Origin of the sequence: uncultured Maribacter sp. (assembly GCF_963977385.1) — a bacterium.
In the GTDB taxonomy this organism is placed as follows: domain Bacteria; phylum Bacteroidota; class Bacteroidia; order Flavobacteriales; family Flavobacteriaceae; genus Maribacter.
Genome location: NZ_CAXBOU010000001.1, coordinates 519,044 through 634,386 on the forward strand (window position 1 = coordinate 519,044; position 115,343 = coordinate 634,386).

The 115,343-nt window shown below is 34.6% G+C and carries 110 protein-coding genes (2 of these 110 running past the window's edge); 65 read left to right on the top strand and 45 right to left on the bottom strand.

The window, feature by feature from the left end; translation table 11 throughout:
* Together AAC084_RS02215 and AAC084_RS02220 are read right to left on the bottom strand one after the other, a co-directional pair.
* Positions 1–36, bottom strand: the 5' portion of a protein-coding gene (locus tag AAC084_RS02215; protein ID WP_339836305.1) for an Ig-like domain-containing protein. 1,581 nt of this gene lie to the left of the window's left edge; only the first 36 of its 1,617 coding nucleotides appear in the window; the start codon lies at positions 34–36; the stop codon falls past the left edge of the window.
* 45 nt (positions 37–81) lie between these two features.
* A complete protein-coding gene (locus AAC084_RS02220; RefSeq protein ID WP_339836308.1) occupies positions 82–789 on the bottom strand; it encodes a phosphoribosyltransferase family protein in 708 nt (235 codons plus the stop codon).
* Positions 790–830: 41 nt separating this feature from the next.
* On the opposite strand from AAC084_RS02220, the gene AAC084_RS02225 reads away from it, so the two are divergent.
* Positions 831–1,730, top strand: coding sequence for a hypothetical protein (locus AAC084_RS02225; protein WP_339836311.1), 900 nt, complete (start codon positions 831–833; stop codon positions 1,728–1,730).
* 37 nt (positions 1,731–1,767) lie between these two features.
* Positions 1,768–3,309, top strand: a complete 1,542-nt coding sequence (locus AAC084_RS02230) for a glycine--tRNA ligase (RefSeq protein ID WP_339836314.1) — start codon at positions 1,768–1,770, stop codon at positions 3,307–3,309.
* A 4-nt stretch (positions 3,310–3,313) separates the two neighbouring features.
* Here the strand turns inward: AAC084_RS02230 and AAC084_RS02235 are convergent, their stop codons facing one another.
* Both AAC084_RS02235 and AAC084_RS02240 read right to left on the bottom strand, forming a co-directional pair.
* Positions 3,314–5,401, bottom strand: a complete 2,088-nt coding sequence (locus AAC084_RS02235; RefSeq protein ID WP_339836317.1) for a TonB-dependent receptor — start codon at positions 5,399–5,401, stop codon at positions 3,314–3,316.
* Positions 5,402–5,427: 26 nt separating this feature from the next.
* Complete coding sequence (locus tag AAC084_RS02240) at positions 5,428–5,949, bottom strand: hypothetical protein (RefSeq protein WP_339836319.1); 522 nt, start codon at positions 5,947–5,949, stop codon at positions 5,428–5,430.
* A 132-nt stretch (positions 5,950–6,081) separates the two neighbouring features.
* Here AAC084_RS02240 and AAC084_RS02245 point away from each other — a divergent pair, with 132 nt between their 5' ends.
* Both AAC084_RS02245 and AAC084_RS02250 read left to right on the top strand, forming a co-directional pair.
* A complete protein-coding gene (locus AAC084_RS02245) occupies positions 6,082–6,846 on the top strand; it encodes an exodeoxyribonuclease III (protein ID WP_339836322.1) in 765 nt (254 codons plus the stop codon).
* A gap of 71 nt (positions 6,847–6,917) precedes the next feature.
* The gene (locus AAC084_RS02250) at positions 6,918–7,958 is read left to right on the top strand and encodes an aldo/keto reductase (RefSeq protein WP_339836325.1); all 1,041 of its coding nucleotides are present in this window, start codon (positions 6,918–6,920) and stop codon (positions 7,956–7,958) included.
* Positions 7,959–8,063: 105 nt separating this feature from the next.
* Here AAC084_RS02250 and radA read toward each other — a convergent pair whose 3' ends face one another.
* The 6 genes from radA to panC all read right to left on the bottom strand — a co-directional run bounded on the left by radA (position 8,064) and on the right by panC (position 13,061).
* Entirely contained in the window at positions 8,064–9,425 is a 1,362-nt protein-coding gene (gene radA, locus AAC084_RS02255) for a DNA repair protein RadA (RefSeq protein ID WP_339836328.1), read from the bottom strand.
* Between the two features lie 73 nt (positions 9,426–9,498).
* Positions 9,499–9,669, bottom strand: coding sequence for a hypothetical protein (locus tag AAC084_RS02260; protein WP_159447518.1), 171 nt, complete (start codon positions 9,667–9,669; stop codon positions 9,499–9,501).
* A gap of 44 nt (positions 9,670–9,713) precedes the next feature.
* On the bottom strand, positions 9,714–10,856 hold the full coding sequence (locus AAC084_RS02265; RefSeq protein ID WP_339836331.1) for an alpha/beta hydrolase-fold protein: 1,143 nt from the start codon (positions 10,854–10,856) through the stop codon (positions 9,714–9,716).
* Positions 10,857–10,883: 27 nt separating this feature from the next.
* Entirely contained in the window at positions 10,884–11,849 is a 966-nt protein-coding gene (locus tag AAC084_RS02270) for a lysylphosphatidylglycerol synthase transmembrane domain-containing protein (RefSeq protein WP_339836334.1), read from the bottom strand.
* Between the two features lie 2 nt (positions 11,850–11,851).
* The gene (panD, locus tag AAC084_RS02275) at positions 11,852–12,202 is read right to left on the bottom strand and encodes an aspartate 1-decarboxylase (RefSeq protein ID WP_339836336.1); all 351 of its coding nucleotides are present in this window, start codon (positions 12,200–12,202) and stop codon (positions 11,852–11,854) included.
* Positions 12,203–12,215: 13 nt separating this feature from the next.
* Positions 12,216–13,061, bottom strand: coding sequence for a pantoate--beta-alanine ligase (gene panC / locus AAC084_RS02280; RefSeq protein ID WP_339836338.1), 846 nt, complete (start codon positions 13,059–13,061; stop codon positions 12,216–12,218).
* Between the two features lie 102 nt (positions 13,062–13,163).
* Between panC and AAC084_RS02285 the strand changes: the two genes are divergently transcribed.
* The 7 genes from AAC084_RS02285 (at position 13,164) to AAC084_RS02315 (ending at position 24,543) form a co-directional block, all read left to right on the top strand.
* Positions 13,164–13,973 (top strand): glycogen/starch synthase, encoded by an 810-nt coding sequence (locus tag AAC084_RS02285; RefSeq protein WP_339836340.1) that lies wholly within the window; start codon positions 13,164–13,166, stop codon positions 13,971–13,973.
* A gap of 5 nt (positions 13,974–13,978) precedes the next feature.
* A complete protein-coding gene (locus AAC084_RS02290) occupies positions 13,979–15,892 on the top strand; it encodes a DUF4270 family protein (protein ID WP_339836343.1) in 1,914 nt (637 codons plus the stop codon).
* A gap of 152 nt (positions 15,893–16,044) precedes the next feature.
* Positions 16,045–17,889, top strand: a complete 1,845-nt coding sequence (glmS, locus tag AAC084_RS02295) for a glutamine--fructose-6-phosphate transaminase (isomerizing) (RefSeq protein ID WP_339836345.1) — start codon at positions 16,045–16,047, stop codon at positions 17,887–17,889.
* A gap of 189 nt (positions 17,890–18,078) precedes the next feature.
* Positions 18,079–20,862: a TonB-dependent receptor gene (locus tag AAC084_RS02300; protein WP_339836348.1), complete on the top strand. Its 2,784-nt coding sequence runs from the start codon at positions 18,079–18,081 to the stop codon at positions 20,860–20,862.
* A gap of 19 nt (positions 20,863–20,881) precedes the next feature.
* The gene (locus tag AAC084_RS02305) at positions 20,882–22,516 is read left to right on the top strand and encodes a G-D-S-L family lipolytic protein (RefSeq protein ID WP_339836351.1); all 1,635 of its coding nucleotides are present in this window, start codon (positions 20,882–20,884) and stop codon (positions 22,514–22,516) included.
* Positions 22,517–22,683: 167 nt separating this feature from the next.
* A complete protein-coding gene (atpD, locus tag AAC084_RS02310) occupies positions 22,684–24,192 on the top strand; it encodes a F0F1 ATP synthase subunit beta (RefSeq protein ID WP_339836354.1) in 1,509 nt (502 codons plus the stop codon).
* Positions 24,193–24,264: 72 nt separating this feature from the next.
* Positions 24,265–24,543, top strand: coding sequence for a F0F1 ATP synthase subunit epsilon (locus AAC084_RS02315; RefSeq protein WP_339836357.1), 279 nt, complete (start codon positions 24,265–24,267; stop codon positions 24,541–24,543).
* 54 nt (positions 24,544–24,597) lie between these two features.
* Here AAC084_RS02315 and AAC084_RS02320 read toward each other — a convergent pair whose 3' ends face one another.
* The 6 genes from AAC084_RS02320 to AAC084_RS02345 form a co-directional block, all read right to left on the bottom strand.
* A complete protein-coding gene (locus tag AAC084_RS02320; protein WP_339836360.1) occupies positions 24,598–24,804 on the bottom strand; it encodes a helix-turn-helix transcriptional regulator in 207 nt (68 codons plus the stop codon).
* A gap of 2 nt (positions 24,805–24,806) precedes the next feature.
* On the bottom strand, positions 24,807–25,331 hold the full coding sequence (locus tag AAC084_RS02325) for a DUF2975 domain-containing protein (protein ID WP_339836362.1): 525 nt from the start codon (positions 25,329–25,331) through the stop codon (positions 24,807–24,809).
* Between the two features lie 77 nt (positions 25,332–25,408).
* Complete coding sequence (locus tag AAC084_RS02330; protein ID WP_339836365.1) at positions 25,409–25,942, bottom strand: GNAT family N-acetyltransferase; 534 nt, start codon at positions 25,940–25,942, stop codon at positions 25,409–25,411.
* Positions 25,943–27,739, bottom strand: a complete 1,797-nt coding sequence (locus AAC084_RS02335; RefSeq protein ID WP_339836367.1) for a PDZ domain-containing protein — start codon at positions 27,737–27,739, stop codon at positions 25,943–25,945. It lies immediately after the preceding gene.
* Between the two features lie 104 nt (positions 27,740–27,843).
* On the bottom strand, positions 27,844–28,242 hold the full coding sequence (locus AAC084_RS02340) for a response regulator (protein WP_339836369.1): 399 nt from the start codon (positions 28,240–28,242) through the stop codon (positions 27,844–27,846).
* Complete coding sequence (locus AAC084_RS02345) at positions 28,239–30,893, bottom strand: PAS domain S-box protein (RefSeq protein ID WP_339836371.1); 2,655 nt, start codon at positions 30,891–30,893, stop codon at positions 28,239–28,241. The genes AAC084_RS02340 and AAC084_RS02345 overlap by 4 nt, the downstream gene beginning before the upstream one ends.
* A gap of 324 nt (positions 30,894–31,217) precedes the next feature.
* On the opposite strand from AAC084_RS02345, the gene AAC084_RS02350 reads away from it, so the two are divergent.
* From AAC084_RS02350 to bioD, 3 genes are read left to right on the top strand one after another with little or no spacing between them, the layout of a single operon-like run.
* Entirely contained in the window at positions 31,218–32,354 is a 1,137-nt protein-coding gene (locus AAC084_RS02350) for a pyridoxal phosphate-dependent aminotransferase family protein (protein ID WP_339836373.1), read from the top strand.
* Between the two features lie 6 nt (positions 32,355–32,360).
* The gene (locus tag AAC084_RS02355) at positions 32,361–32,744 is read left to right on the top strand and encodes a DUF2007 domain-containing protein (protein ID WP_339836375.1); all 384 of its coding nucleotides are present in this window, start codon (positions 32,361–32,363) and stop codon (positions 32,742–32,744) included.
* Positions 32,745–32,751: 7 nt separating this feature from the next.
* The gene (gene bioD, locus AAC084_RS02360; protein WP_339836378.1) at positions 32,752–33,369 is read left to right on the top strand and encodes a dethiobiotin synthase; all 618 of its coding nucleotides are present in this window, start codon (positions 32,752–32,754) and stop codon (positions 33,367–33,369) included.
* Here bioD and AAC084_RS02365 read toward each other — a convergent pair.
* On the bottom strand, positions 33,361–34,629 hold the full coding sequence (locus AAC084_RS02365) for a glycosyltransferase (RefSeq protein ID WP_339836381.1): 1,269 nt from the start codon (positions 34,627–34,629) through the stop codon (positions 33,361–33,363). The genes bioD and AAC084_RS02365 overlap by 9 nt on opposite strands.
* Before the next feature lie 279 nt (positions 34,630–34,908).
* On the opposite strand from AAC084_RS02365, the gene bioA reads away from it, so the two are divergent.
* The 6 genes from bioA to AAC084_RS02395 all read left to right on the top strand — a co-directional run bounded on the left by bioA (position 34,909) and on the right by AAC084_RS02395 (position 41,643).
* Complete coding sequence (gene bioA / locus AAC084_RS02370) at positions 34,909–36,183, top strand: adenosylmethionine--8-amino-7-oxononanoate transaminase (RefSeq protein ID WP_339836384.1); 1,275 nt, start codon at positions 34,909–34,911, stop codon at positions 36,181–36,183.
* Between the two features lie 8 nt (positions 36,184–36,191).
* Positions 36,192–37,400, top strand: a complete 1,209-nt coding sequence (locus tag AAC084_RS02375) for a beta-ketoacyl synthase N-terminal-like domain-containing protein (protein WP_339836387.1) — start codon at positions 36,192–36,194, stop codon at positions 37,398–37,400.
* A gap of 94 nt (positions 37,401–37,494) precedes the next feature.
* Entirely contained in the window at positions 37,495–38,073 is a 579-nt protein-coding gene (locus AAC084_RS02380; protein WP_339836390.1) for a hypothetical protein, read from the top strand.
* A gap of 4 nt (positions 38,074–38,077) precedes the next feature.
* Positions 38,078–39,511 (top strand): SPFH domain-containing protein, encoded by a 1,434-nt coding sequence (locus tag AAC084_RS02385; RefSeq protein ID WP_339836392.1) that lies wholly within the window; start codon positions 38,078–38,080, stop codon positions 39,509–39,511.
* An 88-nt stretch (positions 39,512–39,599) separates the two neighbouring features.
* Positions 39,600–40,694, top strand: a complete 1,095-nt coding sequence (gene bioB, locus AAC084_RS02390; protein ID WP_339836395.1) for a biotin synthase BioB — start codon at positions 39,600–39,602, stop codon at positions 40,692–40,694.
* Between the two features lie 76 nt (positions 40,695–40,770).
* Positions 40,771–41,643: a cupin-like domain-containing protein gene (locus AAC084_RS02395; protein ID WP_339836398.1), complete on the top strand. Its 873-nt coding sequence runs from the start codon at positions 40,771–40,773 to the stop codon at positions 41,641–41,643.
* A 7-nt stretch (positions 41,644–41,650) separates the two neighbouring features.
* Here AAC084_RS02395 and AAC084_RS02400 read toward each other — a convergent pair whose 3' ends face one another.
* From AAC084_RS02400 to AAC084_RS02415, 4 genes are all read right to left on the bottom strand, one after another.
* Positions 41,651–42,127 (bottom strand): regulatory protein RecX, encoded by a 477-nt coding sequence (locus tag AAC084_RS02400; RefSeq protein WP_339836400.1) that lies wholly within the window; start codon positions 42,125–42,127, stop codon positions 41,651–41,653.
* A 39-nt stretch (positions 42,128–42,166) separates the two neighbouring features.
* Positions 42,167–43,354: a tRNA modification GTPase gene (locus AAC084_RS02405; protein WP_339836402.1), complete on the bottom strand. Its 1,188-nt coding sequence runs from the start codon at positions 43,352–43,354 to the stop codon at positions 42,167–42,169.
* 88 nt (positions 43,355–43,442) lie between these two features.
* A complete protein-coding gene (locus tag AAC084_RS02410) occupies positions 43,443–44,990 on the bottom strand; it encodes an Rne/Rng family ribonuclease (RefSeq protein WP_339836405.1) in 1,548 nt (515 codons plus the stop codon).
* Positions 44,991–45,246: 256 nt separating this feature from the next.
* The gene (locus tag AAC084_RS02415) at positions 45,247–45,537 is read right to left on the bottom strand and encodes an HU family DNA-binding protein (protein WP_027065813.1); all 291 of its coding nucleotides are present in this window, start codon (positions 45,535–45,537) and stop codon (positions 45,247–45,249) included.
* Between the two features lie 127 nt (positions 45,538–45,664).
* Here AAC084_RS02415 and mutY point away from each other — a divergent pair, with 127 nt between their 5' ends.
* From mutY to AAC084_RS02440, 5 genes are read left to right on the top strand one after another with little or no spacing between them, the layout of a single operon-like run.
* Positions 45,665–46,714 (top strand): A/G-specific adenine glycosylase, encoded by a 1,050-nt coding sequence (mutY, locus tag AAC084_RS02420; RefSeq protein ID WP_339836408.1) that lies wholly within the window; start codon positions 45,665–45,667, stop codon positions 46,712–46,714.
* A 27-nt stretch (positions 46,715–46,741) separates the two neighbouring features.
* The gene (ssb, locus tag AAC084_RS02425; protein WP_339836411.1) at positions 46,742–47,203 is read left to right on the top strand and encodes a single-stranded DNA-binding protein; all 462 of its coding nucleotides are present in this window, start codon (positions 46,742–46,744) and stop codon (positions 47,201–47,203) included.
* An 18-nt stretch (positions 47,204–47,221) separates the two neighbouring features.
* The gene (locus AAC084_RS02430) at positions 47,222–48,550 is read left to right on the top strand and encodes a gliding motility-associated protein GldE (RefSeq protein ID WP_339836414.1); all 1,329 of its coding nucleotides are present in this window, start codon (positions 47,222–47,224) and stop codon (positions 48,548–48,550) included.
* Positions 48,540–49,097 (top strand): gliding motility lipoprotein GldD, encoded by a 558-nt coding sequence (gldD, locus tag AAC084_RS02435; protein WP_339836417.1) that lies wholly within the window; start codon positions 48,540–48,542, stop codon positions 49,095–49,097. The genes AAC084_RS02430 and gldD overlap by 11 nt, the downstream gene beginning before the upstream one ends.
* A gap of 12 nt (positions 49,098–49,109) precedes the next feature.
* Complete coding sequence (locus AAC084_RS02440; protein WP_339836854.1) at positions 49,110–50,057, top strand: pyridoxal-phosphate dependent enzyme; 948 nt, start codon at positions 49,110–49,112, stop codon at positions 50,055–50,057.
* 24 nt (positions 50,058–50,081) lie between these two features.
* On the opposite strand, the gene AAC084_RS02445 is transcribed toward AAC084_RS02440, so the two are convergent.
* Together AAC084_RS02445 and AAC084_RS02450 are read right to left on the bottom strand one after the other, a co-directional pair.
* Positions 50,082–50,504: a hypothetical protein gene (locus AAC084_RS02445; protein ID WP_339836419.1), complete on the bottom strand. Its 423-nt coding sequence runs from the start codon at positions 50,502–50,504 to the stop codon at positions 50,082–50,084.
* Between the two features lies 1 nt (position 50,505).
* Positions 50,506–50,862 (bottom strand): heavy metal-associated domain-containing protein, encoded by a 357-nt coding sequence (locus AAC084_RS02450; protein ID WP_339836421.1) that lies wholly within the window; start codon positions 50,860–50,862, stop codon positions 50,506–50,508.
* Between the two features lie 159 nt (positions 50,863–51,021).
* On the opposite strand from AAC084_RS02450, the gene AAC084_RS02455 reads away from it, so the two are divergent.
* Positions 51,022–51,897: an EamA family transporter gene (locus tag AAC084_RS02455; protein WP_339836423.1), complete on the top strand. Its 876-nt coding sequence runs from the start codon at positions 51,022–51,024 to the stop codon at positions 51,895–51,897.
* Between the two features lie 88 nt (positions 51,898–51,985).
* Positions 51,986–52,732: a head GIN domain-containing protein gene (locus AAC084_RS02460; RefSeq protein ID WP_339836425.1), complete on the top strand. Its 747-nt coding sequence runs from the start codon at positions 51,986–51,988 to the stop codon at positions 52,730–52,732.
* Positions 52,733–52,797: 65 nt separating this feature from the next.
* Here the strand turns inward: AAC084_RS02460 and AAC084_RS02465 are convergent, their stop codons facing one another.
* Both AAC084_RS02465 and AAC084_RS02470 read right to left on the bottom strand, forming a co-directional pair.
* Positions 52,798–54,870 (bottom strand): pitrilysin family protein, encoded by a 2,073-nt coding sequence (locus AAC084_RS02465; protein WP_339836427.1) that lies wholly within the window; start codon positions 54,868–54,870, stop codon positions 52,798–52,800.
* An 8-nt stretch (positions 54,871–54,878) separates the two neighbouring features.
* Positions 54,879–56,201 (bottom strand): pitrilysin family protein, encoded by a 1,323-nt coding sequence (locus AAC084_RS02470; RefSeq protein ID WP_339836429.1) that lies wholly within the window; start codon positions 56,199–56,201, stop codon positions 54,879–54,881.
* A gap of 190 nt (positions 56,202–56,391) precedes the next feature.
* Between AAC084_RS02470 and AAC084_RS02475 the strand changes: the two genes are divergently transcribed.
* From AAC084_RS02475 to AAC084_RS02495, 5 genes are all read left to right on the top strand, one after another.
* On the top strand, positions 56,392–56,847 hold the full coding sequence (locus tag AAC084_RS02475) for a DUF4199 domain-containing protein (RefSeq protein WP_339836431.1): 456 nt from the start codon (positions 56,392–56,394) through the stop codon (positions 56,845–56,847).
* A 95-nt stretch (positions 56,848–56,942) separates the two neighbouring features.
* The gene (rplU, locus tag AAC084_RS02480) at positions 56,943–57,620 is read left to right on the top strand and encodes a 50S ribosomal protein L21 (RefSeq protein ID WP_339836433.1); all 678 of its coding nucleotides are present in this window, start codon (positions 56,943–56,945) and stop codon (positions 57,618–57,620) included.
* A gap of 37 nt (positions 57,621–57,657) precedes the next feature.
* Positions 57,658–57,918, top strand: a complete 261-nt coding sequence (gene rpmA / locus AAC084_RS02485) for a 50S ribosomal protein L27 (RefSeq protein WP_339836436.1) — start codon at positions 57,658–57,660, stop codon at positions 57,916–57,918.
* 182 nt (positions 57,919–58,100) lie between these two features.
* Positions 58,101–60,983: a TonB-dependent receptor gene (locus AAC084_RS02490; protein ID WP_339836437.1), complete on the top strand. Its 2,883-nt coding sequence runs from the start codon at positions 58,101–58,103 to the stop codon at positions 60,981–60,983.
* A gap of 25 nt (positions 60,984–61,008) precedes the next feature.
* Positions 61,009–62,022, top strand: a complete 1,014-nt coding sequence (locus AAC084_RS02495) for a phytase (RefSeq protein WP_339836439.1) — start codon at positions 61,009–61,011, stop codon at positions 62,020–62,022.
* Here the strand turns inward: AAC084_RS02495 and AAC084_RS02500 are convergent.
* Complete coding sequence (locus tag AAC084_RS02500) at positions 62,014–62,535, bottom strand: 5'(3')-deoxyribonucleotidase (RefSeq protein WP_339836441.1); 522 nt, start codon at positions 62,533–62,535, stop codon at positions 62,014–62,016. The genes AAC084_RS02495 and AAC084_RS02500 overlap by 9 nt on opposite strands.
* Positions 62,536–62,954: 419 nt before the next feature.
* Between AAC084_RS02500 and AAC084_RS02505 the strand changes: the two genes are divergently transcribed.
* On the top strand, positions 62,955–63,539 hold the full coding sequence (locus tag AAC084_RS02505) for a DUF3332 domain-containing protein (RefSeq protein ID WP_339836445.1): 585 nt from the start codon (positions 62,955–62,957) through the stop codon (positions 63,537–63,539).
* Between the two features lie 70 nt (positions 63,540–63,609).
* Here AAC084_RS02505 and ahcY read toward each other — a convergent pair whose 3' ends face one another.
* The gene (gene ahcY / locus AAC084_RS02510; protein ID WP_339836448.1) at positions 63,610–64,926 is read right to left on the bottom strand and encodes an adenosylhomocysteinase; all 1,317 of its coding nucleotides are present in this window, start codon (positions 64,924–64,926) and stop codon (positions 63,610–63,612) included.
* 82 nt (positions 64,927–65,008) lie between these two features.
* Between ahcY and AAC084_RS02515 the strand changes: the two genes are divergently transcribed.
* From AAC084_RS02515 to AAC084_RS02555, 9 genes are all read left to right on the top strand, one after another.
* Entirely contained in the window at positions 65,009–65,644 is a 636-nt protein-coding gene (locus AAC084_RS02515) for a 4'-phosphopantetheinyl transferase superfamily protein (RefSeq protein ID WP_339836451.1), read from the top strand.
* A 30-nt stretch (positions 65,645–65,674) separates the two neighbouring features.
* A complete protein-coding gene (locus AAC084_RS02520; protein ID WP_339836454.1) occupies positions 65,675–65,935 on the top strand; it encodes a hypothetical protein in 261 nt (86 codons plus the stop codon).
* The gene (pnuC, locus tag AAC084_RS02525) at positions 65,919–66,551 is read left to right on the top strand and encodes a nicotinamide riboside transporter PnuC (RefSeq protein WP_339836457.1); all 633 of its coding nucleotides are present in this window, start codon (positions 65,919–65,921) and stop codon (positions 66,549–66,551) included. Before AAC084_RS02520 ends, pnuC begins: the two co-directional genes overlap by 17 nt.
* Positions 66,512–67,075: an ATP-binding protein gene (locus AAC084_RS02530; protein WP_339836461.1), complete on the top strand. Its 564-nt coding sequence runs from the start codon at positions 66,512–66,514 to the stop codon at positions 67,073–67,075. Before pnuC ends, AAC084_RS02530 begins: the two co-directional genes overlap by 40 nt.
* Positions 67,072–68,610: a DUF4301 family protein gene (locus tag AAC084_RS02535; RefSeq protein WP_339836464.1), complete on the top strand. Its 1,539-nt coding sequence runs from the start codon at positions 67,072–67,074 to the stop codon at positions 68,608–68,610. The genes AAC084_RS02530 and AAC084_RS02535 overlap by 4 nt, the downstream gene beginning before the upstream one ends.
* A 203-nt stretch (positions 68,611–68,813) precedes the next feature.
* Positions 68,814–69,116 carry a hypothetical protein gene (locus AAC084_RS02540; RefSeq protein ID WP_339836467.1) on the top strand — a complete coding sequence of 101 codons (303 nt, stop codon included), beginning with the start codon at positions 68,814–68,816 and terminating at the stop codon, positions 69,114–69,116.
* A gap of 151 nt (positions 69,117–69,267) precedes the next feature.
* Positions 69,268–69,573 carry a hypothetical protein gene (locus tag AAC084_RS02545; RefSeq protein ID WP_339836470.1) on the top strand — a complete coding sequence of 102 codons (306 nt, stop codon included), beginning with the start codon at positions 69,268–69,270 and terminating at the stop codon, positions 69,571–69,573.
* A gap of 595 nt (positions 69,574–70,168) precedes the next feature.
* Complete coding sequence (locus tag AAC084_RS02550; RefSeq protein ID WP_339836473.1) at positions 70,169–70,486, top strand: hypothetical protein; 318 nt, start codon at positions 70,169–70,171, stop codon at positions 70,484–70,486.
* 167 nt (positions 70,487–70,653) lie between these two features.
* A complete protein-coding gene (locus AAC084_RS02555) occupies positions 70,654–72,009 on the top strand; it encodes a sigma-54 dependent transcriptional regulator (RefSeq protein WP_339836476.1) in 1,356 nt (451 codons plus the stop codon).
* Here AAC084_RS02555 and AAC084_RS02560 read toward each other — a convergent pair.
* Positions 71,984–74,431 (bottom strand): ATP-binding protein, encoded by a 2,448-nt coding sequence (locus AAC084_RS02560; RefSeq protein WP_339836479.1) that lies wholly within the window; start codon positions 74,429–74,431, stop codon positions 71,984–71,986. The genes AAC084_RS02555 and AAC084_RS02560 overlap by 26 nt on opposite strands.
* A 370-nt stretch (positions 74,432–74,801) precedes the next feature.
* On the opposite strand from AAC084_RS02560, the gene AAC084_RS02565 reads away from it, so the two are divergent.
* Positions 74,802–76,964 (top strand): TonB-dependent receptor, encoded by a 2,163-nt coding sequence (locus tag AAC084_RS02565; protein WP_339836482.1) that lies wholly within the window; start codon positions 74,802–74,804, stop codon positions 76,962–76,964.
* Positions 76,965–77,072: 108 nt separating this feature from the next.
* A complete protein-coding gene (locus AAC084_RS02570; protein WP_339836484.1) occupies positions 77,073–77,738 on the top strand; it encodes a hydrolase in 666 nt (221 codons plus the stop codon).
* Between the two features lie 3 nt (positions 77,739–77,741).
* On the opposite strand, the gene AAC084_RS02575 is transcribed toward AAC084_RS02570, so the two are convergent.
* Complete coding sequence (locus AAC084_RS02575; protein ID WP_339836486.1) at positions 77,742–78,179, bottom strand: hypothetical protein; 438 nt, start codon at positions 78,177–78,179, stop codon at positions 77,742–77,744.
* A gap of 132 nt (positions 78,180–78,311) precedes the next feature.
* Here AAC084_RS02575 and greA point away from each other — a divergent pair, with 132 nt between their 5' ends.
* Together greA and AAC084_RS02585 are read left to right on the top strand one after the other, a co-directional pair.
* On the top strand, positions 78,312–78,788 hold the full coding sequence (gene greA, locus AAC084_RS02580; protein WP_339836489.1) for a transcription elongation factor GreA: 477 nt from the start codon (positions 78,312–78,314) through the stop codon (positions 78,786–78,788).
* Positions 78,789–78,864: 76 nt separating this feature from the next.
* Positions 78,865–79,257, top strand: coding sequence for an HIT domain-containing protein (locus AAC084_RS02585; RefSeq protein ID WP_339836493.1), 393 nt, complete (start codon positions 78,865–78,867; stop codon positions 79,255–79,257).
* Here the strand turns inward: AAC084_RS02585 and AAC084_RS02590 are convergent.
* Complete coding sequence (locus AAC084_RS02590) at positions 79,244–79,600, bottom strand: hypothetical protein (RefSeq protein ID WP_339836495.1); 357 nt, start codon at positions 79,598–79,600, stop codon at positions 79,244–79,246. The two genes, AAC084_RS02585 and AAC084_RS02590, sit on opposite strands and share 14 nt — an antisense overlap.
* A 2-nt stretch (positions 79,601–79,602) precedes the next feature.
* Positions 79,603–80,751: an ATP-binding protein gene (locus AAC084_RS02595; RefSeq protein WP_339836497.1), complete on the bottom strand. Its 1,149-nt coding sequence runs from the start codon at positions 80,749–80,751 to the stop codon at positions 79,603–79,605.
* Between the two features lie 126 nt (positions 80,752–80,877).
* Here AAC084_RS02595 and AAC084_RS02600 point away from each other — a divergent pair, with 126 nt between their 5' ends.
* Complete coding sequence (locus AAC084_RS02600; RefSeq protein WP_339836500.1) at positions 80,878–81,252, top strand: DUF3127 domain-containing protein; 375 nt, start codon at positions 80,878–80,880, stop codon at positions 81,250–81,252.
* A 116-nt stretch (positions 81,253–81,368) separates the two neighbouring features.
* On the top strand, positions 81,369–82,022 hold the full coding sequence (aat, locus tag AAC084_RS02605) for a leucyl/phenylalanyl-tRNA--protein transferase (protein WP_339836502.1): 654 nt from the start codon (positions 81,369–81,371) through the stop codon (positions 82,020–82,022).
* 105 nt (positions 82,023–82,127) lie between these two features.
* Here the strand turns inward: aat and AAC084_RS02610 are convergent, their stop codons facing one another.
* Together AAC084_RS02610 and AAC084_RS02615 are read right to left on the bottom strand one after the other, a co-directional pair.
* The gene (locus AAC084_RS02610; RefSeq protein WP_339836504.1) at positions 82,128–82,718 is read right to left on the bottom strand and encodes a hypothetical protein; all 591 of its coding nucleotides are present in this window, start codon (positions 82,716–82,718) and stop codon (positions 82,128–82,130) included.
* Positions 82,719–82,741: 23 nt separating this feature from the next.
* A complete protein-coding gene (locus tag AAC084_RS02615) occupies positions 82,742–83,305 on the bottom strand; it encodes a DNA-3-methyladenine glycosylase I (RefSeq protein WP_339836507.1) in 564 nt (187 codons plus the stop codon).
* A 274-nt stretch (positions 83,306–83,579) separates the two neighbouring features.
* On the opposite strand from AAC084_RS02615, the gene AAC084_RS02620 reads away from it, so the two are divergent.
* The 5 genes from AAC084_RS02620 to AAC084_RS02640 all read left to right on the top strand — a co-directional run bounded on the left by AAC084_RS02620 (position 83,580) and on the right by AAC084_RS02640 (position 89,353).
* Positions 83,580–84,266, top strand: coding sequence for a TetR/AcrR family transcriptional regulator (locus AAC084_RS02620; RefSeq protein ID WP_339836509.1), 687 nt, complete (start codon positions 83,580–83,582; stop codon positions 84,264–84,266).
* The gene (locus AAC084_RS02625) at positions 84,259–85,941 is read left to right on the top strand and encodes an ATP-binding cassette domain-containing protein (RefSeq protein WP_339836512.1); all 1,683 of its coding nucleotides are present in this window, start codon (positions 84,259–84,261) and stop codon (positions 85,939–85,941) included. The genes AAC084_RS02620 and AAC084_RS02625 overlap by 8 nt, the downstream gene beginning before the upstream one ends.
* Positions 85,934–87,286: a biotin/lipoyl-binding protein gene (locus tag AAC084_RS02630; protein WP_339836515.1), complete on the top strand. Its 1,353-nt coding sequence runs from the start codon at positions 85,934–85,936 to the stop codon at positions 87,284–87,286. Before AAC084_RS02625 ends, AAC084_RS02630 begins: the two co-directional genes overlap by 8 nt.
* A 2-nt stretch (positions 87,287–87,288) precedes the next feature.
* Complete coding sequence (locus tag AAC084_RS02635) at positions 87,289–88,692, top strand: TolC family protein (RefSeq protein WP_339836517.1); 1,404 nt, start codon at positions 87,289–87,291, stop codon at positions 88,690–88,692.
* Between the two features lie 64 nt (positions 88,693–88,756).
* Positions 88,757–89,353, top strand: coding sequence for a thioredoxin family protein (locus AAC084_RS02640; protein ID WP_339836520.1), 597 nt, complete (start codon positions 88,757–88,759; stop codon positions 89,351–89,353).
* Here AAC084_RS02640 and AAC084_RS02645 read toward each other — a convergent pair.
* The 6 genes from AAC084_RS02645 to AAC084_RS02670 all read right to left on the bottom strand — a co-directional run bounded on the left by AAC084_RS02645 (position 89,336) and on the right by AAC084_RS02670 (position 94,709).
* Entirely contained in the window at positions 89,336–90,064 is a 729-nt protein-coding gene (locus AAC084_RS02645) for a hypothetical protein (protein ID WP_339836523.1), read from the bottom strand. The genes AAC084_RS02640 and AAC084_RS02645 overlap by 18 nt on opposite strands.
* 65 nt (positions 90,065–90,129) lie before the next feature.
* Positions 90,130–90,843, bottom strand: a complete 714-nt coding sequence (gene truB, locus AAC084_RS02650; RefSeq protein WP_339836526.1) for a tRNA pseudouridine(55) synthase TruB — start codon at positions 90,841–90,843, stop codon at positions 90,130–90,132.
* A 24-nt stretch (positions 90,844–90,867) separates the two neighbouring features.
* A complete protein-coding gene (locus AAC084_RS02655) occupies positions 90,868–91,665 on the bottom strand; it encodes an undecaprenyl-diphosphate phosphatase (protein ID WP_339836529.1) in 798 nt (265 codons plus the stop codon).
* Positions 91,666–91,929: a DUF3098 domain-containing protein gene (locus tag AAC084_RS02660; RefSeq protein WP_339836532.1), complete on the bottom strand. Its 264-nt coding sequence runs from the start codon at positions 91,927–91,929 to the stop codon at positions 91,666–91,668. It abuts the gene before it with no gap.
* Between the two features lie 9 nt (positions 91,930–91,938).
* Positions 91,939–92,817, bottom strand: coding sequence for a permease-like cell division protein FtsX (locus tag AAC084_RS02665; protein WP_339836534.1), 879 nt, complete (start codon positions 92,815–92,817; stop codon positions 91,939–91,941).
* Between the two features lie 65 nt (positions 92,818–92,882).
* A complete protein-coding gene (locus tag AAC084_RS02670) occupies positions 92,883–94,709 on the bottom strand; it encodes a T9SS type B sorting domain-containing protein (RefSeq protein WP_339836537.1) in 1,827 nt (608 codons plus the stop codon).
* Positions 94,710–94,900: 191 nt separating this feature from the next.
* On the opposite strand from AAC084_RS02670, the gene AAC084_RS02675 reads away from it, so the two are divergent.
* The 4 genes from AAC084_RS02675 to AAC084_RS02690 all read left to right on the top strand — a co-directional run bounded on the left by AAC084_RS02675 (position 94,901) and on the right by AAC084_RS02690 (position 100,865).
* Complete coding sequence (locus AAC084_RS02675; protein ID WP_339836540.1) at positions 94,901–97,939, top strand: class I tRNA ligase family protein; 3,039 nt, start codon at positions 94,901–94,903, stop codon at positions 97,937–97,939.
* A 417-nt stretch (positions 97,940–98,356) separates the two neighbouring features.
* Positions 98,357–99,457, top strand: coding sequence for an alanine dehydrogenase (gene ald, locus AAC084_RS02680; RefSeq protein WP_339836542.1), 1,101 nt, complete (start codon positions 98,357–98,359; stop codon positions 99,455–99,457).
* Between the two features lie 134 nt (positions 99,458–99,591).
* Positions 99,592–100,287, top strand: coding sequence for a zinc metallopeptidase (locus tag AAC084_RS02685; RefSeq protein ID WP_339836545.1), 696 nt, complete (start codon positions 99,592–99,594; stop codon positions 100,285–100,287).
* Between the two features lie 77 nt (positions 100,288–100,364).
* Entirely contained in the window at positions 100,365–100,865 is a 501-nt protein-coding gene (locus tag AAC084_RS02690; RefSeq protein ID WP_339836546.1) for a GNAT family N-acetyltransferase, read from the top strand.
* On the opposite strand, the gene AAC084_RS02695 is transcribed toward AAC084_RS02690, so the two are convergent.
* Both AAC084_RS02695 and AAC084_RS02700 read right to left on the bottom strand, forming a co-directional pair.
* A complete protein-coding gene (locus tag AAC084_RS02695; RefSeq protein WP_339836549.1) occupies positions 100,862–101,332 on the bottom strand; it encodes an Lrp/AsnC ligand binding domain-containing protein in 471 nt (156 codons plus the stop codon). The genes AAC084_RS02690 and AAC084_RS02695 overlap by 4 nt on opposite strands.
* Positions 101,333–101,395: 63 nt before the next feature.
* Positions 101,396–102,769 (bottom strand): saccharopine dehydrogenase family protein, encoded by a 1,374-nt coding sequence (locus tag AAC084_RS02700; protein WP_339836552.1) that lies wholly within the window; start codon positions 102,767–102,769, stop codon positions 101,396–101,398.
* An 81-nt stretch (positions 102,770–102,850) separates the two neighbouring features.
* On the opposite strand from AAC084_RS02700, the gene AAC084_RS02705 reads away from it, so the two are divergent.
* From AAC084_RS02705 to pckA, 4 genes are all read left to right on the top strand, one after another.
* Positions 102,851–103,243, top strand: coding sequence for a DUF423 domain-containing protein (locus AAC084_RS02705; protein ID WP_339836555.1), 393 nt, complete (start codon positions 102,851–102,853; stop codon positions 103,241–103,243).
* Positions 103,244–103,306: 63 nt separating this feature from the next.
* Positions 103,307–104,776: an SLC13 family permease gene (locus AAC084_RS02710; RefSeq protein ID WP_339836557.1), complete on the top strand. Its 1,470-nt coding sequence runs from the start codon at positions 103,307–103,309 to the stop codon at positions 104,774–104,776.
* The gene (locus tag AAC084_RS02715; RefSeq protein WP_339836559.1) at positions 104,773–105,906 is read left to right on the top strand and encodes a glycerate kinase; all 1,134 of its coding nucleotides are present in this window, start codon (positions 104,773–104,775) and stop codon (positions 105,904–105,906) included. The genes AAC084_RS02710 and AAC084_RS02715 overlap by 4 nt, the downstream gene beginning before the upstream one ends.
* Before the next feature lie 250 nt (positions 105,907–106,156).
* Positions 106,157–107,773, top strand: a complete 1,617-nt coding sequence (gene pckA / locus AAC084_RS02720) for a phosphoenolpyruvate carboxykinase (ATP) (protein ID WP_339836561.1) — start codon at positions 106,157–106,159, stop codon at positions 107,771–107,773.
* A gap of 55 nt (positions 107,774–107,828) precedes the next feature.
* Here the strand turns inward: pckA and AAC084_RS02725 are convergent, their stop codons facing one another.
* Genes AAC084_RS02725 through AAC084_RS02735 form a run of 3 tightly spaced genes read right to left on the bottom strand, consistent with a single transcriptional unit; the run spans position 107,829 to position 110,907 of the window.
* On the bottom strand, positions 107,829–108,572 hold the full coding sequence (locus tag AAC084_RS02725; protein ID WP_339836563.1) for a uroporphyrinogen-III synthase: 744 nt from the start codon (positions 108,570–108,572) through the stop codon (positions 107,829–107,831).
* A gap of 8 nt (positions 108,573–108,580) precedes the next feature.
* Positions 108,581–109,234 (bottom strand): DUF4271 domain-containing protein, encoded by a 654-nt coding sequence (locus AAC084_RS02730; RefSeq protein ID WP_339836565.1) that lies wholly within the window; start codon positions 109,232–109,234, stop codon positions 108,581–108,583.
* Entirely contained in the window at positions 109,234–110,907 is a 1,674-nt protein-coding gene (locus AAC084_RS02735; protein WP_339836568.1) for a glycosyltransferase family 39 protein, read from the bottom strand. Before AAC084_RS02735 ends, AAC084_RS02730 begins: the two co-directional genes overlap by 1 nt.
* 134 nt (positions 110,908–111,041) lie before the next feature.
* On the opposite strand from AAC084_RS02735, the gene AAC084_RS02740 reads away from it, so the two are divergent.
* The 3 genes from AAC084_RS02740 to AAC084_RS02750 are packed head-to-tail and all read left to right on the top strand — an operon-like array spanning position 111,042 to position 113,544.
* The gene (locus AAC084_RS02740; RefSeq protein ID WP_339836857.1) at positions 111,042–111,770 is read left to right on the top strand and encodes a polyprenol monophosphomannose synthase; all 729 of its coding nucleotides are present in this window, start codon (positions 111,042–111,044) and stop codon (positions 111,768–111,770) included.
* A gap of 2 nt (positions 111,771–111,772) precedes the next feature.
* On the top strand, positions 111,773–113,110 hold the full coding sequence (locus tag AAC084_RS02745; protein ID WP_339836570.1) for a dihydroorotase: 1,338 nt from the start codon (positions 111,773–111,775) through the stop codon (positions 113,108–113,110).
* Positions 113,107–113,544 (top strand): DUF4296 domain-containing protein, encoded by a 438-nt coding sequence (locus AAC084_RS02750; protein ID WP_339836573.1) that lies wholly within the window; start codon positions 113,107–113,109, stop codon positions 113,542–113,544. Before AAC084_RS02745 ends, AAC084_RS02750 begins: the two co-directional genes overlap by 4 nt.
* Here the strand turns inward: AAC084_RS02750 and AAC084_RS02755 are convergent.
* Complete coding sequence (locus tag AAC084_RS02755; RefSeq protein WP_339836575.1) at positions 113,525–114,532, bottom strand: NAD-dependent epimerase/dehydratase family protein; 1,008 nt, start codon at positions 114,530–114,532, stop codon at positions 113,525–113,527. The genes AAC084_RS02750 and AAC084_RS02755 overlap by 20 nt on opposite strands.
* 104 nt (positions 114,533–114,636) lie before the next feature.
* On the opposite strand from AAC084_RS02755, the gene tyrS reads away from it, so the two are divergent.
* Positions 114,637–115,343: the 5' portion of a tyrosine--tRNA ligase gene (gene tyrS, locus AAC084_RS02760; RefSeq protein ID WP_339836578.1), read on the top strand. The gene runs 589 nt beyond the window's last position; 707 of the gene's 1,296 nt are visible here — the first part of the coding sequence; its start codon is at positions 114,637–114,639; its stop codon lies off the right edge, out of view.

Below are 115,343 nucleotides of genomic sequence, written 5' to 3' on the forward strand. Positions count from 1 at the left end.
AAAAACAAATATAATTCCAAGAATTTTTCTACTCATAAGTGCGATTATCAATCACAAAGAAACAACATATTTTATAGAAATCTAAGCCTTTGGCACAACAGCCATACTCGAAATATAAATGGTAATCCCTTCAATGTCTTTAAAGGTATTGGCGCAAATCTCCATTGTTGCACCTGTAGTAATTACATCATCGACCAATAATATGTTTTTATTCTTAAGTAATTGCTTATTATTTATTTCATACAAAGAACGATTATCTTGCCATCTGCTCAGCCTATTCTTTTTGGTCTGGGTTTTGGTATTTGCTGTTTTAATTAGCAAGTCATCTGCATAAGTGGCATTCAGGTGAACAGCAATTTGTTTGGCGAAAAGTGCAACTTGGTTATAACCGCGTTGTCTTAATTTCTTTCTGTGTAAGGGAACAGGAATTACATAATCAATATCTACCAAGTCACCTTGTTGCTTTAAAATTTGCCCGTGCCAATCACCTAAAAATTCTCCTATACTCTCTTGATTCTTATATTTTAAAAAGTGAATTAAGTTTTTTACTATTCCAATTTCGGTAAAGAATAAGAATGAATTTGCCTTTTTAATGTTAATTCGACCATAAAAAATACGGTCAACGGCATTTTCTTCGTTAAAGTTATACTCGGTGAGAGGTAATTGGTGTCGGCAAGAGGTACAGAGAAATGCCTCTCCTCTATATAATCGTGCATTACAACCAAAACATGATATGGGCAACAGTATGTTGGTAACATCCTTTAGTATATTTGAAATTCTGTTTTGCATCAAATTTTACAGATTTAATTAACCTACAGCCCGCTTATTAAATGGATAGTCAAGATAACCAATTCAATTATAAAATAATACTCGCCGCATTTGTGGCAGTTATTATAGCGCTTTTGATTGCCTTTTACTACAGTTACGCTCAATCTGATGCGCAAATAAGCTTTTTAGAACAAGAGAAGTCTATTTTGATAAAAGACCTTACCATTATGAAAGCTGACGTAGACCGTTTGTCTGCCAAAAGTGAAATGAATGAAATTGAATTGCAAGATTCTAAATATAAGGTTCAAGAGCTTTTAGATTCTGTAGGGCGATTAAATTTTACCGTTCAGAAACTGAGAGAGTTCAAAACAGAACTACGTAGATTAGAATCAAAGAATGATAGTTTACTTTTAAAGAATAACTTTTTACGCTATAATAACATGCTTCTTACAGACAAATATGATGAGTCTCGTAAACAAGTTGAACAATTAAGAGCTAATAGTAGTTCGTTGGCAGAGGCTGAGGCATTACAGAGAAGAAAGATTCTTGAGCTTAATCAAAAATTAAAAACGAAGAGTTATTTGAAGATGGCTAACGCCGAAGGCAGTGGATTTAGACTTATTCGAAATACAAGGCCTACTAAAACTAACAAAGCTTCGATTATTGAAAAATTAAGAGGTTGTGTCACTATTTTGGCCGATGAAAGTGAATCAGATAATGAAAAGGTTATTTATCTACAGTTTTTAAATCCTAATAAACAAATTATAGAGGATAATGCCAATACTATTACCGTAAACGGAAATATATATAGTAAAAGAGTAGAATTTGTTTTTACTGGATTGGATACTTATGTATGTGAGTCTATCACCATACCAGAAGGCTCATTGATGGAAGGTAGCTATACCTTAAATGTGTTTGAAGATGAACGTTTGATTACTTCTTCAGAATTTCAATTAAAATAATTATACATTTTTTAAGCTATTATCCTATTTTTGCCGCATGGCAAAGCAAGAAGATGATTTTAAGCGTGTAATATCGCATGCAAAGGAATACGGTTATGTATTTCAATCGAGTGAAATTTATGATGGGTTAAGCGCTGTATATGACTACGGTCAAAACGGTGTTGAACTAAAAAAAAATATACGCGAATATTGGTGGAAAGCCATGGTACACCTCAATGATAATATTGTTGGGTTAGATGCAGCTATTTTTATGCATCCTACTACATGGGAAGCATCTGGGCATATCGATGCATTCAACGACCCTTTAATAGATAATAAAGATTCTAAAAAAAGATATAGAGCAGATGTTTTAGTCGAAGATTATGTGGCTAAAATTGATGCAAAAATCGAAAAGGAGGTCAATAAGGCTCAAAAACGTTTTGGTGTAGCTTTTGACAAGAAGACGTTCTTGGAAACGAATCAACGAGTAGTCGATTATCAACAACAAGGGAAAACTATTTTAACACGATTAGGTAAATCTTTGCAAAATGAAGATTTGGCCGATGTTAAGGCACTTATTGAGGAATTGGACATAGCTTGCCCAATGTCTGGTTCTAAGAACTGGACAGACGTGAGGCAGTTCAATCTTATGTTTGGTACAAAGTTAGGTGCCAATGCAGAAAGTGCGATGGACCTATTTCTTAGACCAGAGACTGCTCAAGGAATTTTCGTAAACTTTTTAAATGTTCAAAAATCTGGACGTTTAAAGATTCCTTTCGGAATTGCCCAGACCGGAAAAGCTTTTAGAAATGAAATTGTAGCTAGACAATTCATTTTTAGAATGCGTGAATTTGAACAGATGGAAATGCAATTTTTTATACAGCCTGGTACTCAGAAAGAATGGTACGAGGTCTGGAAAGAAAAGAGAATGAAATGGCACTTATCTTTAGGTTTAGGACAGGATAATTACCGTTTTCATGACCATGAGAAATTAGCACATTATGCAGATGCAGCAGCAGATATAGAATTCCGTTTTCCATTTGGTTTTAAAGAATTGGAAGGTATACATTCACGTACCGATTTTGATTTAAGTAGTCACGAGAAATTTTCAGGAAAGAAGCTTCAGTATTTCGACCATGAGGTAAATAAAAATTATGTGCCTTACGTATTAGAAACTTCAATAGGTTTAGATAGAATGTTCTTAGCTGTATTCTCTAATTCTCTTAAAGAAGAGGAGTTAGAAAACAATACTACTAGAACCGTACTTAAATTGCCTGCCGTTTTAGCACCAGTTAAAGCAGCTATTTTGCCATTGCTGAAGAAAGATGGTTTACCAGAAATAGCACATAGTATTGTAGATGATCTGAAATGGGACTTCAATGTAACGTATGACGAAAAAGATGCTGTGGGTAGACGTTATAGAAGGCAAGATGCCAATGGAACGCCATTTTGTATTACAGTAGATCATCAAACTTTAGAGGATCAAACGGTAACCATTCGACATAGAGATTCAATGGAGCAGGAAAGGGTTGCCATTTCAGATTTAAACAGTATCATTCATGATGCGGTCGATATGAAGACCTGGTTGAAAAAGATGTAATATTTTAAAGCGTGTAACTTAGTTTTACACTCCCATAATAATTTATATTGTTCCCAGGGTAGAAATACCTTGGGGCATTACCACCAAAACCAGTTGCATTTATTAAAACAGATTGAGCGTATTTTGTATCCGTAAGATTGTTAATGCCAAAATCTAAACCAATCATTAATTTTTCTAAAACCTGCTTTTTGTAACCCAGTTTTATATTGAGTAGATTGAAAGAGTCACTATAAAGAGAATTTGCATCTGTCAGCGGAATTTCATCTATAAATAGATGAGTAACATTGGCATAAAGTCCGTTTCCGAATGTGGTTTGTATTCCAGAATTTAATTTATGTTTAGGAACTCCTGTTAAAGAATTTCCACTATAATCTTCATTAGCTTCTTCATCGATAAATTCAACAAATGAGTGGTTGTTGTAGGTATAGCTTACAAACGGGCTAAGAATTATTTTGTCAGATAAACTAATTCGATAGCTCCCATCCAAATCTATTCCTTGGTGCCTTGTCTTACCTGCATTTCGACCAATATATTGGTTATCACTAACCCTTTTTGCAACTAGTAGGTTTTTTATTGGCATTAAATAGAAGGCCACGTCTAATTTCAATCGATTATCATTGCTTTTGTGTTCAATACCTATTTCGTAATTGGTTCCTGTTTCTTGAACAATGTTCGGATTTATTATTCCATCAGGCGTTAATGTTTCTTCTAAGCTAGGGTTTGAAAAGCCACGACTAATATTCGCGTAAAGATTATTTGTTTGGGTTAATGCATAGTTTACATCTAAACTTGGTAAAAACAATGTTTTGAAACTTCTATCTGCACTAGTGTTTTCGTCTCCTATGTTTAATAAATCTCTAAAATCATATTGAGTTTTATTGACGTTTAAACCTAGTTGCGCTGTTAATTTATTGGTAAAAGGGTATGAAACTGTAGCGAAACTATTGATTTGACTTCTGAATTCTTTGTTTTGGGATAATCTATCGCCTTGTAAACTTCCATTACCATTATTTTCTTTGTAAAGGTTTTCAAAAGTTCCCCAATTGTATTCATCTTTGTAAAGCTCTCCGCCAAAAGTATAGGATAGGGTGTTTTCTGAAATGATAACATTACCGGTAAATAAAGTTCTAAGGCCGTAACCATTGGTGTACTCATCTAGAATGTTAAATGGTGCAGGTTCGTAGTGATCTAAATATGTATAGAACAAACTAGTGGTGTTCTTTAGTTTAGAACTTGCGTAATAAGTGTGCGAAAGGCCTACAAGACTATAATTGTTGTCTTCATAACCTTTTGATGCTCCCCATGTGAATGCAGCTTGAGTTGGGTTTTCATTAAAATCTTCTTGATCTATTGAGCTTGCGATTTGAGCAGAATAATCAATATGATTTACCAAAAGACCTATTTCGCTTTTTTCTGAAAGTTTGAAAATTGTATTTAATAGAAATCCGTCACGCTCGAATCTGTTGTTTTCGCGGTATCCGTCAACTTCCATGTGACCATATTGAAAGGTCATGTAGAAATCGTCTTGAGAGTGTGAAAATCCGAAACTGTTTTTTAATAGCCCATAAGAACCTATGGTAGTATTGTTGGTAAACTTGGTAGGTTGATTGCTAATTTGTTTGGTGTTTAAAATGATGGAGCCACCTAAATTAGTTCCAAATCCTGTCCCCTTAGGGCCTTTAATAATTTCAACAGATGTAAGGTTCTCTAAATCAAAAGCTTCAATAGTTGATGAGCCTGTTCCGTTGGTTATAGGAATATTATTATAGTAAAGCCTTAATTTATCAGTGCCATAAGGTGTTCTTGAGCCCACACCTCTTATGGTTATTCTATTGGTGTTTAGTGCTCCTGATAAAGCATAAACCCCAGAAATCTGGTTTATTGAACTTATAAAATCTACAGGACTATAATTTTGAAAAACCTTTGCTCCAATTATTTGAGATGGTATAATGCCAATAGCATTTTTGGCAGTTAAGGTGTCGATAACAATAACCTCGCTTAATTGCGTGACACTATCTTTTACTGTTATAGTTTGAGCACCTACACTAAATGAGAAAGCTAAAAAAAGAAAGTATAAAATTGATTTTTTCATAGGGAATTAAACCCCAAAAATACCCATTAAAAACGGAAACCTAAGGATAGACCAGCCCGAAACATAAAGTCATTTTGAAAATCTTCTGGATTAATATTCCTACCAAGACCTCCATTTATTTCAATTATAAATCTTTGACTTCTAGTAGTCCATTTATATCCAGCGCCTAAACCAATTGCGGTAGTTGAATAATCGTAATTTCTACTCCCTAATGTTTCTGAAACCTCATCATCTTCACCCGTGAAATATAGTGCGAAAACTTCGGCGAACATACCACTACGCGGAGCATAACCAAAGTAAGCCCTTACATTGGGGCCAATTCCAAAATTACCATTATAATCTGTTGCGTCTCCATTAAAATAAAGTGTTCCACCAATACTGGTATCTTCATTCAAATAATATTCATAAGCAACTTCGGTAGTGGTTGTAACTAAAAAGTGACCGATATTAAATTTGACCTCATGTAGGTATGAATCATTAGAATATGCCTGTGCAAATGAAGCGGTTGAAATGTAAAATAGTAGAATTGAAAAGATAAACTTATTCATGAATTATTTTTTAATAATAATAATAGGTGCAAATCAAATTATGGTTCAAAGCTAAGAAATTAGGATATTAATAGATTGCATACCGGTATAATCTATCGCACTTTTCTATTTTTAACCTAAAATAAAAAAAGTATGAAAATCATATCTTACAATGTCAATGGAATTAGGGCGGCAGTTAAAAAAGGGTTTTTAGACTGGTTGGCCACCGTTTCACCTGACGTTGTATGTCTGCAGGAAATTAAGGCTAATGAGGATCAATTGGATCTTTCGTTATTTGAAGAAGCTGGGTATAAATATAATTATTGGTTTAGCGCCCAAAAGAAAGGATATAGTGGGGTAGCGATACTTTCTAAGTCTAAACCAGATGCCGTTGTATTCGGTACAGGTATTGAGCATATGGATTTTGAGGGTAGAAATATTAGGGCAGATTTTGGAGATATATCTATTATGAGCATGTACTTACCTTCTGGTACAAATTTTCAGCGATTAGATTATAAACTTATGTATATGGCAGATTTTCAGGAGTATACTAATGAATTACGTAAAACCAATCCCAATCTCGTTATTCTTGGAGATTATAATATTTGTCATGAAGCTATAGATATTCATAACCCTGTTGGTTTAAAAAATGTATCGGGTTTTTTACCTGTTGAGCGTGAATGGATAGGAGATTTTATGAAGAGTGGTTTTATAGATAGTTTTAGGGAATTTAATTCGGAACCTGATAATTATACATGGTGGAGCTATAGGGCAAATGCAAGAAATAATAATAAAGGATGGCGATTAGATTATGGTATGGTAGCTAAAACCTTGAAAGATAGATTGTCACGTTCTGTAATTTTATCTGGAGCTAAGCATAGTGATCATTGCCCTATTTTGATAGAGATAGATCATTAGGAATATGAGACATAAGTACCCTCAATATATTTAGTAGTTTTGCGTTTTAATTATGCAAAAATTAAAATTTAATGATTTATACCAATTTACCACATACCGATATTGAAGTAAGTAAAATATGTTTGGGTACAATGACCTGGGGAAACCAAAACAAGGAAGCCGAAGGACATGAACAACTTAATTTTGCAGTGGATAAGGGTGTAAATTTCTTAGATACAGCAGAATTGTATCCAATACCCGCCCATAAAGATAGATATGCTGCTACAGAGAAAATTATTGGTAATTGGTTTAAGAAAAATGGGAATAGGAAAGAAGTCGTTCTTGCGTCGAAAATAGCTGGAAAGGCAGAAATGACGAAGTTCATTCGTACAACAGGTTTCACTAGAGAATCAATTATTGACGCGGTTGAAGGAAGTTTAGAAAGATTACAAACTGATTATATTGATGTGTATCAATTGCATTGGCCAGACCGCAGTACCAATTATTTTGGACAAAGAGGCTTTGTAAATGATATAACAGATTATTGGGAAGATAATATTCATCAAGTTTTAGAAACATTACGCGATTTAATTCGAGAAGGAAAAATTAGACATATAGGTATTTCTAATGAAACCCCTTGGGGCATGATGCGTTTTCTAGAGGAAAGTAAGGTTCATGGAACATTGCCAAGAACAATAACCGTACAGAACCCTTATAGCCTTTTAAATAGGTTGTTTGAAGTTGGTATGGCAGAAATCTCTGCAAGGGAACAGGTTGGCTTGCTGGCATACTCTCCATTAGGCTTTGGTACCTTAAGCGGTAAATACTTAGGTGATCGCATGCCCGAGGGTTCAAGGTTAAGCTTATTTCCTCAATATAATAGATATATCAGCTCTACCGCTGTCGAGGCAACTAAAAGGTATTATGAGTTGGCACAGGCAAACGGTCTTACTTTGGTGCAAATGGCATTGGCGTTTGTAAACTCAAGACCTTTTGTAACTAGTACTATTATTGGAGCTACAACAATGCGCCAATTAGAAGAAAATATAGGTAGTATTGATATTAATCTATCGGATGATATACTTAAAGAAATTGAAACAATACATAATTTAATACCTAACCCCGCTCCGTAATATGAGAAGTCTTGTTTTTTTAAAGGTTGGTTTTTGGCAGATAGTCGTGATTTTGGCTGTTATTGTAGTTATTATGGTTTTTGCGAGAATAATGAGAGATAAACGTTAGCCAAAAAGGTTGCTAGCAACCTCTTCAATTTTAGAAGCCAGTAGAATTTTTATCTTAGTCGATTTTAGACCAATCTTATTATTTTTTGATATGATTATCGTGGTGTATCCTAATTTTTCTGCTTCTAATATACGTTGCTCAACACGTTGAACAGGTCTAATTTCACCAGCCAAACCAACCTCTGCGGCAAAACAGATGCCCTTGTCGATTGGTATGTCTTCATTACTTGAAAGTATTGCAGCAATTACCGCCAAATCAATGGCTGGGTCATCGACCGAAATGCCGCCTGTAATATTTAAGAAAACATCTTTTGCGCCTAATTTAAACCCGGCCCGTTTTTCTAATACCGCTAATAACATATTCAATCGTTTGGCATTGTAGCCAGTAGTAGAACGTTGAGGTGTTCCGTAAACAGCTGTGCTTACTAATGCTTGTATTTCAATAAGCAGAGGGCGCATACCTTCTACTGTTGATGCGATTGCTGTACCACTTAATCCGTCGTCATTTTTAGAAATAAGTACTTCGGATGGATTATTGACTTCTCTTAAGCCACTGCCTTGCATTTCATAAATACCAAGTTCTGCGGTAGAACCAAATCTATTCTTTAATGACCTTAGTATGCGATAGACATAATTTCGGTCACCCTCAAACTGCAAAACAGTATCGACCATGTGCTCTAAAATTTTTGGCCCTGCAATGGAGCCATCTTTGGTAATATGACCAATGAGAATTACAGGTGTATTGGTTTCTTTGGCAAATTTTATAAGTTCAGCGGTACATTCACGTATTTGTGAAATACTACCTGCAGCAGATTCGATGTAATCTGAATGTAGGGTTTGAATGGAATCGATAACCACTATATCTGGTTCTGTGGCTTCAATCTGCTTAAAGATATTCTGTGTCTTTGTCTCTGTTAGAATGAGGCAAGTTTCGCTATTTGGATGAATTCTATCGGCCCGCATTTTAATCTGCTTCTGACTTTCCTCGCCAGAAACGTATAAAGTTTTATAAGGCAGTTTTAAGGCAATTTGAAGCAAAAGGGTGCTTTTTCCCACACCAGGTTCTCCGCCCAATAACACTAATGCGCCAGGCACTAATCCGCCACCTAAAACCCTATTGAATTCAAGGTCGAAGGTATTTAAACGAACTTCTTTTTCAATACTAATTTCATTGACCAAAAGAGGTTTGGAAACTCTTTTTGAAGTTTGTGAGGGTAATTTCCAATGTACCTTTTCCTCTTTTTGTACAACTTCTTCCACAACGGTATTCCATTGTTTACAGGCAGAGCATTGCCCTACCCATTTAGCATACTGTGTTCCACAATTTTGACAAAAAAATGTAGTTTTTGTTTTGGCCATCTTTAGCTTTTACTGAAAGAGCTAAAGGTAGCAAGAAGTTTGAAATGAGCGGATGTCGCTTAGTAATTAAGCGTTAATTATCTTGTGAACTTTCTTTTTTGTGAGCACTAAATGCTAAGAAAAAGGATGCCCAAGCCATAAATAGGGCAATACCGCTGTAGGGAATAATAAAATCTCCTTTTAATCCGAAATAAGTAAATAGTACTCCGGAAAACACGAAGTACATTGCGTTAATTTTTATCATAATAAGTAGGTTGGGCTAATTTGGGAACTAGCTGTTTAAATAAATTAAAATCCGAAATCGGCTTTTAATGCGTCCATCTTTTCAAGGGCCATTTCTTTAGTTAAAAAATCTATTTCTTCCATCTGAAAAGCTTTTTCAAACGTTTTAAGTGCTTTTTTAGGTTCTCCTAATTGTTCATAATATTCGCCTTCAAAATAAAAGCCGAGCATAGTTTCAGGATATTCTTTTTTGCAAAGATCAGAAAGAGGTTTTAATGATTCAAAATCTTCCTTTTTCCTTGATGCTGCATAAATGGCCATAATATCATTCAGTTCTACAGGTTTACTGAAACCAAATATGTCAACAATACCTTGGTATTTGCTTTCTAAGTAATTGAAAACCGGTTCTTCACTCGTAAGTATTTGAGTTTTATATTCTTTAGGACTAATAGGTTTGAACATCCCGAAAATATTATCGAATGCTTTGCCAATACCATAAGTCGCTACTGAAATGTGGTCGGCATTTTTATATTCATCAAAATAATAATGTAATGATTCTTTTTCCAAAGCTTTAATGCCCTGGTCCATAGTTGCTATTCGTTGAGTATCCTTGTTTTGCTCACCTTCTACTATAACCTGATAGAATATTTGATTTTTAAAAGTATTAAGTCTCATTGGTACTCTAGTTTCCATTTCTGGAGCGAGAGTAGGTGAAATACTTATATAGGCATCAAAAATTGAATTATCCTTAAACAACCAGTAATTCATGAAATTAGCTGTGATGTCGTAACCAACAATCATTTTAAAAGGAGCCGTACTATAGTTTAAATCTAAATATGGAATAAGTTCCATACCAATAAATTCATAAAAGCTTTTGCCTTTTTCAGAAGGCAAGCCGCTGTCAGGCTCAAATGCGCAGTCTTCATATCTAAGATCATTTTTACTTTGGTCAATACCTACAACGATACTTTGTGGCATACCATGAAAACGACTATAGAATTTTGATGAGGCAACAACTTGTTCAAAAAGATATTCACCATCAAGAACTATAATGAGAGGGTATTTTTTATTCTCATCCATTTTTTCGGGAAAATAGTAATGCACGTCCCTTCTTTCTTGAAGTTTAAAAGACTCAAAAATCTCTTGAGTAGTTTGGGAATAGGATACTACGCAAAATAAAAGTGCGAATATTATGGATACATAACGCATATATGGTAATTGTAAATAGTAAGATTACTATTTGATTCTGTTCAATAACGGTAATAAAAGAAAAGATATTGCACCAAAAACAACTATCATTAATGTCTGGGCAATCCAAATTATCCAACCAAAGGCATCACCAGAGATAGCGCTAATGCCAAAAATAGTCAAAGCACTACTAACTGCAATTGGGTAAAGGCCAATGCCCCCATTCGTAGTTGCCATTGCAAAAGCACCTGCAACAAAGGCTACTAACAATTGACTTAAAGTAAGGGGAATAGTTTCGGGTACTGTAAATTTTATAATCCAAAGCATACCGATATAGCATCCCCAAATGAACAAAGTATGAAAAATAAATAACCACTTATGTTTCATTTTAAAAATACTGAATACACCATCAAGCAACCCTTTTAAAAATGTTTTAATTTTTTGGGCAAAGGTGTTTTTAGATTTTTTTATAAAGACAACAAATAAAACGAATAATATAGCTCCAGACCCAGCGAGTATGAGTAGTCCGTTTAGATTAAAGCCGCGTTCTTGTAACATACTCATGATTACATCTGTCTGTAGCAAAAATGCAACCATAACAATAGAAAGCAGCATTATTACATCAATCACCCTTTCGGTGACTATAGTGCCAAATCCTTTTTCAAAAGGTACATTTTCATAGGTGGTGAGTGCTGTTGCTCTAAGTACTTCACCAGTTCTTGGTATACCAAGATTGGCAAAATAGGATGTCAATATTATTAATATATTATTACTGATACGGGGTTTGTAACCTAAAGGCTCTAAAAGATAATTCCATCGAATTGCTCTAGAAATATGACCTAAAATACCTAAAAGAATAGAAAGGAAAACGTAAAGGGGATCTGCTTCTTTAATGTAGAAAATTATTTCTTTTCTATTCTCTGGTGTAGTAGAATTGTAAGAATACCAAACTAAAAAAACTCCCAATGCTATTGGGAGTATTATCTTAAGATTTTTTTTTAGGGCAACTGTCAAGATTAGGTCAATAAATTAGTTTCTTCATTTGGAAATACCAATGACGGATTGAATATTTTGGCTTCTTCAATATCCATCCAAGTATACGAAATTAATATAAGCACATCACCTACCGAAACCTTTCTTGCTGCAGCACCGTTTAAAGTAATTTCTCCACTTTTTCGTGGCCCTGGAATAATATAAGTTTCAAGGCGTTCTCCGTTATTATTGTTAACAATCTGTACTTTTTCGCCACGAATAAAATTAGCAGCATCCATAAGGTCTTCGTCAATAGTGATGCTTCCTACATAATTAAGGTCTGCCCCAGTAACTTTTACTCGATGAATTTTTGATTTAACTACTTCAATTTGCATAGTACAAAATTAATTAATTGAGGGCAATGTTATCTATAAGTCTTACGTCTTCCGCGTAAACAGCAATAAATGCCCGATATTTTATGTTTAAATTTTTATTCTTAGTTGGGGTCAAAGTTTCTACATCTGTAATCTCGAAATATTCTAATTCAAAATCAAGACTATTCTGAAATTGCTCAGCGACCCATTCCTTCACATCAAGTACACTTTTCATGCCAAATTTATCTTTGACAGTTTTTAAGGTTTCATAAATGAATGCAGCATTTTGTCGTATTGTTACGCTCAACCTTTCATTTCTAGAGCTCATGGCTAAACCGTGTTTTTCACGTACTATTTCGCAGCCAATAATTTCAACTGGTATTTTCTCTAGCTCTACAAGTTTTTGAATAATGCGTAATTGTTGAAAATCTTTTTCACCGAAATACGCTCTTTTTGGATTTACAATACTAAAAAGTGCTTCAACAATTGTACCGACCCCGTTGAAATGATTACCTCTAAACTCACCTTCCATAACTTTATCAAGTCCAGCAAAATCATAAATTTTAGTTTTTACATGGTCTTTATAGATTTCGGTAACAGAAGGAGCGAAAACAATTATTTCCTTTGAAATAGTAGAAATTAAATTAACATCGTTATCTAACGTTTTTGGATATTTTTCGAGATCATCTGTATTGTTGAATTGGGTAGGGTTAACAAAAATGCTGACAACTACTTTTTTGTTTTCAGACAAGGCCTTTTTTAATAGAGACATGTGTCCTAGATGTAGTGCCCCCATGGTCGGTACAAGACCAAGATCTGAGGAGTTGTCAATTTTATTTAGTTCTCCCTTAAGTTCATTTATGGTCTTAATTACCAACATTGAAAAGTTCATTAGCGAGCAAACTTACTATAATTACTGCTAATCTCTATATTTTTCGTAATTTTGCACTTACGTTCCAGTGAAAAATAAAATATAACCTTTATGAATGGTAAAAAGATATTGTTTGTATCTTCTGAATTAGTTCCTTACTTACCCGAAAACGAAGTTTCCCAAATGTCTTATGAAGCACCTAGAATGGTCAACAGCAATGGTGGTCAGATTAGGATATTCATGCCGAGATATGGTAACATCAATGAAAGAAGGCATCAATTACACGAAGTAATTCGACTTTCCGGAATGAATTTGGTTATTAATGATATGGACATGCCATTAATCATTAAAGTAGCATCTATTCCAAAAGAAAGAATACAGGTTTACTTTATCGATAACGAAGAGTACTTTAAGCGTAAAGCAACATTTACCGATAAACAAGGTAATCTTTTTCCTGATAATGACCAACGTGCAATTTTCTTTGCAAAAGGTGTTATGGAAACTGTGAAAAAATTGAATTGGTCACCAGATATTATTCATGTACATGGATGGATGGCTAGCTTGTTGCCGTTGTATTTGAAAAAATTCTATGCCGATGAGCCACTTTTTGCTGATAGTAAAATTGTATTGTCTGTTTATGGTAAAACCTTTGAAGGTTCTCTAGATAAGGATATGATCAAAAAAATTGCATTTGATGGTATACCAGATGAGGCAATTGCATCTTTAGCGGATCCTACCTATAATAATTTGTTAAAGGTAGCTGTAGATTATTCTGATGCTATTATTTTAGCTTCGGAAGACATTCCAGAAGAATTAGAAAACCATATTTCCAACCAAGAAAAACCAGTGTTACCATATGTACCCGTTCAAGAATTTGAAGAGGCATATGCTAATTTTTATAACACCGAAGTTTTAAAATAATCTGAATGAATTTTTTTTATAATTCCGCTACTCCCAGGTTTTTGGGAATGTTATTGATATTTGGTTTTTTGGTATCATGTGAACAAGATTTGACTACTATTGGTTCTGGGGTTGTTGGCAACGAGCCCTTTACTACAGGACAGGAAGTATATGATGTTTTTGCATATAATAAGAATGTAGAGGCAGTACAAACAAATAAGCTTCCAATATATCAATTAGGAAATTATAACGACCCAGTTTATGGTAAAACTCAAGCGTCGGTAACAACTCAATTGTTTCTTAGCACAGCTAATCCTACGTTCGGTGCTTTATCTCAAAATAAGGAAAATAGTGCAGGAAACTCTGGTGAGTTAATAACCACTATAGAGGAAAATGAAACCGTTAAAGAGGTATATCTTTATATTCCGTTTTTAACTAAAAGTATAGCGACAGATACTGATGGAGACGGTGTTGTTGATGAATTTGACGCTGATCCAGATAATAGTGAAAATGATAATGATGGGGATGGTGTTTCTAATTCAATAGAAACTGCATCTAATACAGATCCTTTGGATGCTAATAGTGTAGACGCAGATCGTGATGGTTTGAACGATAATGATGGGACAGCAATTTTTACAAATAATTTTGCTAAGAAGATTGAGTTAGATAGTATCTATATCAATGGTCAAAATTATGATAATGTAAACAAGTCAACATTACCTTCATTTAATTTAAAGGTGGAGAGATCAACATTTTTTCTAAGAGATTTAGATCCAAATGCTAATTTTCAAGAATCACAGGAATATTATTCAAACCAAGAGTTTTCTCCTGATTTTGTTTCAGAAGTATTGTTCGAAGGTGACGTTGATATTGATGATGAGGAGATTCTAATTGCGAATGATGATGATGAATCTACTGAAGATGATGATGAATCTTTAACCTTCAATAAGCTTGGCCCTGGCATTCGAATTCCTTTAAATAATGAATTTTTTCAAGAAAATATTTTGGATAAAGAAGGCAGTTCTGAGTTGTTAAGCCAATCTAATTTCACTGAATTTATAAGAGGATTGCATTTTTCAATTGAGGATGAAGTTGGTAATGATGTTTTATTTCTTTTCGATTTAAAAAATGCTAATGTAACATTAACGTACACCTATAATAGTTATGACGCCAATAGCACTATTGATGATACGAGCGATGATACACCCAACGCTATCAAAGAAAAAGATTACGTTTTCTCATTTTTATCACAACTTTCAAGTGGATCTGTTACAGGAAATGCTGTTAATACAATTATTACAGAAAACTATGGACCAGAGATAGTACAATCATTGGATAATACTGAAAACGCTTCTAGAATTTATTTAAAAGGTGGGCCAGGTACTTATGCTGAGATTAATTTATTCGAAGAAAATGGTGGGGAGAGTATTATTGAACAAATTCGAAGTGAGAATTGGGTGATTAATGAGGCTAATCTAGTTTTTTATATTGACAGAAATCAATTAGATACCAATGGTAGTGAATTGGAGCCTCCTCGGCTTTATTTATACAATGCTGAAAATAATTTCCCTTTGATAAATCCAAATACAGAGCAAAATAATCTTACAGCTCAAGAGATGTTTGGAGCTTACCTAAATTATGACGGTATTATTGAAAAATCTAATGGAAAGGGTCTTAAGTACTCTGTAAAAATAACAGACCACATTAATAATTTGGTATTAAGAGATTCTACTAACGCTACTTTGGCTTTGACATTATCCACAAATATCCAAAACTGGAATGTTGCCAATGCTAAAGTTAATGACGGTGAAAAAAGAATCGCAACTACTTCTAATTTGACACCATTTGGGACTATACTTTATGGTAGTAATATTCAAGTTTCTGACCCAAATTATGATAAAAGGTTAAAACTTGAAATATATTATACAAAAGCTGATTAGGTGATATTTAAGAGTTGATTTGATATTTTTTTATCTAAACATATCATTTTAAAGAATATTCACGTTGTATATCCTAAATGACTTAATTTCCAGACAAGTAACTATACTTTTGTGGAAATTAATGTCGAATAAAATCATCAAATAATAATTTTATGTGTGGAATTGTAGGTTACATAGGTTATAGGGACGCTTTTCCCATTATAATAAAAGGTCTTCAGAGATTAGAGTATCGTGGTTACGATAGTGCTGGTATTGCATTGTTCGATGGTAATCAAATTAACCTTGCTAAAACAAAAGGTAAGGTAGAAGATTTAAAGAAAAAGGCTGAAAGTATTTCACAAAAAGGACATATAGGTATAGGTCATACTCGTTGGGCAACACATGGTGTGCCTAATGATGTAAATTCTCATCCACATTATTCTAATTCAGGTGATTTGGTTATTATTCATAATGGTATCATAGAAAATTATGAGGCTATTAAACAAGAATTAACCAAAAGGGGTTATATATTCCATTCAGATACTGATACAGAAGTATTGGTGAATCTTATTGAGGAAGTTAAGAAAACAGAAGACGTAAAGCTTGGTAAGGCAGTTCAGATTGCTCTAAATCAAGTAGTAGGTGCTTATGCCATTGCGGTATTCGATAAAAATAAGCCAGATGAAATTGTAGTTGCTAAATTAGGTAGTCCATTGGCGATTGGTATTGGTGAAAAAGAATTTTTCATTGCATCAGATGCTTCTCCATTTATTGAGTTCACAAATAATGCCGTATACCTTGAAGATGAAGAAATGGCTATTATTCGTTTGGGTAAAGAGATAAAATTAAGAAAGATAAAAGATGATTCTGTAGCTTACCCTAGCGTTTTGGAATTGCAGATGAATCTTGAGGAAATTGAAAAAGGTGGTTATGACCACTTTATGCTGAAGGAGATTTATGAACAACCAAGAGCGATTAAAGATACATATAGAGGTCGTTTATTAGCAGAACAAGGATTAATTAGAATGGCAGGAATTGACCAGAATATGGAAAAGTTCCTTAATGCAAATAGAATTATAATTGTTGCATGCGGTACTTCATGGCATGCAGGTTTAGTTGCGGAGTATATTTTTGAAGATTTAGCTAGAATTCCTGTTGAGGTAGAGTATGCTTCTGAATTTAGATATAGAAATCCCGTAATTACAGATAAAGACGTACTTATTGCTATTTCGCAATCAGGAGAAACAGCAGATACTTTAGCAGCTATTAAATTGGCCAAGGAAAAAGGCGCTTTCGTTTTTGGAGTATGTAACGTAGTAGGTTCTTCCATTGCTAGAGAAACAGATGCAGGTGCATATACACATGCTGGCCCAGAAATAGGAGTTGCTTCTACAAAAGCTTTTACTACTCAAATAACTGTGCTAACATTAATTGCACTAAAATTGGCAAAAGCAAAAGGGGTTTTCTCCGAAACTAGATATCATGAATTTTTAACTGAGCTAGAAACAATTCCAAGTAAGGTTGAAAAAGCACTACAGTCAAATCCGTTGATTGAAATTATTGCTGACGTATATAAAGATTCTACTAATTGTCTTTATTTAGGTAGGGGATATAATTTTCCGGTGGCTTTAGAAGGTGCGCTTAAACTAAAGGAAATAAGTTACATTCATGCGGAAGGATATCCAGCTGCAGAAATGAAGCATGGTCCAATAGCGTTGATTGATGAGCAAATGCCAGTTTTCGTAATTGCTACTAAAAAAGGTCATTATGAAAAAGTAGTAAGTAATATTCAAGAAATAAAATCAAGAAAGGGTAAGATAATTGCAATTGTTACCGAAGGTGACGAACAGGTTAGGGATTTGGCGGATCATGTAATTGAGGTGCCAGAGACATTAGAAAGTTTAACACCTTTGCTAACGACTATTCCGTTACAATTAATTTCTTATCATATTGCTGTAATGAGAGGTTGTAATGTTGATCAACCGAGAAATCTTGCAAAATCGGTTACAGTAGAATAAACTCAATTTAATTTTATAAAAAAGGGGCCTGAAATATTTCAGGCCCCTTTTTTATTGCATATTTCTGAATTATATAGGTGTTATATTACCATAATAATACTATGCATGCATAATTTTTTTCAAATTACTATAATGCATTTAAAATTATCTGTATCTTAACCACCAACTAATTTTAAACTTTAATTAAGAATGAGAGCAATTCTACTTTTAGCATTGATGGCTATTGGTACTTTTGGGTTTTCCCAGACCAATATCAATGGTATTGTTGTTGACCAAAACAACGAGCCTATTCCCGGGGCCAATATCGTTATTGTTGGCAAGACCATTGGAACAGTAACTGATTTTGACGGTAATTTTAACTTGGCTACCTCTGAAGTTCCGCCTTTTAAAATAGAGGTTTCGAGTATCGGATATACCAATACAACCGCAAATATCATAAGTGCAAGTCAAACCCTAACTATAACACTAAATGAGTCTCAAACCTTTTTAGACGAGGTTGTAATTTCGGCATCAAGAACTCCAGAGCGTATTTTTGAATCACCCGTTACCGTAGAACGTATGGGGATCGAGACTATCAAGAGTACAACTGCTGCAGATTTTTATGGCGGACTTGAAAATTTGAAAGGGGTAGATGTCAATACAAATAGTTTAACCTTTAAGTCGGTTAACACAAGAGGTTTTGCGTCTTTCGCAAACACTCGATTTATGCAACTGGTTGATGGGATGGATAATTCCACACCTGCTTTGAATTTCCCTATAGGGAATTTAGTAGGTATGATAGAAACTGATGTATCAAGTGTTGAATTGCTACCTGGTGCTTCTTCAGCATTGTATGGAGCAAATGCATTTAATGGTATTTTATTCATGCGTAGTAAAAGTCCTTTTGACCATGAAGGAATTAGTGTATCAATAAAGCGCGGTATTACATCTCAAAAAGCCGCGGGTGACAATGCATATACAGATGTAGGTATAAGAGCGGCTCATAAATTCAGCGATAAGTTCGCGGCAAAGGTCAATTTCGGCTACCTTAAAGGTACTGATTGGGCTGCAACTAGTGAGGTGGATAAAACAACTCCTGGAGGCACAAGAGCAGATTTAAATTATGATGGTATAAATGTATATGGTGATGAGGTCTCTACAGATATTAAAGATGTAGCTGTTACTCTAGAAGGATTAGGTATTTTACCGGCTGGTGCTAATGCATTGGTTCCTTCACAAGAGGTTAGTAGAACAGGTTACAATGAAAGTGTATTGACCAATTATAATGCTGAAAGCATTAAAGCTGATTGGGGATTATACTATAGACCTATTGAGGATAATAGTTTAGAATTGTCATATGTTGGTAAAGTAGGTACGGGGAACACTATTTATCAAGGAACAAATAGATATAACATAGCAGGGTTCTTTCAGGAGCAACATAAATTAGAAATTAAAAATGATAATTTTTTTGTAAGAGGTTATGTAGTTTCCGATAAAGCAGGAGATTCATATGATATGGTTTTTACTGGAATTCAAATAAATAGGGCTTGGAAAGATGATAATACATGGTTTGGAGAATATACTGGTGCATATGTTCAGGCAACTTTAGGCGGTGCAACTGATGAACAGGCTCATACAGCTGCAAGAGCACAGGCTGAAACAGGTAGATATTTGCCTGGAACTCCAGAATTTCAAGCTGCTTTTAACAGAAGTATTAATGATCCTAATTTAGTAACAGGGTCTAAATTTCAAGATGCTTCAAAATATTATCATGCAGATGCAAATTATAACTTTAGTCATTTAATCGATTGGGCAGAAATTCAAGTTGGTGGTTCTTTTAGAGAATATAGTTTAAATTCTTCTGGAACTATTTATACTGATTTTGACGGACCAATTAATTACTCTGAATTTGGAATCTATTCACAGGTTCAGAAAACGCTGCCATTTGAAAATGACAGAAGTTTGAAGCTAACAGGTTCTATGCGTTATGATAAATCTGAATTTTTTGATGGATTTATCTCGCCAAGATTATCTGCTGGTTTTACATTGAATAGAAATCACAATATTAGAGCTTCGGCACAAACAGGATTTAGAAATCCAACTACTCAAGATCTTTTTATTGGGTTAGATGCAGGTCGAGCAATATTGGTAGGTTCGGCACCAGATAATTTGGATCGTTATTCTAGAGATTTTGAAGTAAGTGGAGGTGGCCAGTTGTTAGGTCAGCCAGAAACTATTACACAAACGGGTGCTGCTGCCTATAACAATTCTTATTCAGCGGCTTCGGCGACTCGTTTAGGGGAAACAGGAAACCCCGCAGATTTGGTTGTTTCGAATCCTGATATAATTAAACCAGAAAAAGTAACGTCTGTTGAAGTTGGTTATAGAGGTAAGGTTGATAAACTGGTCATTGATTTTAGTACCTATTACAATAGTTATAAAGATTTTATTTCTCAAGAGGTGGTTATTGCTCCTTATTATGGGACTGCAGGAGATGGCGGATTGTCCGTTGCAGCACTTGCTAATGGAGACTTTCAGGCCTATAGTGCGTATACGAATACAGATGCAAATGTAAATTCTTATGGAGCATCATTAGGGTTAAGTATGAAAGTGCTTGGTAATTTTGATTTAGAAGGAAGTTATACGTTTACGAAACTTGATTTTGATCGTGAAGCTAATCCTGATGTAATGTTGAATTTTAATACACCAGAGCATAAGTTTAAAGCTTCTTTTGGTAATAAACAATTGTTCGATAATTTCGGTTTCAATGTTTCCTACAGATTTAGTGACGATTATTTCTGGGAAGCTACTTTTGGAAACGGTGTTATTCCAGAATTCCATGTAGTTGATGCTCAAATTAATTATGATGTACCAAGTATAAAATCTACGTTCAAATTAGGGGGTACTAACCTTACTAATAAAGAATACTACACTGCATTCGGTACTGGGTTCATAGGATCTATGTACTATTTATCTTGGACTATTAACAACTAATTTTAAATCAAAAGTTGAAATGAAAAACTTAAAATATATATATATTTCTTTAGGGGTTATGGCTTTTACAGCTTGTAATGACCCGGAAGATGTGGACATCACGCCCGAAGTGATGGTTGAAGAGCGTGCAGAATTAAACGCTGGGTCAGCTGATTTTTCTAACTATGTTTCGTTGGGAAACTCGTTAACAGCTGGTTTTACGGATGGCGCTTTATTTCAAGCAGGTCAAACATTGTCTTTACCAAATCTATTATCACAAAAATTTAGTTTAGTTGGTGGTGGTAGTTTCACTCAGCCATTAACCAATGATAATTTAGGTGGACTTGCTGCTGGAGGTGTTAGAATTCAGGCACCTAGATTGGTGTTTGGTGGAGCGGGTCCTGTTGACCTGGAAACTATTATTGGTGATGTTACGGTTACGACTGATATTGCTTTAAACAATCCTACGGGACCATTCAATAACTTAGGTGTTCCTGGGGCGAAAAGCTTTCATCTTTTAGCGCCTGGTTATGGTAATTTGGCAAACGTATCTTTAGGACTTGCAAATCCTTATTTTGTAAGAATGACAGGAACAACCCCAAATATTAGTGTATTAGAAATGGCGGTAAGTCAAGCTCCAAGTTTTTTCACGCTTTGGATTGGTAATAATGATGTTTTAGGTTACGCAACTACGGGTGGTGATGGAACGAATCCAATTACTCCTGTATCAGGTGTGCCTGGTGTTGGTTTTGATGGTAGTTATGGAGCTTTGATAGCTACTCTTTCGGCAGGTGGAGCACAAGGGGTTGTAGCTAACATACCTAATGTGACCGATGTACCTCATTTTACAACAGTACCTCATAATCCTTTAGACCCAACTAACCCTGACTTCGGATCACAAATAGCCACTTTGAACGGAATTTTTAGTCAGCTAAATCAAGTTTATGCCTTTTTAGGAGTTCCTGAACGTTCTATAGAATTTTCAACAACTGCTGCCAGTGAGGTAGTTATTAGAGATGAAACTTTAACTGATTTATCCGTTCAAATTGCTGGGGTTTTAGGAGCTAGTCCGACTTTCCCAGCATTTGTACAATCTTTTGGATTGCCTGTTGAAGCGGCGCCTTTAGTTGCTGGGTTGTTAGGTAGTACTTATGGGCAAACAAGAGAGGCTACTGCAGATGACTTATTTGTATTGCCAAGTGCTTCTATTATTGGAACGGTAAATACTACTTCGGTTTCCAATTTAGTCTTAGCAGGATTGCCGCAACAATTAGCGGGTCAGTTTTCTGTTGAAGGTATCTCGCTTCCGTTAGAAGATAAATGGGTGCTTATACCTAGCGAACAAGAAGAGATTGCTGTTGCAACCGAAGCATTTAATCAAATTATAGCAACCACTGCAAGTCAAGCGGGCTTAGCATTGGTTGATGCAAACTCGTTGTTAAATCAATTAGCTAACGGTGGTATTACAAGTGGTCAATTTACGTTGACTTCTAGTTTAGTGACCGGTAGTGCCTTTTCTTTAGATGGTATACACCCAACTGCTAGAGGATATGCCTTATTGGCAAATGAATTTATGAAGTCTATAGATGTGACGTATGGTTCAAATTTTGAAGCGTCAGGTAATTTATTGAACGTTGGGGAGTATCCAACAAATTTCTCATATACGCTTCAATAGAAACCTATAGAATAGTAAGATATAAAAGGTGCTGAATAGGCACCTTTTTACTTTTGTAAAAAAGCCAAAAAACAGTTTTTGTTTAAAATTGAATACTATATCTTTGCAGCCTGAAAATGAGAGCATTTTTAAGATTATATTAAACGTAATACATAAACATAAAAGTAATGTCAAAAGTTACAGGTAAAGTTTCGCAAATCATTGGACCCGTGGTTGATGTAGAATTTCAATCAGGTGATGTTCTGCCTAGAATCTATGATTCCTTGGAGATAATAAAGAAGGATAAGTCTATTTTGGTCTTGGAAGTTCAATCTCATGTTGGCGAAAATACGGTAAGAACTATTTCTATGGATTCTACTGATGGATTAAGTAGAGGAGTTGAGGTAGTTGCTACAGGAAGTGCGATTCAAATGCCTGTTGGAGACGATGTATATGGTCGTTTGTTCAATGTGATCGGTGATGCTATTGATGGTTTAGGAAACTTGCCTAAATCAGGTAAAGACGGTCTTCCTATTCACAGGGAAGCTCCAAAATTTGAAGATCTTACAACTACTACAGAGGTTTTATTCACAGGTATTAAAGTTATCGATTTAATCGAACCTTATGCAAAAGGTGGTAAAATTGGTTTATTTGGTGGTGCGGGTGTTGGTAAAACTGTATTAATTCAAGAATTGATTAACAACATAGCTAAAGGGCATGGTGGTCTTTCTGTTTTTGCAGGAGTAGGTGAAAGAACTCGTGAAGGAAACGATTTACTTCGTGAGATGTTAGAATCAGGTATTATAAAGTATGGTGATGATTTCATGCATTCTATGGAAGAAGGCGGATGGGATTTATCCAAAGTAGATAAAAAAGTAATGAAGGATTCAAAAGCGACATTCGTTTTTGGACAAATGAACGAACCACCGGGAGCACGTGCAAGAGTTGCTCTTTCAGGTTTGACAATAGCCGAGTATTTCCGTGATGGTGCAGGTGAGGGTCAAGGAAAAGATGTACTCTTCTTCGTAGATAATATTTTCCGTTTTACACAAGCAGGTTCTGAGGTTTCGGCGTTATTAGGTCGTATGCCTTCTGCAGTAGGATACCAACCAACTTTGGCAACAGAGATGGGTGCTATGCAAGAACGTATTACATCAACAAAAAGAGGTTCTATTACTTCTGTACAGGCGGTTTACGTACCTGCAGATGATTTAACGGATCCAGCACCAGCAACTACATTTGCTCACTTAGATGCAACAACGGTATTGTCGCGTAAAATTGCAGAGCTAGGTATTTATCCTGCTGTAGATCCATTAGATTCTACGTCAAGAATTTTAACGGCTGAAATTTTAGGAAAAGAGCATTATGATTGTGCCCAAAGAGTAAAAGAGCTTTTGCAGCGCTATAAAGAGTTACAGGATATTATTGCCATTTTAGGTATGGAAGAATTATCTGAGGAAGATAAATCGGCTGTTGGTAGAGCAAGACGTGTACAACGTTTCTTATCTCAACCTTTCCATGTAGCAGAACAGTTTACAGGCCTTAAAGGAGTTTTAGTTGATATTAAAGAAACAATTAAAGGCTTTAATATGATTATGGATGGTGAATTAGATCACTTACCAGAATCTGCTTTTAACCTTAAAGGTACAATTGAAGAGGCTATCGAAGCAGGTGAAAAAATGTTATCTGAAGCTTAAAACTAGTAAACGGTTTGCAGTATCAGTTTTGCTACTGAGTACTAATTACTGAATACTGAATACTGAAAAAATATGTATTTAGAAATTGTATCACCAGAAGCTACATTATTTGCAGGGGAAGTTACTTCGGTAACAGTACCTGGCATTAATGGAGAGTTTCAAATGTTGAAGGATCACGCGCCTATTGTTTCTTTATTACAAGAAGGAAAGGTCAAATTTTCAGGTAATGTTACTTTAGAAAAGGAGTATGCATCTAAGTTTGGTAAAGATGCAGAAGGTAATACTGTATTAGAGATTTCTAGTGGAACTATTGAGCTGAAAAACAATAAGGTTATTGTATTAGCAGATTAGTTGGTACATTAAATAATAAATTAAAAAGGCTACACTTTATAGTGTGGCCTTTTTTTATTCCTTTTCATAAGCTAAAATATCAGCTGGCTGACAATCTAGCGCGCTACATATTGCTTCTAATGTAGAAAAGCGAATAGCTTTAGCTTTACCAGATTTAAGTATAGATATGTTCGCTTCAGTAATACCTATCATTTCAGCAAGCTCCTTACTTTTAAGCTTTCGTTCTGTTAATATAGCATCAAGGTTTACAACTATACTCATGGTTAAATAGTTAAGTCGTTTTCTTTTTTCAACTCATAGCCATCTTTTATAATTTTTGAAATAATAAGTATGAAAATGGCAATAACAACTAAATAAATTAACTCACTTAAAGTCACATTTTGATTATATTCTCCTAATAGGCCAAACTTAATCATCGCACTGCTAATTATATTAATTAAAAAAAATCCAATAGCGTAGTAAATAAGACCACTTCCAAGCAATTTAAAGATTTTACCGTTTTTTTTAGAAAAAAATAGATTTGAGTTATCGCCATATGTTATTTTATTTACTTTAAAAAGTAACCAAAGCATATAAATCATTAAGAGAATTTCGGTAAAAGAAAATAATTGTAAAATGGTAACATTATAATTTTTCGAAAAAGAGCTTAGTGTATTAAATTGTGTCAAGAGACTTTTAGTAAATAAATATGTTTTATCAATTATTGATATAGCTAAACCGAAAATAGAAAAGAGTACTATAAAATATAAAAAATTTATTAGGATTGAAAATGAGGATTTACTTTTCATGGCATTTATATTATCGTTTAACGATAACAAATATATAAAAATTATTGAAAAACAATAATAAAGTTATTATATATAAATTAGAAAGTCTTTAAAGAAATCAATTTCCAGTCTTGATTCAAAGAATGGTAAGTGCATATATTTTCAAAACCAATAGAAAAATGAGCGCCTAATGAGCGAGTATTTGTGGCATCAACCTCGGTAATTATTGCATCATAGGTTGGGTAAGACGCTTTTTTCATAGCTTCATATAGACCACGAAATATTCCTTGTTTTCTATGGGTTTTAGCAACACAAATTTGGCCCATGGTGATAAAATTTTGAATATGTATTCCTTCTAATTCGGTAAACATTGGTCTCAAAACAGAAATTTCATCTTTAAAATCTTCGGTCATAGAAAGGGCATAACCAACTACTTTATCTCCATCTTTAGCTATAATATGCGGGCAAGCATTATTCATGCGCTCGAGCAAATCTAAATCATGTTCGACGGTAACAAAACCTTCTTGTTCTATTTCTGAAGTCGTCACCGAAGATTTTAGATTTAACCGTTGTAGCGATAGGATCTGCAATAATTCTTCTGTTGTTTCGGCAATGGTATAATCGATGTTCATCTATTCATTTTTCAACCAATCTTTTCGTGCCTTCAGTATTTTCTTGGAAGGCTCTTCTCCATTTTTCTCTTTTAAGGCAATAGTGTAATTCGGGTCTGACTCTAAAATAACTTCTGTAGTTTTTTTGCTGCCATACCTATCAAATTCGATTTTTAGTCTTTCACCGGGCTTAAATTCTTTAATAAACGTATCAAATTGAAGTCCATTAGGAAATGGTTTTTCATTAATTGACGTAATGATATCATCTTTGTCTAGGCCTGCTTTATATGCCGGGCTACCAATTTTTGTATTAGCTTGAATCTTGCCGGTTAAATCGTCTGTAACAGATACTGCCGCGCCAAAATAGGCTGAATTTGGTTCTCTTGATAGACTAACGCCAACCGAGTTTAAAAGTTCAGTATACTTGGGCATGTCGCTCTTGTAGATGAAGTTATTGAAGAAGTTATCTCCAAATTCCTCACCAGCATATGAATTCAATGATTTGTTTAAATTTTTTATAGAATATGGAATTTCTGTTTTTCCATAGGTGTCCCAAACTTGTTTCATGAAGTCATCCAAATTCAAACCGTTCTCTCTTAAAGATAAATCCAATGCTAGGCCAAGTACACTTCCGTAAGAATAATATGAAATAAAGGTGTTCTCACGATTTACGGGATCTACTGAAGTAGAGGCATCTACGAAAGGTGCTTGAAAACTCATTGCTATAGGGTTAAAAAACTGTCTAACAGGAGAATTCCAAACATAGTTAAAAGTGCCAGTTAAGCCCTCGACATAATTTTCTGTTGAAATTAATTTTGCTCGACACAGAATTAGGTTTGTATAATAGCTCGTAAATCCTTCAGCAAACCAGAGTTCCCCACTCATATTGACTTCTTCAAAATTAAAGGGTTCTAATGTTTTTGGTCTAATTCTTTCAACATTCCAGCTATGAAAAAATTCATGAGAAACTGTTCCGATATTGCCATCCATACCGCCGTTTGACAAAGTTCTAGTGCTTGTTAATACAGTCGAATTACGATGTTCCATTCCATCACCAGAAGCATTTGGTACATAGCAGGCTAAAAAAGTATAAGTGCCAAAATCAAATTTAGGTAGCTCCCCAAAAACTTCTTTTTCAGCTTCAACCACCTTTTTAACCTTTTCAAAATATAGATTTGCTTCTTCTTCCGTGCCAGGGTCATGAAGGGCTAGCTTTACGATTTGGTTATCAATGCTAAACTCTCTTACCTTATGATTGCTCAACTCTGTTGGGCTGTCCATAAAATAATAGAGGTTTGGAGCACTATAGGTGTTGTCTTTTACATGAGGTAGTTGGGTTGCAACTTTCCAATTTAAATCTTCTCTAAGATTAAAATCTACTGCTATTTTTCGTTCACTTAATGCAGGGGCATACATAAATGTTGCCGGTATATTTAAATGAGCATGCGTCTCATCAATTTGAGAATAAGTACCGTCACCTCTATTGGCAAATAAAGTATATTGAATGGTTACTTGCCCGTCATGGCCTGAAACCTTCCATTCGTATGGATTATTTCTTGTAATTATTAATGGATTTCCTTTACTATCATTCGCTGTAAAATTGTAGATATTTTTAGCAAATTCATGTAATGCATATCGCCCTGGTGACGTTCTACTCATTCTTAATGCTAAAGTATCCGTAGCTATATCTTTAAAAGATGCTGCTACGATAGCTTCATGATGAACGGCATTTTCAAAAGAAATAGAATAGGTGTTGGTTTGTGCGTTTATTTGAGTTAATTGACAACCAAAAAAAAGAATTACGAGTAAGTAGCGCATACAAAGATTTTTAGCTAAGATAATGAAGCTAATTCATGTAATTGAAAACTTTGAATTATATATAGATTGCTGCTTGAACGTATTTATTCGAATTTTATAACTTATTACTTTTCGAACTTAGTTTTAATAGTTTCATTAATCCCTTTTAAAATATAATCTGTAATGGGTTTTGTTACAAAGTCGGCAACCAAAGGCTTTTCCTTTAGTTTATCGATATCTTGTTGATAGCCAGAAGAAGTTAGAATAAAAACCATACAATTGTTAGTATTGGCAAGTTTTTCAAATTCATCCATAAATTGCCAGCCATTCATAATAGGCATATTTAAATCTAGGAAAATGATATAAATATTCTCATTTGAATAATCTTCTGTCAAATATTCTATGGCAGTTAAGCCATTGGTGAAATTTGAAATGGTACCTTCTAATGCCGCAGCCTGAATTCCTTTTTCAAGTAAAAAAGTGAATATAGGATCATCTTCAATTAATAGTAATTGATAATTCATTTTATTTCTTCTATATCTATCGCGCTAGCGGTAGTTTTAACTATGTCTTTAATAACTGAATCTATTTCATCTGCCGAAGAAATTATATAGCTAAGTATAAGTTCTTTTTCTTCAAATTGAAGGTTGTCCTTTTCGTCTCTAATTAGATTTATTAACCCTGTAAGTCTTGCAACAGGAGCACGAACAATGTGCGATTGAGTCCAAGCAATTTTCTTTAGTTGCGCATTCTGTTTCTCGATAGCTTTAATATGTTGAACTCTTGTTGTTACGTCTTTTGAGTTGACTACAATCCCATTAATAGATGGTTCATCAAGTTTATTTGTTGCAATGGTTTCCATCCATATCCAATTATCAACTCCATGTCTAAATCTAAATGGTTTAATCGTAATTTGTGGTACTTCAAAAATCTTATTAAATTGATTGAACACTGTTTCGTAATCATCTGGGTGTACATAATCGAATGCACTAGTGCCAACGAATTTTTCGGGTATTATATTTAGGATTTTGGTGGATGTCGGACTGGCATAAGTAAAAATTGAATTCTGGTCAATAATACATATCATATCACTTCCTTCCTGAACCAATGTTTTAAAGCGTCGTTCACTGTTCTCTAACTGTTCTTCAGCCTTTTTCTTTTCAGTTACATCTCGGGTATTTACGACAATCCCATTTATAGATGGTTCATCAATTTGGTTTGTTGCTATAGTTTCTAACCATCTCCATTCACCATCTCCATTTTTAAATTTGAATGGTGTGATATTAACCTGTCGGACAGTTATTGCCTCCAAAAATTGCGCGCGTACGTTTTCAAGATCATCTGGATGTATATGGTCAAAAGCCGTTGTGCCCAAGAGTTCTTCTGGGGTCATTTTTAAGGTCTTTATAGAAGTCGGACTAACGTAGGTAAATCTTGCCTCTTCATCAAAAATAGCTATAAGTTCAGTTCCTTCCTGTACTAATGTTTTAAAACGTTTTTCACTTTGTTCAAGTTGCTGTGATACTATTTTATTTTCTGTATTGTCTCTTGCTATACAGTACATTATTTCTTCTTTTTCATCCCAATTAGATGACCATAGCATGGGCACAATAGTTTTATCTTTATGTACATACCTGTTCTCGAAGTTGACTGTTTTTTCACCCAATAAAATCGAATTGGCAGAATCTTGCGTCGGTTTAATGTCTTCTTCGTAAACTAAATTTTTATAGTTCGTGCCTATTAAATCTCTAGGTTCATAGCCCCATATTCTTTTACAAGCTTTATTAATGCTTAAGAAATTACCTTTTTCATCAAAGGAGCAAATGATATCTAATGAGGTGTCCATTATTTTATCCATTTCTTCTTTAGCACTCAATATAACCTGTTGTGATAAAACTTCTGAAGTAATGTCTTTTGAAAAACAAGTTAACCCTATTTGTTTTCCTTCTTTATCGTGTAAAGGATTAAAGGAGGTTAAGCTATAGGTTATCATATATTTTTTGGGATCTTGTATTTTTTGTTTTACTGAAAAACTTTCGCCGCTTAATGCTCGTTTATAGAAACCTTTCCACCTATTATTTATTTCGGCATCAAATGTATCAGAAAATATATAATCACCTTCCTTAATAAAATGACCTATATTTCTTTTGATTAGCTGATGAAAAGCAGAATTGGCAGTAATTAATCTTAAATTTAGATCAATGGCCCACATAAAATCTTTAGTGCTATTGATCATGGCTTCTTGGTTGTTCTTAAGCCTTTCTAATTCAGTACTGTAATTTACTTTTTCTGTAATATCTTGAATGATGCCATACATTAATAATGGTTCGTTATCATCGCTCCATGTTAGAACCTTGCCATTTTCATGTACCCATTTGTATTCACCATCTGTATGCTTCATTCTATATTGAATTTCACACGCTTCAGAATCATGATTGCAACAAGTCGAAAATTTTTCCTTAACCTTGGGCAAATCTTTCGGATGAATAAAACTTAACCATTTGTCAGTCTTAAAATGACTCGGCGAAAGTTTATTTAAGCCAATTATTTGCAGTGCTTCATCGCTTAAATTAATTGTGTCGTCTTTGAAATTTCGTTCCCATAAACCAATTCCTGTGGCTTGTACAATGTTGTCTAAAAGTTTACCTTTTCTTTCTAGGTCTTTCTGTTGGTTTTTTTCGTTCTTTTTAGATTTTCGTAATTCTAATAATTTTACAACTTGTTTTGCAAGAATTTTAAGGCTTTCAATTTGTTGACTATCAAGTTTTCGTGATTCATAATCAATAACGCACAATGTCCCAAGTCGATTGCCATTTGAAGCTGTTAAGGATGCGCCAGCATAAAAGCTGATACCCGGATTGTTTTTTACTAAGGAATAATTCGAGAATCTTTCATCGTTATGAGTGTTTTCGACAATCATTAAATCTTTGTCATCACTTATTAAGTGCTTGCAGAAAGAAACTTCTAGAGGTGTTCCGTTGAAATCAATACCATGATGAGATTTAAAGAATTGCCTTTTATCATCTACTAACGATATTAAACTTACAGGTGTATTGCAGATAGAAGCTGCTAGGGAAGTTATGTCGTCATAAATAGATTCCGTTAGTGTATCCATAACGTCAAAAGACATTAAAGTTTCAATTCTTTCACTATCTAGAATATTATTCCTTTTCATATTAACAACCACTTAAATACGCTAAATACATAAAACTATTTTCAAAGTAGGAAATTTCCTTAAAAAAGGAAGCAAAAGTATACTTTAACTTTGGCAATCGTTCATGTTGCTTAACCTTTATTTGATTTAAAAGGGTTTTTTATAATTTATAAGTAGTTACTAGTCAGGTGGCTAAAATGCTTTTCGTATTAATTTCGAGATTTACTTGAAAGATTTTGAAAGAATCAAAGTGCAGGGTGGTAAAAATTACGAGAATTTGTTAATTACGTTAGTTTCATTTCATAGATAAGCTATTTTTGTTGAATGAACCAAATACCCAACAAATTGCTTAAAATTTTAGCAAAACGTAAAAAAGAGGAGACTTTTCGACAGTTGAATTCTTTAACTGGTTTAATAGATTTTATATCGAATGACTATTTAGGTTTTGCAACTAACGATACTTTATTTTCAAAAACTTTTCAGTTATTATTAAATGAAGGTGTTGCTTCAAATGGGTCTGGGGGATCAAGACTTTTGTCAGGAAATCATAAATTATATACAATTTTAGAACCTTTATTGGCTTCTTTTTATAAATCAAATACAGCGCTAGTATTTAATTCAGGTTATGATGCCAATATGGGTCTGTTTAGTGCGGTTCCGCAACGAGGAGATTTAATTTTTTACGATGAATATGTGCATGCTAGTATTCGAGAGGGTATACGAATGAGTAATGCGAAGGCTTATAGCTTTTTACATAACGATTTATCTAGTTTGCAAGAAAAAATAGAATTGAACTTCGCTAGAAATGAAGGTGATGACCTAACTATTTACGTAGTCACGGAAAGTGTTTTTTCTATGGATGGTGACATACCAGATTTAAATGAATTTGCCAAATATGCTAAGAAAAATGGATATAATTTAATTGTAGACGAAGCACATTCAGTTGGGGTGTTGGGTAGTAATGGAGAAGGGTTAATACCAGAATTAGGTCTTGAAAATGATGTATTTGCCAGAACGGTTACTTTTGGTAAAGGTTTTGGTTGCCATGGAGCAGCTATATTAGGTTCTGAAGATTTAAAAGATTACTTGGTTAATTTTGCAAAACCTTTTATTTATACAACTGCATTAACACCACACACGCTGGCTACCATAATTACAGCTCATTCATTTTTACAAGAATTGGGTGAGGAGCCTACAATTAAGTTAAAAGAGAATATTGAGTATTTTAAAAAACAGGTTAGTGCACAAAATTTAAATCTGTCTTTTATACCGAGTGATACGGCAATACAAAGTTGTATCATACCTGGATCAAAAAAAGTAAAACAGGTTTCCAGAAAACTCATAGATAAAGGTTTTAATATAAAAGCGATTCTTGCACCTACTGTTCCAGAAGGGCAAGAACGACTTAGAATTTGTTTGCATAGTTTTAATTCAAAAGAAGAAATAGGTCTTTTGGTAAAATTGTTAGCTAGTTTTATATAATGATATATGGAAGATAAATTTTATCAACTTGCCTCTTTTGAATATGTTGCCGATGTACAGATAGTTAAAGGAAAACTTGAATCTGAAGGTATACCTGTATTTCTAAGGGATGAAAATACATTAAATTCAGACCCAATAATAAGCAATGCAATTGGCGGGGTTAAATTGCAGGTCTATTCTAAAGATAAAGAAAGGGCAATGGTTATATATAATGAAATTAGGGCCTATGCTATTGATAATGATGGTGAGCCCATTGCTTGCCCAAATTGTAAAGCCCAAAAATTAGAAGCCTATTATAACAGGAAAGGTGTATTTTATAAACTTTTTCCATTTTTTGAAAAAAGAAAATATAAGTGCCTAAATTGTGGTATGATTACTAACTCAAAGTAAGAACATTATGCAGAAGATTTTTGTAACCGGAATATCAACAGGAGTTGGGAAAACTATAGCTTCGGCCATTTTTGCGGAAGCGCTACAGGCAGATTATTGGAAACCGGTACAAGCAGGAGATTTAGATAATTCTGATACCGATAGGGTAAAAAGTCTAATCTCTAATGGAAAAACCAAGTTTCATCCATGCAGTTATGAGTTAACATCCTCCATGAGTCCTCATGCTGCGGCAGAAATCGATGGTATTCGAATTGATAGATTTCATATTAATGAACCAGAGACTGAAAATAATTTAATTATTGAAGGTTCTGGAGGTATTTTGGTTCCTTTGAATGAGGAAGATACCATGTTCGATATTATAATGCCAGATTATAAGGTAGTGGTTGTATCTAGAAACTATTTAGGAAGTATTAATCATTCCTTATTGACGATAAACTGGTTACAGAACAAGGGTTATGATGTCTCTGTATTGTTCAGTGGTGAGGCTAATCCGCATTCAGAAAATATTATCTTACATAAAACTGGCATATCACTTTTGGGTAGAATTGATGAAGAGGAAAAGTTTGACAAGGAAGTGATTAAAAAATATGCTGATAGGTTTAAAGGCATATTAAAATCACTCTAAACGCTGTAGAATTTCTGCATTTTCGACAGTTGCAAAGTTGCTGTAATGTTCGGCTAAATAAGCATCTATATACTCATTTTCCTCAATTTCTTTCTTGTCTAAAATTCGTCTGCCTTTTCGTATGACAACCGTTTTTGGTTGCAATTCTTCCATAATAAATTTTAGTTCCTCTAAAGAGTTTTTCCTTGGATTGTCAAAGAATGTAAAAAGTTCATCTCTGCAAATATTACTTGGGTGGGTAGAGGCTATTGTAGGTGGTAAGGTGTCTAAATTCCAATAACCGATGTGGTATTCGAAAAACAATATGTTTTTGGTCTCTAGATCATTTTCTTTAATATAGGAAGGCACAGAAAACCCTTCTCCATTAAAGAACGTATTGCGTTCATATTTGTTTTTTATGATATTGACATATTCCAAATAACTTTCCGCAGGTATTAATAATACTAGGAGTAGTACATATTTCGGTACTTTAGGTTTGTACTCTATGGTTAGTTTCCGAATTACTATTGCGACCAAAATCAGTAGCATAGGGTGTAATTGTATAAGGTAATGGCCATTGATTCTACCGCCTTTAACGAATGAAAATAATACACCAAAAATAGCGACCAACAGGATTTGTACGGTGCGGTTCTTAAAATCAAGATTGCTGCTTTTATAAGCGTATATTAAAAAAAGACCGGTAATTACAAATATGGGAGCTAACTTTAAAATAGAATATCTTCTAGCCTCAGTATATTCTAAAGGTGCTAAAACCACAGATTCCCACCATACATGCGTTTGCTCTGTAAGGTAATATGGTACTATTGTGGCAAAAATAACGGCTAAAACACCAGCTCCAAATAACAGAACCTGTAGTAAATTGATATTATTTTTGGTAAAAAATAATTCGTAAACGAGAAAGAGGCCAATAAAAAATATAGGAAAAGCCATATTCAATTTAACCATAACGGTAGCTCCCATTAATATGCCTGCTAGAAATGTAAAAACTAATGTGTTTTTATTATGTAAAAGATAGAGGGCAGGTATAAAAAGCGCAATACAAATATGTTCTGACATTACACCTTGTAGGCTGCCGAAAAGACTTAATAGAAAAATGCAAAGCACACCTACTAATATTGAAGTCTTTTTAGATAACACTGATAATGCAATCTTGTAAGTGAAGAAGGCTGTAATAACTACCAGAAAAACACCAGCTAATCTTATGGCAATAAAACTTTTGCCGAAAACAGATATGATTGCGGCAAAAAAGGCGAAAGTCAATGGTGGTTTTAAATCCCATAATTGGGTGTAGGGTAGAAAGCCATCTGCCCACGATTGGCCTAAAAGAATAAAAGTACTTTCATCTCGGTCAATATAGTCTCGAAAGAAAAAGGGGAAGCGAATAAAAAATGTAATTTAAAAAAAGATTAGGAATACCAGGCTATTCTTGATTTCGGAAAAATGTAAAAATGCTTTATTGTTTCTTTTTGAAGGCATCTCTTTGTTGCGGTTTATTTCCCGATCTTTGCAAGATAGATAAAATGACGAATTATAAATTTTATGACCGTGGAAAATCTATCTACTCGAGATAAAAAATATTTATGGCATCCGCTAACACAACATAAGTTGAGTAAACGGCAATTGGCTATTGTTAGAGCTAAAGATGCGCTGTTATTTGATGAAGACGGAAAAGAATATATTGATGGTATAGCCTCTTGGTATACGGTAATGTATGGTCATTCTAACAAGCATATTGTTTCGGCAATGACCAAGCAAATGAACAAGTTAGATTTTGTGATGTTCAGCGGTCTAACGCACGAACCGGCAATTGAATTATCTGAAAAATTGATGGAGATTTTACCAGAAAATCAGGCAAAGATATTTTTCAATGATAATGGTTCTACTGCTATTGAAGCGGCAATAAAAATGGCCTTGCAATATTATCATAATCACGGAGAGAAAAGAGATACGCTTATAGCCTTTGAAGATGGATTTCATGGGGATACCTTTGGTGCTATGAGCGCATCAGGACTTTCATCATACAACGGTCCTTTTGAAAAATTTCTTTTGAAGGTTGTACGAATACCGGCACCACAAGAAAATAATATTCAGGGAGTAAAAGAAAAACTAGCTCAAATTCTTAAAGAAAATAAATGTGCAGCTTTTGTGTTTGAGCCATTAGTGCAAGGCGCCGCTGGCATGAAATTTCATTCTGCTAAAGGGCTCGATGAATTAATTAACCTGTGTCAGGAAAATAATGTCTTAAGTATTGCCGATGAAATAATGACCGGTTTCGGTAAAACAGGAAAGAATTTTGCTTCAGATTATCTTGAAAACAAACCTGATATTATTTGTTTAAGTAAAGCACTTACGGCGGGTATGTTTCCTCTTAGCATAACTAGTTGCTCACAAGTGGTTTTCGATAGGTTTTTAAGTGATGATGTTGCAAAAGGTTTTTTTCATGCACATACCTTTAGTGCGCACCCTATTGGTTGTGCTGCTGCATTGGCAGGAATTGAACTATTGAATTCTCCAGAAATTCTTGATAGAAGAACGTATATTGAAAACGCACATAATTCATATGCGACAATGATTAAAGCTCATAAAAAAGTAGGTGAGGTTAGGGTAATGGGAGTTATACTTGCTATTGACTTAAATGTAAAAACAGAACGTTATGGGAATTTGCGTGATAAACTATATGATTTTTTCATCGAAAGAGGCGTATTATTAAGACCATTGGGGAATACAATTTATGTGCTCCCACCCTATGTGATAACCAATGAACAGCTTCAAAAAATTTACGAAACTATATCAGAAGTTTTGGAAACTATTTAGACTTTAATTTGAAAGAGAAAATATCAATTACTTCCATTGCATCCATATCCCCATTGGGGAGTTCTGCGAATGAAATTTGGGAAGCATATCAGAATAAAAATGATTATTTTTCTGTAGAAGAACACAGCGGCTTAAAATCTTGGGTCGCTCGATTATCCAGTTCAGGTAAATCTCTTGTAGATGAGTTGCGTTTATCAGATAGTAAATACAAGAAATTAGATGATAGTGTATTGTATGCGATGATGGCTTCACGATTAGCGGTAGTACAATCTGGATGGAAAAATGATTCTGAGTTCGGAATCAATATAGGCTCGTCTAGAGGTGCGACCAAATTATTCGAACAATACCATGCCGAGTTTTTAGAAACAGGAGTAGCGTCAACCTTAAGCTCGCCAACAACCACTTTAGGTAATGTTTCTTCGTGGGTGTCACACGATTTAGGGTCAACCGGTCCTGAAATTTCTCATTCTATCACTTGCTCTACTGGATTACATTCTATATTGAACGGCATTGCATGGATCAATAGTGGTATGGCCGACAAGTTTTTGGTTGGGGGTAGTGAAGCACCGCTAACTGATTTTACCATAGCCCAAATGAAGGCTTTAAAGATTTATGCTAAAGTTGACGAATTTAATTCAACTACGGTAGTTGATTTATCAACGGAAACTGAACGTAGCCGAAGTTACCACTGCCAAGCATTGAATTTAGAAAAGGAGAATAACAGTATGATTCTAGGCGAAGGTGCATCGGTAGCGTGTTTAGAAAAGGGAGTTGTAAAAAATGCTTTGGCTATAATTGATGGAGTGGGCTATGCAACTGAAATTTTAAAACACAATACATCTATTTCTGCAAATGCCACTTGTTTTCAAAAATCGATGAATATGGCCTTAGGTGATTTAGACCCTTCGGAGGTTGATGCCGTAGTAATGCATGCTCCAGGAACTATAAAAGGAGATGTATCAGAATATAATGCTATTCAAAAAGTTTTTGGCAGCAAATTACCTTCGTTAACAACCAATAAATGGAAGTTGGGTCACACATTCGCAACATCGGGCATGCTCAACCTAGAGATGGCTTTATTAATGCTTCAGTTTAATAAGTTTATACCTGTGCCGTTTTTTAAGCAAGAAGTTGAGAACATAGATGTTAAGAAAGTGCTAGTAAATGCTGTTGGTTTTGGCGGTAATGCAGTAAGTATTTTGGTGTCTAGGTATTAAGAATAGTTGGCTGTTTTCTAAATAAATACTCGTGAAGCTTTTCTCTAACTGGCTTTAAGTATTATCTTTCAAATATCTACTAAATAGGATTTTTATGGAAACTTGGTTTGCTGCATTAACCATTTTTGAGAAAGTATACTGGGTAGTTGCTGGTATAGCATCCATCTTTTTATTGATTTTTCTTGTGACAACTCTTTTAGGTGGTGATGCAGATGATATGAGTGGAGATGTAGATACTGATATTGATGGTGATCATGGTGTTGGATTTCAGTTTCTATCCTTTAAAAATTTAACAGGCTTTTTTACCATTTTTGGATGGACAGGTATCGCTTGTTTAGATAATGGACTTTCTCATACATTAACAGTAATTATTTCTGTTATATGTGGTTTGTTAATGATGGTAGCTATGGCTTCCCTTTTTTATTATTTAGCCAAGCTACAGAGTAGTGGTACTCTTAAGTTAAGTAATGCGCTGAATCAAGTCGGGGAAGTTTACTTAACTATAGGCGCTAATAGATCTAGAATTGGTAAGGTGAGTATTAATGTGCAAGGCACGTTAAGAGAATTGGAAGCCTTAACCGATGAAAATCAAGATTTAACTCAAAGCAATGTGGTGCGCGTAAAGCAGGTTACTGCAAATGGAATATTAATCGTTGAACTATTAAATAAATAACCTTATGCTATTACCATTACAATTAGGTGGAGGTGCATCTTTGATTGCTATCGGATTTGCCATTCTCTTTTTCTTTATCATTATAATCTCCTTTATCAGAAGGTATAAAAGATGTCCTTCTGATCGTATTCTTGTGGTGTATGGTAAAGTAGGTGGTGGTAATTCTGCCCGTTGTATTCATGGTGGTGCAGCATTTATTTGGCCGGTAATACAAGACTATCAATTTTTAGATTTGACGCCTATCTCTATCGAGGTTAATTTGGTAAATGCTTTAAGTAAGCAAAATATACGTGTAAATGTACCTTCAAGATTTACCATCGGGGTATCTACGGAGCCCGGTATTATGCAAAATGCGGCGGAGCGTTTACTTGGGTTAGGACAAAACGAAATTCAAGAATTAGCTCAAGAGATTATTTTTGGACAGTTACGTTTAGTTGTAGCATCCATGGATATTGAAGAAATAAACTCGGATAGAGATAAGTTTTTAACCAATATTTCTCAGAGTGTTGAATCAGAATTGAAAAAAGTAGGTCTAAAATTAATTAATGTAAACATAACGGATATTGTCGACGAGTCCGGTTATATTGAAGCCCTGGGTAAAGAAGCGGCTGCACATGCTATAAACGCGGCACGTAAATCAGTTGCAGAAAAAAATAGAGATGGTTCTATTGGTGAAGCAAATGCAGTACAAGATGAGCGTACACAAGTAGCAGCGGCTAATGCTCAAGCTGTAGAAGGGGAGAATATCGCTAAGATAAATGTAGCAAATTCAGATTCTTTAAGAAGGCAAAGAGAAGCAGAGGCAGAACGTACCGCAATTGCATCAGAAAAGGTGCAAACTGCTAAAGCATTGGAAGAATCATATGCAGCTGAACAAATGGCCGAATTAGCAAGAGCAGAGCGTGTTCGTAGTTCTCAAATGGCTGATATTGTCGTTCCTGCCGAGATTGATAAGAAAAAGGTTGAGATTGATGCCGAAGCTAATGCGGAAAGAACAAGACGTATTGCAAAAGGTGAGGCGGATGCCATCCTATTTAAGGCACAGGCCGAAGCACAAGGACTTTTAGAGGTGCTGACAAAGCAAGCACAAGGTTTGGATGAAATAGTGAAAGCGGCAGGTAATAATCCAAAAGACGCCGTACTATTATTAATTGCGGACAAGCTCCCAGAATTGGTTAAAACACAAGCCGAAGCAATTAAGAATATTAAGATTGATAAAGTGACCGTTTGGGATTCGGGCGCAAAAGGAGAAGATGGTAAAAGTTCTACAGCCAATTTCATCTCTGGCATGTATAAATCGGTACCTCCACTTCAAGAAATGTTTAATATGGCAGGAATGCAGTTACCTGAATATTTAAAAGGTAAAGAAGTTGCCTCTGAAACAATTGAAGAAGAAACTAAAGCTTCAGGTACTACTAAGAATAAAGAAGACAAGTAATTTTTCGTTATCCTGATTTTAAAATCGCATAATTAAGATATAAACTAGAATTCCACTATTTTTGGGGGTAGAAAGAATATGAGATTATATGAGCGAAGCAAGACATAATTGGTCAAAAGAAGAAATTCTAGAAATATATAATAAACCTTTAATGGAGCTTCTTTATGAGGCTGCAACTGTACACAGAAAGAATCATGACCCCAATACGGTACAAGTTTCTACCTTACTTTCAATAAAGACCGGTGGTTGTCCTGAAGATTGCGGGTATTGCCCTCAAGCAGCTCGTTACCATACCGATATTAAGGGTAATGACCTTATGGCTGTTTCTCAAGTTAAAGCTCAGGCACTGCGTGCGAAAGCATCTGGGAGTTCAAGAGTATGTATGGGTGCGGCATGGAGAAATGTTAAGGATGGACCAGAATTTGACCAGGTGTTAGAAATGGTGCGTACCATTAACAAATTAGATATGGAGGTATGTTGCACATTGGGAATGATTACCGAAAACCAAGCAAAACGTTTGGCAGAAGCCGGTCTATATGCATACAACCATAATTTGGATACTTCTGAAGATTATTATAAAGACGTTATTTCTACACGTGCATTTGAAGACCGTTTAGATACTATAGAGAACGTTCGTAAAAGTAATGTGACCGTTTGTAGCGGTGGTATAATTGGTATGGGTGAGGCTCTAGAAGATAGAGCAGGCATGTTAGTTGCTTTAACTTCTTTGAATCCGCAACCAGAATCTGTTCCAATTAATGCGCTAGTTGCTGTGGAAGGAACTCCAATGGAAGACATAGAGCCAATATCTATCTGGGAGATGATACGCATGGTGGCTACAACAAGAATTGTAATGCCAGAAACTCAGGTGAGATTATCTGCAGGACGTACGGAAATGAGTAGAGAAGGTCAGGCAATGTGCTTCTTCGCTGGTGCAAATTCAATTTTTGCTGGTGACAAATTGCTGACGACACCAAATCCAGATGTAAATGAAGATATGGCCATGTTTAAAATGTTGGGGTTGAATCCTCAAAAACCATTTACAAAAGTATCGCAACCGAAAACAGTTGAGGCTGTGGACTCACAGGTACAATCGTTGGGGGAAAAACCAAAATGGACGCGACCAGGGCATTCCATAGAACGTAATGAAACTGCTAAGCAAAAAGCTAAAATTGTTGAATAGGTCCACATTAATACATTTTTAAGATTTTATTTTCTTAACGTTAATTACCTTTGGCTTCCCTAAAAACCATGTGTAATTGAAGTTAGCAGATATTCCGAGGATAAGACATATTACCAAGGAGAACTTTATTAATGACTACTTTAAGCCTCAGAAACCTGTTGTATTAGAACAAGCTATTGAAGACTGGCCTGCTTTTAATAAGTGGAACCTAGACTATATTAAGGAAGTAGCTGGTGATGTTACTGTGCCTTTGTATGACAATCGACCTGTGCAGCATAAAGATGGTTTCAATGAGCCGCATGCCAAAATGAAAATGGCAGCATATGTTGATTTGTTGAAGAAAGAGCCTACCAAATACAGAATTTTTCTTTGGAATATTTTAAAGGAAGTTCCTGCCTTGCAGAAAGACTATACTTTTCCAGATTTTGGATTGAAACTTTTGAAAGGTGTGCCAATGATGTTTTTCGGCGGAAGAGACTCGTATACTTTTATGCATTACGACATCGATTTGGCGAATATATTTCATTTCCATTTCGATGGAGAAAAGGAGGTAGTGCTATTTCCTCAATCTGAAACAGAAAAACTATATAAGGTTCCACATTCCTTAATTACACATGAGAGCATAGATTTCTCGAATCCTGATTATTCTAAGTGGCCTGCTTTAAAGAGTGCAAAAGGATTCAAAACAACCCTTTCTCATGGTGAAGTTTTATATATGCCAGAAGGCTATTGGCATTATATGAAATACAATACCCCAGGGTTTTCAATGAGTTTACGAGCATTAGCCCGTAACCCTAAGAATTTAGCTAAGGCATCTTATAATATAGTAATAATGCGTTATTATGATGTGTTAATGCGTAAGTTGAAAGGACAAGATTGGATAGATTGGAAAAATAAAGAAGCCATAACTAGAACAAACAAAAATCAAGAAGTATTTGTTAAAAGTTGAAATGGCTTTATTTTATGAGTTCTTGGAGTTTTTCATATACCAAATGACTTTCCCATCCTCGGTATAAAAGGTAATCAGCTAACTTTTTTCTGCGTTTTTGAATATTGGTTTCATGGATTTGACGAAGTCTTTTATTTGCTAAATCATCTAAGGTTGTTAAGTATGCCTCAGGTTCAATTTCTTTTAATGCGGTGGTAATATTGTATTTAGAAATATTTCTAAATTTAAGTTCTCTAACAATTCTGTTCTTTCCCCATTTTTTAATGTTGAATTTACCCCTTGCAAAGCTTTTGGCAAAGCGCTCTTCATTAAGAAATCTATCTTCGATTAATTGGGCTATAATGGTATCGACAGCTAAAGGAATCATGCCCATTTCTTTCAATTTAGAAACTACTTCTTTATGGCACCTATCTTGGTAGGCACAATAGTTTTCTATTTTTTTAGTGGCTTCTTGAACTGTGTAGCCTTTTGTTTTTTGGTTCATATATTTCAAAAATAGTAAACCAATAGTAATTTTACTTGTTTATAAAAAGTTATAGCCAAGTACTAAGGAAAGCACTTTATAATTAGATGAGATAGCCGCATAATTGCTAAGCAAAGCTCTTCTTGGGTTATAATTTAATTTGATACTTGCATTTTTATGGGCAAATCCTAATCCAAAATTAAAGGAAGTACGAGGTGCAATTTCAAAATCACTACTAGATTCAAAATCAATAAAAGAATCTAAAGCACTATCTATTTGAAATGCTGAATTGATAAATATTCTAGAATTGTTATTAAGAAAAAAATAATGTCTTACTCCAATAGAAGTTTCGATTGATTTGTAATCTACTGATACATTTTGAAATTCTAATTGTGCTTCACCTTCAAAACTTTGATACATGGGTTGAATAAATATAGACCACTTGTTTTTATTGAAAGGCAATATAACTTCAAGTTCAATTCCGAATCTTAAACTAGTGCTGTTTTCAAGATTAAAGTTTGTACTTGATTGCGGTGACTTAAAATCCATTGAAGCGGAATTTAGCCCAGCACGCAAACCTAAATTAAATACTTTTCTATTATTGGTTTTAGAAACTGTAGTGTTGACATAATTTGGGTTCTTGCATTGATTATGAAGAGTAAAAAAATCTATTAATTCAGATTTTTTATAATCGGTAGATTTTACATCATCAAGAGATAAATTATCACATTTAAGGTCGTCCCAAAGTTGTTTTTTGTAATCTGTATTTTCTCCAATACGATTGTCAGGAGTAAGGTATTTTTTATAAACTAGCTGTTGTGTATTACTGTTGTTGGTGTTGAAAAAGAACCTAATTAGGTTGCTGTCTTCAAAATAGAATAAGTTAGCATCACCTTCAAGTAGTTGTTCTAGAAATAAAGTTTCAGTGATGAATTCTGGATCTTTACTTTTGCTGAGCCTTTTTACAAGCGATTTTGATCTGTCAATTTCTATTTTTTGTTTTACATATTTCTTACCGTTATCAATAGAAAATTCGGAAATGTTGTAAACGTTTCCTTCTAAAACAGTTGTAGCTTCATCTATTTTATAATCAAAAGATTCTGGGTTGTTTTTCCAATCATTGTTTTTAATTAGACAAATTGTTTTTTGTCCAGAATTGTCGATAATATAACCTGGCTCAAAAGTAACTTGGGAAAAAGTATTAAAGCTTAAGCATAGTAGAATGAATAAAAAAAGTACCTGTTTCATGTAAAGTGATTTGATTAATTAGTTTGTACGTTCTTAGGCACTTTTTAGAAACAAAAAAAGCGACTCCGTAAGGAAATCGCTTTTTTCACTAATATATTGTTTTGCCGTCTTTATTTTTAAAACGGTACTCAAGATACGTATACGCATCACGCGGTTGAATTTTAATCCATCTTTTGTATTCTAAGAACCATTTTGTTCTCATTGATGGAAATCCTTTAGTGATATAAGCCGCTATAAAAGGATGTATATTTAGTGTTATACTGTTGTCCTTTGCTGGCCCTTTTAGGAGTTTTTCAAGATCCACTATAATTTTGTCTATTAAAACAATAGGTGCTTCCACCTCTTTCCCTGCATTATTAGGGTCCTCTTCGGTTGTTTTAATATTCATTTCAGGGCGTACCCTTTGTCGGGTGATCTGAATCAAACCAAATTTACTAGGAGGTAGTATTTTGTGTTTGGCGCGATCATCACTCATCTCATCTCTAAGATGTTCAAAAAGCCTCTTTCTATGTTGTGCTTTTACCATGTCGATAAAATCAACTACAATAATGCCTCCCATATCTCGTAATCGCAATTGTCTTGCAATTTCTGTGGCTGCCAAAAGATTAACCTCAAGGGCAGTGTCTTCTTGGTTTTTAGCTTTATTGGATCTATTGCCGCTATTCACATCTACCACATGTAGTGCTTCAGTATGCTCTATAATTAAATAGGCACCTTTGCTCATAGTGGCAGTTCGGCCAAAAGAAGTTTTTATTTGTCTTTCTATACCAAATTTCTCAAAAATAGGTACACTAGAGTCATAGTGCTTCACGATATTCTCCTTGTCTGGAGCAATTTCTGCCACGTACTCCTTAACTTCATTATATAAAGTAAGGTCATCTACATGAATACCCGTATAACTATCATTAAATACATCTCTTAAAATTGAAGATGCTCTATTAAGTTCAACAAATACTTTTGATGGTGTTTGAGCACGATTTAATTTTTTACACATTGCTGTCCATTTGTTCAGCAAGTTTTCTAGATCTTTGTCCAGCTCCGCAACTTTTTGTCCTTCTGCAACTGTTCTAATTATTACACCAAATCCTTTTGGTTTAATACTTCTAACTAGACGTTTTAATCTGTCTTTCTCTTCCTTGCTTGCTATCTTTTGGGATACAGAAACACGGTCTGAGAAAGGAACCATTACCAAGTAACGTCCAGCAATTGATAGCTCGGAACTAATTCTTGGTCCTTTAGTAGATATAGGTTCTTTTACAATTTGAACCAATAGTGATTGGTTTGCTTTGATGACATCGGTTATTACACCGTTTTTGTCAATATCGGTTTCGAACGGAAAATTTTTTAAGGAGTAATCCTGTAATTTTCCTGAGCTCACTTGTTTTATGAACTTGAGCATTGAAGATAATTGAGGACCAAGGTCATGGTAATGCAAGAATGCATCTTTCTCATAACCAACGTTAACAAACGCAGCATTGAGACCCGTCACCGGCTTTCTGATTTTGGCGAGAAAAATATCGCCTACAGAAAAATCATTACTACTTTCTTCTTTATGCAGTTCAGTGAGTTTTCCGTCCTTTAACAAGGCAAAGTCAACGGCTTGGGAACTAGATCTTACGATTAATTCTCTATTCACCTGAATATATTTTTAGTCGTTTCTACTAATATGTAGAGAACGAACTGATTAAACAATACCATAGACAGATACAAAAGTACCTGCCGAAATCCAATATATGGATATCTATGTCAATGAACGTAAAAAGAAAAAGTAGTTAAAAAACTACTTTTTCTTGTGTCGGTTAGCTCTTCTACGCTTCTTGCGCTTGTGTGTAGCTACCTTATGTCTCTTTCTTTTCTTACCACTTGGCATAAAGTTCTTTTTTTAAGATTAATTATTTTACGTGTACATTGCTCTTAACTCCTTCTACAAAAACCTTTGCAGGTTTAAATGCTGGAATGTTGTGAGCGGGTATTTTAATGGTTGTATTCTTGGAAATGTTTCTACCGGTCTTTTCGGCTCTGGTTTTAATAATAAAACTTCCAAAACCTCTAAGGTAAACATTGTCACCACTTTCCAATGATGTTTTTACCTCTTCCATAAAGGATTCAACTGTAGCTTGTACATCTCCTTTTTCAATTCCCAGCTTATCTGAGATTTTCGATACAATTTCCGCTTTCGTCATCTTTCAATATTAGATTTTCTGTATGTTTTTTCGGGTTGCAAATATATAAATTAAATTCAATCTTTCTTTCTAATGGGTTAATTTTAAGTGTATAAACTGCTACTTTTATCACTTAGTATTGAAGAGCATGTCATTTTCGGGTATAATTTTAGATTGGTATCATCAAAATAAGCGTTCATTACCATGGCGTAAATCCATAAATCCATACAAAATATGGTTGTCAGAAATCATTCTTCAACAGACTCGAGTAGCTCAAGGCACCCCGTATTACTTAAGGTTTGTTGATAAATTTCCAACAGTAAACGATATGGCCAATGCTAGCGAAGAAGAAGTTTTGAAACTTTGGCAAGGCTTGGGCTATTATTCTAGGGCTAGAAATTTACATACTACTGCAAAAATTGTCGTTGAACAGTATAATGGTGTATTTCCAGATACTTATAAAGAGCTTTTAAAATTGAAAGGTGTTGGTGATTATACAGCAAGTGCTATATCATCTATATGTTTTAATGAAGCACAAGCCGTAGTAGATGGAAATGTTTATAGAGTTTTGTCTAGATATTTTGGGATAGAGACCCCAATAAACAGCACTGAAGGGATAAAGTATTTTAAGGTTTTGGCTAAAAAATTAATGGAGACCAATCATATAAGAGATTATAACCAAGGTATAATGGAGTTTGGTGCTATTCAATGTTCACCAAAAAAACCACTTTGCTTACACTGTCCTTTAAATGATAGCTGTGTAGCTTTGCAAAAGGGTGTTGTTGACCAACTGCCTGTAAAGTTGAAGAAGACAAAAGTTCGAAATCGATACTTTAATTATCTCATACCTATATATAAGGATATTAATGGAAACGTTTTTACATACCTTCAGCAGAGAAAAGGAAAGGGTATATGGCAAAATTTATGGGAGTTTCCTTTATTGGAGTCTAGTGATGTGTTAGATTGGGAGACTATAAATATTAGGTATAAGGAAGTTTTAGCAGATGTTGACGAGGTTGAGTTAATGGAATATAATGATAGTTCCATCATTCATAAATTATCACACCAGCACTTACATACTAAATTCTGGATTTTAAATACGAGTGTTGAAATCCCTAACCAAATTCCGTATGAAAAAATTAAGGAATTTCCTGTACCGGTTTTAATAGCAGATTTTATTAAAGCGTTTAAATTTTAGTACTTTTGATTTTTATATCTTTAAGTTATGAGTGGTACATTAAATAAGGTAATGTTGATTGGGCATTTGGGTGACGAAGTAAAAATGCATTATTTTGAAGGAGGGGGCAGTATTGGAAGATTTCCTATTGCCACAAATGAGACATATACCAATAAATCTACTGGTGAGCGAGTAACAAATACCGATTGGCATAACATAGTAGTTCGAAATAAAGCCGCAGAAATTTGTGAAAAGTATCTGAGTAAAGGCGATAAGGTATATGTTGAAGGCAGGTTGAAAAATCGTCAATGGCAAGGTGAAGATGGTAATACAAGGTATAGTACAGAAGTACATGTAACAGAATTTACCTTTTTGACCACCAAGAAAGAGGCTGGGGCAAATGATAGTAGTGCAGCTTCTAATGCTCCAAAAGCAAGTAATGATAACAGGACGCCAGCTAAGGCTCCTGCACCTTTAAGCCAAGAGGCTGAGGATGATCTTCCATTCTAACAAAAATAATAGGAACTATTGGACCCAGACCCCTTACCGTTTTTAGTAACTTCTTTGGTTGTAAACGGTGTATTTGCAATTAATATAATCGTACTATGTGTATTGCTACTCTGCTCTGCACTCGTTTCTGGCGCTGAAGTGGCTATGTTCGGTCTTTCATCAACCGAAATTAAAGAATTACATGATGAGAAATCGGCAAAAAGTACTATCCTTATTAAATTACTTGAACGCCCGAAAAAATTATTAGCAACAATATTAATAGCTAACAACGCCATTAATATTGGTATTGTTCTTTTGTTTAGTATAATTGGGGACACGCTATTTAAAAATGTTAATCAAGTATTATTTGGAGTAGTATCTGTTCGGTTTTTACTTGAAGTAGTTGTGGCAACATTTCTTATTTTAATGTTTGGCGAAATTTTACCTAAAGTTTATGCCAATAGAAATAGAATGAGTTTCTCACATTTAATGGCATTCCCACTACGGGTTTTAGATTTTATTTTTTCACCATTGAGTTTGCCCATGCGCTCAGGAACATTATTCTTATATAATAAACTAGGGAAACAAAAATCTAGTTTGAGTATTGATCAGTTATCTCAGGCATTAGATTTAACCTCGCATGGCGATACTACTAAAGAAGAAAAGAAAATATTAGAGGGTATCGTAACCTTTGGTAATACAGATACAAAACAAGTAATGCGACCTCGTATCGATATTTTCGCTCTAAATGAGCAAATGAAGTTTCTCGAAGTTATTGGAGAAATAAAGAAGAACGGTTACTCTCGTATTCCTGTCTTTGGAGAAAGTATAGACACTGTAAAAGGAGTGTTATATGTTAAAGATTTATTACCTTATTTAGATAGAAAGACCTTTAATTGGATGACATTGATACGTGAACCGTATTTTGTACCTGAAAATAAGAAGCTTGATGATTTATTGGCGGAATTTCAGGAAAAGAAAAATCACTTGGCAATTGTAGTCGATGAATATGGTGGTACTTCGGGGTTGGTGACATTAGAAGATATTATTGAAGAAATTGTTGGTGATATTAGTGATGAGTTTGATGATGAGGATTTGATTTTTTCTAAGTTGGATGATTTTAATTACGTTTTTGAGGGTAAAACTCCACTTAAGGATTTTTATCGAGTTATTAAATTAGAGGATAGCGATATCTTTGAGGAAAATAAGGGTGAATCAGAAACCTTAGCAGGATTTGTTTTAGAGAAAGCAGGTAGTTTTCCTAAACGAGGAGAAAAGATATTATTTGAGTCCTACACTTTTATGGTTGAGGGTATGGATAAAAAGAGATTGAAACAAATAAAAGTAACCCTACCCCATGAAGTTTAAATCGTTAGTAGGTTTTTTAATTTTAGTCATTTTTGTTTTGAGCTGTCAAGACGAGCCAATTCCTAAACCAAAGGCTAAAATGAGGTTAGAATATCCTAAGGGTAAATTAGCGGATTTAGAAACTGAAAATTTTAGTTTTAAGTATAATCAATTAGCGAAGGCTAAATTGAATGGAGATAAAGCATTTACCATTTCGTATCCAGAAATGAAGGGGGCTATTTTTCTTAGCTATAAAAAAGTAGATAATAATTTAGATCAATTAATCAATGATTCGAAAAGACTTAGTTATGAGCATGCAGCTAAGGCAGATAATATAGTGGAGCAACCTTACGTAAACCCTGATGAAAAGATATACGGGGCTTTGTTTGAGGTTCAAGGAAATGCCGCTTCACAGTCACAATTTTTTGTAACTGATAGTACTAAGCATTTTTTAACCGGTTCGGTTTATTTTTATACAAAGCCTAATTATGATTCCATTCTTCCAGCGGCATCATATCTTCAAAATGATATTAGGGGTATCATAGAAAGCCTTAGGTGGAAAAACTAATTATGTATAATGATGACAGAAGACGATATTTTAAATTGTTATAATAGAATACGACCATTTGTTCATAATACAGCAGTTCTTACTTCACGGTTAATAGATAAGGAAGTAAATGCCAGCCTCTTTTTTAAATGCGAGAATTTTCAAAGGGCAGGTGCTTATAAAATGCGAGGCGCAACAAATGCGATTTTGCAATTATCGGAAGAACAGAAGAAAAACGGAGTAGTAACACATTCATCTGGTAATTTTGCCCAAGCATTGTCTTTGGCGGCCCAAAGTGTCGGTGTTACCGCACATATAGTAATGCCAAATACAGCGCCAGAAGTAAAAAAAGTAGGAGTTAGGGAATACGGTGGTAATATTTATTTATGCGAACCAACCGTTCAAGCTCGGGAGGCTTTAGCAGATGAAATTGCTTTGAAAACCAGTGCAACATTCATTCACCCGTCTAATAATGAAAATGTAATTTTAGGACAGGCCACTGCTGCCTTAGAGCTTTTGAAAATACAGCCGGAATTAGATTTTATTTTTTGCCCTGTTGGCGGCGGTGGTCTCATAGCTGGTTCGGCTTTAGCTGCGAAGTATTTTGGAGATAATTGTAAAATGTATGGAGCAGAACCATTCGAGGCAGATGATGCTTATCGTTCTTTATTAAGTGGTAAGATAGAAGGTAATGAAACAGTAAATACAATCGCAGACGGACTTAAGACTACATTGGGAGATATTAATTTTCCAATTATAAAGGAGCTTGTTAGTGGTATAATCAGAGTAAGTGAAGATGAAATTGTTGCGGCAATGAAGCTTGTTTGGGAACGAATGAAGATTATCATTGAACCATCAAGCGCGGTAACTATTGCTGCGGTTATTAGGTTGTCTAAAGAGAATTCAGAGGTTTTAAAAAATAAAAAAGTGGGAATTATAATTTCCGGTGGAAATGTTGATTTGTCTAACCTTCCTTTTTAACTCCCTTTGTTAACTTGTTAAACCTTATTGCTTCTTTAAAATTTCTTCAGCGCGTTCAATGCTAGAGTTAATGTCCTCTTTTACTTTTTTAACTTTCTCCTCTTCTTTTTTAAGCCATTGCTTTTTTTCATCAGAAAGTTCTTTTCCATTCATTATTTCTTCGGAATCAAAACGATTACCGAAACCTTGCATCCAATCCATCATGGATCTATTTGCTTGTTGCAAATCTTTCATTGCTTTTGCCTCTATCGATTCTGCACCAAGAGAATCAGCCATTGGTTTTAATTGACCTACTAATTTACCTAAGGTTCCCATTTTTGGCATTACCTCATCATGAATGTCCATCACTTGTTCCATTTGTGATGATTCTTTCACTTTTTTAGATTCCTTGCAAGAGGTTGCACTAAGAAGGCCGACGATAGCAAGAATTGTAAATATATTTTTCATTTTAATTTCTTTCTTTAATGATGACTTTTTTTATTGAATACTCGTATTCTTTTACTTTAGTATTGGTGATGACAGATTTTAAATCCTCAATTGAAATAATTTTTGGGTCGAAAACGATAACTCCATTTTTTTTCTCGAAACTAACCTCCGCAGAAATAACTCCTTCTTTTTCATTTAAATTGGCAGCTATTTTATCTGCACATCCTTCTTGACAAGCCATGCCATCGATACCTATGATAATTGATGTTGACTGAACGTTTTCAATTATAGTAACCTTGTTAGGATTGTTTTGAGCCACTGATAAATTTGCTGACAAACAGATCGCTATAGTACATAAAACTAAAAAATTGATTTTCATTTCTCCAGATTCTATAGTGGTTTAAAAATTCACTTTAATCAGATATCAACGTAAAGATACCAATTATGGAAAATGAAAGCAGTAAACAATTTCTAAAATATGTTGTTAAACGAATCATTATCTTAGAAAAAAAGCCACTTTTGTTTAAAATTAAATTGATTGAAAAGTATAGATCAAAAGTGGGGTTACTTGATTGTTCTTTCATTGATATGGGGTTCGTCTTTTATTCTTATTAAGAAATCATTATTAGGCTTCACCCCTATACAGGTTGGTGGCTTACGAATCTTGTTTGCTTCTGTATTGCTTTTTTTATTAGGATTTAAATCGTTGAAAACCCTGGCAAGGGCGGATTGGAAATGGGTAGTTATTGCTGGTTTAAGTAGTTCGTTTTTTCCTCCATTTTTCTTTGCCTTAGCTCAAACTGAAATTAGTAGCGGTGTTACATCTATTTTAAATTCTATTGTACCATTGTTTACCACATTGGTCGGAATTGCTCTTTTTGGGTTGGCACTAAAAGGTAGGCAGGTACTAGGAGTGTTTATTGGGCTTTTAGGAACGGTTGTTCTCATAGCTGCAGGAATGGAAAGTAATGTTAATCAAAATTATTGGTATTCTTTATTTATTGTTTTTTCTGCTTTAGGCTATGCTTTTAATATAAATATTGTTAAAAAGTATTTATCACATTTGACTCCGTTGGCGGTTACAACAGCAAGTTTTGGGGTAGCTTTTATTCCTGCATTGATTATACTTTTGTACTCGGGAGTTTTTAACCAATTCGTGCAGAATACTGCAATGCAACAAGCGGTTTGGTACTTGCTGGCCCTTGCATTATTAGGTACTGCACTGGCCAATATATTATTTAATAAACTTATTAAACTTTCCAGCCCGGTTTTTGCTGCATCTGTTACATACTTAATACCACTTGTGGCTGTTTTGTTTGGCTTTTTAGATGGTGAACGTATAAGTTTGATTCAATTATTTGGCGGACTAATTATTTTGTTAGGTGTGTGGCTTGTTAATCGTAGGAAGCAATAATAATTTTTGACTAAATATATATTAACTGTAACAAATTAAATATAGACTTGTCTTTAAGCAGAAGTAATTATATTTAAAACCAGAACTCATGAAAAAAATATTTTTTACCGTTTTAGCTTTTGTAGTTGTTGTAGGCGGAATTCAAGCTCAAGAAAAAACATACACCGTTAAATCATTTGACAAATTAATTGTTAGTCCGCATATAGAAGTAAATCTTGTTGAGGGAACAGATGAAAGTGTGGTGGTCGATAATGCAAAGGTTGCATTCGATAAAATTAATGTGGAGGTTGACGGTAGAACACTTCGTATTTATTTAGATGGTGCAAAAGTGGTTACCAAATCTGAACGTGTTTCGAGTAATAATTGGAGGGGAAAAAGGTCTTTATACAATGGTACAATGGCTACGGTTACCGTTACGTATAGAAAACTTGAAAACTTATCAATTAGGGGAGAGGAAATTGTACGATGTAATAACCTTCTGACAGCAGATGATTTTAAAATGTCTTTATATGGTGCGGCAAAAGTATATTTTGATTCTGTTTCAATAGATGAGTTGACTGTAGCTATATATGGCAGTAGCTATTTGGAGATTTCAGAAGGTAACATTGCACGTCAAGTATTCAGAGCTTATGGTGAAAGTGAGGTTAATACGGTAGGTATGAACGCAGATGAAACCAAAATTACTGCTTATGGTGAAAGTAACTTTAGGGTAAAGGTTTCTGACCGCTTAAAAGTTACTTGTTATGGAGAAACGAATGTGAGTTATTCAGGTAATCCGGAGGTAGACATGGGTCTAATAATTGGTGAAGCTAAGATTACAAAAATTGCAGAGTAAATAGATTATTTTATAAATGTAAAAAACCCGCTGTATGGCGGGTTTTTTAATTGTCACTTTAAGAATTATTCAAAATCGACAGGCGAAACACCATCGTTAATTTTGATTTCAGATACTATAAATTCAAAAGATTGAGGCCCCACTGTTTGTATTAATTTAAAAGGGAATAAAATACCATTTACATCTTGATAGTTTTCAAAGTTCGAAGTGCTTGACATTTGTTGCCCTTGCGCCTCTGTTATATTGATTTCCTTTAATTTCAGTCCGGTTTCAACATCATAAAAAGCCGATTTTGTATCGTTTACTTTTAGTATGTATGCATTTTTGTCGCCAACCATTTCCATGCCTTGTACAGATGTTCCTTCAAGTTGAGCATAGTTTAGCTCAGGGAAGAGAGCAGATTCTTCTTTGATTTTGATTACTTCCTCTTCTGTCAAATCTTTACGTTGACCCTGTATCGTTACATAGCCATTATCTCCATTAAGCACTTGCTTGCTCATGGAATTACCCATCATTTTTACATCTTGCATAAATTGATTATCGGTGGTTTTCTTCATTTCTAGTTCAAGCTTCATGCCCTGCATTTCGGCAGCAGCTTTCATGGTATATGATTTAGCAGCTTCTAGTTTAGCTTTGCCACCAATGGCTTCAATGTATTTTTCTAAAATGGTTTTTGCCGTAATATCTTTAGGTATCGATACGTTATAATCTGGAGTTTCAATTCTATCAGCCGTTTTAGAATAGGATAAGACAGGTAGTTTTTTTCCATTGAAATCAATTTTTTCTAGATTCGCTAAAATTTCACTTCCTTTTCCAACGACAACAACACGAGCATTTTTAACATTAAAGAACTTTTTGGCAGCTAATTCTACATCTGCCTTACTAACATTTTCTAATTTTTCTAGAAATGTTTTATAAAAGTCCTTTGGTAAATCCTCCTTTTCTATATTCAAGGCATACCTTGCAATAGTTTGTGGGTCTTCTAACGCCATTATAAAGCTTCCGGCATAAAGGGCTTTGGTGGTTTTTAGTTCTTTTTCAGTGACTGGTTGTGTGTTGATTAGCTGTAATTCTTTTAGCATTTCTACTACTGAGCTATCGGTAACCATATTTCTAACCTCTGCACTAGCTACGAATCGAGAAGGGGCATATTTGTCATTGCCAATTGAAGTATAGGCACCATAAGTATACCCTTTATCTTCTCTTAGGTTAAGATTCAATCTACTATCAGATCCGCCTCCTAAAATTTGATTGGCTAACAATGCAGCAATGAAATCATCGTCTTTCATTTTAAGGTTAACGATGTTCTGTACCGTAATTTCCGATTGTACAGCGTTGGGCATATCAACTAAATTTATTTGAGTATTAGGAACATTTTTCGGTTCTGTATAGCTAAAACTTGGGGGTACTGCTTTCGTCCATGGGGTGAAATAGGTATCTGTCAATGTTTTGACTTCATCGATGGTTACGTCACCAATTACGATTAGGTATGCATTTGCCGGAACAAAGTATTCTCTGTAAAACTCTTCAACATCAACAAGTGTAACGTTATTCACGGTTTCTTCCGTAGCAAATTCGCCATACGGATGATTTTTTCCATAAGCCAGTGCGCGTTGTACTCTTCCGGATATAGCAGAAACTACTTTCTCTTCAGCTTTAAGTCCGGTTAGAAGTATATCTTTTTCCTTATCAAATTCTTCTTGTGTAAAGTTTGGGTAAATAGCTGCATCGGCCATAAGCTCCATCATTCTGGGAAAATACTTGGACAGAGATTGTGAATATGCGCCTTGTGAGCTAAAGCTAAGTCGGGCTCCTAAAAAGTCAATTTCTTCATTGAATTCATCTTTGGCGATATTTTTAGAACCTTTTCCTAAAAGGCTCCCTGTTAAACTGGCGACGCCCGCTTTATTACCTTCTAAAATAGGTGGATTATCTATCGATAATTGAATGGAAACCCTAGGTAGTTTGTGATTTTCAACTACTAATACCTTTAAACCATTGTTCAGATTAAAAGTTTCGGGTTCGCCTAAATTAATTTCTGGTGCTGGCCCTGGTGTTGGCATCACAGTACGGTCAACTTGAGCCTGTACGGTTAGGAAACTTAGAAATGTAAAGAGTAGTATATATGATGTTTTCATAATAGTTTTTAGTTTACAGTATTTTGTTCAGGTAAATATTCTAAAACCAATCTTTGATTCGGATTTAAATACTTGTTGGCTACTTCTTTTATTTCTTCTCTTGTAATAGATCTATAAATTTCTATTTCCTTATTTATTAAAGAAGTGTCACCATAAAGCATATAGTATTCCGCTAAAGAATTGGCAATACCTTCAACGCTAGAATTGCTGTTTACAAATTGATTTTCAAATTTATTCTGTAGCTTTTGATAATCATTTTCAGATATAAGATTACTTCTTAATTTTTCGATTTCTTCTTCCATTTCAGTATTAAGTACATCTAAACTAGTTTCGCCGACAGGTAAGGCAAAAACAATGTACATACCATAATCTTCTTGTGTTGCAGGAAAAGCACCTACCTGTAATGCCTGCTTTTGTTCATCTACTATTTTTTTATAAAGTTTAGATGAAGGTCCGTCACTTAAATAAGTAGATATCATATCTAGCACTTGACTGTCCCTATTTTTGAGTCCCGGGGTTCTATAGGCAATCATCGTAGCCGGAATTTGAATATTTGGGTCGTATGCCTTGGCATTGATTTGTTCTAGAATAGGCTCCTCTTGGGGAAAGTTTCTAGAAACTTCTTGCCCTTTTGGTATACTGCTGAAATAATCTGAAATCATTTTTTTGGCATTCTCTTTCTGAAAATCACCAGCGACTACTAATACGGCATTGTTGGGGACATAGAATTTTTTCTGAAAAGCTATAAATTCTTCTAATGTAGCGGCATCTAAATGATCCATCTTGCCGATAACAGTTTCTTTGTATGGGTGCTTCTTAAAGAGATTTGTTTTTATGTTTTCGATAAACTTACCATATGGAGAATTGTCTACGCGTAACCTTTTTTCTTCTTTTACCACCTCATTTTGAGTATCAACTCCTTTTTGATTGATAACAGGGTGTAACATTCTCTCCGATTCTAACCAAAGCCCTAGTTGCAAATTGTTAGAAGGAAAAACTTCATAATAATAAGTTCTATCTTCATCTGTAGTAGCGTTTCCAGAGCCGCCGTTTGATGAAACGATTTGGTCCCATTCCCCTTTTTCTATATTTTTCGTTCCTTCAAAAAGTAAGTGTTCAAAAAAGTGGGCAAAACCAGTACGTTCTGGGTTTTCATCTTTAGAACCTACATGATAAAGAACGGAAATTGAGATTATAGGTGCGGTATTATCTTGGTGTAGGATAACATGCAGACCATTATTCATGTCATACTCTTCAAACTTGACTTCTTGTGCCAAGGCTAACACTCCTGTTAAAAGTATAGCCGTGACGAGTAGTACTTTGTTTTTCATTTAATTAGTGTTTAATTAATCCTTAATTTAAATGCTCCGCTCCATTAGTAAGTATTCTTGTTGATTTGTTACGCTAAAAATCATTTTTGTAGGAGCAATCTTCAATATATGAATTGTTTAACAGTTTTTATTTAAATTATAATTGTTTATTGATTAAATTAAAAGTCTAAACAAGAAAATATTTTCAAAGATGAATAATTATGCCTTACCTATTCGATTTGGAGTTGCAGCTAGTGGTTGTTTAATTGCATACTTTCTTATTTTGTCTCTACTAGGGCTACACGTAAATGTGTTTTATAGTCTTTTCAACACCATAATTACTGGCTTTGCAATCTATGAGGCTATCAAATATTTTAAGTTAAAAAAAGGCGGAGCTTTTACCTACGCCACCGGCTTTATGGCAGGGTTAATAACTGGCGGGGTCGCGACTTTAATTTTCACATTATTTTTTGCCATATATTCTACGGAGCTTCAGCCTGGTTACTTAGAGGAACTTTCTACGCGTTGGGCAAATACGTATCGTAGTTTTGAAGCTATTGTGTTTTTAGCTGTGGCTATTATGGGTTTTACAACAAGTTTGGTGTTGACTCTATCATTTATGCAACTTTTTAAAAGTTCAAATAACACCAAAATAAAGCGTATTTAAATTTCAAGAAAACATTTGTAAATTCATGATTAAGAATTATATTTGCACCCGCCTATGGAAAAAATCCATCAGGTTTAATTTTTACATTTAACAATATGTACGCAATTGTAGAGATGGCAGGGCAGCAGTTTAAAGTTGCAAAAGACCAGAAAGTGTACGTTCACCGTTTACAAGTAGAAGAAGGTAAAAAAGTCACTTTTGACAATGTACTTCTTTTGGCTGATGGTTCGAACGTTACTGTTGGCGCCCCGGCTATAGACGGAGCCGCAGTAGAGGCTAAAGTCGTTAAACACCTTAGAGGTGACAAAGTAATCGTCTTTCATAAGAAAAGACGTAAGGGTTACAGAAAGAAAAATGGACATCGTCAATCTTTAACCGAGATTGTTATTGAGTCTATCATTTCAAAAGGAGCAAAGAAAGCAGAAACTAAGAAAGCAGAACCAAAAACTAAAAAAGCAGACGGTAAAGCAGCACCAGTTGAAGTTTCAGTTGCATCTAAGCCTAAAGCTAAAAAAGCTTCAGCTAAAGGTGATGATTTGAAAAAAGTTGAAGGTATCGGACCAAAAATTGCCGAAACTTTAATCGCAGCAGGTATTTCTACTTATGCAGAGTTAGCAAAAACAGACGCAGCTAAAATTTCTGAAATTATAGCTGACGTTCGTGGAAATCATGTAACCGATACTTGGCCAAAACAAGCGAAATTAGCTGCTGATGGTAAGTGGGATGAGTTACAGAAATGGCAAGATGAATTAGATGGTGGTGTAGCTAAATAAGGCTGATCATTAAGTATAATATTTAAAACCTTAGACAATGGCACATAAGAAAGGTGTAGGTAGTTCGAAAAACGGTAGGGAATCAGAATCAAAACGATTAGGTGTTAAGATTTTTGGTGGTCAAGCTGCAATCGCTGGTAACATTTTAGTTAGACAGAGAGGAACAAGACACAATCCTGGTGAAAATGTTTACGCAGGAAAAGATCATACTTTACACGCACGTGTAGATGGTATGGTAAAGTTCACGAAAAAAGCTGGTGGAAAATCATTTGTTTCCATTGAGCCTTTTGAAGCTTAAACTTAAAAGCACATTTTTAAAAAAACCTCTTCAGTAATGAAGGGGTTTTTTGTTAGGGTATAGTTACCAAAAGGTAAATACCTATAAAAAATAGGCTAATCTTAAAATAGCCTTAAAATTTAGACAACACTGTTTTGTCTTCAATCTAATTTCTTTGTGGCCAAATAACAACCACTTAGAAAATGAAAAACTCAGGAATTTTTTACCTTATCTTACTTGCACCTTTTTATCTCCTTGCTCAATCTGGAAATATTCATGGTACGGTAACTGATGAGAACGGTCTTTATCTACCAGGAGCAAATACGGTAATTTCTTCATTATCCAAAGGAGCAATAACAGATTTTGACGGAAAGTTTACAATAGTGGATATCCCGGCTGGTACATATAGTATAGAAGTCTCCTATTTAGGCTACGCCGACGTATCTCAGGAAATTACGGTAATAGCTAATCAAACAGTAAGTATCAATTTAAAGGTGGAACCTAAAACCATGGAACTTGAAAGTGTTGAGGTTTCTGCTTACGGTTTAAGTGGGCAATCAAAGGCATTGAATACTCAAAAGACCAATTTAAATATAACCAATGTAGTTTCAACGGATCAAATTGGAAAATTTCCGGATGTCAATATTGGAGATGCCGTAAAAAGAATTCCCGGTATAACTATGCAAGTAGATCAAGGTGAGGCGAGAAATATCATCATACGAGGTTTATCACCTCAATTGAATTCGGTTACTTTAAATGGTAGTAGGATACCATCTGCAGAAGGAGATAATAGAAATGTTCAGATGGATTTGATTCCGGCAGATATGATTCAATCTATAGAGGTGAGTAAGGCGGTTACTCCAGATATGGATGCAGATGCACTTGGTGGTTCTGTAAACTTGATAACAAGAACATCTCCACAAGGGTTTAGACTTTCGGCCACATTAGGTTCGGGTATCAACTTTATAACCGATAAGCCAATATTCAATGGGACCGTTCTTCTAGGTGATCGAAGCGAAAATGACAAATTTGGATGGATGATTTCTGTTTCCGGTAATGATAACGATTTTGGTTCTGACAATGTTGAAGCTGAATGGACAGATGAATTTGAGTATAATACAGGTATTGAGGATAGTGAAGGTGAGGCTGTTTTAGAAGAAGTAGATGTTGATCCCTATGTAAATGTTTATGAGCAACGAGAATATTTGGTACAACGTACAAGACGTAGTTTTTCGGCTAATCTAGATTATAAATTTGATATCAATAACACGGTGTTTTTAAAAACCATGTATAACTGGCGAGATGATAGAGAAAATCGTTTTCGTCTAGAACATGAGATTTTAGATGCAGAGGATATCGAAGAAGGAGATTTCACGATTACTGATGGTGTACCAACAAGATTTCCCGTGGAAGTAAAAAGACAATCTAAAGGAGGAATTGATAGTAAGAGGAACAAAAATCGCCGTTTAGAGGATCAACGTATGCAAAATTATAGCTTAGGGGGTAATCATCTTTGGGGAAGTTTAAAAGTTGACTGGATGACTTCTTACGCAAAAGCATCGGAAGAGCGACTTCATGAACGCTATGCTGAATTTGAATCGGAATACATTATCAATAATGATGTGTTGAATACTAGATACCCAAGATTTTCAGTTGCCAATATTGAAGACGCTGCATTAGAGAATTATGAGTATAGCGAGGTGACAGAAGAAAATCAATATACACAAGAAGAGGATTTTAATGTATTTGTGAATTTTGAACTTCCTGCAGATATTTTTGGTCAAGGAGATGGTTTTGTAAAGTTTGGGGCTAGAGGTCGTTTTAAATCAAAAGTAAGGGATAATGACTTTTATGAGTTTGATTTAGAAGATGATTTCCCAACCTTGGCAAACGTACCGGTTAAGGATTATAATGACCGAGATTTTTTAGCTGGTAGTCAATACCAAATTGGTTCATTCGCCAGTGAGGATTGGTTAGGATCTTTAGAACTAAATGTTGCTGATGGGGAGTTGATCGTAGATGAATTTGCACCTAGTAATTTTGAGGTCAACGAAAATGTAGTAGCCGGGTATGTAATGATCAATCAGAAATTATCCGAAAAACTGGGTGTTCTGGCAGGCGTTAGATTAGAGAATACCAATTTAGAATCTAGAGGTAATAGAGTTATTTATGTAGAAGAAGATGAAGATGTCGGTGTGGAAGAGGCAATTTTAGTTGAAGAGATCAATGGCAAAAATTCATATACTAATGTTCTTCCTGGTATTCACTTAAAGTACGATATATCGACTAATACAATACTACGATTAGCATTGACAAATACCTTGGCGAGACCAAACTACCAAGACCTCATTCCACGGGCTGAGGTTATTAATGAAGATAAAGAATTGGTTTTAGGAAATGCAGATTTGAAACCTACTACATCAATGAATTTTGATGTAATGGCAGAACACTATTTTCAAAGTGTTGGTTTAATTTCTGGAGGAGTTTTTTACAAAAACATAGATGACTTTATCTATACTTTTATATATGAAGCACCAGACGATAGTTTAGGCGTAGGCACGGAAGGTTATGATGTTTTCCAACCATTAAATGGTGATAGTGCTACTATTTTTGGGTTGGAATTTGCTTTTCAAAGGCAGTTAGATTTTCTTCCTGGCTTTGCTAGAAATTTTAGTCTTTATCTCAATTATACCTACTTGTCATCAGCAGCAGACGGTATTCGAAATGAGGATGGTGATGAGCGAGATGATTTGGATTTGCCAAATACCGCCCCAAACATGTTCAATGGATCTTTAGGCTATGCGGATAAAAAGTTTAGTGCAAGACTATCTGCTAATTTTTCCGATAGTTATATAGATGAAATAGGAGGTAACGATTTTGAAGATAGATATTATGATACACAGTTGTTTTTAGATTTAAACGCTTCATTTCAAATAAATAAGAATCTAAGCGTATATGCAGATTTAAACAATATCACCAATCAGCCATTACGATATTTTCAAGGGGTTAAAGAACGTACCCAACAGATAGAATTTTATGGGCAACGTTTTACTTTAGGTTTAAAATATGACCTTTTTAAAAAATAATCTAACATTTAGCTCACCAAACAAAATGAAAAAAATATCATATTTATTTACGATTATAGCTGTTTCTTTTTCGTGTAATCAAAGTAAGTTGCCAAAAATAGCTCCTGATATTATTACTGAATTTACCCTTAACGATACTGATGATCCTGCAATATGGGTGAATCCTAAAAATGCTGAAGAAAGCATCGTTTTTGGAACGGATAAGAAAACCAATGGTGCTATTTATGCTTTTGATTTAGAAGGAAAAATTATTGAGGAGAAAACCATTAGAAACATTCAGCGACCGAACAATGTAGATATTGAATATGGCTTTCAAATCAACGATTCTACTACTACCGATATATTGGTTTTTACTGAGCGTGAGAAACAACATATAAGAATGTTTTCTGTACCAGAAATGAAACCTTTAGATGGTGGTGGTTTTAAAGTGTTTGAAGATGAGGAATTAGTAGAGAATAGATTACCAATGGGGGTAAGTTTGTTTAAGTCTCCTAAAGATGCAACAATATATGCTATTGTAGGCAGAAAAACCGGACCGGCAGATGGTTATTTGTACCAATATGCCTTTATATCTGATAGCCTAGGAGTAACCTCTAATTATGTTAGGAGATTTGGAAAATTTAGTGGTGTAAAAGAAATTGAAGCTATAGCTATTGATGATGAAAAGGGCTTTGTATACTTTTCTGATGAAGGGGTCTGTATTAAAAAATATTATGCTGAGCCAGATATGGGAAATAAGGAGCTATCTTGTTTTGGAGGAGAATATTTTAATGAAGATATAGAAGGTATCGCTATTGCTAATTATGACGATGGGCATGGTTATTTAATTATATCGAACCAACAGAAAGGTGAGTTTAATATTTTTGATAGACAGACCAATGCATTTATAAAAGCTGTTAATCTTTCCACCACTGAGACTGACGGCTGTGAGGCAGTGACTGTACGATTAAACGATACGTTTAAAAATGGACTTTTCGTTGCTATGAATGATGAAAAGAACTTTTATTTTTATGATTTGGGGAAATTGGGGTTACAATAACTTCTCCCCAATTTCAAACCAAGTATTTACTCGTTCAAAGCCTTCTGTATTTACATTGTGTGGTGAGGTGAATTGTAAACCTCGCCCATCGAAACTTTCTAAGTTATAGTTTCGATCATCAATAAGTATATCACCCTTTAAAATATGTTTGTGACCACAAAGAATTCGGTTTTGCCATGGGAGAAAAGAAAAGTGTTCATCTAGCCATTCACTTTTCTCTTCTAAAGAATTAGGAAACTGCATTGCGGCAGATGCTATATAAACTTCATGTTTTTTTGACAATTTGGATAAGATTTCTTGACTACCGGCTATAGGCTTAAGGTTTCTGAAAAAGCCTCTTCTGGTGGCGTGCTTTCTAACACTATCTTGATGTGCTTCTGGCACCATTCGCCATACTTCTGATCCAGAGCATAAATCTGTGGTAAGTTCACCATTGAATTCAGCATTGTAAAGCTCAATATGGGCACCATAAGTGTCAGCAATTACCTCATCCATATCTACAAATAGTATCATTTATTTTTATTTTTAACGAAGTACGGCAAAACAGTTAAAAGAGTAAAGAGTTTCTTTAAAAGTTATATTAGATAATTATTAAGCAACGGGTTTTATCTTAGAACAGAGAAAGGGTTTAAAATAATTTAGATCTTTTTTTAAACTAAGGTTTAATTCAGCCAATTATGGAAATTTAAAAATTACCCAACGCCACAGTTATTTATTATTTTCGATTTTAAATAAAGTTATTTCTTTGTTTAAGTGTGTGTTTTAGTGCATAATTCACTTTAGATAATGAATTTCATATTGTATTAATTAACGGTAGAATTAATTATCACATATAGTATACCGTTGAATTAAGTTAATAAAAAAACGTAATGGGCATAATACGTATCACAATTGTAACTACTTTAAAAGCCTAATTATAAACAAAATAAATCATGAAAAAATCAATTATCTGCGTAGCAATGGCGAGTACTTTATTATTCTCTAGTTGCTTGGGTTCTTTTAGTGCCTTTAATAACTTAAAAGAGTGGAACCAAGATTTGTCTGACAGTAAATTCGTGAATAACCTAGTATTTTGGGGTCTTAATATTATTCCCGTTTACGGACTATTCTTTTTAGGGGATGCCATTATATTTAACGTAATCGAATTTTGGGGAGGATCTAATCCAATTGCGATGGAAGAGGGAGAGCAAGAAACTCAAATGGTAGAAAGAGATGGTAATACTTTTGAGATGACAGCTACTAAAAATAGAATGCAAGTAACGGTTGTTGATGGTCCTAAGAAAGGAAAGAAAATTGATTTAGTATATAAGCCTAGTGAGAAATCATGGAATGCTGTTCGCCCTAATGGAGAGGTGATAAAACTTTCATCTTTTGAAGAAGGATTTTATATCGTTTACATGCCAAATGGAAAAGAGGTTAAAATTAATCCGTTAAGTTCTAAAGAAGAAGGTTTAGCACAGTTAAAAGAGCAAACTGATTGTTATTATTTAGATGGTATGTTGGCTGAGAACAACTAATCATTAAATTGTTTTTATAAAAAAAGGTCCTGATTTTTATCAGGACCTTTTTTTATAAAAACAGATATTTTTAATATCTGTAATACTCTGGTTTATAAGGACCTTCAACCGTTACACCTATATAATCGGCTTGGTCTTTTTTCAATTCAGTAAGTTCAGCTCCTAAGCGAGATAAGTGAAGTTTTGCCACTTTCTCATCTAAATGTTTAGGTAGCATATAAACATCATTATCATATTTGTCGCTATTCTTCCAAAGCTCAATTTGCGCAAGAGTTTGGTTCGTGAAAGAGTTGCTCATTACAAAACTTGGGTGGCCGGTTGCACAACCTAAGTTGACCAATCTACCTTCTGCCAAGATTATTATATCCTTTCCGTTGATGGTGTATTTATCAACTTGAGGTTTAATTTCATCTTTGGTGTTACCATGGTTTTTATTCAACCAACCCATATCGATTTCATTATCAAAATGACCAATATTACATACTATGGCTTTATCCTTTAGGGCTTCAAAATGTTCAGCTCTAATAATATCTTTATTTCCGGTAGTAGTAATAACAATATCAGCATTTCCAATAACAGTTTCTAGCTTTTTAACCTCAAAACCGTCCATGCAAGCTTGCAATGCACAAATAGGGTCAATTTCAGTAACTGTTATAATAGAGCCTGCACCTTTAAATGAAGCTGCTGTACCTTTACCTACATCGCCGTAACCGGCAACTACTACACGCTTTCCTGCAAGCATAGTGTCAGTTGCTCTTCTGATCGCATCTACAGCACTCTCGCGACAGCCATATTTATTGTCAAATTTCGATTTAGTAACCGAATCGTTAACATTAATTGCTGGCATTGGTAAAGTTCCTTTTTTAACACGCTCGTATAAACGGTGAACACCTGTTGTTGTTTCTTCGGAAAGTCCTTTGATGTCATTGGCCATTTCTGGGTATTTATCTAAAACCATATTGGTTAAATCGCCGCCATCATCTAAAATCATATTCAATGGCTTTCTATCCTCGCCAAAAAATAATGTTTGTTCGATACACCAATCAAATTCTTCTTCATTCATGCCTTTCCAAGCATAAACAGGAACTCCTGTGGTTGCAATTGCTGCGGCTGCTTGGTCTTGAGTAGAAAATATATTACATGAACTCCAAGTGACCTCTGCTCCTAATGCTGTTAATGTTTCAATTAGAACGGCAGTTTGTATGGTCATGTGTAGGCAACCAGCAATACGAGCTCCTTTTAAAGGCTGCTCATTTTTGTATTCTTCTCTTAATGCCATTAGACCTGGCATTTCAGCTTCTGCTAATTCGATTTCTTTTCTTCCCCAATCAGCAAGGGAAATATCCTTAACCTTATAAGGCACATACGGAATAGTTTTCGTGCTCATATCTTTATTATTTTATACTTTCGTTTATCTGTTTACAGCAATTTTTAATTCGTACAAAGGTACGAATAACACGAAGAATCCCATGGCGCTTTACAAAACTATAACAGTAAATGATGAAACTTCCCTAGCCATATGGAAGGTTGATGAGACCGAACAAATGCTGTGGAAGAATGTAGAACTGACTCCTCATTGCCAATTAAGGTTCGATGGTATGAAGTCTGAACTTCACCGAAGAGCATTTTTAAGCATAAGACATTTATTGGCCTTGTATGAATATGAAGATGCCGATTTGATTTATGATGAGAACGGGAAACCTCATTTAAAAGACGGTAATTTTATCTCTATCACACATTCTCATAATTTTACGGGTATTATTGTCAGTACAACTGAACATGTAGGTATTGATATTGAAATGCAACGCGATAAAATTCTAAGAATAGCACATAAATTCACTCCTTTTGAGGAGTATAAAACCTTAGCAAATACTGCTGCTGTTGTTAGGAAGTTGACTATTGTTTGGGGAGCTAAAGAATCACTTTATAAAATTTACGGCCACAAAGGGTTGAGCTTTTTACATCATATAGATGTTCAAGATTTCAGGTTTGATACTAAGAATACAACAGCACAAATAATTTTCAATGGAAATATGTCTAACTATAAGATACGGTTTCTAGAATTTGAAGATTTTACCTGTGTGTATGCAACAAGAGATAATTAGAGTATAATTAATATCAGTAAATAGCGATTAATGGAAATATCAGTAGAATTAACCTTTTCACCTTTGCAAGATGACTTCGAGCAACACATTATAGATTTTATTAAAAAATTACGCGGATCAGGGTTAACCATTCTTGAGAATCCGCTAAGCACTCAAGTTTTTGGTTCTTACGATGAGGTTATGAAAGTCTTGAATACCGAAATCAAGACAGCGTTTGAATTAATGGATAGAGGGTTGTTGTTTATGAAAATAGTTAAATCTGATAGAAGCGCATATGAACCCCATTTTTGATTATTTCTTCGGTCAATATACTGACTACGGTACTTTAGATATCACACTTGAAATTGTCGCAGTAATTTTTGGGCTATTATCCGTTTGGTTTTCAAAGCAGAATAATATTTGGGTATATCCAACAGGTTTAATAAGCACATCAATTTTCGTATACCTGCTTTTAAAGTGGGGTCTAATTGGCGATATGTTAATTAATGTCTATTATTTTATAATGAGTTTATATGGGTGGTATATATGGACTAGGAAAGTAGATGCAGAACATTTTACACCCATTACCACGGTTACTAAAAAGGAGAATAGAACTTCCGTATTTATTTTTATTGGAACGGTCATTTTTGTGTTTGTTGTGTATCAAGTTTTTGATAAATGGAACAGTTGGACGGCTTATGTTGATACCATAACAACTGCTATATTTTTTGTGGGTATGTGGCTTATGGCTAAACGGAAAGTTGAAAATTGGATATATTGGATAGTTGGTGATATAATATCGATACCACTATACTTTTATAAAGGATTTACATTTACTAGCTTTCAATATCTAATTTTTACAATATTGGCCATATATGGTTATAATGCATGGAAGAAAAATATAAGCAGGAACCTTCAGATATCTTAAAAGTGGTCCTTTTTGGTCCAGAATCTACCGGTAAAACTACTTTATCAGAGCAACTAGCACGACACTATCATACTGTTTGGGTTCCTGAATATGCAAGAGATTATTTGCAAGATAAATGGAACAATGAACGCAAAACCTGTGAGCCAGATGATTTATTGCCAATTGCCGAAGGCCAAATGCACCTTGAGAATAAATTGACCAAAAAAGCTACAAATATTCTTGTTTGCGATACCGACCTGTTAGAAACTAAAGTATATTCAGAAGCCTATTATATTGGTGATTGTGACCCTATTTTAGAAAAATATGCCTTACAGAATTCTTATGACCTTTATCTACTAACCTATATAGATATACCTTGGGAAGAGGATGATTTAAGGGATAAACCAAATGAGAGGGAAGAAATGTTCAATTATTTTAAGCGCACCTTGGAAAAATACGAGAAAAATTTTATTATCTTGAAAGGAAACAAAAAACAACGCTTAGAAAAAGCCATTAACCAAATAGATCAGCTATTAAATAAATGATACAACTTACAGATAACGACGAAAAGCAATTAAAGGAAAAGGGAATTTCTAAAGAAAGTATGTTAAGTCATATTAACACTTTTAAAGAAGGTATTCCATTTGTACAATTAAAGAATGCAGCAGTTATAGGTAATGGTATTCTTAAGTTTACAGAATCAGAAGAAAAAGAGCTTATTCAATTTTACGATTCTAAATTAAAAGATTTAGAAATTTTAAAATTCGTACCTGCTTCTGGTGCTGCTTCGCGTATGTTCAAAGCTTTATTTAATTTTTTAGATGTTTATAATCCGGCAGATGAAACATTAGATTCCTATTTGCAAAGAACAAATGATAAAGATATTAGGGTTTTTTCAGAAGGTCTAGAGCGTTTACCATTTTATGGAAAAGTAATGTCAAGGTTGCCAAAGAATATTAATTCGCAAGGTGAAAAGGTGTTTAGTTTTGTTTCTGAATTATTAGGAGACAATGCACTTAATTATGGTTTTTATCCGAAAGGCTTATTGCCATTTCACAATTATGGAGATGTTGCTGCAACACCGTTCGAAGAGCATTTAAAAGAAGGTGCATTGTATGCTAGTTCTAATGGAAAGGCAAATCTTCATTTTACTGTTTCAGAACAACATGAAGCAATGTTCAACAAAGAATTTGCAGAAGCAGGACCTAGGGTTTCTGATTCTACTAGTATAAAGTATGAGATAGATTATTCTTTTCAAAAATCATCTACAGATACATTAGCCGTTGATATGGATAATAACCCATTTAGAAACGAAGATGGGTCTGTATTGTTTAGACCAGGAGGCCATGGTGCGTTAATTCAAAATTTAAATGACCAGGATGCTGACATTATCTTTATAAAGAATATTGATAACGTAGCTGTAATGGAAGATGCGAAGGCGGTTGCCGATAGCAAAAAAGTATTGGCAGGTGTTCTTATTAAAGAGCAGAAAAAAGCCTTTTCATATGCCGAGCAACTAGATAAAGACGAAGTGGGCGATGCTAAAATAGCAGAAATTAAAGCTTTTTTAATGGAGGGTCTTAATGTGAGATTTTCAAATGATTTCGATTCCAAATCAAAATCGGATAAGCTAAACATATTAAAAAGTAAAATAAATAGGCCGATTCGTATTTGCGGAATGGTTAAAAATGAAGGTGAGCCGGGTGGTGGGCCTTTTTGGGTTGCAAATTCAAAAGGCGAGGTTTCTTTACAGATTATAGAATCTGCTCAAATAGATATGGGAAATAAGCAACAGGCAGATATTATTAAGAATTCCACACATTTTAACCCTGTAGATTTAGTTTGTGGCGTTCGTAATTATAAAGGTGAAAAATATGACCTTCTTAAGTTTGTTGATGATAAACAAGGTTTTATAACCGGAAAAACGAAAGACGGTAAAGAACTCAAAGCGTTAGAACTACCAGGTCTTTGGAACGGAGCTATGGCATTTTGGAATACAATTTTTGTAGAAGTACCATTAGTGACCTTTAATCCTGTTAAGAGTGTTATTGATCTTTTGAAAGATTCACATCAGGTATAATTAAAATATAGAATAGAACAAAAAGTGTGTAGTTTCTACACACTTTTTTTATTTCCACACAGTTTTACCCAATTACAAAGTTTTGAAAATTATTTGTAATCATCTATTATACAATTACTTATGATAGTATTTGTGTTGAAAATTGTGTTGGCACAATTTTTCCAATATACTTTTCAAGAATGTTTAATTTAAAAATTAGAAAGATGAAAAAATTAGTTTTTGCAACGGCTTTAGCGATAGGTAGCTTAACAATTGGAACTGCTGCTACCCCAATTATATTTCATGATGGTATTATGGAAGATATTTTTTTACAGGATTATAAAGAAGTAGCTGTCTCTGATGTACCAACTCCAATTATAGAGGCACTTGATGCTGATTATGCTGGGGCAACCTTAAACAAGGCGTATGTCGATGAGCAGAATAACTATAAGTTAGAAGTGTCAATGGAAGATGGTACTTCGATGGAGTTGTATGCCGATGCAGCTGGCAATTGGATAGAAATGTAATTCCCTTTTTTGATTTAGTTATTTATAAAGAGCTGCTTCGGCAGCTTTTTTTATGGCTAAAACTTTAAAATTTAGTCACTGGTAATCCAGATGATGATTTTCTCCGTAAATAATTTAGATTAGGGAGTTTTTAACGATTAAAATATTTAGGATGAAAAATTACGTAATACTTGTTTTATTAGCTGTTGGGATGATTTTTAACGCAACAGCTATGTCTGTTTCAAATACAGCAGAAACAGAAATAGTAATGAATTCGGTTGACGAATACATAAAAATAAAATCTAATCAATTAACTCCACCAGTTATAGAAGAGATATTAAAACAATATCCAACATCTAAATTAGGTGCAGCATATAAAAATGATAATGGAGATTTTAAATTAGTTATGGTTCTTAAAAGTGGAACTAGAAGAACCGTATACATAGACCAACACGGTAATTGGATGAATAAAAAGTAAGAGGTTTTACTCTTAGAGTTTTAAAAAAAACTGCAAAATGCAGTTTTTTTTTATTTTAAATGTGACCAACCAAAAAAAGCGGTGTCTTACTATATGAAGCAAGTTATGAAACAATGGTCACTTTAGTTTTTATTTTTATCACAACAACAATTTTAGTTTTAGCATTAGCTATGATTTCAAAAATATGTTGGGAAAAATAAAAAATCAAAATATCACTTTCGCGTAAACACTAACCGTTAACTATGAAGGTGCCACCAAGAAGAAATTGTTTTTGAAATAGCCCCCAAAATTGGCATTACCTTAATTTAATAGAGGCGTTAATTTTTAATTTTAAGACAGAAGTTTGATAGGTGGTTGGAGGGAGCTGCGGTTGCAGCTCCTTTTTTTTTGTTTAATGTTCATTAATATGTTGGTTGTTTACTGTGTGTAATAAGTATACACCAGTACATAAAAGATACAAGATTACCCATTTGTAAATCAGGTTTATTTATTTAAGTACTTGATATTCAAAATATTAAAAAATAAAATATTTGTGGCACTCTTTTTACATAGTTAATAGTATTGGAATGATTTATTAACTTAAAATATTAAAAAGATGAAAACTTTATTTTTATTAGGAGCAATGACAATAGGAGGTTTTGCGGTAAACGCACAAGATGCATTACTTTCTCAAAATGGAATACTTCATAACCAAGGAAATGAAATTGCGGTTGTAACCGATGATTTTAAAGAGATTTCGGTTTCTGAAGTTCCACAAGCAGTGGCTGACGCGATATCTAAAAATTTCCCAACGGCGACTTTAGAAAAGGCTTATGCAAATGAAGAGAAGCAGTACAAGCTAGTGCTTTCCCTTGAAGATGGAACTCAAGGTACGGTTTACGCCGATGAAGAAGGTAATTGGTTAGATATGTAATTATAAAAATACTTGTTTGTTCAAGTTGGTTTGGTCAGGAAAGGGTAGCTATATGCTACCCTTTCCTATTTTTATCAATTTAATGGTATAAGCTTTATGATAATTTTAAAATACTAATAGTCGGCTTATGGTATTTTTACGTAGATACTTAGAATACCACTATCACTATGCCCAAAATCTTAATTATTGAAGACGATACTTCTTTTGCTCAAATGCTTCAAAAGTTTTTGACAAGAAATGATTTTGATGTTGTTCTAAGCCACACTGGGCTAGATGGCGAAAAACAACTAAAAGAGAATGACTTTCAGTTGGTCATTACCGACCTTCGTTTACCAGATTATGACGGTTTAAAATTGGTGTCTGACCTCAATGGAAAAACGCCAGTTATTGTAATGACCGGTTACGCTGAGGTTGCTACAGCAGTAAAAGCCATGAAAATGGGTGCTTATGATTATATTTCTAAACCTTTTACTCCTGATCAAATGTTATTGGTAATTGACGGGGCCTTAAATGCCAAGCCTGTTTCCCAAAAAGAAGAAATGCAACCTGTAGAAGATAAGGCTGCCTCTAAAATTGCAGTGCATAATAGATCTAATAGTAATGAGTTGGTTTTAACGAGCGAGGCTACCCAAAAATTAGAGGAATATATTACGCTGGTATCTCCTACAGATATGTCGGTACTTATCATTGGTGAAAGTGGTACAGGTAAAGAAGTAACTGCAAAACAAATACATCATAGGAGTATAAGAGCAGAAAAGGCTTTTATTGCTTTAGATTGCGGAGCAATACCAAAAGAGTTAGCGGCCAGTGAATTTTTTGGTCATATAAAAGGAAGTTTTACAGGTGCTATTGCAGACAAGGTAGGTAGTTTTGAAGCTGCAAATGGTGGGACTTTATTTTTAGATGAAGTGGGTAATCTATCTTACGAAAATCAAATGCAATTATTACGGGCCTTGCAGGAAAGAAAAATTAAAAGAATTGGCAGTAATACTGAAATCAACGTTGACGTTAGAATACTATCTGCCACTAATGAAGATTTAAAAGTTGCGGTAGAGAAGGGTGTATTTCGTGAAGATTTATATCATAGGTTGAACGAGTTTTCATTGCAAATACCATCTTTAAAAAATAGGCATGGTGATTTACAGGTTTTAGCTACTCACTTTTTAAATAAATTCAATGAGAAGTTAGGTAAGCAAGTTGTAGGTTTCTCTGATGAGGTTTGGGATTTGTTCAATGCATATCACTGGCCAGGAAATATACGTGAGCTTCAAAATATAATACAACGTGCGGTATTATTAACAACTACAGACGTAATAGAACAGAAGGTATTGCCTTCTGAATTATTGAGTCCGGCAGAAAACCCAACTGATTTCGGAAATCTTTCAAAGGCTGATTTCGAAAAGGAACAAATTGTAAACGCGTTAAAGCGCACAAATTATAATAAGTCTAAGGCAGCTAAATTACTTCAAGTAACCAGAAAAACACTGTACAACCGTATTAATTATTATGATTTAGATCTTTAGCAATTTGCTCTAATAGCAAATTGATATGTTGTTGTAATACCGTGTTTTTATCTTTTAATTGCCCCGAGGTATTTTCACCAGTTTTCATTATTTCAAAATTCTCTAAGATTGGAATTGCCTTAATAACTTTAAGTTGTCGAAACATAGGAAGCATTTTATGAGCTATTTTGTTCAAATCAGAAATATTAAAATCTGCTACGGCATTTTTTAGATGGTTTGCATTCTCAGTTGTTTCTATTTTAAAAGTGTACAGCACTTCATTAACAGCAATAGAATCGTCTCCTAAGAATATTTTTATAGTTTCTAAACTATATGTTTTTTCATTTTCATTTTTTGAATGAATTGGCTCAATAATTTTCATTTTTGTATGATGATTTATTAAGTCATTAAGCTTTTGAAGTAAAGCTATTTTTGAAAATGGCTTACGAATTAGTTCTGCAAAACCATGATCAGAAAAATGTTCAAGGGATAAATCTTTTCTACCGGTCATTGCTAAAATGGGTTGACTTTTATAATTAGGATAAATCCCTGATTTTAACTTTGAAACAACTTCATAGCCTGTTACAGATGGCATTTCAATATCAGTAAGTATTATATCATATTTAAAAATCTGTTCTGATTTATACGAATCAAAATCTGAAAATAGTAAAGCATCTATTTCTTCTGATTTTAGCATTTCACCTATCAATTTCAGAAAGGTGGTGTCATCATCGAAAACTAATATTTTCAGATTTTTAAATGCTATTTTTTCTTGGGGTAAAAGTTGAGATTCCACCCCTAATTCTATAGGTATTTGAAGGGTGAACATACTTCCTTTATTAATTTCACTAACTAATGCAATAGATCCTCCTAGTAATTCAGTGAGCTTTTTGGTTATGGTTAACCCTAATCCATAGCCTCCGTATTTTTTATCGGTATCGTTTTCGGCTTGCGTAAATTCCTTAAAAATGTCTTGCTGCTTCTCTTTTGATATGCCAATGCCTGTATCTTTTATTTGAAGAAACAGTTGATGGAAATTCTCTTTTTCCTGTACTTTTCCTGTTAAGATAATGCTTCCTTGATCTGTGAATTTATATGAATTACCCAATAAATTAGAGATAATTTGACGAAGACGAAAAGCATCTGAAAAAATTGGTTTTTCCAAAGATTCATCTAATTCTAATATTAGATCTATATTTTTGGTTTTATATTGAGAGGCAATGTTTCTAGAACTTTCTCTAATCAAATCATCAAGTCTAAAGGAGGTATTTTTGGCAACCATTTTACCAGCTTCTAATTGAGAAAAATCTAATAAATCATTTACTAAATTATTGACATAGGTAGTTGCAGATTTTATATGAGATATATGTTCCTTATCTATATCACTTGTATGAGATTCTTCAATAATGTTTGTGTAACCACTAATGGTGTTTAAGGGGGTGCGCAGATCATGGCTTACTGTAGCAATTAATAGTTCCCTACTTTTTAACAGCGATTCTGAATATGTCTTTTCTTTTTCTAATTTTTCCCTATAAAGATTCGCTTTCCAAAAATCTCGGTTTAAGATAAAAGTAAAAATACCTACAACTAAAAAACCAAGTATGGCTGCAATTACCGCAAGACGAATGCTTCTTTTAAGCAGGGTTTCTTTTTTAATGGAGCTTGCCAGACTATTCATGAGAATTTCTTGCTCAAAAGAAGAGAGTATAGTCCGCAATTGTTGTGAAAGTTCGACATCAGTTCTGTTGATGGTCGTTTCGCGTATGGCCAATGAATTGGTATTGAGTGTGTTTTCTTGTTGCACATCTTTCAGTAAGTTTTTAGATACTTGTACCACACTATCCATAGTTTGTGCTTTTTGTTGTGGATTATTTTCTGGTGGTATATTGGCATTTAAATAATCAGTAACCTTCTTAATGGCTTCTTGTGCCTTTGGTGATAGATTGTTTAAGTTGGGAGCCAGACCTTCAGGTGTAATAATACCCAAAGACTCTTCTAATTTATCGAATTTTTTAAGTGCAGAGTTAATCGCATTACCGGTTTGGTCTTTTAGTCTAAGGTTTCTTAAAGCATTAATATTGGTAACTTTTTTATGTAAAAGGGAGTTTAGGCTATCTAACAATTGTCGTTGATGCACGTTATCCGTGAGTATTTTAAGTTCCTCTAGATTCGTATAAATAGAATCTATTTTACTTTCATAGGCTGTAAAATTTGATTTACTCTTTGTTTGCAGGGCAAGTTTTGAAAGACTTTCAGCCTCGTATAACTGCGCTAAAAAAGTATTTGTCTTAAGTAACTTACTATCTTTTTCTGCAATATTTTCAGTAGCTATATATTCTTGTACTTCATTAAATATATAATAGGAGGCAATCACCCCTAAAATGACCAAAAGCAAGTAGCTAATAGTAATCTTAAGAGTAAATTTATTTTTTTTCGAATCCATAAAGTGTTTCTATATACGTAGTATAAATACGATAAAACTCGGATAGTAAGTTCTAAAATGTTGTTAATTAAACAACTTGTTATTTTTATAAAATTCTTTATGACAGAAGAAATTTCTGTATTACATTTGCGGCATCTCAAAGGGGTGCCGAATTCTGAATTATTGTTTAGGACAAAGCTGAGATTATACCCAAAGAACCTGGGCGGGTAATGCTGCCAAGGGACAATTCAAAAATTTGTTTTAAATTTTTGAAGTAAGATAAAGTTTGAATTATTTTTTCATTCTGAGTCTTTTGGAAACCAAGCGTAGTTGCTCAAAAATCAATTTTAACCTAGAATAATAGCCCCTTTTATTCGTAATAATTTTACGAATGAAACTATCTATTTTCACAATTGCGGCGTGTTTAGCACTAAGTATGGGGCTACATGCCCAAGAACAAGAAACTGACTCATTAGAGGGTCGAAAAGTAATGCTAGACGAAGTTTTTGTCTCAGCCATTAGAGTAACCAAAGCATCACCTGTTACATTTTCAAATCTTACAAAAGAGGATATTAAACCTAGAAACTTGGGTCAAGATATTCCGGTGTTGATGAATTTTCTGCCATCAGTTGTGACTACCACAGATGCAGGTGCCGGCGTAGGGTACACGGGTATTCGAGTAAGGGGTAGCGATGCTACACGTGTCAATGTCACTATTAACGGTGTACCTTATAACGATGCAGAATCTCAAGGTACATTTTGGGTAAACATGCCAGATTTTGCTTCATCCACAGAAAGCTTACAATTACAACGTGGCGTAGGCACATCAACGAACGGTGCTGGTGCTTTTGGTGCTAGTTTAAATGTATTGACAGATGGTTTTTCTGAAGATGCTTATGGGCAGATTTCAACTTCAATTGGTAGTTTTAATACTTTGAGAAACAATTTAAAGTTCAGTACGGGTTTATTAAATAATCAGGTCGAAATTTCTGGTAGATTATCAAAAATTAATTCAGATGGTTATATCGATAGGGCAGAATCAGATTTAGATTCTTATTTTTTGCAAGGTGCTTATAAAGACGATAACACCTTAATAAAGGCATTATTATTTGGTGGCCATGAAGTAACATATCAAGCTTGGAATGGAATTGATGCTGAAAAACTGAAAGAAGATAGAACATTTAATCCGTCAGGGATGTATAATGATCTAGATGGCAACAGGCAGTTTTATGACAATGAGGTTGATGATTATAAGCAAGATCATGCCCAGCTATTATGGAACGAAAAGATTTCTGACTTTTGGAGTACCAATATCGCCTTACACTACACTCGAGGAAGGGGTTTCTTTGAACAGTACAAGCAAGAGGATAGTTTTTCTACTTATGGTTTTGAACCAATAATTGTTGATGGAGTCGAAGTAAATACTACAGATGTCATAAGAAGACGATGGTTAGATAATAACTTTTATGGTACCGTATTTTCAGCAACCTATAATAAGAACAATCTTAATCTAATTATGGGTGGTGGTTTCAATAAATATGAAGGCGATCATTTTGGTGAGGTAATATGGGCACGTTATGCGAGTAATAGTAGTTACGAAGACCGTTATTACGATGATAGTTCTACTAAAACGGATTTCAATATATATACAAAAGCAAATTTTCAACTGAATGATCAGTGGTCATTATATGGTGATTTGCAATATAGAACCGTTGGGTATACAGCGAATGGAGAAGATACAGGTGTTGTAGATGATACATTCAATTTTTTCAATCCTAAAGCTGGGGTTACGTTTGATTTAAATGCAAATAATAATTTCTATTTGTCCTATGCGGTAGCAAACAGAGAGCCAAATAGAAATGATTACGAAAGTGGGAACCCTAAGCCAGAGAAATTAAATGATTTTGAATTAGGGTGGAGATATGTTTCAGCTGATATACAATTGAATACAAATGTGTATTACATGAACTATAAGGATCAGTTGGTACTTACAGGAGAATTGAATGATGTGGGTGCGTCTTTAAGGGAAAATGTAGGGGATAGTTATAGATTCGGACTTGAAATTGATGCGAATATTCGATTTAATGACAAGTTCAGTATTAAACCTAATGTAGCCTTAAGCACCAATAAAAATGTTGACTTTTTTATCGATAGAGATGATGTGTTGCAAGATTTAGGGAATACTAACATTGCATTTTCACCATCTTTAGTAGCGGGTAATATTCTTAGCTATACACCTTGTGAGGCTTTGAATTTATCTCTTTTCTCAAAATTCGTGGATGAGCAATATCTTAGTAATACAGATACCGAAGCATCTAAATTAGATTCTTATTTTACCACAGATTTTAATATCACCTATGAAATTAAAATGAATAAGATTTTGAAATCCATTGTGTTTTCGGGACTATTGAATAATATCTTAAATGAAAAATATGTTTCTAACGGATATACATATTTAGATTCTTGGTCAACACCTGGGAATACTTTTGAGGCACAGGGCTATTATCCACAGGCAGGTACTAACTTTTTGGTTGGTGCAACGCTTAATTTTTAGTATGCTTTAGTTCGTAAAAAAAGATAGATATTATTATCTTAAATATTTGTTTAATACGCATGATGTAAGAAAGAATATTCTAATTTTAGTAGCCTAAAGTCTAAGGTTATGGAGCGTAATATTCCTGTATTTGGTAGTAGATTAAGAAACAATATTGTTACGGTTCCAGAGGTGATATCGCAGTGTTCAGGAATACGTGTTTTTGGTCAATCTATTAAGTCGTTTCTTTTTAGTACCGATGTTGCTATTATAAGGAATACGAATGCCAATGCTATTATAGCTGTTTATCCTTTTACACCACAGCCCGTTATTTCAAATGCCTTGATTTTAGCTGCCGATAAACCTATTTTCTGTGGAGTAGGTGGCGGATTAACAACAGGTGTAAGGTCTTTAGAATTAGCAATTCATGCAGAATTTCAAGGAGCTTTGGGGGTGGTTTTAAACAAGCCAACCCCAAATAGCCTTATTAGTATGTTAAAAGAAAAAATTGATATTCCGGTTACCATTACCGTGGTATCCGAAAAGGATGATATTAAAGGTAGGTTAGCGGCCGGAGTTGATATTTTTAATGTCTCTGGTGCAGGAAAAACAGCAGATATAATTAAGAAAATAAGAGATTTAGATGATAATGTTGCCATAATTGCAACAGGTGGTAAAACCGATGAGACTATAATGATGGCAATTGATGCAGGGGCAAATGCAATTTCTTATACACCGCCGAGTACTGGGGAACTATTCAAAGAAATAATGGATAGATATCGATTAGAAGAGTAAAACTTAATTGGATATTATAACAACACCGCGGCCAAAACTTGCTCTATATTCTAACATATCATAATAACGATTTCCATCATCAGGTCTGTTTAAAAGCTGACCGGTAAAAAGGCTATATTCATAATCTTCACAAGAACAAGTAGCTACTTGACCATTTAGAGTCATAGTAGAACAATCGCTGGGAGCGTGATTTGGACAACTTGCTTCAAAAGCTCTAAATTGATCAAAGCCTGCATTGATAACGAAAACGCCTTTTGTACCAGCTGTAGCACTTTGTATTAAAACAGCACTACCCGTATTGGTTAGTGGGCTATATGTCGGTAAATTCAAATTAGCTTCGAAACGAAAACTTATCTCCTGTAAATAAGGATTTCTGTTAGTGCCATCATTGCTACAAGCAGTGATTATCAATAAGATTAGGATGCTTAAGTAACGAGTCATTCTATAATTTTGTTTTGGAGAACTTGAACAAATGTGCGTAAAAATTATGTATATTTGTGTTAAATCCTCTCTTAAAAAGCCGTATTAAAAGGCAATTGCAGAGGATTTGTCTATTTGTAAAACGAGGATGTAATGAGTAACGTATCATACTATACTGCTGAAGGGTTAAAAAAACTCAAGGCAGAGCTTAATCACTATAGGGATGTTGAACGGCCGAAGGCTTCTCAAGCAATTGCAGAAGCAAGAGATAAGGGCGACCTTTCTGAGAATGCTGAATACGACGCTGCAAAAGAAGCGCAAGGTCTTCTTGAAATGAAAATTGCCAAATTGGAAAATACTGTTGCCAATGCGCGATTAATTGACGAATCGCAATTAGATACTTCTAAAGTATTGGTGCTATCTAGTGTGAGATTGAAGAATCAAAATAACGGCATGGAGATGACTTATAAATTAGTTGCAGAAAGTGAAGCCGATTTAAAAACGGGTAAAATTTCTGTTAACTCACCTATTGGTAAAGGATTATTGGGAAAAAAAGTAGGTGACACAGCTGAAATTATGGTTCCTAGTGGTGCTATGAAATTTGAAATTCTTGAAATTTCAAGAGGTTAGGTTTTTAAAATAACTATATTTAATCCTATCCTTTTCATAAGGATAGGATTTTTTATTTCTACTAAAAATTAGAATTATGCCGACTATTTTTACCAAAATAATTAATGGAGAAATACCTTGCTACAAGGTAGCCGAAGATGAAAACCATTTGGCTTTTTTAGATATTAACCCAAATGCGAAAGGGCATACACTTTGTATCCCGAAAAAGGAGGTAAATAAAATATTAGACCTTGATGAAGATGCTTATTTAGGATTAATGTCGTTTTCGAGAAAAGTTGGTATAGCTATAGAAAAAACAGTTGACTGTAAACGTATTGGTATGAGTGTTATTGGGTTAGAAGTACCTCATGTACATGTTCATTTAATACCTTTAAATGAAATGAAAGATGCTACTTTTCAACATAAAGTAAAATTGTCAAATATAGAGTTAACCAATTTAGCGAAAGAAATTGGTGCTAAAATTGAATAGCTCCAGAAATATATAAATAAACAGCGCCTGCAACTACTGCTATTAATATTAATAATAGCGCATAGTAAAGTAAGGTTGGTTTAGAAGATTTTTTTTCGGGAATAGCCGTTTTTTGATAATAAGAGAACATACGTTCTATATCTTCAGTCCAGCTTATAGGGTAGATTGTTGAGTGGCAAGTATTACATATTAGTTTATTGCTTAATTCAGAAGTTGTTTTGTGAAAAAAACTTCCATAAGTATGTTTTTGATAAAAAGTCAGCTTCAAATCTTGGTTGAAACACTCGGGACAGTTGTTATTTAGTCCGGTTTCTTTGATAACTACTAGTTTTTCCTTGGCCATAATCAGTGAGACACTTTTAGAGAAATTTGCATTATAGTACCTTCTTTGCCAGATGATAGCACTTTTATTTTACCATCATGATATTCTTCAACAATACGTTTAACCAAAGAAAGTCCTAGGCCCCATCCTCTTTTTTTTGAGGTAAAGCCAGGCGTAAAGATACTATTATAGTTGCTCTTGGGAATACCGTGCCCCGTATCTGCAATTAATATGTTTACATATTTACCGTCTGGCACAATTTCTATTGCAATACTTCCTCTGCCTCGCATGGCATCGATACCGTTTTTAACTAAATTCTCAATAGTCCAATTGTACAAAGAGCTATTTAATAAAACGGGTAGATGGTCTACTTTTGAGCTGAATGAAAAATGAATGAGTTTAGAGCTTCTTCTTTTTAGGTAATCGAAAGCATCTTGAGTTTCCTTAACAATATCACTCTCTACAAGCTTAGGTAGCGACCCTATTTTCGAAAATCGCTCGGTAATGGTTTGTAGCCTATCAATGTCTTTTTCAATTTCTTTTGTGATACTTGGGTTTATTAATTCAGTCTTTAATAATTCGTTCCATCCTAAAAGCGATGACAACGGGGTTCCAATTTGGTGGGCAGTTTCTTTAGCCATGCCCGCCCATAATTTATTTTGCTCAGATGCTTTGTTCGTTTTAAACAGAAAGTAAATAACTGCCGCAAAAAGAAAAATAATAAGTAATAACGCTATAGGATAAAACTTCAATTTATTCAAGACTTCTGAGTTACCATAGTACAAGGTCGCTAAATGTTCTCCTTGTTGGTCTATGGATATAGGAGTGTTTTCATTTTTAAATTTCTTTAATTGGCTTTGTATGTAAACTGAATCTTCTGCTTTATTTGGCGGAAAATTGTTCACCCTAATAGTTTGATCTTTATTAATAAGAATCATCGGGGTAGAGGTGTTGTTTTGAAATACCTTTAAGTGAAGGCTTCCTAAGTCAACAGTTTCAGAAAATTGTAAAAATTCAGATTGTGCAGTCGCCCAAATTTCCATTTTTAGGCGTTCTTCTTCCTTAAATTGTTTAAAAAAACTATTGGTGTTCCATAAAATAAGACTCACTACTACAAAGGAGCCTATCAATAGAAAAATGTTGGAAATTTTGTTTTTTGGGATAAAGTTCATCCAATAGTTGTCTAATACTAAAGATAACCCTAATTGTGAATAATTGTTGTGTTGTTATCGTTGCACTAGGTTTTATTACCGCATCATTTTACCTATTTTTGACCTCTATTGTAAAAAGAATTCAAGATGGAAATAGAAGGTAAAGTAAAATTGATCGGTGAAACCCAAACCTTTGGTTCTAATGGGTTTAGAAAAAGAGAATTAGTAGTGACTACAGACGAACAGTATCCACAACATATTATGGTTGAGTTTGTTCAGGATAAATGTGATTTGTTGAATAGTTATACTGTTGGGCAAGATGTAAAAGTTAGTATCAATTTAAGAGGTCGTGAATGGACGAATCCTCAAGGTGAGGTAAAATACTTTAACTCTATACAGGGTTGGCGTATAGAAGGTGCTTCTCAATCGCAATCAGCAGGTATGCCACCAGTGCCACCTATGGAAGCTTTTGAGCCAGCCGATAATTTAAATGAAGAAGATCATGATGATTTGCCATTTTAAATGAGTAATGAATCATTGATAGACTTAATGTCTTTATAGTTTTGAAACTTGTTTAGCTTTAATGGTTAGGCAAGTTTTTTTGTTTTACGACCTTTCAATTAATTTGGAAACAAAAAGTGGAATACGCTCAACACAAATTGTTTTTTTTAACGGATGCCTTAGTATTCCCACCTGTTCATACAGCAAATTCAGAAGGTCTTTTGGCGGTTGGCGGTGATCTTTCTCCAGAGCGGTTATTACTGGCGTATCAGCAAGGTATTTTTCCTTGGTTCAATAAAGATTCGATTATTTTATGGTGGAGTCCTGATCCAAGAATGGTGCTATATCCAGAACAGATTAAAATCTCTAAGAGCATGAAAAAGGTACTTCGAGACAATCAGTTTAAGTTAACCAAGAATACTTGTTTTAAGGAGGTATTAGATTATTGTTCTTCTGTTGAGCGACCCGGACAAGATGGTACCTGGATCACGGAGAAGATGAAGAAGGCGTATATTCAACTACATGAAAAAGGAATTGCCAAATCTTATGAAGTTTGGGAAGGAGATAAATTGGTAGGTGGATTGTACGGCATAGATTTAGGACACGTATTTTGCGGAGAAAGTATGTTCAGTTTAACCTCTAATGCTTCTAAATTTGCATTTATTAAGTTGGCTCAAGAATTACATGAAAAAGATTATGAGATTATAGATTGTCAATTGCACACAGACCATTTAGAAAGTTTAGGAGCGCAAGAAATACCTAGAACTGAGTTTGTGAAACTGCTAAACTGAAATCTCCAAGCTGTTTTAAAAGAAGAGTACCTTTTGTTTTTAAAACCTTACCCTTTGATAAGGTATTCGAAAAGTGAGGGGTTGAGTAGAGAAAATACAATGTATCTATTCATATAAAACATGGTCATAATTTGGAGGAAGAGCAGTTCTTATTTTTTTAAAATTTCCTTCAGCATCAAATTGAATTTTATAATCGACATTCCTTCCTTCTTTTTTATCAACTACAACGATCTCATAAATGTTTGAAGGTAGAATTAGATTTTGAAAAGCATTTTTAAATGTTTCTTCTAAAGTGTTATTATTTGAAGGATATTGTTGTCTTAGACTTTTAATTCTATATTTTAAGAAATCATTGTTCAAATAACTTTCAATTTTCGAATAGGTGTCATTCGGTATGTCTGTTGAGTTGATTAAAATTTCAATGTTTTTTAAAACTCCTTCCTTATTAAATTCAAGACTATACCAAAGTTTGTCCATTTTAAGTTTGGCCTCAAAACTTACTTTATTACTATCGGTTTCTTTATAAAATTTTAGACGCTTAATACCGACAACATTGTCTTCAATAATAGAAATAGCAGCACTTGGAAATTGAGATTTTCTTATGCGAAATTCTCGTTCATTTTTGTATTGTGTGTAGCTGAATTGAAAACATAAAAACAATGCAGGCAATACTAGATTAAAATATTTTTTTATCAATTGTGGTAGGTTTGTGTTATTGATTAAACTTGGTTGTATCTAAAGCAGTTAATTTCATGGTCATTTACCAAACCAGTGGCTTGCATAAAAGCATATACTATTGTGCTGCCTACAAATTTAAAGCCACGCTTTTTTAAATCTTTGCTGATTGCATCTGATGAAGGTGTATTTGCAGGTGTCTCTTTATAATTGACAATTTTATTTTTTAGTGGTTGACTATCAACGAATTGCCAGATGTAATCACTAAACGTTCCAAATTCTTTTTGAATTTCGATGTATGCTTGTGCATTGCTTACTGTGGCACGAACTTTTAATTTGTTTCTAATAATACCTTCATCTTGCAGTAAATCTAAAATTTTAGGTTCTTGGTATTGAGCAATTTTATGGTAATTAAAATTATCAAATGCATTTCTAAAATTCTCGCGTCTTCGTAAAATTGTTATCCAGCTTAAACCTGCTTGAAACGTTTCTAAGACTAAAAATTCAAATAATAAACTATCATCTTTTATAGGAACACCCCATTCTTCGTCGTGATACGTTTCGTATAGCGAATCACCCTTGCACCATCCACAGCGATGTTTATCCATATTTAAGTTTATTTACAAGCAAAAGTATTGAAACATTGATGGAAATCGAATAATAAATTAAATTATGAAATGAAACCATATCTAGTCGAGATATTAATATGGATATTTTTAGTGAGATTATTGTATTCTTTAAGAATTTATGATGTTGCTTATCAGGCATCTAAAACCCAATTATAATGGTGTATAAAGGTATTACTTTCGTTAATAATTGTTAAACTATGATAATGTGATAGTAATACTATTATATTTGCAAGTATTTAAATAGCGAGTTGTTATGGATAAGTTATTACAGGGGGTACAGATTAGAATAAACGATAAATTATTTCTAAAAGATCCTGAATCATCGAATCTGGGTAAAAAAATAATTCAGGTTAGTATTCAAATGATCAATGAGATGGGGTCTGAGAATTTCACCTTTAAAAAGTTGGGTCAGAAAATAGGATCTAACGAAAGCTCTATCTATCGTTATTTTGAAAATAAACACAAACTTTTATTGTATTTGACTTCTTGGTATTGGAGTTGGCTAGAGTGTCAATTGGTATTTGCGACCAATAGCATAAAAAATCCAAAGGAAAAATTATTAAAGTCGATATTGATAATTACAAGGGAGATTAAAGAGGATTCCGCATTTTCTCATATTAATGAGGTCTTATTAAATAAGATTGTAATTAATGAATATTCTAAATCATATTTGACCAAAGAGGTCGATGAAGAAAACAAAGAAGGATATTTCGTTATTTATAAGAGACTTGTTGCTAGGCTTCATGATATGATCAAAGAAGTTGACTCGGGGTATAAATACCCTTCTAGTTTGGCTAGTACTATCTTAGAAAGTGGTTTACATCAGCATTTCTTGAAAGAACATTTTCCTTCACTTACAGATTGTAATGATAATGTAACGCCTACCCAATACTTGACTCATCTTGTTTTTAACACGCTAAATCAAAACTTAAATGGCTAAAAATATATTAACGGCATGGCAACGTTTCATAGGGCTGTTAAAGCTCGATAAACGAGACGTTTTTCAAGTCTTTTATTACGCCATTTTCGCGGGTATTGTCAATCTATCACTTCCGTTAGGTATACAGGCAATTATAAATTTAATGCAAGGTGCTCAAATAAGCTCATCATGGGTTGTTCTTGTGATATTGGTAACGATGGGTGTAGCATTTGTGGGTATACTACAGTTAATGCAGATTAGGATTATAGAAAATGTTCAGCAAAAGATATTTACTCGGTCTTCATTTGAATTTGCGTACAGATTCCCTAAAATTAAAATGAGTGAACTTCATAACTATTACCCGCCAGAATTGGCTAATAGATTTTTTGACACATTAACGATACAAAAGTCGTTATCGAAGGTCTTAATAGATTTTCCGGCTGCTTTATTACAAATTGTATTCGGGTTATTGTTATTGTCTTTTTACCATCCTTTTTTCATTGTTTATGGTATTCTTTTACTCTTACTAATTTATGTGGTATTCAAGTTTACTGCTCAAAGAGGTTTAGATACCAGCTTAGACGAATCTAAAAGTAAATATAAAGTAGCACATTGGCTACAAGAGGTGGCGCGTTCAATAGTGAGTTTTAAACTCTCGGGTAAAACCACGCATGCTTTAGACAAGAATGATACATTGGTTGTTGAGTACTTAAATGCCAGAGAAAGTCATTTTAGAGTTTTGGTGCTTCAGTTTATTCAAATGATTGGTTTTAAAGTTTTAGTTACTGGCGGACTTTTGCTGATTGGTGGGTTGTTGGTTTTGAATCAAGAGATGAATATTGGTCAGTTTGTGGCCGCAGAAATTATCATTCTATTGGTTATAAATTCAGTTGAAAAACTAATTCTAGGTCTAGAAACATTCTATGATTTATTGACGTCGTTAGAAAAAATGGGTCAAGTGGTCGATAAAGAATTAGAGCCTCAAGAGGGAGAAAAACCATTTATGGAAAACCAATCTTTTACAGTTGAATTAAGTGATATTTCATATAGTGTTCCGCAGCCTAAAAGAGAAATCATTTCAAATCTAAATTTAACGATTACGCCAAATTGTACCATTTTATTAAGAGGGAACAGTGGTTCCGGTAAAAATACATTGTTGAGAATTATAGCAGGTATTATTGAGCCTGATAGTGGTGGTGTTTATGTAAATGGAGTTTCATTAAAAGGAATGAACTTGAATTATTATCGTTCTCATTTAGGTCAGTCCTTGCCTGAAGAATCACCTTTTGAAGGCACTATTTTAAACAACATCACATTTGGTGATAAGAATACTACAAATGAGCAGGTTTACTGGGCGCTTGATAAAGTAGGACTTACTGATTTTGTAAAAAAACAACCGGAAGGATTGAATACGGTACTTTATCCAGAAGGGAAGCAAATACCCCATACCGTTTCTAAAAAAATCGTTCTTGCTAGAAGTATCGTTAGAAAACCTAAGCTACTTATTTTAAAAGATCCTTTAGATCAGTTTAATATTGAAGAAGCCGACCGCATCTTAAATTTCTTAAGTGACCCATCGAATGGGTGGGCATTATTGGTGGTAAGTGAAAATGATAAATGGATAAAAAAGTGTTCACGAATTATTACGATGGATAAAGGTAGAATTATAAACGAAATACGGGGGGAAGATGCTTAATATATCTCACAAAAAACTGAACGAAAAAGTTTCTATTGATCATTTTAAATCCGTTCAAAAAGTAAATCATCAAAGACATTACAAGCATTTTAATCGCTTTTTGTTTGCCTTCGCCGTTGTCGGTGTAATTGTTTTGTTTCTACCATGGACGCAAACCATAAATGCTAAAGGGTTTCTAACAACGTTGACACCAGGGCAACGACCACAGACCATTCAATCTCAAATACCGGGTAGAATAGAGCAGTGGTACGTTAGGGAGGGAGATTTTGTTAAAAAAGGAGATACCATTCTTTTTATATCAGAAATCAAATCAGAATATTTTGACCCTAATTTAGTAGAGCGAACCGGTCAACAGTTGAAGTCTAAAAGTTCATCAGTAGAATCTTATGGCGGTAAGGTAAAGTCATTAGATAATCAAGTGGCTGCACTTTTCAATGAAAAAAGATTGAAGCTTGAACAAGCCAAGAACAAAGTGCTTCAATCAAAGTTGAAAGCTCAAAGTGATAGTATTGAATTTGAAGCTGCCAAGACGAACATTAAGATTGCGGAGCGCCAATATGAGCGAACAGCGCAATTAGAGAGTGAAGGACTAAAAGCGGTCACCGATGTAGAAGAAAAACGGTTGAAGCTTCAAGAAACACAAGCTAAACTGCTTTCTCAAGAGAATAAGTTACTGGCTGCTAAAAATGAAATTATCAATGCAGAAGTAGAAATAAATAGTGTTCAAGCATCATACACCGATAAAATTTCGAAAGCCCAGAGCGATAAATTTACAGCTATGTCGAATCAATTTGATTCTGAAGCACAAGTAAGTAAGTTAGAGAATGACTATACCAATTACCAAATGCGTAATGATCTACGTTATATACGCGCACCACAAAATGGATATATTAATACGGTAATTACCGCAGGTATTGGCGAAACTTTTAAAGAAGGCACGCCATTGGTGGGTATAATGCCGGCAGATTATGATATGGCTGTAGAGACATTTGTAAATCCAATCGACCTGCCGTTAGTCCATTTGGGTGAAAAAGTTAGGATTCAATTCGATGGTTGGCCTGCAATTATATTCAGTGGTTGGCCAAATGTTTCTTATGGTACATATGCTGGTGAAGTGGTTGCCATTGAAACGTTTATAAATTCGAATGGAAAGTACAGGGTTTTGTTGTCTCCAGAAAAAGGAGATCAACCTTGGCCTAGTGCACTACGCGTAGGCTCTGGTGCCAATACCATTGCTTTGTTAGAAGATGTACCCATTTGGTACGAGTTGTGGAGGCAGTTAAATGGCTTTCCGCCTAATTATTACCAGCCAGAAGGTGCACAAAGTAAAAATGTAAAGAAATAGCGATGCGAAATATTATTCTTCTGTTTTGTCTTTCTGTCGGTTTCTTTGCCAATGCACAGAATACCGATTCCATTCAATTGAATTTTCGGGAGTATTTGGGGTATGTGAAAAAGTATCATCCTATTGCTAAGCAAGCTGAGATGGTGTTGAGTATTGGTCAGGCGAATTTGATGAAGGCAAGAGGTGGTTTTGACCCAAAAGTAGCAGTAGATTATTCTACCAAAGAATTTAAAGGAACAGAATATTACGACTTACTCAATACTACATTTAAAGTGCCTACATGGTACGGTATTGAATTTAAGGGGAATTTTGAGCAATATTCGGGTGAATATATAAATGCCGAACGCAATGTACCCGAAGATGGTCTATATAGTGCAGGTGTTTCACTTTCATTAGGTCGTGGATCTTGGATTAATGAGCGAATGGCCACCGTGAAAAAAGCTAAATTTTTCAGAGAGCAGTCTAAGGCTGATAGAGATCTATTGGTGAATCAGATATTGTTCGATGCTTCTTTGGCATATTTCAATTGGTTACAGGCCTATCGTAATAGTCAAGTTTTTAATGATTTTTTAGAAAATGCTGAAGTTAGATTTAAAGGTGTTAGTCGTAGTGTTTTGGCAGGTGAAATTGCAGCGATTGACACGGTAGAGGCTAAAATTTCGGTCCAGAATAGAGCGTTAGAAATGGAGCAGGCTAAGGTCGCTTTACAAAATGCTCGGTTAGAACTTTCTAATTATCTATGGATGGGTGAAAATATTCCGATGGAACTACAACCTCAAGTGGTGCCAGACATTTCATTAGATACTGAAATTGATCAATCATTAGAGATTTTAGGCAAGCCGTTGGATAGTTTTTCTCTAGAGAACCATCCGAAACTAAAATCATTAGGGTTTAAGATTGACGGACTAGTTGTAGACAAACGTTTAAAGACCAATAAACTATTGCCAAGAATAGATGTTGAATATAATTTCATCACCGATTCTCCGGATAGTTTCGATTCTTTTGAAACACAAAACTATAAAGGTGGATTGAATTTTGAGCTACCACTTTTCCTCCGAAAAGAAAGAGGAGATTTAAAATTGGCAAAATTGAAATTGAGAGATGCGCAATTCGAAATGGATAATGCTGAGGTACAGATTCAGAATAAAATAGTCGCTATTTATAATGAACTTGATTCATTTAAAAATCAGAATGTATTGATTGATGATATTGTTGCTAGTTATGCTGTCTTATTGGCTGCCGAAGAGCGTAAATTCAGTTTCGGGGAGAGTTCACTTTTTTTAATTAATTCGAGAGAAAGTAAATTGATAGATGCTGTTTTAAAGCAAAATCAAGTTGAGAATAAATATTTTACGGCTAAGGCCAAGTTGTTCAATAGTTTAGCGGTTAATCCGCAGAATTTGTAAGTAATATTATATTAATACTACTAAAGGTTTCGTTTAGTATAAATAACCGGTAATAGTTAGATTGATGTATAAAGTGATTGAGCAAAGTTTAGAGAATAATTACACGTATCTTGAGTATAGACAGTTAGTTTCCGATTTATCGGACAAGGGAGAGTCAACAGGTCCTGTGCAAACAGAAGCACTGGCACAGTATACCCAATTAAATGATAGCCGCATGCGTAGGTGGGACAAAACCTTGAAGTTTAGCGATGAGGCTGTTGCCAAAATTAAATTAGTAAAAGAAAAAATCACATGGGTGGTTCTAACTGAAAGTTGGTGTGGTGATGCTTCTCCGGCGTTGCCGGTTATGAATAAAATAGCAGAATTAAATCCTAATATATCTTTATCGCTTATTCTTCGTGATGAGAATTTAGAGGTTATGAATCAGTTTCTCACAAACGGTTCTATGTCAATCCCTAAGCTTATTGCAATTAATGAAGAAAATTCTGTTGTTGCTACTTGGGGTCCTAGATCTATTAAGGCAACGCAATTGGTTGAGGCCTATAAAGAAGATCATGGTAAGTTAACTCCTGAATTTAAGCAAGACCTACAGGTGTTTTATAATAAAGATAAAGGACAAAGTGTATTGCAAGATTTGCTACGTTTACTTCCCTTGAAATAGGTAGGTAATAGTACCTTTTTGAGATTCTTTCTCAGAAGAATTGAATCTTGCTTTAAGGGCGTAGGCAATGGCATTGTCAACTAGACATCCGTTAGAAGTGCCAGAACTTTTTTCATTGAAATGGGCTTCTGTTACGTAGCCTAGAGTATTCACCTCAATATTGATTACAACTTTTCCACCTTCAATACATGTGTAAATTGGTGGTGGTAATTTATAATTAGTTCGGTCTACTAAAGAATAAGATACGGAGGTTCTTCTAGCGGCAAGGTTATTAGTAAATTCTTTCTTTTGAGCTTCTTTCTCACCTAAAAGTTGTTTTTTCTCTTCTCGCTTTTTGGCCAAGGCCTTTACTCTTTCGGCATATCCAGAATCAGAAATCATATCCTCTGAAGGGTCTCCGTCGCTCATTTCACTGCGCTCTTCCATCAATTCTTCTAAAGTTTGTAGAGGTTCAGGATTACCATAGCTTGGTTTGGCAGTTTCGTTGAATGCTAAATGACTTTTAATGGGGTCAGCATTTGCCTGGTCTTCTTTCGCTTTTTCTTCCTCTAAAATTTCTTCCAAAATTTCAGTATCTAAAACCATTTCAACCACATAATCGTCTTCTGTAACTTCTTCGCTACCCAATTGAATACCATACAATACCAACACCACAATAGACATGCTAAAGAAAGTGATGAGTAATGATAATTGTTGTCGATTCAGATTCATGGTTATATAACCTTAATAATACTAAATTATTTTAGGGAATCGATATAACGTAAACTTTTGTTTTTCTATTCGTTTACTTGAGGCCCTAATAAGATGTCGGCAAAGACCAATGGGTCTTCAGCTATATCTACGTTAAAATCACCTATTTTGGTTCTTCTAAGCGATGTTAAATGTCCTCCAGAATTAAGCGCTGCTCCAAAATCATTAGCGATTGAGCGAATATAGGTGCCTTTGCTGCAAGCAATTCTAAAGTGTACATTGAGGTTTTCAACTTTAATAATCTCAAAAGTACTTACAGTAACTTTTCGTTTAGGGATATCAATAGTTTTGCCTTCACGTGCCAATTCGTATAAACGTTTACCATCTTTTTTTAAAGCTGAAAAAACTGGTGGGGCTTGTTCAATTTCACCAATAAATTGTTCAGTGGTCGATTGAATTAAGTCTGGGGTAATGTGATTTGTTGGGAATGTCTCGTTAATCTCTGTTTCTAGGTCGAAAGAAGGAGTAGTGGCACCTAAGGTAAATATACCGGTATACTCTTTTTCTTGACCTTGGTATTCAGTGATTTTTTTTGTGAATTTACCAGTACAAATTATTAATAAACCAGTTGCCAAAGGATCTAAAGTACCTGCGTGCCCAATTTTAAATTTTTTAAGACTGAACTTCTTTCTAATCGCCCATTTTAATTTATTGACTGCTTGAAACGATGACCATCCCAAGGGCTTGTCAATCAATAATAACTGACCATTTAAAAAATCTTCTTTGGTCAAATTTTTCATGAATTCTGGGTATTTAAGTACGTCTTACGGATTTGTGAATCCGTAAATAATAGCTATTAGTCCTACAATAAGACAGTAGATGGCAAAATAGGATAGTTTGCTTTTTCGTACCAATTGAATCATCCAGGTACAAGCAGCTAAACCGGCAATAAAAGCAGCGATAAAACCTGCTCCCATGGCAATGTTATTTTCTCCATCAAAATTTAGTTCACCACTCATAAGGTCTTTTGCGATTTTACCAAAAATTAAAGGAACCACCATTAAAAAAGAGAATCTAGCGGCTTTAGATTTATCAACACCTAAAAGTACAGAGGTAGAAATTGTGGCGCCACTACGAGATATACCTGGTAACATGGCAATAGCTTGTGAAATACCGACTATAAGTGCAGTTCCGAAACTTACCTTCTTATCCGTATCCTTTGCTTTATCGGCAAAATATAGAAGTACCGCTGTGATTATTAGCATAAACCCAACGAACCTAATATTGCCTCCAAAGAAAGATTCTAATTGCTCTTCGAAAAAGAGACCTACGAATACCGCAGGAAGCATTGAAATAATAATTTTTACAGAAAACTGACTTTCCTCGTTCCATTTAAACTGCAACAGACCACTGATAATCTCCCAAATGTCTTTTCTAAATACAACAATGGTGCTTAAAGCGGTGGCAAAATGTAAAACGACGGTAAATAACAAACTTTCTTCTTGAACAGAATTGTCTCCTAAAATTGCTTTACCCAACTCTAAATGACCACTTGAAGAAACTGGAAGAAACTCGGTTAATCCTTGAATAATTCCGAGTATAATAGCATCTAAAGTATCCAATTAATCTTTCTTTTTATGTGGGTTTAATAAAATGGCATAGATTTCAATTCCTAGCCCAATTAGCACCAAGGTAGGAGCTAATCGAATTCTTCTAAAGTTGTAGATTTCTGGATTAAAAACATTGGGGTCATCACTACCGCCACCGCTCATTAATATAAAACCTAATGCGATACAGGCAAGACCTATAAACATAAATGTGTAATTTTTCTTTTGAAAAATAAATTCTTGTTTAGGTTGATGCTCGACTTTGATCTTTTTACTCATGGCGCAAATTTAATAATATAATTCGTCGGTTCTAAGATTTAAGAAGCGTTGGGTCGCAAAATAGGTGCTAATGAACGAAATCAGAATACCTAAAAGAAAAACGCTTACCATTAAAATAACAAGAATATAGGGTTCATCGAAAAGGCCTAAATCTTGAAAGTTAGTATTTACGTAATAAACCACGCCGCCAATGGCTAATAATGCTATAGCGGCCCCAATCATACCTAATTTTATATTTTGCCAAATAAATGGTCTTCTTATAAAGGTTTTGGTCGCCCCTACCATTTGCATGGTTTTAATGATAAATCGTTTGGAGTAAATGGAAAGTCGAATAGAACTATTGATTAACAATACGGCGATAAATGTAAAAATAGCACTGGCTACTAAAATCCAGAAACCAATTTGCTCAACACTCTTCGCGACCATGCTCACTAATACCTTATCGTAACTTACTTCGTCGACGAAACCTTTTTCTGAAAGTGTGGCGGCGATTTCTTCCACTTTTTCTGCGGTAACGAAATCGGCATTCAGTTTTACATCTATAGAATTCTTTAGTGGATTGTAGCCTAAATAATCAACAAAATCTTCACCAATATCTTCACTATGTTGCTTTGCAGCTTCTTCTTTAGAAACATAGGTAGATGATTTAGTGTAGTCAGACATAGCTAATGTCTTCTGCAGCTGTTCCACTTCAATTTCTTTTGTGTTCTCCTTTAGAAAAACAGAAATAGTAATCTGTTCTTTGGATCGATCCGCCATTTTTTTGGTATTCAATACCAATAGACCTAGTATTCCTAATAGGAATAAGACCAAAGCAATACTTAACACCACTGAAAAATAGGATGAAATGAGTTTGCGCCGTTGATAATTTTCGAAAGAGTTTGCCATAGAGCACTTAAAAGTGCAGTAAAAATAGCAAAGTAAAGTTAAATGGAACTTAAAATTTCAACCCGTTATCGTTTCAGGCTAAAGTGACCTTTAAATTGTGTGGTATCTGCTTTGATATTGTACCAATAATCGTCTTCGGGCATATCCTGTCCTTTAAAAGAACCATCCCAAGAAGAAGAATTAGTGTTTCCGAATTTTAGTAGTTTTCCATATCGGTCAAAAATAGAAAAGGATACATTGGTGAAAATATCTAATCCATCAAGTTCAAAAAGGTCATTTATATTATCTCCATTCGGAGTAAAAAATTTAGGAATCACCAAATGAAAAAAAGTTTGTGTAATTGTTCCACAATCCGTTTTATCTTGAACATAAATCGTGTAAAAACCTCCTTCAACAGCTACAAAGATGGGGCTGTCTTGAAAATTAAATCCGTCTAAGGAAAATTCAAAATCTCCTTGGTTCTCGGTAGTAATAATAATTGACGGCCCGTCAGATGCTACATTTTCTATTATGGGAAGGTCTATTTGTTCTATAAAAAAACTGTGGCTATTGCTACAACCATTAGTGTTAGTTACGGTAACGGTATACTCTTCAGGTTCAGTTATCTGTATAAACTGGGTAGTTTCTCCTGTACTCCATACATAAGTTGCATCAACAACTGCTGCATTTAGGGTTAGCGATGTGCCTTCACAGAAATAAGAAAACGTATCATCTGGCACTATCGGCAATGGGTTTACGGTTAGTGTTACAGCAGTTCTTGTAGTAGAGGCACATTCAATTTCAATCGTATTCATTTCGGCGTAATAAGTGCCGGCAATAGTAGTTTCAAAATTATTATTGTCTCCTAGTAATTGATTTCCGCCTGTAGGTGCATCATACCAATTTACGATGTATGCAGCTTGATTGAAAACAGATAATGTGCCCATTTCACCTTCACAAACGCTAACATCTCCATTACTTATTGGTGCATTAGGAACGGGAAGAACTATAATATCAAAAACATCAGATACAACATTGCATAAATCATTGTTGACATTAAGTGGGTCTTCGGCAGTTTTAACTCTAAAAAAAGTAGTTGTAGTTACAGTAGGTGTAGTAAAAGTATTATTGTTTTCTCCTGCAATATCTGTCCAAATTTGTTGGTCATTACTTTGTTGCCATTGATATGCGTGAGTGCTAAATATGGAAAAATCTGGAGATGCAGTTAATGTTTTGGAAACTCCGCCTTGATTTTCGCAAACAATTAAACTTGCCTCATCTGTATTGGTCGAAACAGTAACTTTATCTCCACACGACTTAAATGCAATATCGTCGATAGCTAAGTCATTTCCGCAACCTCCATTACTGTTATTTCTCATTTTAAGAATAACGGAGGTTTGGCCAGGTTCTGTTTTAAATACCAATGCATATTGCTTCCAATCGGTACTTGAATTTGCAGGAATACTTCCTGTGTCTCCTTGTGCTAATAAATTGGTGTCCGTTTCGTCCCAAATTTGAAAACGAACATTTACAGGTATACTATTGCCTTCGCAACCACTAGCAGAGCCAACGTTTATGAGCCATGACGAAAATTCATAAGAGGTATTCTCGCATAAATCTTCAACTTGTCTTTGGTAAAACTCACCAGCGGTAAAACTTGCATTTACAATAAAAGATTTGCCATTGGTATCACCAGGGGTGTGGTCTTGAATATTTTTCCAATCGAAGTAGTTAGTGGTACTTGAAATAGTGTAAGAGCCGTCATTAGGTGTTCCGGTAGTGAATGTGTATGTAGTAGTGCCGGGGGGTAAAGCAGGGCCGTCGATAGTTCCAGAACTGAAATCTTCCGTAAAAATAGGGTCGCCAGAATTACCGCCACAGAAGCCAAGTTGTGCTGAAAGTTCGGTAGACACAATGCAGAGTAGGAAAACGCAAAAGAAGAATGATTTGGGGTACATGATCATCAAGAAACTAAGATACCAAATTTAAATCATAAGGATTGTTTTTACGAACTTATGCTACCAAAACCCGTTAATCATCAATATCTTTTTAACTTTCATCGATTCGACCTATTTTTGCCCCTTATCGCAAAGAAGCAACTATCATGCAATACAATTTCAACGAAATTGAGGCCAAATGGCAAAAGTACTGGGCAGAAAACCAAACGTTCAAAGCAGAAAATGACTCTGAAAAAGAGAAATTCTATGTGTTAGATATGTTTCCTTATCCTTCGGGAGCAGGACTGCATGTTGGGCATCCATTAGGTTATATTGCTAGTGATATTTATGCGCGGTATAAAAGACATAAAGGGTTTAATGTATTGCATCCGCAAGGGTATGATTCTTTCGGACTCCCGGCAGAGCAATATGCTATACAAACAGGGCAACATCCTGCAGATACTACTAGGGTTAATATTGAAGGAGGAATAGATAAATCTGGCCAAATAATTGAAGGTTATCGCAATCAACTTGATCGGATGGGTTTTTCGTTCGATTGGAGTAGAGAAGTACGTACTTCTAGTCCTGAATATTACAAATGGACGCAGTGGATATTCATTCAAATATTTAATTCTTGGTATAATAAAAATACTGATAAGGCGGAAGATATAGAGTCGCTTATTTCTATTTTTACTACGGATGGAAATACTACTGTAAATGCCGTATGTGATGATGCTATTGAGGCATTTTCAGCGGATGAGTGGAAGGCTTTTTCAAAGGTTAAAAAACAAGCGGTTTTATTACAATATAGACTTACGTACTTGGCGGATACTGAGGTAAACTGGTGTCCGGCACTGGGTACGGTGTTGGCAAATGATGAAATAGTCAATGGTGTTTCAGAACGTGGTGGCCATCAGGTTATTCGTAAAAAAATGACCCAGTGGAGTATGCGAATTTCTGCATACGCGCAACGTTTATTAGATGGTTTGGCTAAAATTGATTGGCCACAACCTTTAAAAGATTCACAGACTAATTGGATTGGTAGAAGTGAAGGAGCGTCTGCTGTATTCAAAATAAATGGACATGATGAAGTTGTTGATGTATTCACAACCAGACCTGATACTATTTTCGGAGTTTCGTTTATGACTTTAGCTCCAGAGCACGAATTGGTGTCTAAAATTACAACTCCAGAACAAAAGGCTGAGGTAGAAAATTATATTCAAGCCACTGCAAAACGCTCTGAGCGTGATCGTATGGCCGATGTAAAAACAATTACAGGTGCTTTTACAGGTGCGTATGCAGAGCATCCGTTTACAAAAGAACCAGTTCCTATTTGGATTGGTGATTATGTGTTGGCAGGTTATGGAACAGGAGCAGTGATGTCCGTGCCATGCGGAGATCAACGTGACTATGACTTTGCAAAACACTTTGATATTCCAATACCGAATATTTTTGAAGGAGTTGATATTTCTGAAGAAGCGTATGCCGATAAAGACAAAACGGTAATTACGAACTCAGATTTTCTAAACGGTTTGCCGTATAAGAAAGCAGTGAAACGCGCCATTTTCGAGTTGGAAAAATTAGGGCAAGGCGAAGGGAAAATTAACTACCGTTTGCGTGATGCTGTTTTTAGTAGACAACGCTATTGGGGAGAACCTTTCCCAGTGTATTATGTAGATGGAATGCCTCAAATGATAGAAGCGGAACATTTGCCTATTAAACTTCCTGAAGTTGAAAAATACCTACCAACAGAAACCGGTGAGCCACCTTTAGGTAATGCTGAGGTGTGGGCATGGGACACGGTAAAAAATGAAGTTGTAAATAATAATGAAATAAATAATACGACGGTATTTCCATTAGAGTTGAATACCATGCCAGGTTGGGCGGGGAGTTCGCAGTATTTTAATAGATACATGGACCCAGAGAATAGTGAAGAGATATTTTCACAGAAAGCGATTAACTACTGGCAAGATGTAGATTTGTATATAGGAGGTAGCGAGCATGCTACAGGGCACTTATTGTATTCTCGTTTCTGGCAAAAATTCATGTTCGATAAAGGTTTAGTGCCTAAAGATGAGTTTGCGAAAAAACTGATTAATCAAGGGATGATTACGGGGACTAGTGCGTTCGCTTATAGGGTAGATATAACTCCTGGATTCGATTCAAATAGTGAACGACTTCTTTCTGATGAAGAAATAATTAGTACCAAAATATTTATTTCTAAAAAACTGTATGAAAATATTATAGCAGATAATGATGTTTTAGCCGATTTTGAAATTGACCTTAAATCAGCATTGGTTGGAATCTTTGGTCCAAGCCTTGTTAAGCCAAATGTTGATAGAAATAGGATTTTGCCAATACATGTTGATGTTTCACTTGTAAATAGTTCGGATGAACTTGATATGGATGGATTTAAAAATTGGTTAAGTGAATATAAGAACTCAATTTTCTTTTCAAATTCTGGTAGAGTGATTTCTGGAAATAATAATGAAAAATACATTGTAGGCCGCGAGGTCGAAAAAATGTCCAAGTCCAAATATAATGTGGTAAACCCTGATGCTATTTGCGTGGAATACGGCGCGGATAGTTTACGCTTGTATGAAATGTTCTTAGGTCCGTTAGAGCAATCTAAGCCTTGGAATACTGCGGGTATTACAGGTACACATTCTTTCTTGAAGAAATTATGGAGACAGTATCATACAGCTGAAAATGCTTCCTTTATGGTAAGTGAAGAAGAGCCATCAAAAGAATCTTGGAAAACATTACATAAGACCATTAAAAAAGTAGAAGAAGATATTGAGAACTTCAGTTTCAATACATCGGTATCTACATTCATGATTTGTGTCAATGAACTTGCTACGCAGAAATGTGTGAGTAGGCATATTTTAGAGCCATTAGCTATTTTGGTTTCACCTTATGCACCACATATTGCTGAAGAACTTTGGCATAAATTAGGTCATTCAACATCTATCGCTACAGCGCCTTTTCCAAAATTTGAAGGCAAGTATTTGGTAGAGAGTAGTAAAGAGTATCCTATTTCTTTTAATGGGAAAATGAAGTTCACATTAGAGCTTTCTTTGGATTTATCAAAAGAAGAAATCGAAGCAGCGGTAATGGCCAATGAAAAAACCCAACAACAATTACAAGGCCGTGAACCTAAAAAGGTAATCGTAGTGCCTGGTAAAATTGTAAATATCGTAGGTTAAACATCTTCTTAAATACGTCATCACGAGCAAAGCGGAGTGATTTGTAGATTCGGCACACGAATTCAACAGATTTTTTCACTGCGTTTGCGATGACGTTTTTTTCTTTCATTAAATAGTGTAATGCGAAAAGCGAGCAGCGTATTGCGCCATATCTGTCTTCACAAGGAGGTACGACGAAGTAATCTGCCATGTCGGTACACGAATTCAGTAAAATATTTTTTTATTTTAAAATACCAAAAATTAATAGGGGTCTGATATTTATAAAAATCATTTTTACATAAACACCCCTATATAAAATAGGGTTATAATTGAATTAAATATAAATTCAAACACACAACCCCTGTATTTTGTCGATTTTATGTTTGATATCTGCGTAATTAGTTTCAATTTTGCGGGATAACATAAAATCATAACATCATGATCGTTGGTATTCCTAAGGAAATTAAAAACAATGAGAGCCGAGTAGGTATGACACCTGGCGGTGTATTTGAATTGGTAAAGAATAATCATAAGGTATATGTTCAATCCGATGCTGGGGAAGGCAGTGGATTCTTTAATCAGGACTATCAACAGGCAGGTGCCATTATATTAGATACGATAGGTCAGGTATACGCCATGAGCAAAATGATCGTGAAGGTTAAAGAGCCTATCGCTGAAGAATACGAATTAATCCAAGAAGGTCAAATACTGTTCACTTATTTTCATTTTGCCTCTAGTGAGGCATTGACCAAGGCAATGATCAAACAAAAAGCAATTTGTATTGCGTATGAAACCGTTGAGGATGACGAAGGAACTTTGCCGCTTTTAACACCAATGTCTGAAGTTGCTGGTAGAATGGCAATACAGCAAGGTGCAAAGTACTTGGAAAAACCGGCTAAAGGCCGTGGTGTTCTTTTGGGTGGAGTACCTGGTGTAGCGCCTGGCAAAGTTTTGGTTTTGGGTGCTGGTGTTGTAGGAGTGCAAGCTGCTAAAATGGCTGCAGGTTTGGGTGCTCACGTAACTATTATGGATATTAGTATGAAGCGTTTGCGTTATGTAAATGATGTAATGCCACCACATGTAACAACAGAATTTAGTAACGAGTTCAATATTAGAAAACATATAAAAACTCATGATCTTATTATTGGTGGGGTTTTATTAAAAGGGGCTAAGGCACCTAACTTAATCACTAGAGATATGTTGAAAGACATGCGCCCAGGAACAGTAATTGTTGATGTTGCTGTAGATCAAGGCGGTTGTGTTGAAACTACAAGGCCAACAACTCATGAGGATCCTATTTATATAATTGATGACGTAGTACATTATTCTGTGGCGAATATGCCAGGTGCAGTACCTTACACTTCTACTATGGCATTAACCAATGTTACATTGGCCTATGTATTGAAGTTGGCTAATTTAGGTTGGGAAGCTGCTTGTGAGAAAGATGTTTCTTTGAAAAAAGGATTAAATATTGTTGAAGGTACCGTGGTGTATCAAGAAATTATTGAAGCCTTTTGTTGGGAAGAAGTGATTGCATAAACGTACATTTTGTCAGTAAAATATACCTCGCTAGATCCGAAAGGAAATTGGCGGGGTTTTTGCTTTAGTACAAATAGATTTACTGGTAAAAGGGAATCTTTAGTATATTTAATTGATTTTAAAATTGAAACGTTATGATGGGATATTATATATTAATCGGAGCTATTGCTTTAGTGAGCTGGTTAGTAAGTAGAAAGTTAAAAAGTAAGTTTAAGTTTTATTCGAAGGTGCATCTGCAGAATGGAATGAGTGGCGCTGAAATTGCGGAGAAAATGTTAGCAGATCACGGTATACGTGATGTAAAAGTAGTTTCTACCCCTGGTATGCTTACGGATCATTACAATCCAAAAAACAAAACAGTAAACTTAAGTGAAGGTGTATATAACCAAAGAAATGCTTCGGCAGCTGCAGTTGCAGCACACGAATGTGGTCATGCGGTTCAACATGCGGAGGCATACGAATGGTTAGGTCTTCGTTCTAAGTTAGTGCCGGTAGTGAGTGTAACATCTAGCATGTCTATGTGGGTGGTATTTGGAGGCTTGGTCTTGGGTGCTGCTGCTGGCGTAGGTTTTGGATATTGGGTTGCTGTTGCTGGTCTAATAATGATGGGTATGGCTACCTTATTTAGTTTTGTGACCTTACCGGTCGAATATGATGCAAGTAACAGGGCATTGGCTTGGTTGAAGAATAAACATATAGTTACACCACAAGAATATGCAGGTTCAGAAGATGCATTAAATTGGGCGGCACGTACTTATTTGGTTGCGGCTATTGGTTCATTAGCAACATTGATCTACTGGGGACTTCAAGTATTTGGTGGTAGAGATTAACCCAATGGTAGATTAGAACGAACATAAATAAAACCTGTCTTACTCGAGGCAGGTTTTTTATTTTTAATTATAACCATATGAAAAGAATTGAAACTGAAAGATTGTATTTAAAGCGGGCGAAATTAGAGGATGCCCAATTTATTTATGAATTGTTGAATAGTGACAGTTGGATAAAATATATTGGGGATAAGAAAATTACAACTCAGAATAAGGCAAAAGATTATATTCAAAAAACGCTAATTGAAGGGTATGATAAATATGGTTTCGGACTGTTAACGGTTGTTTTAAAGGATGGTACTCCTATTGGGCTTTGTGGTTTCTTAAAAAGGGACTATCTAGAAAACGTAGACCTAGGTTTCGCATTGTTACCAGGCTTTGAAGGAATGGGCTATGCGTTTGAAGCAACAAATGCTATTATGGAATATGGAGAATCTGAATTAGACTTAAAAAAGGTAATGGCCATTTGTATGGAAACAAATCAAAGATCACTTCAGCTTTTAAGTAAATTGGGTTTTAAGAAAATAGATACTATAAAGCCAAATGAAACTTCTGAAGAACTACTTTTACTTTCTACTTAAATAGTAATTTGTCTATCGATTTGTTGAGCCAAGGATATGAATGTTTCAGTTCGAGAAACGCCTTCAATCTGTTGTATTTCTTTGTTTAAAACCTGCATCAGATGCTCATTGTCCCTACATAATACTTTAATTAAAATAGACCAATTGCCAGTAGTGTAATGGCATTCCAATACTTCAGGTATTTTTTCTAGTTGTTTTACCGCCATAGGATTACTCATGGCCTTGTCCAGATAAATACCAATATAAGCCATAGTGGTATACCCTAGCGATTTAGGGTTAACAACAAACTTAGAACCTGATAAAAGACCTGAAGCTTCTAGTTTTCTTAAGCGTTGATGTATGGCAGCGCCAGATATTCCAATACTTCGAGCGATTTCTAAAACTGGTTTTCGCGCATCGTTCATTAAAAACCGTAATATCTTTTTGTCGATACCATCAATTTTCGCCAATGTTGTAGGTGCTTTCATGTATTTTATATCAGATTAGATATAAAAATACTTATTTGGTTTTAATATGATAGTTAAAATGGCTTAGTTAACTACAGAATTAGGGTTATATCCTAAATAAGGCACCTCATATTCCTTAAAGTTGACTCCGTATGACTTTAGTTCTTCAAGAATGGGTTCATAAACCTCCCTAGTAATAGGAATTTGAACTCCTGGAGTTGTGATTTTTCCATTGAGAATTTTTAAGGCTGCAATTGCTACAGGTAATCCTACCGTTTTGGCCATTGCGGTGTAGGTCTGATTTTCACCAGCTACCACCAACTTAGAATCTATCTGTTTCTTTTCTCCGTTCAATTCGTAACCAAACTTATGGTACATAACAATCATATCTTTTTCATCCGCTTTAAGCGTCCAGCTGTCTTCAAGTATTTTTTGTAGTGCTTGAACAGGCGTGGCATTTGGGATATCGATGTATCTGGTGTCATCAAATATGTTCAGTTCCAATAATTTATCCCAACGAATATCATCTTGATCCAATTTTAAATAGTGTCTAAGTTTCAATTCTACCGAATCGGTAGGGGAATAGGGTAGAAATAAATTAATGAACTGTCTATAGCTCATCTTTTCAGAATTTTCGATGGTATACGTGTCATCTGTTACACCTAGTTGAATGAACATATTCCATGCCTTTGAAAAACCAACACGGCGCATGGTTCCTCTAAAAATGGTTAAGGCATTTTGAAGTCCGTAAGCTTCCCTATAGCCTAAAGAATCACGATTGGCATAGCCTTCAAAGCGTCCGTATCCTTCAATTTCGAAAAATTCAGTACGTCTAAAAAGTCGGTGATACGGTATGTATTTGTAGGTGCCTTCCTGAATAAATTTGGCTGTACCGCCTTGGCCGGCAAGAACAACGTTTCTTGGGTTCCAGGTAAATTTATAATTCCAAAGATTATTATCGTTTTCTGGGGCAACCAATCCACCGCAAAAAGATTCAAATAATATTATTTTTCCTCCTTTATCGCGAATTCGGTCTATCACCTGCATGGCGCTCATGTGATCAAGACCGGGGTCAAGACCAATCTCGTTCATAAATACTAATCCGTTTTCCTTAACTTTTTCGTCAAGAGCAAGTAACTCAGGACTAACATAAGAAGCGGTTACCAAATGTTTCTTATGTATTACACAATCTTCAGCAACTTTAATGTGAAAACGTGCAGGTAGCATAGAAATAACAATGTCTGCATTGGTAATGGCTTTATTTCTTTCGTCTTGGTCAAAGATATCTAGCGCAATAACCGAGCAGTGTGAATGGTTTGCAATCTTTTCTGGTATAGCCTGAGGGTTAATATCGCCTATGGTTATTTCTAATTTTTCAGCTTCAGCTTTTCCTAAAAGATAATCAAGTAGATAAGAAGTGGACTTACCGGCACCTATAACAAGAATTTTGCGCATCATATGATTTGAGTATTTTTGATTTGTAACGAAATACTAAGGTATCAAATTGTTACATTTATAAAGAAAGTTATGGAAAAAGTTATGAAAAAAACAATTTTGATTACGGCGTGCTTGTTTGGAATGCTAGCTGTAGTGCTTGGTGCTTTTGGCGCACATGGATTAAAAAACTTAGTAGATGCAGATGCAGTAGCAACATTTGAAACAGGGGTTCGCTATCAAATGTATCATGCGTTTTTTCTATGTATTCTTGCTTTGATACCTGATAACTTAATTAAATCGAAGAAGCCAATTTACATTTGTACTGTAATTGGCGTGTTCCTGTTTTCTTTTTCAATATATACTTTGGCACTGAACGACCTTGTGCAATTCGATTTTAAAATGTTCGGCATTGTTACTCCAATAGGAGGTGTTTTCTTAATAGCTGCGTGGGTTCTGTTAGGATTTGGAATCATGAAATCAAAAAATTTGAAATAGCGGGGGTATAAAAGTATATTAACGATTATAAAGCTGTATTTTTCAAATAGTAATGGCATTTGTATGAGTAAAACTAAATTATTAGGACTTGTTTTAGGTCCCGTTTCCTTTATTTTAATTCTATTATTTTTCCATCCTGAAGGACTTTCTAAGGAAGCCAATGCAATACTGGCATCTACATTATGGATAGCTATTTGGTGGATAACCGAGGCAATACCTATCGCAGTTACCGCCTTGCTACCATTAGTTTTATTTCCGTTATCTGGCGGCTTAGATTTGTCATCTACCTCTGGTTCATTTGGGCATAAGTATGTTTTTCTATACATGGGTGGCTTCATTATCGCTATTGCTATTGAAAAATGGAATTTACATAGACGTATCGCATTGAATATCATTAATTTAATTGGTTCGGATATTCGAAAGATTATACTTGGTTTTATGGTGGCAACCGCATTCTTATCGATGTGGATATCGAATACGGCAACAGCTGTTATGATGCTTCCAATAGGTTTGGCCATTATTAAACAGTTACAAGATAATCCTGATACCATAGAAGATGAAAACCAGACCTTTGGTAAGGCTTTAATGTTGGCTATTGCTTATAGTGCATCAATTGGTGGCTTGGCAACATTGATCGGTACGCCGCCAAACTTAGTGTTGGCGGGTGTAGTTTTGGATACCTATGGTTATGAAATAACGTTCATGCAATGGTTTGTTTTCGGACTTCCTATCTCCATCATATTAATTTTTATCTGTTGGAAGTATTTAACTAAATATGCGTTTACATTCAAACAAAAATCTTTTCCCGGGGGCAAAGAAGAGATAAAACGACTATTATTAAAATTAGGTAAGATTAGTTACGAAGAAAAAGTTGTGGCTTTTGTTTTTGCACTTACTGCGTTTTGTTGGATCACTAGGTCTTTTTTGTTGCAAAAGATTTTACCTGGACTTGATGATACCATAATTGCCATATTTTTTGCGATTGTTTTGTTTTTGATTCCTTCGAAGAAGAAAGGAGAACAATTGATTAATTGGGAAGAAGCCGTAAAAATGCCTTGGGGTATTATATTGTTGTTCGGAGGTGGTATGGCTTTAGCTAAAGGTTTTGAAGTGAGCGGTCTAGCTACATGGATAGGTAGTCAGATGACTTCTTTGGCTGGATTGCCGATTTTGGTTTTGATTTTAGTATTGATTGCTGCAGTGAATTTTTTAACCGAAATAACATCAAACCTCGCAACTACGGCAATGTTATTGCCAGTATTGGCACCAATGGCACTTACAATAGATGTGCATCCATTTGTATTAATGGTAGGTACTGCCGTGGCTGCGTCCTGTGCTTTTATGCTGCCGGTAGCAACACCGCCTAATGCTGTAGTTTTCGGGTCAGGCTATTTAAGAATTCCTGATATGGTAAGCAAAGGGTTCTTTATGAACATCATATCTATAATTATATTAACCTTTTTTGTATATTTTGTTCTCCCAGAATTATGGGATATAACGATAGATAGTTTCCCGCAAAATCTAAACAAATGAAACTATTACTGATTCCGGATAAGTTTAAAGGCTCTTTAACCAGCGTGGAAGTCTCTAAGGCTTTTATTGCCGGTGTCAAAAAATCAGGAATTCCATTTAGTTCACATTACATTAAAGCTTCTGATGGGGGAGATGGTTTTATGAATGCGGTAGCTCATTATAAAGCGTGTATTTCGGTACAGGTAATTAGTGAGAATCCATTAGGGAGACCAATTCAATCCTACTATTTATATAATCAAGAAAGTAATTCGGCATATATCGAATTAGCGAACGCTTCGGGTATGGAATTGCTTAAGCCAGAAGAACGAAACCCTATGTTGACCAGTACATTTGGTACAGGTCTGCAAATAAAAGATGCTATTGAGAAAGGCGTAAAGAATATTTATATAGGTTTAGGGGGAAGCGCTACTAATGATGGTGGAATAGGAATAGCGCAAGCCTTAGGATATTCTTTCTTGGATAAGAGCGGTAACAGGCTATTAGCTACTGGTGCTAGTTTGAGTAAGATTAATTCGATAGACGATACAGATGTTTTTGAGGGCTTAAAGCAGATTAGATTTTTTGCGGTAAATGATGTTAACAATCCCTTACTTGGAAAGGATGGTGCTGCACATATTTATGCAGGGCAAAAGGGAGCTACAAAAGAGATGATTAAAGAATTAGATCTTGGACTTAGAAATTTAGATGTTGTTATTTTCGATAAATATTCTTTTCTGTATGCAGAGTTGCCAGGTTCTGGCGCTGCTGGCGGAGTTGCTTATGGCCTTAAATCTTTTCTTGGTGCAAGTTATTGTAATGGCATAGATTTTATATTAGAGCTTTCTGGTGTAAATGATTTATTGACAAAAGAGAAGTTTGATTTTTTAATAACTGGCGAGGGTAGAATAGATGAACAAACGTTACACGGTAAGTTGATTCAAGGGGTTCTTGCTTTAGGTGTTCGTAAAAATATTCCTGTAATTGCTATTTGTGGGAAATTGGATATCGAAAAAAAGGAGCTAAAAAAAAGAGGCATTTATGATGTATTTGAAATACAAGATTCCACCAAAAGTCTCGACTACAATATGCAGCATGCAGCAGACCTTTTGACCGCCAAAACAACCGAATATTTTGGATTATTGCTAAAATAAGGTCGAATTAAAAACTTTAAATTTTATTTATTTCTTAAAATATTACATCAAAATCTATAATAATGTATTAAAAATACGTTATAGATTAATATACTGTAATAAAAGGAATATTTTTGCTGCGAATATTTTTCAAATTTCATCATTCTTTAATTGAATTCGTATTTCGACGAGAATTGGGGCTAATTAAGCTCTGAAAATCAAGGGTTCACCTTTTATTTTTTTAGTTTTACTTGAATAAATTTTCAAAAGCATGAAAAGCTCAACAACAAATGCGAATACAATATCCCTAAAAAAATATGGGATAACACATTCTAATTTTCATTATCAAGAAGATCCTGAAGAACTACAAAAGGCTACTCTAGAAATGAATATGGGAGTTGAAACAAGCAATGGTACACTTGCTGTCAATACTGGTGAATTTACAGGTAGATCACCTATGGATCGTTTTATTGTTAAAGATGATATTACAATAGATAAAGTATGGTGGGGTAATATTAATATTCCATTTGAAAAGAAAAAATTTGATTCATTATATCAAAAGGTAATAGACTACTTAAATGAAAAGGAACTTTTCGTTAGAGATAGCTATGCGTGTGCAGACCCGGAATATCAATTAAATATTAGGGTGATAAACGAATATCCTTGGTCTAATATGTTTGCTTATAATATGTTTTTGCGTCCTACGGAAGTCGAGTTAGCTGATTTCACTCCTGAATGGACTGTTATCAATGCTCCTGGTTTTATGGCAGATCCAGAATTAGATGGAACAAGGCAACATAATTTTGCAATTCTAAACTTTACAGATAAAATTGCGCTTATTGGTGGTACCGGTTATACCGGTGAAATCAAAAAAGGTATTTTCTCTGCTTTGAATTTTATATTACCTGTTTATAAAGAAACATTGCCGATGCACTGTTCCGCTAATGTAGGTGAAGATGGGGATACAGCAATCTTTTTTGGATTGTCTGGTACAGGGAAAACGACCTTGTCTACAGATCCTAACAGAAAATTAATAGGTGATGATGAACATGGGTGGACGAGTCGAAATACCGTATTCAATTTTGAAGGTGGTTGTTATGCAAAAGTCATCAATCTATCTGAAGAGCAGGAGCCAGAAATATATGGAGCTATAAGGCCAGGTGCTATTCTTGAAAATGTAATATTGGATGATAAAGGAAATGTTGATTTTGCCGATACCTCAATAACACAGAATACGAGGGTTAGTTATCCTATTCATCATATCGATAATATACAACAGCCATCTATTGGTAAGAATGTTAAGAATATCTTCTTCTTAACAGCTGATGCTTTCGGTGTATTACCTCCTATATCAAAACTTACTCCTAGTCAGGCTGCATATCATTTTATATCTGGTTACACGGCTAAGGTTGCAGGTACGGAAGCTGGTGTAGTTGAGCCACAACCTTCTTTTTCAGCTTGTTTTGGCGCGCCCTTTATGCCTTTACATCCAACGAAATACGCGGAAATGTTAAGTAAGAAAATGAAAGAGTCTGGTGTAGCTGTTTGGTTGGTAAACACAGGATGGACAGGCGGCCCTTACGGAATAGGAACGCGAATGAAATTGAAATATACAAGAGCGATGATAACTGCTGCCCTTAATGGAGACCTAGGGTTGTATTCGTATGATAAGTACCATATTCATTCTGTATTTGGAGTAGCGCAGCCTAGGGAGTGCCCTGGTGTGCCTACGTCGGTATTGAGTCCAAGATCAACTTGGAACAACGATGAAAAATATTATACGACTGCATTTAAATTAACTAATGCCTTTAGAGAGAATTTTAAGAAGTATGAAAGTTTTGCCAGTGAAGAGATAAGGAGGGGCGGCCCACAACGGTACGCATTTTAAAACATAAAAAAAGCCTTGCATTGCAAGGCTTTTTTTATTGACTTTTTTGAGTCAATTATTTGTTTACGCTTGTAATATACTTTTGTAACGCCATAGTCATTGATGGTGTTTCTGGAGTAGGAGCTTTAATGTCAATTCTTAAGCCCGCACCAGTTGCGGCTTCTACAGTAGAATTACCAAATACTGCAATTCTAGTTTCTTTTTGTTCAAAATCCGGAAAGTTCTGTAATAGAGACTCGATGCCAGATGGACTAAAGAATACTAAAATGTCATAATACACATTTCTTAAATCAGAGAGGTCGCTAATAACCGTGTTATAGAAAACAGCTCTTTTCCAATTGATGCTTAATGATTCTAATGTTTCAGGTACATCGTGTTTAAGTACGTTTGAAGAAGGTAATAAGAATTTTTCGTCCTTATATTTCTTAATTAAAGGCACTAAATCTGTAAACAATCGCTTTCCTACATAAATCTTACGTTTTCTGTAGACAACGTATTTTTGTAGGTAGTAAGCAACGGCTTCTGATTGACAGAAGTATTTCATAGAATCAGGAACTTTAAATCGCATTTCTTCTGCGATTCTAAAGAAGTGGTCTACTGCATTTCTACTGGTTAAGATAATGGCAGTAAAATCATTCAAATCTATTTTTTGCTGACGCACACTTTTTGCATCAACTCCTTCTACATGAATAAACGGTCTAAAATCAACCTTAACCTTTTCTTTGTCGATAAGTTTGGAATAGGGAGAATTTTCCATTTTTGGCTCTGGTTGAGAGACCAAAATCGTTTTTACTTTCATACGCTGCGCTATTTTAGAAAGCTTCCTATAATAAATAAGGGTGCAATTTCGAGTGCGCAAAGGTACAAAATAAAATAGAAAAAATAGGAGCTAATAAAATTTTGGTAATTCCTTAGTACTGTCACCCAGCCAATTATATTAATGACCAAGAAGAGAATAAGCGCAATTGAAACTACGATTCTTGAGTCGATAAAAACGTAGGTTAAAAGAACATTAGCTATAAAGAGAATAATGCCAGAATAATTAAGGTAGGTTAATTTCTTAAAAATCAGTTCATTGAAGGTTTTGTATGAATTAAATATAAAACCATTGAACAGCTGTGCCATTGTTTTTGCACTTAAGAATAAGAAAACACCTGCAAGAAGCAAAGGAAAAATAAACGGGTTTTTAACCTGTGCATGAGGCATATAGATACGCCATATAAAAAAAATAAAAAGAGTAGTATTTATGATTTGAAAGATACTCATGAGGATGTGGAACCAATTAAACAATTTCTCCTTCTTGGTGTACATGGTAATGTACTTATTGTTAAAAGGAAGAATGATAAAACTGAAAAAACGAGAATAATAGAAGCTTTTGGCGATTAATGGGAACAGAAGACTAACTATAAGAGTTATAGTGATCCAATCGTTTTGAGAAAATGTTCTGGCAATAGGTTCCATTATTTGATTGGAATTGGTTTACCGTTTAGGCCAAAATAGAGATTGTTCTCAGAAATGACTACCCTAAAGTAACCAATGTTTTCCTTTTCTGTTTTAGGTAATCGAAATTTAAAATTGGTGGTGTCTTGTTGTTTTAATACTTGTGTGTTTGATTCTATAGCTTTCGGTTCTATTTTTAGAGTTTCCTTAGGAATTTTGTAATTATCCATGTAGGTGACAGCAAACTTTATTTTACTTAAATCGATAGACTCTTTATAGGGGTTAAAAACTTTTAACGTAATATTTTCATCAGAATTTAAAGCTATTGGAGTGTCTTCGACAACACATTCTACTTTACGAAAAGACTGAAAATTAGGGATGTATTTCCCTTTATAAAGTCCGCCATCTTCCCTTTCGTAAGAAAATGAGTTGTCATTAATGTATTTTGAAATGTAAGCAATGTCTTTACCACGTACCTTTTCTTCAGAATCATCTATCGAATACTGATTTTTACGGTACATGTAATTATTTAAAGAAAATGTCGGTGTACCATCGGTATAGAAAGAATACATAGGGGCATTTCTATATGAATTTTCAAACACCACGGGTATATCTCCTACTTCATTTTCAATCGCTTGGGCCCATTCTTTATTGCCGTGCGATTCATAATAGAAGTTGAAAAGAAGTGGTTGATAGGCTAGACCCATTCTTAAGTAGATGATTATTATCGTATTAATAAGTCCTAATCTATAAATCCAAGTCAAGGCCTGTTTGTTTTGAAGCATATAGTTATATGCAATTATTACCATGGGAATACAAATAATAATAATCCACTGTGTTTGTACTCTTCTATTAAAACTGGAAACAAAGAAGAATACAATTACCCCATAAGTTAGGTATATAAGTGCCTTGGTAAACAAGTCGTTGCTTTTGGTTTTAAAAAGTGCCTTATAGATAAAAAAGAAGGTGAGGCCAAAAACAGCTACTAAATTCACGAAAAAGCCTAAGGTATATTTTTCAAAGCTATAGGCTCCATTAGGTCTTTCGTATAAATGATATTTAATAGATACAAAGTCATTATCGTATAACCAATAAAAATGAGGGGTATAGCAAAGAAGGGCTACGAGAACTGCAAACCATGCATATTTGTTTCGCACTAATTTCAAGTTTGATAGTAGTACAAAGAATATCACTAATACTGCATGGTACTTACTGTACATTAATGCAGCCATAAATACCCCTAATAATATAGATAGACCTAATGATGGCTTTTTAATAAAATGCTTGTAGGTCAATAAGAAACAACTTGTGAAAAACAGTAGAGGTGTATCGGGTAAGGTAAAGAAGCCATAAGCGTTTAGTAGCGTCATGGAAAAAACCAGTACAAAGAAATGTTTTATATAATCGGTCTTTTTTGGGTTGTCAATCATTAACCAGAGCAATATGATATTGACGGAAGAAAGAACACAGCTCATAAACCGTACACCAAGTTCACCATTAAAAAAATAGCTACTAATTTTAATCATTAAAGCGACCATTGGTGGATGGTCAAAATAACCCCAAGCCATGTTCTGGCTGTAGTACCAGTAATAGGCTTCATCAAATATGAGTTGCGTAAAACTGGATTGAATAACGTTAAGAATGAAAATAGCAGCTAGAAAAAAATAGAACTGCTTAGGAATTTTAGTCAACATTAGCATAGGATACTTGATGGCAAAATTACAAATTTAAGGTTAGGTACATAGTTTAAAAATTTCATAAAGGTATTGTGGCCCGTTTTAAGAAGACCATTAAAACCTTACTTTTGTCGAAATACCCTGTAATAAATATGGCCAGTAGTATTGTAATCATACCTACCTATAACGAAATAGAGAATATTGAAGCCATAATAAGGGCGGTGTTTGATTTAAAGAAAGAATTTCATGTGCTTATTGTGGATGATAATTCTCCAGATAAAACCGGCGATTGTGTAAAAGGGCTTCAAGATGAATTTAAAGGAAAACTTTTTTTAGAGACCAGGACTGAAAAATCTGGCTTGGGTACAGCTTATATTCATGGTTTTAAATGGGCGATTGCGAAAGGCTATGATTATATTTTTGAAATGGATGCCGATTTTTCGCATACCCCTTCAGATTTGATACGACTACAAAAGGCTTGTATTAATGGTGCGGATGTTGCGGTTGGCTCTCGATATAAAAAAGGAGTAAACGTTGTAAATTGGCCATTGTATAGGGTCTTGCTGTCTTACGGTGCTTCTATTTATGTTAAACTTATTACCGGTATGCGTGTTCATGACCCAACAGCGGGTTTTGTATGCTATAAAAGACAGGTATTGGAGGCTATCGATTTAGATTCTGTTCGGTTTGTGGGCTATGCTTTTCAGATTGAAATGAAGTTTAGGGCCCATTTAAAAAAGTTCAAAATAGAAGAAGTTTCTATTATTTTTAGAGACCGTGTATTAGGTAAATCAAAAATGAGCTCTTCAATTATAAGCGAGGCAATTTGGGGTGTCTTTGTTATGAAAATGAGAAGTCTATTTTTAAGGAATAAATTTTAACTATGGGTAAGATTTTATTAAAGAATGGTGTCATTGTCAATGAAGGAGTCATTCAAGAAAATGATATTCTAATAGAAGATGATTTAATCGTAAAAATAGCGAAAGATATTACTGATGCCAATGCAAAGGTTATTGACGTAAAAGGCATGCATATCTTGCCTGGTATTATTGACGATCAAGTTCATTTTAGAGAACCAGGTCTAACACATAAGGGAACAATCGCAACAGAAAGTAGGGCGGCGCTTGCAGGCGGTATTACCACTTTTATGGAGCAGCCAAATACCACACCACAAACTACAACAATAGAAAAACTAGAAGAAAAGTTTGCTATGGCTTCAAATTCAGCTTATGCAAATTATTCATTTCTATTTGGTGGCACGAATGATAATCTTGAAGAATTAAAAAGACTAGATAAAAATGCATGTTCTGGCATAAAATTATTTTTAGGATCATCAACAGGTAATATGTTGGTTGATGATGAAAAGATAATTGAGAGTATTTTTAGCAATACAGAAATGGTTATATCTGCTCATTGCGAAGATGAAACTACCATTCGTGAAAATTTAGCTAAATACAAGGAACAGTACGGAGATGATATTCCAATAAAGTATCATCCAATTATTAGAAGTGAAGAAGCATGTTATTTGTCATCTTCTAGGGCGATTGCCTTGGCAAAGAAAACGGGAGCTAGATTACACGTATTTCATGTGTCGACAGGTAAGGAAACTGATTTATTTCGAAATGACATTCCGTTAGAACAAAAGAAAATAACTGCTGAGGTGTGTATTCATCATTTGTGGTTTTCTGATGCGGATTATAATGACAAAGGAACCTTAATTAAATGGAACCCTGCGGTGAAGACTGCGAAAGACCGTGAACAATTATGGGATGCTTTATTAGATGATAGAATTGATGTAATTGCAACAGACCATGCCCCTCATTTATTGGAGGAAAAGAATAATGTATATACCAAGGCACCATCTGGCGGACCATTAGTACAGCATGCGCTTCCAGCCATGTTAGAAAAAGTGAAAGAAGGTAGAATAAAATTGGAAAAAATGGTGCAGAAAATGTGTCATAACCCAGCGATATTATTCCAGATTGAAAAAAGAGGGTTTATCCGCGAAGGATATTATGCTGATTTAGTGGTGGCCGATTTGAATAACCCATGGACGGTTACCAAAGGAAATATAGCCTACAAATGTAAATGGTCACCATTCGAAGATGTTACATTTTCTTCAAAAGTGGTACATACATTCATAAATGGACATCTAGGGTATACCAATGGAGATTTTTCAGAAACTAAAAATGCTAAAAGACTAACCTATAACAGACCATGAAGTATAGTTTAAGTGTTGTGGTATTGATATTGTTGCTTTATTCATGTGCAGAAGAGTTGATTAAGAAGCCTGAGAATTTAATACCTGAAGACAAAATGGTATTAATTTTTAAGGAAATGGCTATTGTTAATGCTGCAAAAGGAACCAACATAGGTCAATTGAAAGATAATGGTATAGAGCCAACTATATATATATTCGAAAAATTTGAGATTGATAGTGCTCAATTTGTAGATAGTGATCGCTATTATGCATCTAAGCCATTGATCTATGAAACGATGTATAAAGATGTTGAGACAAGTTTAGAAAATCAACGCTTGCAGTTAGAGTCAGAGAAAATGTTAAATGATAGTCTTAGCCGTTTGAAAAAAGTTGAAAAAAAGAATCTAAAGAATATCAGCAAAGATTCTACTAGCTCTAAGGTAATTCCTCAATAAATAGCTTCGTAGATAATTTTATTGCTTCGTCTATCGGCTCAAACTCAAATTTTAGAGCTTTTTTAATTTTCGAATTGTCAAATTTCGAGGGGTGTTTTAGACCATAGATGGTACTATTTGTTATTGTTCTAGCTTTTCCTGTAGCCAAGTTTCTTATCTGATCTCCAAATTTCCCAAGCTGAAGTTGCCACATTTTCAGCTCTTTACTAGGCAATTTTTTACCCATCTTACTCGCAATGTTGCTCAGAATCTCCTTATAAGTGAGGTTTTTGGCAACGATTATAAAACGTTCTCTAGAAATATTTGAATTCATAAGACTGACCATTGAATTTGTAACATCGGCGATAGTAACAAATCCTGAACCACCAGGAGGATAAAATGGATAGCCTTTAGATGCTGTTTTAAAAAATGTACCACTACCGCTTTCCCAAAAGCCAGGGCCTAAAATAACTCCGGGGTTAATTATTACAACTTCTAACTGTTCTTGTGAGCCACGCCAAACTTCCATTTCTGCCAAGTATTTTGTTATGGCATATGGGTTGGTATGTTGTCTGCTCCATTCGGTTTCTTCAGTAGCTTTCTCATCGGTTATGGTTCTCCCTATGGTACCAATAGTACTCACATGGCATAATTTCTTTACACCTATTGCAATACACATGTTTACAATATTAGCGGTGCCTTCTCTATTTATGCGCTCTAATAAATTAAAATCTGACGGATTAAATGATATGTAGGCTGCACAATGATAAACATGGGTTACTTTTTGAAAAGCAAGTTCTAAGGAAGGTATATCTAAAATATCACCTTTTACCCAATCAATTTTATTGAAGAGTGTATTTGCATTAGGGGAGTAGTAGCTGAAGATTCTTTTAACCTGTTCTAATTTTTCGGCAGTTCTATATATTGCTCGAACTTCAGTATTGTCCATCGTTAATTTCAGCAACAAATGCGACCCCACCAATCCTGTGCCTCCTGTAACTAATACCATACTTCAAATTTAGGAAATAGAGTCGAATAAATTCCTGCTTTGATCTACTGTGTACTGGCAAGAATTCCATTTATATTTGCAATTCAATTAAAATTCAGGAAAGGATGACATCAAATTTTGTCAAGGAGTTAGAATGGCGCGGAATGTTGCATGATGCAATGCCAGGAACAGAGGAACATTTAATGGAAGAAATGCGATCAGCTTATATGGGTATTGACCCTACTGCTGATTCTTTACATATAGGTCATTTGGTAGGGGTTATGATGCTTCGCCATTTTCAGGTAGCAGGCCACAAGCCTTATGCACTAATTGGGGGTGCTACAGGTATGATAGGTGATCCTTCTGGTAAATCTGCAGAACGAAATTTACTTGATGAAAAAACGCTTCTACACAATCAGAATGCATTGAAAGAGCAATTGTCACGCTTTTTAGATTTTTCTAGTGAAGGTGATAATGCTGCAGTTCTAGTCAATAATTATGACTGGATGAAGAATTTTTCATTCTTAGAATTTATAAGAGATGTTGGTAAACACATCACCGTTAATTACATGATGTCGAAAGACTCGGTAAAAAAACGCCTTTCATCTGAAGCAAAAGAAGGGATGTCATTTACAGAGTTTACGTATCAGCTAGTGCAAGGGTATGATTTTCTTCATTTGTACCGCGAGCATAATTGCAGCCTTCAAATGGGCGGTAGTGACCAATGGGGTAATATTACCACAGGTACTGAATTAATTAGAAGAATAGCAGGCGGTAAAGGTTATGCACTTACTTGTCCGTTGATAACAAAAGCCGATGGTACTAAATTCGG

Bases quoted from the DNA above. Each gene is read 5' to 3' on its own strand.
- AAC084_RS02220 (WP_339836308.1), bottom strand. From the start codon at position 789: ATGCAAAACAGAATTTCAAATATACTAAAGGATGTTACCAACATACTG.
- AAC084_RS02225 (WP_339836311.1), top strand. From the start codon at position 831: ATGGATAGTCAAGATAACCAATTCAATTATAAAATAATACTCGCCGCA.
- AAC084_RS02230 (WP_339836314.1), top strand. From the start codon at position 1,768: ATGGCAAAGCAAGAAGATGATTTTAAGCGTGTAATATCGCATGCAAAG.
- AAC084_RS02235 (WP_339836317.1), bottom strand. From the start codon at position 5,401: ATGAAAAAATCAATTTTATACTTTCTTTTTTTAGCTTTCTCATTTAGT.
- AAC084_RS02240 (WP_339836319.1), bottom strand. From the start codon at position 5,949: ATGAATAAGTTTATCTTTTCAATTCTACTATTTTACATTTCAACCGCT.
- AAC084_RS02245 (WP_339836322.1), top strand. From the start codon at position 6,082: ATGAAAATCATATCTTACAATGTCAATGGAATTAGGGCGGCAGTTAAA.
- AAC084_RS02250 (WP_339836325.1), top strand. From the start codon at position 6,918: ATGATTTATACCAATTTACCACATACCGATATTGAAGTAAGTAAAATA.
- radA (WP_339836328.1), bottom strand. From the start codon at position 9,425: ATGGCCAAAACAAAAACTACATTTTTTTGTCAAAATTGTGGAACACAG.
- AAC084_RS02260 (WP_159447518.1), bottom strand. From the start codon at position 9,669: ATGATAAAAATTAACGCAATGTACTTCGTGTTTTCCGGAGTACTATTT.
- AAC084_RS02265 (WP_339836331.1), bottom strand. From the start codon at position 10,856: ATGCGTTATGTATCCATAATATTCGCACTTTTATTTTGCGTAGTATCC.
- panD (WP_339836336.1), bottom strand. From the start codon at position 12,202: ATGCAAATTGAAGTAGTTAAATCAAAAATTCATCGAGTAAAAGTTACT.
- panC (WP_339836338.1), bottom strand. From the start codon at position 13,061: ATGTTGGTAATTAAGACCATAAATGAACTTAAGGGAGAACTAAATAAA.
- AAC084_RS02285 (WP_339836340.1), top strand. From the start codon at position 13,164: ATGAATGGTAAAAAGATATTGTTTGTATCTTCTGAATTAGTTCCTTAC.
- AAC084_RS02290 (WP_339836343.1), top strand. From the start codon at position 13,979: ATGAATTTTTTTTATAATTCCGCTACTCCCAGGTTTTTGGGAATGTTA.
- glmS (WP_339836345.1), top strand. From the start codon at position 16,045: ATGTGTGGAATTGTAGGTTACATAGGTTATAGGGACGCTTTTCCCATT.
- AAC084_RS02300 (WP_339836348.1), top strand. From the start codon at position 18,079: ATGAGAGCAATTCTACTTTTAGCATTGATGGCTATTGGTACTTTTGGG.
- AAC084_RS02305 (WP_339836351.1), top strand. From the start codon at position 20,882: ATGAAAAACTTAAAATATATATATATTTCTTTAGGGGTTATGGCTTTT.
- atpD (WP_339836354.1), top strand. From the start codon at position 22,684: ATGTCAAAAGTTACAGGTAAAGTTTCGCAAATCATTGGACCCGTGGTT.
- AAC084_RS02315 (WP_339836357.1), top strand. From the start codon at position 24,265: ATGTATTTAGAAATTGTATCACCAGAAGCTACATTATTTGCAGGGGAA.
- AAC084_RS02320 (WP_339836360.1), bottom strand. From the start codon at position 24,804: ATGAGTATAGTTGTAAACCTTGATGCTATATTAACAGAACGAAAGCTT.
- AAC084_RS02325 (WP_339836362.1), bottom strand. From the start codon at position 25,331: ATGAAAAGTAAATCCTCATTTTCAATCCTAATAAATTTTTTATATTTT.
- AAC084_RS02330 (WP_339836365.1), bottom strand. From the start codon at position 25,942: ATGAACATCGATTATACCATTGCCGAAACAACAGAAGAATTATTGCAG.
- AAC084_RS02335 (WP_339836367.1), bottom strand. From the start codon at position 27,739: ATGCGCTACTTACTCGTAATTCTTTTTTTTGGTTGTCAATTAACTCAA.
- AAC084_RS02340 (WP_339836369.1), bottom strand. From the start codon at position 28,242: ATGAATTATCAATTACTATTAATTGAAGATGATCCTATATTCACTTTT.
- AAC084_RS02345 (WP_339836371.1), bottom strand. From the start codon at position 30,893: ATGAAAAGGAATAATATTCTAGATAGTGAAAGAATTGAAACTTTAATG.
- AAC084_RS02355 (WP_339836375.1), top strand. From the start codon at position 32,361: ATGGAAGATAAATTTTATCAACTTGCCTCTTTTGAATATGTTGCCGAT.
- bioD (WP_339836378.1), top strand. From the start codon at position 32,752: ATGCAGAAGATTTTTGTAACCGGAATATCAACAGGAGTTGGGAAAACT.
- bioA (WP_339836384.1), top strand. From the start codon at position 34,909: ATGACCGTGGAAAATCTATCTACTCGAGATAAAAAATATTTATGGCAT.
- AAC084_RS02380 (WP_339836390.1), top strand. From the start codon at position 37,495: ATGGAAACTTGGTTTGCTGCATTAACCATTTTTGAGAAAGTATACTGG.
- AAC084_RS02385 (WP_339836392.1), top strand. From the start codon at position 38,078: ATGCTATTACCATTACAATTAGGTGGAGGTGCATCTTTGATTGCTATC.
- bioB (WP_339836395.1), top strand. From the start codon at position 39,600: ATGAGCGAAGCAAGACATAATTGGTCAAAAGAAGAAATTCTAGAAATA.
- AAC084_RS02400 (WP_339836400.1), bottom strand. From the start codon at position 42,127: ATGAACCAAAAAACAAAAGGCTACACAGTTCAAGAAGCCACTAAAAAA.
- AAC084_RS02405 (WP_339836402.1), bottom strand. From the start codon at position 43,354: ATGAAACAGGTACTTTTTTTATTCATTCTACTATGCTTAAGCTTTAAT.
- AAC084_RS02415 (WP_027065813.1), bottom strand. From the start codon at position 45,537: ATGACGAAAGCGGAAATTGTATCGAAAATCTCAGATAAGCTGGGAATT.
- mutY (WP_339836408.1), top strand. From the start codon at position 45,665: ATGTCATTTTCGGGTATAATTTTAGATTGGTATCATCAAAATAAGCGT.
- ssb (WP_339836411.1), top strand. From the start codon at position 46,742: ATGAGTGGTACATTAAATAAGGTAATGTTGATTGGGCATTTGGGTGAC.
- gldD (WP_339836417.1), top strand. From the start codon at position 48,540: ATGAAGTTTAAATCGTTAGTAGGTTTTTTAATTTTAGTCATTTTTGTT.
- AAC084_RS02440 (WP_339836854.1), top strand. From the start codon at position 49,110: ATGACAGAAGACGATATTTTAAATTGTTATAATAGAATACGACCATTT.
- AAC084_RS02445 (WP_339836419.1), bottom strand. From the start codon at position 50,504: ATGAAAAATATATTTACAATTCTTGCTATCGTCGGCCTTCTTAGTGCA.
- AAC084_RS02450 (WP_339836421.1), bottom strand. From the start codon at position 50,862: ATGAAAATCAATTTTTTAGTTTTATGTACTATAGCGATCTGTTTGTCA.
- AAC084_RS02460 (WP_339836425.1), top strand. From the start codon at position 51,986: ATGAAAAAAATATTTTTTACCGTTTTAGCTTTTGTAGTTGTTGTAGGC.
- AAC084_RS02465 (WP_339836427.1), bottom strand. From the start codon at position 54,870: ATGAAAACATCATATATACTACTCTTTACATTTCTAAGTTTCCTAACC.
- AAC084_RS02470 (WP_339836429.1), bottom strand. From the start codon at position 56,201: ATGAAAAACAAAGTACTACTCGTCACGGCTATACTTTTAACAGGAGTG.
- AAC084_RS02475 (WP_339836431.1), top strand. From the start codon at position 56,392: ATGAATAATTATGCCTTACCTATTCGATTTGGAGTTGCAGCTAGTGGT.
- rplU (WP_339836433.1), top strand. From the start codon at position 56,943: ATGTACGCAATTGTAGAGATGGCAGGGCAGCAGTTTAAAGTTGCAAAA.
- rpmA (WP_339836436.1), top strand. From the start codon at position 57,658: ATGGCACATAAGAAAGGTGTAGGTAGTTCGAAAAACGGTAGGGAATCA.
- AAC084_RS02490 (WP_339836437.1), top strand. From the start codon at position 58,101: ATGAAAAACTCAGGAATTTTTTACCTTATCTTACTTGCACCTTTTTAT.
- AAC084_RS02495 (WP_339836439.1), top strand. From the start codon at position 61,009: ATGAAAAAAATATCATATTTATTTACGATTATAGCTGTTTCTTTTTCG.
- AAC084_RS02500 (WP_339836441.1), bottom strand. From the start codon at position 62,535: ATGATACTATTTGTAGATATGGATGAGGTAATTGCTGACACTTATGGT.
- AAC084_RS02505 (WP_339836445.1), top strand. From the start codon at position 62,955: ATGAAAAAATCAATTATCTGCGTAGCAATGGCGAGTACTTTATTATTC.
- ahcY (WP_339836448.1), bottom strand. From the start codon at position 64,926: ATGAGCACGAAAACTATTCCGTATGTGCCTTATAAGGTTAAGGATATT.
- AAC084_RS02515 (WP_339836451.1), top strand. From the start codon at position 65,009: ATGGCGCTTTACAAAACTATAACAGTAAATGATGAAACTTCCCTAGCC.
- AAC084_RS02520 (WP_339836454.1), top strand. From the start codon at position 65,675: ATGGAAATATCAGTAGAATTAACCTTTTCACCTTTGCAAGATGACTTC.
- pnuC (WP_339836457.1), top strand. From the start codon at position 65,919: ATGAACCCCATTTTTGATTATTTCTTCGGTCAATATACTGACTACGGT.
- AAC084_RS02530 (WP_339836461.1), top strand. From the start codon at position 66,512: ATGGAAGAAAAATATAAGCAGGAACCTTCAGATATCTTAAAAGTGGTC.
- AAC084_RS02535 (WP_339836464.1), top strand. From the start codon at position 67,072: ATGATACAACTTACAGATAACGACGAAAAGCAATTAAAGGAAAAGGGA.
- AAC084_RS02540 (WP_339836467.1), top strand. From the start codon at position 68,814: ATGAAAAAATTAGTTTTTGCAACGGCTTTAGCGATAGGTAGCTTAACA.
- AAC084_RS02545 (WP_339836470.1), top strand. From the start codon at position 69,268: ATGAAAAATTACGTAATACTTGTTTTATTAGCTGTTGGGATGATTTTT.
- AAC084_RS02550 (WP_339836473.1), top strand. From the start codon at position 70,169: ATGAAAACTTTATTTTTATTAGGAGCAATGACAATAGGAGGTTTTGCG.
- AAC084_RS02555 (WP_339836476.1), top strand. From the start codon at position 70,654: ATGCCCAAAATCTTAATTATTGAAGACGATACTTCTTTTGCTCAAATG.
- AAC084_RS02560 (WP_339836479.1), bottom strand. From the start codon at position 74,431: ATGGATTCGAAAAAAAATAAATTTACTCTTAAGATTACTATTAGCTAC.
- AAC084_RS02565 (WP_339836482.1), top strand. From the start codon at position 74,802: ATGAAACTATCTATTTTCACAATTGCGGCGTGTTTAGCACTAAGTATG.
- AAC084_RS02570 (WP_339836484.1), top strand. From the start codon at position 77,073: ATGGAGCGTAATATTCCTGTATTTGGTAGTAGATTAAGAAACAATATT.
- AAC084_RS02575 (WP_339836486.1), bottom strand. From the start codon at position 78,179: ATGACTCGTTACTTAAGCATCCTAATCTTATTGATAATCACTGCTTGT.
- greA (WP_339836489.1), top strand. From the start codon at position 78,312: ATGAGTAACGTATCATACTATACTGCTGAAGGGTTAAAAAAACTCAAG.
- AAC084_RS02585 (WP_339836493.1), top strand. From the start codon at position 78,865: ATGCCGACTATTTTTACCAAAATAATTAATGGAGAAATACCTTGCTAC.
- AAC084_RS02590 (WP_339836495.1), bottom strand. From the start codon at position 79,600: ATGGCCAAGGAAAAACTAGTAGTTATCAAAGAAACCGGACTAAATAAC.
- AAC084_RS02595 (WP_339836497.1), bottom strand. From the start codon at position 80,751: ATGAACTTTATCCCAAAAAACAAAATTTCCAACATTTTTCTATTGATA.
- AAC084_RS02600 (WP_339836500.1), top strand. From the start codon at position 80,878: ATGGAAATAGAAGGTAAAGTAAAATTGATCGGTGAAACCCAAACCTTT.
- AAC084_RS02615 (WP_339836507.1), bottom strand. From the start codon at position 83,305: ATGGATAAACATCGCTGTGGATGGTGCAAGGGTGATTCGCTATACGAA.
- AAC084_RS02620 (WP_339836509.1), top strand. From the start codon at position 83,580: ATGGATAAGTTATTACAGGGGGTACAGATTAGAATAAACGATAAATTA.
- AAC084_RS02625 (WP_339836512.1), top strand. From the start codon at position 84,259: ATGGCTAAAAATATATTAACGGCATGGCAACGTTTCATAGGGCTGTTA.
- AAC084_RS02630 (WP_339836515.1), top strand. From the start codon at position 85,934: ATGCTTAATATATCTCACAAAAAACTGAACGAAAAAGTTTCTATTGAT.
- AAC084_RS02635 (WP_339836517.1), top strand. From the start codon at position 87,289: ATGCGAAATATTATTCTTCTGTTTTGTCTTTCTGTCGGTTTCTTTGCC.
- AAC084_RS02640 (WP_339836520.1), top strand. From the start codon at position 88,757: ATGTATAAAGTGATTGAGCAAAGTTTAGAGAATAATTACACGTATCTT.
- AAC084_RS02645 (WP_339836523.1), bottom strand. From the start codon at position 90,064: ATGAATCTGAATCGACAACAATTATCATTACTCATCACTTTCTTTAGC.
- truB (WP_339836526.1), bottom strand. From the start codon at position 90,843: ATGAAAAATTTGACCAAAGAAGATTTTTTAAATGGTCAGTTATTATTG.
- AAC084_RS02660 (WP_339836532.1), bottom strand. From the start codon at position 91,929: ATGAGTAAAAAGATCAAAGTCGAGCATCAACCTAAACAAGAATTTATT.
- AAC084_RS02665 (WP_339836534.1), bottom strand. From the start codon at position 92,817: ATGGCAAACTCTTTCGAAAATTATCAACGGCGCAAACTCATTTCATCC.
- AAC084_RS02675 (WP_339836540.1), top strand. From the start codon at position 94,901: ATGCAATACAATTTCAACGAAATTGAGGCCAAATGGCAAAAGTACTGG.
- ald (WP_339836542.1), top strand. From the start codon at position 98,357: ATGATCGTTGGTATTCCTAAGGAAATTAAAAACAATGAGAGCCGAGTA.
- AAC084_RS02685 (WP_339836545.1), top strand. From the start codon at position 99,592: ATGATGGGATATTATATATTAATCGGAGCTATTGCTTTAGTGAGCTGG.
- AAC084_RS02690 (WP_339836546.1), top strand. From the start codon at position 100,365: ATGAAAAGAATTGAAACTGAAAGATTGTATTTAAAGCGGGCGAAATTA.
- AAC084_RS02695 (WP_339836549.1), bottom strand. From the start codon at position 101,332: ATGAAAGCACCTACAACATTGGCGAAAATTGATGGTATCGACAAAAAG.
- AAC084_RS02700 (WP_339836552.1), bottom strand. From the start codon at position 102,769: ATGATGCGCAAAATTCTTGTTATAGGTGCCGGTAAGTCCACTTCTTAT.
- AAC084_RS02705 (WP_339836555.1), top strand. From the start codon at position 102,851: ATGAAAAAAACAATTTTGATTACGGCGTGCTTGTTTGGAATGCTAGCT.
- AAC084_RS02710 (WP_339836557.1), top strand. From the start codon at position 103,307: ATGAGTAAAACTAAATTATTAGGACTTGTTTTAGGTCCCGTTTCCTTT.
- AAC084_RS02715 (WP_339836559.1), top strand. From the start codon at position 104,773: ATGAAACTATTACTGATTCCGGATAAGTTTAAAGGCTCTTTAACCAGC.
- pckA (WP_339836561.1), top strand. From the start codon at position 106,157: ATGAAAAGCTCAACAACAAATGCGAATACAATATCCCTAAAAAAATAT.
- AAC084_RS02725 (WP_339836563.1), bottom strand. From the start codon at position 108,572: ATGAAAGTAAAAACGATTTTGGTCTCTCAACCAGAGCCAAAAATGGAA.
- AAC084_RS02730 (WP_339836565.1), bottom strand. From the start codon at position 109,234: ATGGAACCTATTGCCAGAACATTTTCTCAAAACGATTGGATCACTATA.
- AAC084_RS02735 (WP_339836568.1), bottom strand. From the start codon at position 110,907: ATGTTGACTAAAATTCCTAAGCAGTTCTATTTTTTTCTAGCTGCTATT.
- AAC084_RS02740 (WP_339836857.1), top strand. From the start codon at position 111,042: ATGGCCAGTAGTATTGTAATCATACCTACCTATAACGAAATAGAGAAT.
- AAC084_RS02745 (WP_339836570.1), top strand. From the start codon at position 111,773: ATGGGTAAGATTTTATTAAAGAATGGTGTCATTGTCAATGAAGGAGTC.
- AAC084_RS02750 (WP_339836573.1), top strand. From the start codon at position 113,107: ATGAAGTATAGTTTAAGTGTTGTGGTATTGATATTGTTGCTTTATTCA.
- AAC084_RS02755 (WP_339836575.1), bottom strand. From the start codon at position 114,532: ATGGTATTAGTTACAGGAGGCACAGGATTGGTGGGGTCGCATTTGTTG.